The organism is uncultured Sphingopyxis sp., from assembly GCF_900078365.1.
GTDB lineage: Bacteria > Pseudomonadota > Alphaproteobacteria > Sphingomonadales > Sphingomonadaceae > Sphingopyxis.
In genome coordinates this window covers 2614745-2725132 of sequence record NZ_LT598653.1, presented here as the reverse complement: position 1 = coordinate 2725132, position 110388 = coordinate 2614745, and the positions used below count along the sequence as shown (strand labels likewise).

Genomic DNA, 110388 nt, shown 5'->3' with positions numbered 1-110388 from the left:
GGAAGGCTGTTCGGAATATCGGTCATCTTCGTCGCTTTCAAATCTCATTCCCTTCTCCCTTGAGGGGGAGAAGGATACGCAGCCTTATCGCGAAGCGATTAGGCGAAGTTGGATGAGGGTGGACGAAGCGGAGCTTCGCGCGAGCCCCGAGGCTCGCATACCCCTCACCCAGCTTCGACTAGGCAGCAAGCTGCCAAGTCTTCGCAACCCTCTCCCCCAAGGGGAGAGGGATATGGGGAGAGTCGCCGCCGGGCGGCGCTTCGGCTGTCGCGGTATAGCGACGGGTTGCGCCTTGCAACGCCTTTTCAGAAGAGACCGAGCGCCTTCATCACCGCCGACTGGTCGTAATAGGGGCGCTCGCAGGCGATCTTGTCGCTGCCGGGGGCGAATTCGAAGCTCGCCGCCATGCGGATGCGGAACGCCTTGCCGGTCGCCTCGATCGTGCGCAGGCCGAGCTTCAGCGGGCCGAGATGCGTGCCGGTCAGCCAGAATTCGACGAGCACCGTGTTCGTCGCGGCGTCGGCGGCGATCGCGATCACCTCATTCGCCTGATCGGGAAAGGGTTCGCGCGACGAGGCGAAATAGGAGCGCACCGCCGCCTCGCCGTCGAAGATCGTGCCGGGTCCCATCAATTCGTAGCGCGGATGGTCGAAGGTCGCGAGGACGCCGTCCCAGTCGTGCGTGATCTCGAGCGCCATATGGCGGCGCACCACCTCGATCCGTGCTTCGTTCAGGTCGGTCATTGCGCCTCTCCTATGCGAAAGCCTTGCTCTTCCTCAGCAACTGATAGGCTTCGACTACCGCACCCAGCCGCGTTTCGAAACTGCGATCGCCGCCATTCCGGTCGGGATGATATCTGCGCACCAGCTCGCTGTAGCGGCGGCGGAGCGCGGCGCGATCGGCGTCGGCGGAAAGGCCGAGCAACTGCATCGCGTCATGTTCCTCGCGCGACATGCCGGGATTCGCCGCCTCGCGCCGCGCTGCGTCCATGCGTTGGCGGAACCGTGCGCCGAGCGCATCCATCGGGTCGCGGAAATCGGCCCAGCGCGGCGGCAGGTCGGCGCTGCCCGCGGGGCGAAAGGCGCGGCTTTCGGTTTCCCAGCCGGCGGTCGGCGACTGCGCGGCCATGATCTGGTCGGCGCTCATGCCTTCGAAGAAATTATAGCCCGCGTTGAACTCGCGCACATGGTCGAGGCAGAGCCAGCGATAGGGCGGCGGCCCGTCGGGCGAGCGGTGCGACGAGACCGGCGCGCGAAACTCTCCCGCCTCGCGGCAGCCGGGCGCGGCGCAGCGTTCCTCGCGCGGAACGCGGCCATGGAATCGGGTCGGGCGAGCGGAAGACGGCACAAGGGGCTTTCGGAATCGGGGGTCGGACTATCCTTCGGGAGGTCTTATAATTTGGCGACGGAGGGCTTATGGTCAAGCCCATGAGGAACAAAGGTCCCGTACAGCAAGAGATGGAAAGCCTGCTCGCCGCAGCCTTTCCCGATGCGAATTTCATCCTCAGCAACGACAGTGCGAGCCATCACGGCCATATGGGCGACGACGGCAGCGGCGAGTCGCATTTCAGCCTGAACATCGAGTGGGCGGGCTTCGCCGGAATGAACCGCGTCGCGCGCCAGCGCACGGTGAACAAGGCGCTCGGCGACCTGCCGGGACAGCGCGTCCATGCGCTCGCGATCAAGGCCGTGGCGCCGGGAGAATGAACATGATCGTCATCACCCCTTCGACCCACGACATCGGCGCCTTCGACGTGCGCCGGACCTTGCCGAACAAGGCGCGGACGATGGTCGGCCCCTTCATCTTCGTCGACCAGTTCGGCCCCGCACATTTCGACATCGGGCAGGGCATGGACGTGCGCCCGCACCCGCATATCAACCTGTCGACTTTGACCTATCTCTTCGAAGGCGCGATCGACCATCGCGACAGCCTCGGCACCTATGCGACGATCCGCCCCGGCGCGTGCAATTTGATGACCGCGGGGCGCGGCATCGTCCATTCCGAGCGCACGCCGCAAGCCGAGCGCGCCACCGGGTCGGGCATTTCGGGCATGCAGACCTGGCTCGCGCTGCCCGACGGCAAGGAAGAGGTCGACCCGGCGTTCGAGCATGTTGCCGCCGATCAGCTGCCGCTGGTCGAGGACGGCAATGTCTCGGCGCGCGTGATCATGGGCAGCCTGTGGGGCGCGACCGCGCCGACGACGCAGCACGCCGCGACCATCTATGCCGACATATTGATGAACGCCGGGGCGACCTTGCCGATCGACGCCGAGGCCGACGAGCGCGCGGTGCTCGTCGCGCTCGGCGATGCGAGCCTCGATGGCGAGGCGCTCGACCGCCATAGCCTTTATATCCTGAAACCCGGACAGGCAATGACACTGCGCGCCGACAGCGACGCGCGCGTGATGCTGATGGGCGGCGAGGCGTTCACGACGCCGCGCCATGTGTGGTGGAATTTCGTCAGCTCGTCGCGCGACCGCATCAACGAGGCGAAGGCGGAATGGAAGGAACGCAAATTCCCGCTGGTTCCCGGCGATAGCGAAGAGTTCATCCCGATACCCGAGGTGCCGAAGACGGTGAGCTATCCATAGGGGTCCGATTTTGGCCGGAAGCGGACGTTCTTCTCCCCTCCCGCTTGCGGGAGGGGCTGGGGGTGGGCAGCGGCGGTGCAATTGCCCACCCCGCTGCGACTAACGAACAAAGTTCGTAAGTCTCGCTGCCCCTCCCGCAAGCGGGAGGGGAAAACAGTGCAACCCCACAACGTCCGCTCACCAACCCGTAGCGAACATTCCCGCGATCCAGCCCCTTCGCCATACACCCCGTCACCTGTTGCAGCTTGCCATGCTCCCTAATCCCCGCCAGATTGGTTTCGAAAAGAAACCAATGAAGCCCGAGGGAGCATTTGATGATCGGCGATTTCGAACAGCAGCGCGTTAGGCTTTCGACCGGGGTCGAGCTCGATGTGGTCGACATCGGGCCGAAGAACGCCCCGACGCTGATCTTCCTCCACGGCTTTCCCGAATCGCACCGCACCTGGCGTCATCAGCTGCCGCATTTCGCGGGCCGCTTCCGCTGCATCGCGCCCGACCAGCGCGGCTATCGCGGATCGTCGAAGCCGCAGGAGGTCGAAGCCTACACCCCCGACAAGCTGATCGCCGACATTTTCGCGCTCGCCGACGTGCTCGGCGTCGATACATTCACCATCGCCGGGCACGACTGGGGCGGCGCGATCGCCTGGGGCGTCGCGCTGGGCGGCCAGCCGGGCGGACTGCATCCGGCGTGGGCGGGCCGCGTGACGCGCGCGGTGATCGCGAACGCGCCGCATCCGGGGATCTTCCAGCGCCTTCTCGCGACCGATGAGGAGCAGCGCGCGGCGAGCCAATATATCCGCACCTTCCGCGACCCCGCGAGCGACAAGATCCTCGAGGAGCATGGCATCGCCGGCATCCTCGCCCACGCCTTTGCGGATCGCGTGCCGAGCGGCGGCCTCCAGCCCGCCGATGAGATCGGCCGCTTGCTTAAGGATTGGGAGGATCGCGACGCCTGCCGCGCGATGATCAACTGGTATCGCGCCTCGACGATCAAAGTCCCCGCGATGGACGAGCCCTATGCCGAGCCGCCCGCCGCGCCTTTTCCGAAACTCGCGGTCCCGACGCTGGTGATCTGGGCGCTCGACGATGTCGCGCTGCCGTCGTGCAACCTTGACGGGATGGAGGATCTCGTCCCCGGCGCGACGATCGTGAAGGTGCCGGGCTGCGGCCATTTCGTGCCGTGGGAGGCGCCCGACGCGGTCAATCGCGCGATGGACGAATTTCTCGCCGCGACCTGAGATCGGGGGGCTCGTCCTCTTCCCAAAAAAAGCGGCGGGCAGCGATGGCGCCGCCCGCCTTTGGGGGGGTCTGGGACTGCGTGTCTGGGGCACGCGAATATTGTTGCCCGCACCCATTTCCCCTTGGCTGCGACCAAGGCCGGGGACTTTGGGTGGGGCGATTTAACCATATTGCGGGGCAATATGGCAGGCTTTCACATTCTCCCATTCTTGCCATACTCCGGTCATGGAAGTGGGTGGACTCAGGGTCGCCTCGATCACTGACCGGATCGATGGCCCTTCGAACTGGACGATCGAACGCGATGTCCATGCGCTGATCCTTTACGAGGCGGGCAGCTATCACTGGCTCGAAACCTGGCTGGGCGAGATGCGGACGTCGCTTGGCGATCCGTTGCCGGGCGAGATGTGGCTGGTGCCCGCGGGACTGGTCTATCGCGCGGCGGCGAAGGGCGGCGCGGTCCGCTATAGCGAGGTCGAGATTCCCGCGGCCCTGCTGTCGATCGCGCCCCATACGCGGGCGCTCGCGGCGCACCATGACCTCGCGCTCGCGGCGCTCGTCCGGGCGCTGGGGGCGGGCGACGCCTCGGCGGCCGGTCCGCTGGTCGCGATCCTCGCCCGAACGCTCGATCATATGGCCGGGCGCGCCGAATCCCCCGGCATGACCCGGCGCATCAACGATTTGATGATCTTCATCCAGGCGCAGCTCGAAGTGCCGTTGACCGTCGAGGATATGGCGGCCGAAGCCGGCATGTCGGTCAACAGCCTGATCGTCCATTTCGCCCGCGCGACCGGGCGCACGCCCGCGCAATATGTGCTGCGCCAACGGCTGCGCCGCGCCTGCTGGTTCCTGATGAACCGCCCGCTGTCGATCGCCGAAATCGCCTTCGCCACCGGATTTTCGAGCCACGCGCACCTGTGCGCGGTCTTCCGGAACAAGGTCGGCATGTCGCCGGGCGAGTGGCGCCGCCGCCACCGGTCGGCGATCGTGCCGGTGGACGGGGAGGAGTAGAGCGGAACTCTAATTATCTGGTTGCATCAGGCAGCCGCTCGCGCCGGCATGGCGCGCGCTGCGCGAGGCGAGCAGGGGGACGCTGCCGGTGATCGTCCTGGTCGCCGGATCCTCGCTCAGCGACACCATCTCCATCCCGGGCTCGAAATCGCTCTGACAACTTTCGAGGCTGCGGCCCTGGACATAGCGGCACGAACAGCCGACGCGCGCCGCATAGGCCGACCCCAGTTCGGCCTGCGCCTTGAACGACGGGAATTTCCAGACCGCGAAGACGGCAAGCAGCACCGCGGCGACGATCGCCCAAGGCAGGCAGCCGCCCCGGCGGCCCGGTTTCTTCCGCGATGGCGCCGCATCCGCTGGCGGCGCGGCGGGCGAGGGGGCGGCTGGCGGCGCCTCGCCCGTTGAAGGGCCGGTCGGATTGATGTTATTCACCCCGCCCATGATCACGAAAAAAAGGCTGCTGGCAAGTGCCGCCCTCGCGATGCTGGCGGCGTGGACGCTGGCGCAGGCGGCGGGGCAGGGGACGATGGCGCCCGCGTCGTCCGGGCCGAAATTCGGCCTGTCGCTCGACGACGTCGCAAAGACCGGGACGCCGCGCGCGCTGCCCGCCTTGCCCGCCGCGATCCGGGCGCGCGCCGACGCGCTCTTCATCGATGCCGACGATGTCGGGGAGACGCGTGCGCTGCTCGTGCTGCAGGGCGGCGAGTTGATCTACGAACGCTATGGCGCGGGTTTCGGCCCCCGCAGCAAGCTGATCAGCTGGTCGATGGCGAAAAGCATCACCGCGGTGCTCACCGGCTTCCTCGTCGCCGACGGGCAATTGTCGCTGGGCGCCCCCGCGCCGGTCGATGCGTGGCAGCGCAGCGGCGATCCGCGCGGCGCGATCACGCTGCGCGATCTGCTGCATATGTCGGCGGGGCTCGAGCATGTCGAAACCGGCGATCCGGTGTGGCAGGGCGATACCGTCGAAATGCTGTTCGGCGACGGTGCGGGCGACATGGCCGGCTTTGCCGAGGCGAAGCCCGCGGCGGCGCAGCCGGGCGAGGTCTTCAACTACAGCTCGGCGACCAGCGTCATCCTGTCGGACATCATCGCCGACACGCTGACGCCGTCGCCGAATCCCGATGCGCGGCGCGACGCGATGCGCGATTTCATCGGCGGCCGGCTGATCGAGCCGCTCGGCATGACCAGCCTGACTCCCGAGTTCGATGCGAAGGGCACGATGATTGGCGGGTCGATCATGCACGCGACCGCGCGCGACTATGCGAAGTTCGGCGAATTCCTGCGCAATCGCGGCGTCGTGAACGGGCAGCGGCTGCTCCCCGAAACCTGGATGCGCTTCATGCTGACGCCATCGCGGAACGATGCAGGCTATGGCGGCCATATCTGGCTGAATCGCAAGCGTCCCGCGGGAGTCACTCCGGCTTTATGGCCCGACCGCGGCCCGAACGACCTGTTCGCCTGCATCGGCCATCAGGGCCAATATATCATCGTCTCCCCGTCGCAGCGCGTGACGATCGTGCGGCTCGGGGTGACGCGGGACGATCAATTCCCCGCGCTGCGTCGCCACCTCGCGGATCTGACCGAAAGCTTATAGCAGAAAATCGCCCACCAGCGTCGTGACGCAGGTGCCGGTGAGCTCGACCATGTCGCCGTCGAGGCGGCAGCCGACATGGCCGCCGCGCGCGCTCGCCTGATAGGCGGCGAAGGCGTCGCGGCCGAGGCGCGTCGTCCAATAGGGCGTCAGCACGCAGTGCGCCGACCCGGTCACCGGGTCCTCGGGGATGCCGGCCCCGGGCGCGAAGGCGCGGCTGACGACGTCGGCGCCCGACGCGTCGCCCGCGCCCGGCGCGGTCGCGATATAGAGGCTGTCGCCCTCGCTCAGCGCCGCGAGATCGGGCGTCAGCGCGCGGACCTCTTCGGCACTGCGATAGACGACCAGCGCATAGCCGCCCTCGTGCCACAATGTTTCGACGACGTCGCCGCCCATCGCGCGCGCAATGTCGGGCAGGGGCTTCGCTTCCGCCCGATAGGCGGGCAGCTTCATGCGATAGCCGTCTTTCTCGCCGTCGCGCGTCACCTGCAATATGCCCGCCTTGCGCGTGCGAAAGCGCATTTCGCTCCGCCACTGCGCCGCCGACAGAAGGACATGCCCGCTCGCCAGCGTCGCATGGCCGCAGAGCGCGACCTCCAGCGTCGGGGTGAACCAGCGCAGCTCATAATCGGCTTCGTCGCTGTCGTCGGGGACGAGAAAGGCGGTTTCGGCGAGATTATTCTCGGCCGCGATCGCCTGCAGGGTCGCGTCGTCGAGCCATTCGTCGAGCGGCATCACCGCCGCGGGATTGCCGGTGAAGGGGCGGTCGGCAAAGGCGTCGACCTGCGTGATCGGAAGACGGCGCGCCGCGCTCATGGATAAAGCAACCCTTTCGTCCAGCCATCGCCGGCGCGCCCGAACAAGGTGCGTTCGTGCAGCCGGTGCGCCCGGTCCTGCCAGAATTCGATCGCCGAAGGATTAACGCGCCAACCCGACCAGCGCGGCGGTCGCGGCACCTCCTGTCCCTCGAAGCGCGCCTGCATCGCGGCGAAGCGCGCCTCGAACGTCTCGCGGCTATCGAGCGGTCGCGACTGGTCGCTCGCCCAGGCGCCGAGCTGGCTGTCGCGGCTGCGCGTCGCGAAATAGGCGTCGGCGGTGGCATCGTCGACCGGAGCGGCAATGCCCTCGATACGGATCTGCCGGCGCAGCGATTTCCAGTGAAAGAGCAGCGCCACATGGGGGTTCGCTGCCAGCTCGCCGCCCTTGCGGCTGTCGAGGTTGGTATAGAAGACGAAGCCGTCGGGGCCATGGCCCTTGAGCAGCACCATGCGCAGCGACGGGCGTCCGTCGGGCGTCGTCGTCGCGAGCGCCATCGCGTTCGAATCATTGGGTTCGCTGGCGCGCGCCTCGGCGAACCAGCTATCGAACAGGGCAAAGGGATCGTCCGTCATGCGCGCGGTCATAATACGCCGAGGAGCAACGGTCGAGTTTCATCGTCATCCCGGCCTTCGCTGGGATGACGGAGGGAGAGATGGGCCGCGGCATTTGTGGAACTTGACCGTTCCCCGGCCCATTACCACATGGCGCGCGCAATCGGGCTTCACGCCCAGTCACTTATCGGGCTACAGGAGCAAAATGGCCGATCCCTATTCCACCCTGGGCGTTGCGAAGAGCGCGAGCGAAGCGGAGATCAAGTCCGCCTATCGCAAGCTCGCCAAGGAACTGCATCCCGACAAGAACAAGGACAATCCCAAGGCGGCGGAGAAATTCTCCGACGTCACCAAGGCCTATGACCTTCTGTCCGACAAGACCAAGCGCGCGCAATATGATCGCGGCGAGATCGACGGCGACGGCAACCCCGCGATGCCGTTCGGCTATGGCGGCGGCGGCGGGTTTCGCGGCGATCCGCGCGGGCAGGGCGGTTTCGGTGGCGAAGGCGCCGATTTCGGCGATATTTTCGAAGGGCTGTTCGGCGGGCGCGGCGGCGGCGGGCCGTTCGGCGGTTTCGGCGGACGCAGCGCACCGCCGCAAAAGGGCGCCAACGTCGCCTATCGCCTGTCGGTCTCGTTCATCGACGCCGCGACGCAGGCGCCGCAGCGCATCACGCTTGCGGACGGGGGCACGATCGACCTGAAGCTGCCCGCGGGTGTCGAGACGGGAACGCAGATGCGCCTCGCCGGCAAGGGGCAGCCGGGGCCTGGCGGCGCCGGCGACGGCATCGTCACGATCACGGTCAAGGACCACCCCTTCTACCAGCGCGAGGGCGCCAATATCCGGCTCGACCTGCCGGTCACGCTGAACGAGGCGGTCAAGGGCGCGAAGGTCAAGGTGCCGACCGTCGATGGCCCGGTAATGCTGTCGATCCCCGCGGGCTCCTCGTCGGGCAAGGTCATGCGGCTCAAGGGCAAGGGGTTCAGCCAGAAGAGCGGCGGGCGCGGCGACCAGCTCGTGCGGTTGATGGTCGATCTGCCCGCCGACGACGATGCGCTGATCAAGCTGCTCAGCGAATGGACCGATCCGCGCAACGTGCGGGCGGATCTCGGCGTGTGATGCGTGGCTGACGCCGGCGAAAAGAAGATTGTCGCCGCGCTCGAGCGCGAGGTCGCCGACGAGGTCGGCAAGGAATTTCTGGCCGAGGGCCATTCGCCGCATTCGCCCGAGGCACGCGCCGAGCGCGCCAAGCGCATTCATCTGCGCGCGCGCGCCGAGGGACTTATCGAGCGCGGGCGCGAACAACTCGGCCCCGGCACCCGCGCCTACCATGTCGTCCGCCGCGTCATCGTCGGCACCTATACCGACGGCTTCATCCACGCGGGCAATCTCGCCTATCTCGCGCTGATCGCGCTCTTTCCCTTCTTCATCCTGCTCGCCGCGGCGCTGTCGCTCGTCGGCGGCAGCGTCGGCGGCGAGCGGGCGGTCGAGGCGGTCTTTTCGACGATGCCACCGACGGTCGCGAAGGCGCTGTCGGGCCCGATCCGCGAGGTGATGACCGCGCGCACCGGCATCTTCCTGTGGCTCGGCGCGCTCGTCGCGCTGTGGACCGTCGGCAGCCTGATCGAGACGGTGCGCGACATCCTCCGCCGCGCCTATGGCACGCATTTCTCCAAGGGATTCTTCCATTATCGCCTGCTGTCGATCGGCATCATCACCGGCGCGGTCGTGCTGATGCTGCTGTCGTTCAGCATGCAGGTGCTGATCGTCGGCATCGAACAGTTCGTGGCGCGCGTGCTGCCCGAGCAATATCAGGCGTGGGGGATCGTGCTGATTTCGCGCGGGGTGTCGGGCGCGGGGCTGTTCCTCGCCATCTACATGCTCTTCTACAGCCTGACGCCGTCCAAATACCGGCGGCTCAAATGCCCGAAATGGCCCGGCGCGCTGTTCACGACGCTCTGGTGGATCGGCGTCACCCTTGCGCTGCCGCCGCTGCTCGCCAGCCTGCTCAGCTATGACGCCACCTATGGCAGCCTCGCGGGTGTGATGGTCGCGCTTTTCTTTTTCTACCTCGTCGGATTGGGTATGGTGATGGGCGCGGAACTCAACGCCGCGCTCGTCGAGGTTGAGGATTTGGGCCACGACGCTATTGGGCGCGTGGACGACATCATGGTCGAATCGGAAAAGGCCGGAGAAGAAAAATGACGGGTCTGATGAAGGGCAAGCGCGGGCTGATCATGGGCCTCGCGAACGACAAATCGCTCGCCTGGGGCATCGCCAGGGCGCTGCATGCGCACGGCGCCGAACTGGCGATCTCCTATCAGGGCGACGTGATGCTGAAGCGCGTCAAGCCGCTCGCCGACGAGCTCGGCTGCGATTTCCTGATCGATTGCGACGTCGCCGACATGGACAATCTCGACGCGGCGTTCGCGACGCTTGGCGCGCGCTGGCCGACGATCGACTTTGTCGTCCACGCGATCGGCTACACCAACAAGGAAGCCCTTCGCGGCCATTATGCCGACGTCGGCCTCGAAGATTTTCTGATGACGATGAATATCAGCGTCTACAGCTTCACTGCGGTCGCGAAGCGCGCGGCGGCGATGATGACGCCCTTCGATCCCGAAACGGGCACGGGCGGCGGCTCGCTGCTGACCCTCAGCTATTATGGCGCCGAAAAGGTCATCCCGCATTACAATGTCATGGGCGTCGCCAAATCGGCGCTGGAGACGAGCGTCAAATATCTCGCCAATGATTATGGTCCGCAGGGCGTTCGCGTGAACGCGATCTCGGCCGGCCCGATCAAGACGCTCGCCGCCAGGGGCATCAAAGACTTCTCGGCAATTCTGAAATTCGTCGAAAGCCATGCCCCGCTGCGCCGCAACGTCACCATTGATGACGTGGGCGGCTCGGCGCTCTATCTTCTGAGCGACCTTGCGAGCGGCGTCACGGGCGAGACGCACCATGTCGATGCGGGCTATCACACCGTCGGCATGAAACAGGAAGACGCGCCGGACATCGCGCTTGCGTAGCAGGCGAGCGAAGGCCGATAATATCCGTGTGTCCCCGCGAAGGCGGGGACCCATCTCCGGTCGATTCAAACTTGCGCCAATCGGTGATGGGCCCCCGCCTTCGCGGGGGAACATGGTTTTTTCTTCGCGGGCGATTGCATGATCTCGATCCGCTCTTCGACGCAAGCCGATTGCGACGCCATCGACGCCGTCATCCGTGCCGCCTTCGCCGGGACCGAATTCGGCCATCAGGGCGAGGCCGAGCTGGTGGCGATGATCGAGGCGGACGGCGACGCGCTGGTGTCGCTGGTCGCCGAACGGGACGGCCTGATCGCCGGGCATGTGCTGTTCAGCCGGATGGACGTCGAAGCCGACGGAGCGCCGCTTTCCGGCGCGGGCCTCGCGCCAGTCTCGGTCGCGCCCGAACGGCAGGGACAAGGCATAGGTGACGCGCTGATCCGCGCTGGGCTGGAAGAATTGCGCGCGCGGGGTGCGGCGATCAGCTTCGTTCTCGGCCATGCGGATTATTATCCGCGCTTCGGCTATTCGCCCGAACTCGCGGCGCGCTTCGCTTCGCCCTTCGCGGGACCGCATTTCATGGCGATGATGCTTGGCGATACGGCATGGCCCGAGTGCGGCCGGGCTGATTATGCACCCGCCTTCTCCCGCTAAACCCCTCTCCCCTTGGGGGAGAGGGAGGGGCCCATCGCGAAGCGATGGGAGGGTGAGGGTGTGAGCAAAAGCCGTTTCGAACTTCGCGACGGCACCGTCGACCGCGCTCGCCGCCTGCGCCGCGAGGCCACACCGGCCGAGAAGAAATTGTGGTCTGTATTGCGCGCGGGCAACCTCGGCGCCAAATTCCGCCGCCAGCAGCGCCTCGGTCCTTTTATCGCAGACTTCGCCTGTCAATCCGCGCGGCTGGTGATAGAGGTCGATGGCGATAGCCATGCGGCACAAATCGACTATGACGCGCGGCGGACGCAATTTTTGGCGGAAGAGGGATATCGGGTGCTGCGTTTCACGAACCATGACGTGATGGACAATCTGGAGGGCGTTTGCCGGGCGATCGCGCTTGCTCTTGCCCACAATCCCTCACCCTCCCATCGGGCTTCGCCCGACGGGCCCCTCCCTCTCCCCCAAGGGGAGAGGGAACCATGAGTTTCAACAGCTTCGGACGCGTTCTTCGCTTCACGACTTGGGGGGAGAGCCACGGTCCCGCGCTCGGTGCGGTCGTCGACGGCTGTCCGCCCCGGCTGTCGCTCTCCGAAGCCGACATCCAGCCCTTTCTCGACAAGCGCCGCCCCGGCCAGTCGCGCCACACGACGCAGCGGCAGGAACCCGACCAGGTCCGTATCCTCTCGGGCATCTTCGAGGGCAAGACCACCGGCACGCCGATCAGCCTGATGATCGAGAATGTCGACCAAAGGTCGAAGGATTATGGCGAAATCGCGCAGGCCTATCGTCCCGGTCACGCCGATTATGCCTATGACGCCAAATATGGCATCCGCGATTATCGCGGCGGCGGCCGGTCGAGCGCGCGCGAGACCGCCGCCCGCGTCGCGGCGGGCGCGGTGGCGCGGCTCGTGATTCCCGAGGTGCAGATCCACGCCTGGGTCGCCGAGATCGGCGGCGATGCGATCGATCCTGCGAACTTCGATCTCGAAGAAATTGATCGCAATCCCTTTTTCTGTCCCGATCCCGCCGCGGCGCAACGCTGGGAAGGCTTGATGGACGCCGCGCGCAAGGCGGGCAGTTCGCTGGGCGCGGTCATCGAATGCGCGGCGAGCGGGGTGCCCGCCGGCTGGGGGGCGCCCATCTATGCCAAGCTCGACGCCGACCTCGCCGCCGCGATGATGGGGATCAACGCGGTGAAGGGCGTCGAGATCGGCGCGGGCTTCCACGCGGCGCGGCTGCGCGGCGAGGAGAATGCCGACGCGATGCGCCCCGCGAGCGACGGCAGCAACCGGCCCGATTTCCTGTCGAACAACGCCGGCGGCATCGCGGGCGGCATCTCGACCGGCCAGCCCGTCGTCGTGCGCGTCGCCTTCAAGCCGACGAGTTCGATCCTCACCCCCGTGCCGACGGTGAACAAGGCGGGCGAGGCGACCGACATCGTCACCAAGGGCCGCCACGACCCCTGCGTCGGCATTCGCGGCGCGCCGGTGGTCGAGGCGATGATGGCGCTTGTCCTCGCCGATCATAAATTGCTGCACCGGGCGCAGAACGGCTGACATGATCGACGCGGTCAGGGCCTTCATCGAAGCGCACCAGGCCGTCCTGTCGCTGGTCATCCTCGCCGCGATGTTCGTCGGCTTCCTGATGGAGCGGCTGCCCGCGACCGTCATCGCGATCCTCGGCGCCTGCGCCTGTCTCGCGCTTGGTATCCTCGACGCCGATGGCCTCTATTCGGTCTTTTCCAACTCGGCGCCGATCGTCATCGGCGCGATGTTCGTCCTGTCGGGCGCGCTGATCCGTACCGGCGTAATCCAGCGCGTCGCCGACGCGATCATGAAGCGCGCGGAGAAGCACCCGCGGCTCGCCATCGTCGAAGTCCTTTTGGGCGCGCTCTTCGCCTCGGCGTTCCTCAACAACACGCCGGTCGTCGTCGTGCTGCTGCCGATCATGATGAAGCTCGCCGAAGTGACGGGCGTCAGCGCCAAGAAGCTGCTGATGCCGCTGTCGATCGCCGCGGTGCTCGGCGGCACGCTGACCCTGATCGGGACCTCGACCAACCTCGTCGTCGACGGCATCGTGCGTCAGGCCGGGATGGAGCGATTCGGCATTTTCGAGATTACCCCCATCGGCCTCGTCACCGCCGCGTCGGGGATGATCGGTCTCGCGCTGATGTGGTGGTTGCTGCCGTCGGACAAGCCCGTTGAGGGGCCCGCGGGAGCGCATGACGCGCATCCCTATCTGACCGAACTGGTGCTGAGCGACGAGGACGATCTGGTCGGCATGACGGTCGAGGCGTTCCGCGACCTGCCGCGCTCGGGGCGCATCGTGGGGGTGCGCCGCGGCTCGGTCATCGTGCGCGGCGCCGACCTCGATCATTGGACGCTCGCCGCGGGTGACCGGCTGATCCTGCGCGTCGATGGCGCGACGCTGATGACCTGGCGCGAGCAGGGCCGGTTCCGCCTGGGGATCGGCGGCGGCGAGCCGGGTGAGGGCGATATGGTCGTCGAAACGATGATCGCGTCGAACCATCCGGCGATCGGCCAGCGGCTGGCCGACATACCCTTTCTGCAGAAAGTCCGGGCGCGCGTCATCGGCCTCGATCGTCCCGCGCACGAGCCCGGCCCCGACCTCGCGAGCGTCCGCATCCGTCCCGCCGACCGCCTGCTCATCGCGTGCGGGCCGCGCGAGGTCGAGGCGCTGCGCGACAATCCGCATCTGATCGGTGCCGATCTCGCCAAGGTTCGCGCCTTCCGGCGCGGCAAGGCGTGGATCGCGATCCTGTGCATGGTCGCGGTCGTCGCGCTCGCCGCGCTCGACGTGATGTCGATCGGCGTCGCCGCGATCATCGCGATCGGCGTCATCCTCGTGACGCGCTGCATCGACAGCGAAGAGGCATGGGGGACGATCGACGGCGACGTGCTGATCCTGATCTTCGCGATGCTCGCGGTCGGGCTGGCGCTCGAGCAGAGCGGCGCGGTCGCGATGATGGTCGGCGGGGTCAAACCGGTGCTTGCGGGCCAGCCGATGTGGGTGCTCGTCTTCGGCATCTACTTCTTCGCGCTCATTCTCTCCGAACTGCTCAGCAACAATGCCGTCGCGGCGCTGATGACGCCGGTGACGCTCGCGATCGCCGCCGAACTGGGGGTCGATCCGCGCCCGCTGGTGATCGCGCTGATGATCGGCGCGTCGGCCTGTTTCGCGACGCCGATCGGTTACCAGACCAACACGATCGTCTATGCCGCGGGCGATTATCGCTTCGTCGATTTCGTGAAAATCGGGGTGCCGCTCAACATCATCACCGGCGTTTCGACCTGTCTCGCAATCAGCTTCTTCATAACCTGACGGCATAGCGGGCGAACCGCCAGCCCCTTGACGCTGCGGCTTGTGGCGGGTCAAAGGGGGCGAGATTCTGGCCGGTCACGGCGCGCCATAATGAACATTCGGGGGACGGCCGCATGGACCGCAAGCTTACATTATATATTCTCGCGGGCATGGTGCTCGGGATCGCGGTGGGATATGCGGTCCGCGTCGCGGTGCCCGCCGACAGCCAGGCTTTCGAATATTGGCTGCGCAGCTTCGGCACGCTCGCCACCATCTTCCTCAACCTCATCAAGATGCTCGTCGCGCCGCTGATTCTGGGCACGCTCGTCGCGGGCATCGCGCATATGGGCGACAGCTCGGCGCTCGGGCGTATCGGCACGCGCGCGATCGCCTGGTTCATCATCGCCAGCCTGATCTCGATCAGCCTCGGTCTGATCATGGTCAACCTGCTCCAGCCGGGCGTCGGGGTCGACATGACCGTCTCGGCACAGTCGGTGGGAGAGGTGAAAAAGCTCGATATGTTCGAATTCATCGAGCATATTTTTCCGAAGAACGTCATCGCCGCGATGGCGGATAACAACGTCCTCCAGATCCTCGTCTTCTCGCTTTTCGCCGGCGTCGGGCTGACCGCGCTCGGCGAAAAGGGGCGGCCGCTGGTGCGCGGGGCCGAGGCGCTCGCCGAGCTGATGCTGCAGATCACCGGCTATGTCATGCGCCTCGCGCCGCTCGCGGTGTTCGGGGCGCTGGCGAAGGTGGTCGCGCAGCATGGCCTCGGCATTCTCGCGACCTATGCCGAACTGCTCACCGAATTCTACATCGCGCTCGTGCTGCTCTGGGTGCTGCTGCTCGCCGCCGGGGCGATCTTTCTGCGCGGGCGCATCATTCAGCTCATCCGCTATATTCGCGAACCGCTGCTGATCGCCTTTTCGACCGCCTCGTCAGAGGCCGCGATGCCCAAGCTTTTCGAACAGCTCGACCGCTTCGGGGTGCCGCGGCGCATCTCGGGCTTCGTGCTGCCCTTGGGCTACAGCTTCAACCTCGACGGGTCGATGATGTATGCCAGCTTTGCGACGATCTTCATCGCGCAGGCCTATGGCATCGAACTGTCGATCGGCACGCAGATCCTGATCCTGCTGACATTGATGGTGTCGTCGAAGGGGATCGCCGCGGTGCCGCGCGCCAGCCTTGTCGTCATCACCGCGACGCTCGCGATGTTCGACCTGCCGGTCGAGGGCGTCGCGCTGGTCTTCGCGATCGACCATTTCCTCGACATGGGCCGCACCGCGACCAACGTCGTCGGCAATGCGGTGGCGACCAGCGTCATCACCAAGTGGGAAGGCATGCTCGAAGTGCCCGAACCCGCCGACGCCGAACGGCCGCACGCGCCGTCGCATACGCCGCATCATGGAACCCGCGGGCTCGATCTTCGTGATAGTGATGCGGCGGGGGACAACAAGCCGGCGGCCGATACCGCGTAACGCACGGGGCTGCCTGCCGCGCCCGATCGGGGCGAACGAGGAGCCGAACCATGGCCGAAGCAGCGGCGATCGACGAAGCCGAGCGTGACGAGATGCGTGCCCGGCGGCTGCGCTGGCGAATGCTCGCCGGCTTCCTTGCCGGCCTCGCCATCGGTCTCGCCGTCCATTATGGCGCGCCGGACGCGGCGTGGGTCGAAACGGTCACCGCCTATGTGACGGGGCCGCTCGGGCAGATATTCCTGCGCCTGCTCTTCATGCTCGTCATCCCGCTGCTCGTCTCGGCGCTGATCGTCGGCGTCGCCGAAATGGGAGAGATGCGCGCGCTGAAATCGGTCGGTCTGCGTACGCTCGTCTATACGGTCGCGGTGTCGACGATCTCGGTCGTCATCAGCCTGGCCGTCGTCAACCTGCTCCAGCCGGGCGCCGGGGTCGACCCGGCGCTCGCGCGTTCGCTGATGGCGGAGGGCGCCGCGGGCGCGCAGGCGATCGCCGATCGCGCGGGCGAATCGAAATCGGGGATGGACGCGGTCGTGGCGATCGTCCCCGACAATATCTTCGCGGCGATGGGTGCGAACGACGTGCTCGCGGTGATGTTCTTTGCGCTGTTTTTCGGCATCGGATTGATGCTGGTGAGCACCCCGCGCACCGAGACGCTGAAGACCGCGATCGAAGGGGTGTTCGAGGTGGTGATGAAGCTGATCGGCCTCGTCATCCAGCTCGCGCCGATCGCCGTCTTCTGCTTCATGTTCAACCTCGCCGCGCAGTTCGGCTGGGACCTCATCATCCGCCTGTCGGCGTTCGTCGGCGTGGTGCTGTTCGCGCTCGCGCTCCAGATGTTCGTCGTCTTTCCCGTGCTGCTCAAGACGCTCGCCCGAAAATCGCCCGTCGCCTTCTTCCACGAGACACAGGAAGCGTTCGTCATGGCCTTTGCCACCGCTTCGTCGAACGCGACGCTGCCGACCGCGCTGCGCGTCGCGCACGATCGGCTGCACCTGCCCGACCGGGTCGCGCGCTTTGTGCTGACCATCGGGGCGACCGCGAACCAGAACGGCACCGCGATGTTCGAGGGGGTGACCGTGATCTTCCTCGCCCAATTCTTCGGCATCGACCTGACGCTTCAGCAGCAGGTCGTCGTGATGCTGGTCTGCATCCTCGGCGGGATCGGGACGGCGGGCGTGCCCGCGGGATCGCTGCCGGTGATCGCGCTGATCCTCGCCTCGGTCGGCGTGCCGCCCGAGGGGATCGGGCTGATCCTCGGCGTCGATCGCTTCCTCGACATGTGCCGCACGACGCTCAACGTCATCGGCGATCTCGTCGCGGCGACGGTGGTGTCGGCGGGGGTCAAGGGCGGGGAGCCGGCAGGAGCCGGCCCGCCCGCCTGACGATCAATCGGCCTGAGAATCAATCGGCCTGAGAATCAATCGGGACGCGTCTTGTTCGCCCGGTCGCTCCGCGCGCGGCCGGCCGGCGGCGTCGCGCGCTGCACGGGCGCACTGCGCACCGCCGGGGCAGGGCGCGGGCCGCGGACGGGCCGGGCCGAAGGAGCGGGGCGCGGCGGCGAAGCGACGTCGCGGCCGGGGCGGGGACGACCCGCGCCGGGGCCGCGATCGGGGCGTCCCGGATTGCCCGCTACCGGCGGCCTGTCCGGGCGTCCCGGCCGCGTGCCGCGCGGGCCGTCATCATCGCGATCGCCGCGATGCCATCTGCCGGGGCGGTCCGGCCGTCCGTCGTGGTCGCCACGATGCCAGCCGCCGGGACGACCCGGCTTCCAGTCCTTGCGCCCGCCGTGATGTTTCCACCAGGCGCGGCGCCCGCCCCAATAGTTGAGATACTGGCCGCGCAGCGGATAGCGATTGCGATAATTGTCGAACATCCACATCCCATAGCCGGGATAGTAATAATCGTCGTACCAGCCGCCGCCGAACCCGATGTTCACGAACCCGCTGCCATAATCCGACGCGTCGTAACAGTCATAGCCATAGCCGTCGTCATAGGCATAGCCGTCATAGTCGTAATAAGCGTTGCCATAGCGCGCGGCGCAATCGCCGCCCGATGCGTAGCTCGCGCCATAGACGTCGCCATAATAGCAGCCGCCGAGCGTCGTCGCGGCAAGCGCGCCGAGTGCGATGGAAAGGGGACGCTTCAAACTCTTCGCCATGGGCTTTGTCCTTTGGGGTCCAACGGTTGCGACCCGTCGCTCGATCAGCAAATTGCACGAGTCGAGTTGAATTTGCGGTGAATGCCGTCCCGCGTCCGGAAAGGCGTTACTTGCATCGATGTCAGTAGTTGGTTACGCCTGGCGCCTGAACATATTGGACAAGGGATCGACCGATGAACGCGCCGACGAATATCCAGCCTGCCAGAAGCCAGTGGTCCGAAAAGCGTTTCGGTCCCGACACGCGGCATTGGCTGCCGCGCAACGCCGACAGCGCGATCGACCATATCCCGGGCGAGGACGGCATGCCGATCCTCGGCAATACGCTCGAGCAGCTTCGCGACTATCCCGCTTTCACGCGCCGCATGGTCGCCAAATATGGCCGCGTCTATCGCAACAACAGCTTCGGCGGGCGCAGCGTCGCGCTGCACGGGCCCGAAGCGAACGAGCTGATCATGTTCGACCGCGAGAAAATCTTCTCGTCCGAACAGGGCTGGGGGCCGGTGCTCAACCTGCTCTTCCCGCGCGGGCTGATGCTGATGGACTTCGAAAAGCATCGCGCCGACCGCAAGATACTCTCGGTGGCGTTCAAGCCCGAGCCGATGCGCCATTATGCCGACTCGCTGAACGAGGGGATCAAGGCCCGCATCGGCCAGTGGAGCGGCAAGACCTTCAAATTCTATCCGGCGATCAAGGAACTGACGCTCGACCTCGCCGCGACGAGCTTTCTCGGCATTCCCTGGGGGCCGGAGGCGGACAAGGTCAACAAGGCCTTCGTCGACATGGTGCAGGCGTCGATCGGCGTCGTGCGCGTGCCCTTGCCCTTCACCGCGATGGGCCGCGGCGCGAAGGGACGCGCCTTTCTGGTCGATTATTTCGGCAAGATGGTGCCCGAACGGCGCGAGGGCAGCGGCGAGGACATGTTCAGCCAGATCTGCCGCACGCGCGACGACGATGGCGAATATATGTCGGTCGAGGCGATCGTCGACCATATGAACTTCCTGATGATGGCGGCGCACGATACGATCACCAGCTCGATCACCACGCTCGTCTGGGAACTCGCGCGTCATCCCGAATGGCAGGACCGGCTGCGCGAGGAAATGCTGAGCGTCGCGCCGGCGGGGGAGGGCGTCGGGCATAACAGCCTCGGCCAGCTCGAAATGACCGAATGGGCGTTCAAGGAAGCCCTGCGGCTCGTGCCCCCGGTGCCGAGCTTCCCGCGCCGCGCATTGAAGGATTTCGAATATGGCGGCTATCGCATCCCGGCGGGCACGTCGGTCGGCGTCAGCCCCGCCTATACGCATATGATGGAGGAGCATTGGCCCGAGCCCGAAAAGTTCGACCCGATGCGCTTTTCGCCCGAGGTCGCGCGCGAGCGGCACAAATATGCCTGGGTGCCCTTCGGCGGCGGCGCGCATATGTGTCTCGGGCTGCACTTCGCCTACATGCAGGCGAAAATCTTCTTCCACCATGTCGTCACGACGCACCGCATCACCGTGGCGGAGGGCTATGCGCCCGAATGGCAGGTGCTGCCTATCCCGCGGCCCAAGGACGGGCTGACGGTGAGCTTCGTCCCGCTGTAGGCGGACGAGGAGGGGCAGCTTCAGGGTGGGGAGCAGCCGTTGAGCTGTTGAACTGGTTTCCCCTCCCGCAGGCGGGAGGGGCAGCGAAACTTGCGAACTTGTTCGCTAGTTGCAGCGGGGTGGGCAATCGCACCGCCGCTGCCCACCCCCAGCCCCTCCCGCAAGCGGGAGGGGAGAAGAACGGCCGCTACCGGCCGCTAGCCGTCACCTCCTCTACACCCAGGCGTCCAACTCTCACCCTCGAATAAACAGGTTCCGTATCCACGGCGACCGTCCGCGCGTCGCCTCGCGCCAGTCGCCATCGTCGCCGGCATCGGGCGCGGCGCGGCTGGGATCGAGCAGCTTGATCCGTGTCCCGCGAAACGCCGCCGTGCGATAGGTGACGAACGCCAGCCCATGTTCGAGCGCGGTTGCGGCGAGCAGCGCGTCGCGATCGTTGCCGAGCGTGAGTGCCGCCCGCCGGCGCGCAATCGGCAGATCGACCGGCAGCACGCGGCCCTCGAACGCCGGCAGCAACTGGCCGTCGATCCAGTCGCGCCACGCCGCGCCGGCCGCCTTGCTCTGCTTCGTAGCCAGCGCGGCGCCATTCTCCAGCTCGACGAGCGAGAGCGCCGACAGGAACATCGACTGGCGCGACGTGCGCTGCGCCCATCCGGCGAGCGCCGCGCCGTCGCCATCGGCGCGGGCGTGACGCAGGTCGAACAGAATCTCGGCGTCGAGCAGAAACATCAGGGGCGCCCGTCCAGTGCCTTGCGCAGATGCGTGCGATCAAGCGCGATGTCGCCGGGCGGGGCGGCGAGCAGCTGCGTCATGGTCTCGCGCTCGCCGCTCAGTTGCCGCCAGGCGTCGATGCTGATCAGCACATGCGTGGGGCGCCCGCGGTCGGTGACGAACACCGGCTCGACGAGCGCGAATCGCTTCGCGCGGCTGACGTCCTGATTGAGTTCGCGGCTCGTGACGCGCTTCATCACATCTCTCGCTTGTGCAAAAACATGGCATAATGTGATCGTTCACATGTAGGTATGTTACTACACTGTGGCGACCCGGCAACAAAAATGATCGCGGTGCCCGAAATCGAGGGCAGCGGGCGCGCCCAATCACGTTTCTGCGGTTGCGCCGGCGGCGCTTTCATGTCTCCTGATAGCGGGAACGGGCGCATCGCGGCGTTATTCAGATCGCGGGCGTTACGGTGGGAGAGGGAAATTGGTATTAAATATGTTCGATGAGCTGCTCGGTGCAATCGGCGATGTCCTCGGTGCGCACGGGCCCGCGGTTCATTCGGCGGCGAGCTATACGCCGACCGATTTCAGCATTCATTTCTTTCTCCAGATCGCGGTGATTCTGCTCGTCTGCCGCGCCGTCGGCTGGGCCGCAAAAAAATATCTCGGCCAGCCGCAGGTGGTCGGCGAGATGATCGCGGGCGTCCTCATCGGCCCCTCGCTCTTCGGCCTCTTCTTTCCCGAATTTCAGGCGGCGCTCTTCCCTAAGGAAACGCGCAATATCCTCTATGTCTGCGCGCAGGTCGGCGTCGGGCTCTACATGTTCCTCGTCGGCACGACGCTCCGGCTCGACCATTTCCAGTCGAAGGCGAAAAGCGCGATGGGCGTGTCGGCGGCCGGCATTGTCGCGCCCTTCCTGTTCGCCGCGCTGATCACACCTTTTCTGCTCGATGTTCCCGGCCTCTTCACCGAGGGGCTGAGCCAGGGCGGCGCGACGCTGTTCATGGGCGCGTGCATCGCGTTGACCGCTTTCCCGATGCTCGCGCGCATCATCAACGAACGCGGCCTTGCCGACACCGCGCTTGGCACGCTTTCGCTGACCGCCGGCGCGTTCGATGATGCGGTGTCATGGTGCGTGCTCGCGATCGTGCTCGCGACCTTCGGCGGCGGCCCCGGGATCGCGCTGATCGCGATCGTCGGCGGGCTCAGCTTTGCGCTCTTCATGTTCTTCATCGGACGCCGGCTGCTCGTGCCGCTCGGCCGCATCGTCGAGGAACGCGGCGAAATGAGCGACACGATGCTGTCGATCGTGCTGATGCTCTTCGCGCTCTGCGCCTTCGTCATGGACGCCGCGGGCATCCACGCGGTGTTCGGCGGCTTCATCCTCGGCGCCTGCATGCCGCGCGGCAAGCTGACCGAAGAGATCAAGCGCAAGATCAGCCCGATCACGATCCTGCTTGTTCCGGTCTTCTTCACTTACTCGGGGCTCAACACCCGGCTCGACACGGTGAACAGCCTGACCTTGCTCGCGCTCGCCTTCGGCATCCTCCTCGTCTCGATCGCGGCGAAATTCGGCGCCTGCTGGCTCGCGGCGCGGATCGCTGGGGAAGACAACCGGACCGCGATGGGTATCGGCGCATTGATGAACGCGCGCGGGTTGATGGAACTGATCATCATCAACATCGGGCTGCAAAAAGGGATCATCGGCCCGACGCTCTTCTCGATGATGGTGCTGATGGCGATCATCACCACCGTGATGGCAGGGCCGCTGTTCGAGATCGTCTATGGCCGCAAGGCGCGCGAGACGGGCGAACTCGGCCAACTCGGCACCGACGGACCCGAAGCGCCGCAGGGCGCGGGCCAGCTGGCGGTCGAACCCGCCTGATCAGGCTGTTGCCGCGCCCGCGTTGATCTGATCGATCATCGCGCGGTGCGCCGGCAGTTCGTTCGCCGCGCGGTCGCCGAAGCTCCTGATCCGGGCAAAGATGCGTTCGGCCTCGGCCACGTCGGGGAAATCCTCGCGCACCGGCGACAGATCGGTGCGAAACTCCATGCCATAGAGGATATATTGATAGTTGAAGGGCGCGAAGCTTTCGAGGTCGAGGATGAAATCGAAGCGGCTCGGCGGGCGATAGCGCCATTCCTCCAGCAATTGCGCCAGCCGGTCGGGGATCGACGCCGGGTCGCCATTGTCGCGCCAAAAGGCCTCGCGGCGCTGGCTCAGGCAATAATGGAGCTTCAGAAAGTTGATGATATTGTCGTAGCGCGCCGCCATCAGTTCGTTGAACCGCCGCGCCGGCGCGGCGACCGGCCCGTTCAGCGGGAACATCTCCGCGATCATCGCCGCTGCGGTCTCGATCATCACGAGTCCCGTCGATTCGAGCGGTTCGAGGAAGCCCCCCGATAGCCCGACCGCGACGCAATTCCCGACCCATGCGGCGGGGCGATAGCCGGCCTCGAACGGAATCGACCGCACGGCGACGTCATCGCTCCGTCTGCCCGTATAGTTCGCGAGGATTTCCGCAGCGCGATCGTCGCTGAGATGATCGCTCGAATAGACGCAGCCGAGGCCGCGCGCGCCCGCCAGGCCGATGTCCCATATCCACCCCGCCTCGTGCGCCGCGGCGATCGTATAGCTTTCGATCGGCACGTCGGGACGGTCATAGGGCAGCTTGCACGCCAGCGCGCGGTCGGTGAACAGCTGGTGCTTCACGCGCCGGAAAGGCGATTGCAACGCGCCGCCGATCAGTTCGGCGCGGAAACCCGAACAGTCGATGTAAAGGTCGGCGGCGAGCGGACCATGCTCGGCGGTGACGACATGATCGATCGCGCCGCTTTCGGGATCGAGTGCAACCCCCGTGAGCGTCCCGCCGAGATGCGCGACCCCCATCGCGCTCGCCTGTGCCGAGAGGATTCCGGCGAGCCGCGCGGCGTCGAAATGATAGGCATAGTTCAGCGGCCCGCTGAACTCACCCTCGCCGGGGCGTTTGGGCGCGCGCTGCGCTTCGGCGACGCGGTTCTGGATGGTCATCGCCTCGGCGAACGGCCGCCGCGTCTTTTCTTCCTGGAGCAGCCAATAGGCGACGAGGCTGTGTCCGTCGCCATGAAAGGGCGGCTCGAAGGGGTGCAGGAAATGGCTCGACCGGCCGGCTTTGGGCGTGCGCACCCAATCGTCGAACCGGATGCCCTGCTTGAAGGTCGCCGACGTCGCGCGCACGAACGCGCTTTCGTCGATGCCGATGAACCGCAGCGTATCGCGGATCGTCGGAAAGGCGCCTTCGCCGACGCCAATGCTGCCGATCTCGTCCGACGCCAGCAGGGTGATCGACAGGCGCGGGTTGCGCGGCAGGTCGAAAAAGCGCGCGAGATAGGCGGCGGTCAGCCATCCCGCTGTGCCGCCGCCGACGATCAGGATCGAGCGTGTCGCCATGCGGAACCTATCGAGCCGCAAAATGCTTTCGCCAAGCGGTAATTTGCGGCACCGGTGAAGCGAAACCCATGAAGACTCTCCGCCCCTATCTGATCTGGTTCGCCGCCGCGATATTGCTGACGATCGGCGCGATTTTCGGCATGCAGTGGGCGCGCGACCATCCCCAGCATTTCCCCGGCGCGCGCTTCGAGCTCGCGCATCCGCAAGGATGGGCGACGCGCCGCAAGCTGATCGCGTTCGCCGGGGACGATGCCGCCTGCTTCGCCGCCTTCGACCGCGCGGGTGCCGGCTATCTGCGGCGGCCGCCCGTCGGCGACGGGATGTGCCGCGCGAGCCAGCGCATGATCCTGACCGGCAACCGCTTCGTACCGACGATGCGGCCCGCGGGCGCGGCGCCGGGGTGCGCGGTGACCGCGGCGCTGGCGATCTGGGACCGCGACGTGGTCCAGCCGCTGGCGCAGAAATATTTCGGGCAGAAAGTGGTCGAGCTCGAAAATCTCGGCAGCTACAACTGCCGCAAGATCGCGGGACAGCAGGCGCAGAGCGAGCATTCGACCGCCAATGCGATCGACATCTCCGCCTTCGTCCTCGCCGACGGGACGCGGATCGCGCTGATCAATGATTGGGAACCCGGCGACAAGCGCAGCGAATTCCTCCACGACGTCCGCGACGGATCGTGCGACCTGTTCAGCACCGTCCTCTCTCCCGACCATGATGCGGCGCACGCCAATCATTTCCATTTCGACATGGCGGCGCGGACGGGCGGCTGGTCGGTCTGCCGCTAGACGGTGAAGCTCTCGCCGCAGCCGCACGCGCCCTTGGCGTTCGGATTCTCGAACACGAAGCCTGCGGCGAAGTCGTCTTCGACCCAGTCCATGACGCTGCCGATCAGATAGAGCACCGACGCGCCGTCGATGTAGAAGGTGCCGCCCGGCGTCTCGATCTTCTCGTCGAACTTCTGCTCCTCGGTCACATAGTCGACCGAATAGGCGAGCCCCGAACAGCCGCGGCGCGGGGTCGACAGACGCACGCCGATCGCGCCTTCGGGCGCCGATGCCATCAGCTTCGCGATGCGCTCCTCGGCGTTCGGCGTCAGCGTCACGGCGGCGGGGCGAGCGCGGGTGTTGGTCTCGGTCATCACAGCATCCCCAGTTCGAGCCGCGCCTCGTCGCTCATATTCTGCGGCGACCAGGGCGGATCCCAGACGAGGTTGACCTCGGCGTCGCCGACCCCCGGCACGGCGCCGACGCGCAGTTCGACCTCGCCCGGCATCGATTCGGCGACCGGGCAATGCGGGGTCGTCAGCGTCATCGTGACGAGCACATGGCCTTCATCGATCTCGACATTGTAGATGAGGCCGAGATCGTAGATGTTCACTGGAATTTCGGGGTCGTAGATTTCCTTGAGCGCGTCGATCACGGCTTCGTAGAGATCGCCGCCGACCGCGCCGGGATCGGCCGCCGCGGGCTTGGCGGCGAGGAAGCCCTCCAGATAGTCGCGCTTGCGCTCGAGCTTCGCGCCCATCGTTTCTGGCGCGGTCTCGACATCCTCGACGCGCGCCTTCGGCGGCGCCGCGACGCTTTCCACTTCCTCGATCCGAATTCCGTTCTCGCTCATCCGAAAATCCTTTCGACGCGGGCGAGGCCGTCGATCAGCGCCGCCACATCGTCGTCATTGTTGTACACGCCGAAACTCGCGCGCGCGGTCGCGGGAACGCCGAGATGCTCCATCAGCGGCTGCGCGCAATGGTGCCCGGCGCGGATCGCGACCCCGCTTTCGTCCAAGATAGTGCCGATGTCGTGCGGATGAACCCCCGCCATCGAAAAGCTGACAATTCCTGAACTGTTTTCAGGACCATAGAGGGCGATGCTATTCTTGCGTGCGAGGGCGTCGCGCAAGCTGCCGACCAGCGCGCATTCGTGCGCGTGGATCGCCTCGATCCCGATGCTTTCGACATAATCGACCGCCGCCGCGAGCCCGAGCGCCTCGACGATCGCGGGCGTGCCCGCCTCGAAGCGCGTCGGCGCGGGGGCGTAGGTCGTCCGCTCGAAGGTCACGCGGTCGATCATCGACCCGCCGCCCTGCCAGGGCGGGAGCGTATCGAGCTTGTCGCTCCACAAAACGCCGATGCCGGTCGGCCCGTAAAGCTTGTGGCCCGAGAAGGCATAATAGTCGCAGCCGAGCGCGGCGACATCGACGGGCAGCCGCGGCACCGCCTGGCAGCCGTCGATCAGCAGTTCGGCGCCGACGCGGTGCGCGAGTTCGGCGGCGCGCGCGACGTCGAGCGGGCTGCCGAGCACGTTCGAGACGTGGGCGAAGGCAACCATATTATGTTCGGGGGTCAGGATTTTCGCGGCCGCGTCGAGATCGATGCGGCCGTCTTCGGTCAGCGGGCAGACGTCGACCTGCCAGCCTGCGAGCTGCCACGGCACGATATTGCTGTGATGCTCGAGCATCGACAGCAGCACGCGGCCCTTCTTCGGGTGCGAGTAAGCGACGAGATTGATCGCCTCGGTCGCGCCGCGCACGAAGGTCACGTCATTCTCGCGCGCGCCGATGAAGGTCGCGATCCGCCGCCGCGCCGCTTCATAGGCGAGCGTCATGTCGGCCGAGCGCGCGTAGACGCCGCGATGGACGGTCGCATAGTCGCGGCCCATCGCGGCGACCGTCGCGTCGATGACGGCTTGCGGCTTCTGCGCGGTCGCGGCGGTGTCGAGATAATGCCAGCCGGGGGTGAGACCGGGGAAGTCGGCCCTGATGTCCCCCTCCCGCTTGCGGGAGGGGTTAGGGGAGGGCATGTCGAGGCCGGGCGCTGACGAAACAGGCCCTCCCCCGACCCCTCCCGCAAGCGGGAGGGGGGATGAAATGTCGGCGCCGCTCACACCAATTCTCCCAGCTTCGCCAGCGCGAGCGCCTGCAACCGCGCCTCATCCTCGGCCCCGTCGAACACGCCGGCGACGAACGCCTGCAGCAGGATCTTCTTCGCCTCGGCCGGCGGCATCCCGCGCGACTGGAGGTAATAGAGCGCCATGGCGTCGAGCTCGCCGATAGCGCAACCGTGCGCGCATTTGACGTCGTCGGCGAAGATTTCGAGCTCGGGCTTGGCGTTGGCGGTCGCGCTGCGCTCGAGCAGCATCGCCTTCACATCCTGCTCGCTGTCGGTCTGCTGCGCGTCGCGCGCGACGGCGACCTTGCCGAGATAGGTGCCGGTGGCGGTGCCGCCGAGCACCGAACGCACCATCTGCCGCGACGTCGCGCCGGGTTCGGCGTGCGTAACGGTGGTGATAATCTCGAGAGTCTGCTCGCCGCCGCCGATCTGCGCCGCGCCGAGCGTGAAATCGGCGCCCTCGTGCAGCGTGACGGCGAGTTCGATGCGGCCATAGGCGCCGCCGATGTTGAGCACATGCAGCGACGCGGTCGCGCCCTTACCGACGCTCATCTCGATCTGATGGATCGCTGCCCCAGAGGCGGATACGTCCTGCACGATCGCGCGTTTGAAGTCGCCGCCCGCGGGCACGACGATGCTCTCGGGCGCGGGCAGCGGCCACGCTGCGGTCACCGCGTCGATGTCGCTATAGCGCCACGCTTCGTCGCGCCGGGTGGGGAGGGTGACGGTCAAACGACGAACTCCCGCACTTCGTCACCCCGGACTTGATCCGGGGTCCCGCTTCCTTCGGCGCCGAAAAAGCGGGATGCCGGATCAAGTCCGGCATGACGATAGAAAGGAAGGCGCGGGTTGACGCTCACGCCGCGATCTCCGCATAGCCTTCGCGTTCGAGTTCGAGCGCCAGCTCGGGCCCGCCCGACTTGACGATGCGCCCCGCCGCGAGGACGTGGACGAAATCGGGCTGCACATAGTCGAGCAGGCGCTGATAATGGGTGATCAGCAGCACCGCCTTGTCGGGGCGGCGCATGATCGCGTTGATCCCGTCGCCCACGATGCGCAGCGCGTCGATGTCGAGGCCCGAATCCGTCTCGTCGAGGATCGCGAGCTTGGGGTCGAGGATGCCCATCTGCACCATCTCGTTGCGCTTCTTCTCGCCGCCCGAAAAGCCGACGTTCACCGGGCGCTTGAGCATGTCCATGTCGAGCTTCAAGAGCTCGGCCTTCTCGCGCGCGAGCTTCAGGAAATCGCCGCCCGACAGCGGTTCTTCGCCGCGTGCCTTGCGCTGGGCGTTGAGGCTCTCGCGCAGGAACTGGACGTTCGACACGCCGGGGATCTCGACCGGATATTGAAAGCCGAGGAACAGGCCGGCGGCGGCGCGCTCGTGCGGGTCGAGGGCGAGGAGGTCCAAATCCCCCTCCCGCTTGCGGGAGGGGTTAGGGGAGGGCATGTCGAGTTTGGACGCTGCCGAAACAGACCCTCCCCCGACCCCTCCCGCAAGCGGGAGGGGAGAAAATGTCACCGACCCCCCGGTCACCTCATAGCCTGGACGGCCGCCGAGAACATAGGACAGTGTCGATTTGCCCGCGCCGTTCGGCCCCATGATCGCATGAATCTCGCCCGCATTGATGGCGAGCGACAGGCCCTTCAGGATCGGCTTGTCGGCGACGGTGGCGTGGAGGTTTTCAATTTTGAGCATGGTCATCTTTCAAGCCCCTCCCCTTCAGGGGAGGGGTTGGGGTGGGGGCTCTCAGCCTTACGCAACGCTTCAGAAATGACGGTCAACACGCCATCCACGTTGGACATCACATCATGATTTGTAACGCGAAGGGTGCGATAGCCTTGCTCTGCCAGCGTCTTATCGCGGGCGCGATCTACGGCCTCTTCGTGCGTATCGCCATCGACTTCGACGATCAATTTCGCCGGTACACAGACAAAATCGGCAATGAACCATCCAACGACCTGCTGGCGACGGAACTTATGTCCCTCAAGCTGGCCGTTCGACAAATGTCGCCACAGCCGCTTTTCGGGTTCGGTCGGGTTGTTGCGCATTTGACGGGCGCGATTCTGCAATTCGGCGAGGTCCAAGGCCGATAGCCCCCACCCCCGGCCCCTCCCCTGAAGGGGAGGGGTGGATAGGCGTTTGGCCTGATCGGTGGGCGAAAGGCTTGTCACCCGACCGATCCTTCCAGCGAGATCCCCAGCAGCTTCTGTGCCTCGACGGCGAACTCCATCGGCAGTTGCTGCAGCACTTCCTTGGCAAAGCCGTTGACGATCAGCGCCACCGCCTCTTCCTGCCCCAGCCCGCGCTGCATCGCGTAGAAAAGCTGGTCGTCGCTGATCTTGCTCGTCGTCGCTTCATGCTCGACGGTCGCGCTCGGGTTGCGGACTTCGATATACGGGACCGTATGCGCGCCGCACTGATCGCCCAAAAGCAGGCTGTCGCACTGGGTGAAGTTGCGCACGCCCTCGGCATTGGGCGCGACGCGGACGATGCCGCGATAGGTGTTGTTCGACTTGCCCGCGCTGATCCCCTTGCTGACGATGGTCGAGCGGGTGCGCTTGCCATTGTGGATCATCTTGGTGCCGGTGTCGGCCTGCTGGTAATTGTTGGTGACCGCGACCGAATAAAATTCGCCGACGCTGTCGTCGCCGTTGAGGACGCAGCTCGGATATTTCCAGGTGATCGCGCTGCCGGTTTCGACCTGCGTCCACGATACCTTGCTGCGCTTGCCCTGGCAGAGCGCGCGCTTGGTGACGAAATTATAGATGCCGCCCTTGCCCTCGGCGTCGCCGGGATACCAGTTCTGGACAGTCGAATATTTGATCTCGGCATCGTCGAGCGCGACCAGTTCGACCACCGCGGCGTGGAGCTGATTCTCATCGCGCATCGGCGCGGTGCAGCCTTCGAGGTAAGAGACATAGGCGCCCTTGTCGGCGACGATCAGCGTCCGCTCGAACTGCCCCGTATTTTCGGCATTGATGCGGAAATAGGTCGAAAGCTCCATCGGGCAGCGCACGCCCTCGGGCACATAGACGAAGGTGCCGTCGGAGAAGACCGCACAATTGAGCGTCGCGAAATAATTGTCGTGCATCGGCACGACCTTGCCGAGCCACTTCTTCACCAGCTCGGGATATTCGCGGATCGCTTCGGAGATGGAGAGAAAGATCACGCCCGCGCGCTTCAGCTCCTCGCGGAAGGTCGTCGCGACGCTGACGCTGTCGAACACCGCATCGACCGCGACCTTGCGTGCGCCCTCGACGCCGGCGAGCACCTTCTGCTCCTCGATCGGGATGCCGAGCTTCTTGTAGACCTCGAGGATCTCGGGATCGACCTCGTCGAGCGACGACAGCTTCGGCTTCGCCTTGGGCGCCGCATAATAATAGGCGTCCTGATAGTCGATCGGCGGGACGTTGAGCTTCGCCCAGTCGGGCGTCTCCATCGTCTGCCAGTGGCGGAACGCCTTCAGCCGCCAGTCGAGCATCCATTCGGGCTCGTTCTTCTTGGCCGAGATGAAGCGGACCGTGTCCTCGGTCAGCCCCTTGGGCGCGAAGTCGGTCTCGATGGCGGAGGACCAGCCATGCTCGTAATCGGCGACCTTGGCGGCGGCGTCGTGCGCAGCCTGGTCCTTGAGGGGGAGTTCGATAGGGTCGGTCATGCTTCTATCCTCCCCTCCCGCTTGCGGGAGGGGTTGGGGGAGGGAATGTTCGTGGAACCGGGAGCCGCTACAGGCCCTCCCCAAACCCCTCCCGCAAGCGGGAGGGGCTTAACGAGGCTCGCCAGGCTGATCCCCGCCAGCGCCCCGCGCACCGCGCCGTTGACGACGCCCAGATGCGGCTGGACCTGGCAGCTTCCCTCGAAACCGCAGTCGTGGCGCCCCTCGTCGCAGCAGGCGGTGAGCGCGATCGGCCCTTCGACCGCCTCGATGATCTCGGCGACATTGATCGCCGCCGCGGGCCGCGCGAGTCGCACCCCGCCGCCGCTGCCGCGCGAGGCAACGAGCAGCCCGGCGCGTGCGAGCTGGCTCACCAGCTTCTGCGCGGTCGGCCCGGGAATCCCCGTCTGTCCGGCGAGCATCCCCGCGTGAATCGGCACCGACCCGCACTGGCGGGCGGCGGCGCTCATCAGCACCACGGCATAATCGGCAAGGTTGGACAGGCGCATGTTCTTCTTCCGCCCGCAATTGCGAACGATTCTTAACTGGAGTAAATTACTCCACTTATATAGGCGAGGCGGTCGCGGGGTGCAAGCAAGCCGTGGTTGGGCGGGGTAAAGATGAGGGTGGGGCGGGAGAGTTTCGACCGATAATTGCGGCGCGCTTTCCTATTTCGTCATTCCCGCGAAAGCGGGAACCCAGCGTGGGATCAGCCTACGCGCGCTCTGGGTTCCCGCTTTCGCGGGAATGACGAATATTTGATGTGGCAGCTTCCCAGCCCATAATCACTCGATACACGCCAAAAAAAATGGCACCCATCCGGCCGAAGCCAAATGAGTGCCAAGATGAAGGTCTCAAGTCCTCGTCAGAGGATGAGCTCTTCTGGGTCGCAGGGGGGAATTATGCCCCCGCGACGATTCGCGATTGTATGGAAACGCCAAAACGACATGCGGCGTAATTTTTGAAGGTTAACGGCTCAGGTTTCGGAGACGATCGGGCTGACCTTGCCGGCGAGCTGCTTGCGGCCCTTGGTCGTCGCCTCGGTGTAGGTCGTCGGCTTGCCGAGCTGGCCCGGCGTCGCGCCGGCGAAACGCTTGATCTCGCGGATCAGGTGCGACTGGTCGTAGAAGGCGTCGCCGAGCTGGGCCGCATCGAGCCCTTCGCCGCGCGCGAGCGCCGACGCGGCGCGGACCGCGCGGTATTTGCGCGCGAGCATCCGCGGCGACAGGCCGTAATAATGTTTCGTCATCCGTTCGACCGAGCGGATCGACATGCCCGTCGCCTCGACCAGCTCGGGAACCTGGGGCGAGGGTGATGCGGTCAGCCAGCCGTCGACGATGCGAATGAACCACATCGGCGGCTGCTCGTTGCGCGTCAGCACCTCGCGCGCGAAATTATTGCCGATGACCAGCTTTTCCTCGACGCTCGCGGCCTTTTCGAGCGCCGTCGCCACCTCGTCGATCCACGGGCCGAACAGGTCGGCGGCATCCATCGCGCGGTCGGTCAGCTTGTCGGCATCGTCGCCCATCAGCGCGGCCCAGCCCGCGGGCAGCATGCCGAAACCGAACATCTGCGTCGGACGGTTGCTGATCGCGCGCACGCGCCCGCTCGTCGGGCCGACGATATTCGCTCTGCAAACCGGCGCATGATGGGCGTCGGCAAAGATATATTCGCCATCGGCGGCGGTCACGAAGCGGAATTGCGGCCGGTCGGCGCGTTCATATTCGTCGAACCGCGGCATGTTGACGCGCGCGAAGTAAAAGCTCGACACCATCTCCGCCAGATCGGGATCGGGCGGAAAATAATGCAGCTCGAACGGCGCGCTGCCGTCCACGCCCGCAGGCGGGGATGAAGTTTGCGACATGGACCCAGACCCCGACAGCCTTTCCCCGGCTGCCTTCTTATCCGGGAAATCATTTGCCTTTCGTTCCCGCGCGTCAAGCGCCAATCGTCAACTTCCTTAACTCTTCTGCGCGGCGATCCAGTTGTCGACGCGCCGTTCGAGCACGTCGAGCGGCACCGGTCCCGATTCGAGCACGACGTCGTGGAAGGTGCGGAAATCGAATTTGCCGCCGAGCGCCGCCTGCGCGCGGCCGCGGAGTTCCATGATCTTGAGCTTGCCGATCAGATAGGCGGTCGCCTGTCCGGGGTAGACGATATAGCGTTCGATCGCCTTCTCGATGTCGCCGTCGGGGTTGGGGGTATTGTCCTTCAGATACTGGATCGCCTGTTCGCGGCTCCAGCGCTTGTCGTGGATGCCGGTATCGACGACGAGGCGGCACGCGCGCCACAGCTCCATGCCGAGGCGGCCGAAGTCGCTGTAGGGATCGGTGTAGAAGCCCATGTCCTTTGCAAGCTCCTCGGAATAGAGGCCCCAGCCCTCGGTATAGGCGGTGAAGCCGCCGAAGCGGCGGAAGGGCGGCAGGCCCGCGAGTTCGGTCTGCACCGCGCGCTGGAGGTGATGCCCCGGCACGCCTTCGTGATAGGCGAGCGCCTCGAGCTCGGTCTTCGACATGTCGCGCAGGTCGTAGAGGTTGACATAGTAAGTGCCGGGGCGCGAGCCGTCGGGCGAGGGCGATTGATAGAAGGCCTTGCCCGCCGATTTCTCGCGGAACGCCTCGACCGCCTTCACCTGCAGATGCGCCTTGGGCAGCGTGTTGAAGAAGGCGGGGAGGCGCGCCTCCATCGCCTTCACCCGCGCATCGACCTCGGCGAGATAGGCTTCGCGCGTCGTGTGGAAATATTGCGGGCTGGTGCGCAGGTGGACGAAAAATTGCTGCAGCGTGCCCTTGAAGCCGACCTTCGTCATGATCGCCTTCATCTCGCCGTGGATGCGCGCGACTTCGGCGAGGCCGAGGTCGTGGATCTCGGCCGCGGTCATGTCGGTCGTCGTGTAATTGGCGAGCAGCGCCTTGTAATAGGCCTGTCCGTCGGGCAGCCGCCACACGCCGTCGGCGGTCGGCGCGCCGGGCTGCTGGCGCTTCATTTCGGCGAGCAGGCGGGTGTAGGCGGGGCCGGCGCTCGCCGACCACGCCGCCTTCGCGGCCTCGACGAGCCGCGTCTTTTCGGCGGCCGTAATGTCGAGCTTGCCGACCTTGGCGGTGATGTCCTCGATCAGCGCATTGTCGGGCTTCAGCAGATTCTCGATGTCGGAGATGACATAGGCATAGACCCATTTGGGCGGCTGAATGCCCAGCTTCACGCGCTCGGCCGACTGCGCGGTCAGCGCGTCGATCACCGGGCCCATGCCGCGGATGCGTTCGACATAGGCCTCGGCCTCGGCGGTATTCGATACGCGGTGGATGTTGATCAGGAAGGCCGGCATCTGGCTTTGCGCGCCGCGCATCTGGTTGAACAGATAATTGTGATGGCGAAAGGGGAAGAGGCTTTCCTCGCGCGCCGCCTGCGCGTTGAACAACTCGAACGACAGCGCGTCGTCGGGCGACAGATTGGCGGGGTCGTAGCTCGCGCGCATCGCGGCGGCGGTCGCCTGCTGCAGCTTGTGCCGCGCGACCTCGGCCTCGTCGCTCACCTCGTCCCATTCGCCATAGTCGCCGTCGCGGATCCCGCGATACGCCTTGGTCTGCGGGGACAGCGACAGCTGCGCCTCGTCATATTTCTGGAAGAATTCGGCGAGCGGGGCGCCGGCGGGAACGTCAGCGGGCGCCGCCGCGGCGGGCGTCGAGGCGGTCGCCGGTGCGCTTTCGGTCGCGGCGGGGGCGCAGCCCGCGAGGGCGAGCAGCAGCAGGCCGGTGGACATTTTGGCGGCAAGGCGAAGGTGCGACACGATTTTCTCCCGGTTTTTTTCAAGCATTCATACTGGCCCGCGGGGGGCTTGCCATAGCGTCCGGCTCGGCGCAATGGCGGGCCATGCCGCTCTTCGCCTTGCTCACCGATGCCGCCTATGCGCTCGTTCGCCCGATCGTCCACGCCACCGACGGCGAGGCGGCGCACAATCTGACGCTGAACGCGCTCGCGCCGCTGCCGCGCGCGCGCCATGCGCTGACGAGCCCGGTGCTCGTGACCCGCTTTGCGGGGCTCGACTTTCCCAATCCCGTCGGGCTCGCGCCCGGCTTCGACAAGGATGCGCGCGTCGCGCACGCGATGCCGCATTTCGGTTTCGGCTTCGTCGAGGTCGGTACGCTGACCCCGCTGCCGCAGGACGGCAATCCGCGTCCGCGGCTGTTCCGGCTGGTCGAGGACCGCGCGGTGATCAACCGCATGGGTTTCAACAATGGCGGGCAGGCGGCGGCGGCCGAGCGCATTGCCTGCCTGCGCCGCCACGGCCTGCCGGTGCCGCTCGGCATCAATATCGGCGCGAACAAGGACAGCGCCGACCGCATCGCCGATTACGCGAAAGGCGCCGCGGCGATGGCGCCGCTCGCCGACTATCTGACGGTCAATATCTCGTCGCCGAACACGCCGGGGCTGCGCGCGCTGCAGGACAGGGGGGCGCTCGAGGCGCTGCTCGACGGCGTCGCGGCGGCGCAGCCCGCCGGTATCGCGAAGCCCGTGTTTCTGAAGGTCGCCCCCGATCTCGAACCTGCGGACATCGACGACATCGTCGCGGTCGCCTTCGACAAGGGGCTGGCCGCCGTCATCGTTTCGAACACCACGATCGAGCGCCCGCTGCTGGCCTCGCGCCACGCGGGCGAAGCGGGCGGCCTGTCGGGCGCGCCGCTCGCCGAGCTGGCGCTGCAACGCGTCAAGGATTTCCGCACCGCGAGCGGAGGCAAGCTGCCGCTCGTCGCGGCGGGCGGCATCGCATCGGCGGACGACGCGTGGCAGCGTATTCGCGCCGGGGCCGGGCTGGTCCAGATCTATTCGGCGATGGTCTATGAAGGCCCGGGACTCGCGGCGCGGATCGCACGCGGCCTCGAAGAACTAGCCGTGCGCGAAGGCTTCGCACGCGTTTCGGACGCGGTTGGGATAAGCTAAGCCGTTTTCCCCTCCCGCTTGCGGGAGGGGCAGCGAGACTTGCGAGCTTGCTCGCTAGTCGCAGCGGGGTGGGCAAATGCGACGTCGCAGGCCCACCCCTAACCCCTCCCGCAAGCGGGAGGGGAACAAGGCTTGCGCTACCTCCGACCCCGCGCCAATGTCGCGGTCATGTTGAAAAGATTCCTCCCGCTCGCCGCGCTCGTCACCTTTGCCCTCCCGTCGCTCGCCGCCGCGCAGGGCGTCACCTCTTCGGCCGATCCGCGCGCGACCGAGGCGGGGCGCGAGATTCTGCATCAGGGCGGTACCGCCGCCGACGCAGCCGTCGCCATGGTCGCGGTGCTGACGCTGGTCGAGCCGCAATCGAGCGGCATCGGCGGCGGCGGCTTCATGCTGCATCACAATGCCAAGGACGGCAGCATATCGACGATCGACGGCCGCGAAATCGCGCCGGCGGCGGCGAAGCCCGAACGCTTCCTCGGCCCCGACGGCAAGCCGCGTCCCTATATGGACGTCATTCCCGGCGGGCTGTCGGTCGGGGTGCCGGGCAATATGCGCCTGATGGAAATGGCGCATAAGAAATGGGGCAAGCTCGAATGGAAGGCGCTGTTCGCGCCCGCGATCAAGCTTGCCGAGGACGGCTTCATCGTCACCCCCGCGCTGAACAAGTGGCTCGTCGAGTTCGAGCCGATGTGGAAGGATTTTCCCGCCGCACGCGCGATCTATTATGTCGATGGCAAGCCCGCGCCGGTCGGCACGCGGCTGAAAAACCCGGCCTATGCCGCGATCCTGCGCGACATTGCCGCACGCGGGCCCGAGGCCTTTTATTCGGGCGCCAACGCGAGGGCGATCAGCGAAGCCGTCGCGAAGGCGCCGCGCAACGCGGCCGTGCTGACCGCGAAGGATCTTGCCGCCTATCGGGCGAAGGAACGCCCCGCGGTCTGCACCAGCTATCGCGTCTACAAGGTCTGCGGCATGGGTCCGCCTTCATCGGGTGCGACCACCGTTTTCGGCATTCTCGGCATGATCGAGGGCTGGGATATGAAAGCGATGGGCAAGGACAATCCGATGAGCTGGCATTTGCTCGCCGAGGCGATGCAGCTCAGCTACGCCGACCGCGCCGCCTATCTCGGCGATAGTGATTTCGTGGAGGTTCCGGTGAAGGGCCTGCTCGACAAGGCCTATCTGGCAGAGCGCCGCCAGCTGATTTCGCCTTATGGCGCCGCGGGTCACTATGAGCCCGGAACGCCCCCGGGCGCCAAGCCGCGCGCCGCCGCGCCCGCGATCCCCGAACAGGGCACGACGCATTTCGTGACCGCCGACGCCGCGGGCAATGTCGTGTCGATGACCTCGACCGTCGAAAGCATCTTCGGCAGCCAGCTGATCGCGAACGGCTATTTCCTCAACAACGAACTCACCGATTTCGATCATGCGCCGACGAAGGACGGCGTGCCGACCGCGAACCGCGTGCAGGCGGGCAAGCGCCCGCTGTCGTCGATGTCGCCGACGATCGTTTACGGTCCCGACGGCAAGGTCGTGCTCGCGGTCGGCTCGGCGGGCGGCAAGCGGATCATCATGCACGTGACCAAGGTGCTGATCGGTGTGCTCGACTGGGGGCTCGATGCGAAGGCGGCGATGGAACTGCCCAATCTCTTCTTCGGCCGCGATGGCGTGCTGATCGAGGATAATGCGGCGGGGCAGGCGATCGCCGCGAAGATGAAACCCTTCGGCTACAGCTTCACCGCGACCGGGCTCGGCTCCAAACTCAACGCGGTCGAACGCACCGCGGCGGGTTGGCGGGGCGCCGCCGATCCGCGCGGCCCCGGCAGCTCGTCGATCGACGGCGCGCCGGTGCAGAATTGAACCAACGATAACAAAAGAAACAATTAATTCTCCCTGGAGAGAGGCAGAATGAAGCTCGAAAATCCCCATCTCGACCATTTTTCGAGTCTGGTCGCGATGTTCTTCGACCGCGCGGGGCGGGGCGGCGAAGATCCCTTCCTGTGGCGCAAGGCCGACCGCGCGTGGCAGCCGCTGAGCTGGCGGCAGGTCGCCAATCAGGTCGCGGCGCTCGCGCACAATCTGCGCGAACTCGGCCTGAAGGAAGGCGACCGCGTGGTGCTGGTCAGCGAGAATCGCCCCGAATGGTGCATCGCCGACCTCGGTATCATGGCGGCGGGCTGCATCACCGTGCCGACCTACACGACCAACACCGAACGCGATCACCAGCATATCCTCGATAACAGCGGCGCGAAGGCGGTGATCGTGTCGACCGCGAAGCTCGCGCGGACGCTGATGCCCGCGGTCATGCGCTCCGAAGCGCATATCGTCATCACGATGGAAAGCCTGCGCGTCGGTCAGCAGGGCGAGGTCACGGTCCACGACTGGGCGCCGCTCGTCGAGGGCGGCGAGGCGTGGGTCGAGGAGACCAAGGCGCGCGGACTCGGCGTCAAGCGCGAGGATACTGCCTGCATCATCTACACCAGCGGCACCGGCGGCGCGCCGCGCGGGGTGATGCAGCATCATGGCGCGATCCTGCACAATGCCGCGGGCGCCGCCGAAGTGCTGGTGAACGATTTCGGCATCGGCGACGAGGAGGTCTTCCTGTCCTTCCTGCCGCTCAGTCACGCCTATGAACATTCGGGCGGTCAGTTCCTGCCGATCATGGTCGGGGCGCAAATCTATTACAGCGAGGGGCTCGAAAAGCTCGTCTCGAACATCGAGGAGACGCGCCCGACGATCATGGTCGTCGTGCCGCGCCTGTTCGAGGTGATCCGCGCGCGGATGATCAAGGCGGTCGAAAAACAGGGCAGGCTCGCGAACTGGATGCTGAATCAGGCGCTGCGCGTCGGCGAGAAGGATTATGAGCGGCGGATGGGCGTGCTCGACCGGCCGGTCGACCTGATCCTCGACAAATTGTTCCGGCCCAAGATCGGCAAACGGTTCGGCGGCCGGATGAAGGCGCTGGTGTCGGGCGGCGCGCCGCTCAATCCCGAAATCGGCGTCTTCTTCCACTCGATCGGGCTGACCCTGCTGCAAGGCTATGGGCAGACCGAGGCGGGGCCGGTGATCAGCTGCAACCGCCCGAGCGCGGGGATCAAGATGGACACGGTCGGCCCGCCGCTGATGGATACCGAAGTGAAGATCGCCGACGACGGCGAAATCTGCGTGCGCGGCGAACTCGTCATGAAGGGCTATTGGCGCAACCAGGCCGAGACCGAGCGCGTGCTGATCCCCGATGCCGCCGATCCCGAGGCGGGGCCGTGGCTCCACACCGGCGACATCGGCCATATCGACGATCAGGGGCGCATCGTCATCACCGACCGCAAGAAGGATTTGATCGTCAACGACAAGGGCGACAATGTGTCGCCGCAGCGCGTCGAGGGCATGCTGACGCTCCAGCCCGAAATCCTGCAGGCGATGGTCTATGGCGACAAGCGTCCGCACCTCGTCGGCATTTTGGTGCCCGATCCCGAATGGGCGGCCGAATGGGCCGAGGCCGAGGGGCTGCCCAAGGATCTGAAACTGCTGCGCGAGCATGAGAAGTTCCGCACCGCGATCCGCACTGCGGTCGACCGCGTCAACGGCCAGCTCTCGGTGATCGAGAAGGTGCGCAAGTTCGACTTCGCCGACGAGCCGTTCAGCATCGAGAATGAGCAGATGACGCCGTCGATGAAGATCCGGCGGCACATTCTGAAGCAAGTCTACGCGGACAAGATTGCGGCGCTGTATAAGGCATAAAGCCCCTCCCCTTCAGGGGAGGGGTTGGGGTGGGGGCTGTCGAGGTAGCGCAAGGTTGCGGCCCCCCACCCGCTGCGACTAGGGAGCAAGCTCCCAAGTCTCACTGCCCTCCCCTGAAGGGGAGGGCTAATCAGATCAAAGCAGGCGAGGGTGCGACCCGAAGAGCTCGGCGCAAACCGGTCCCCGCCTGCGACCGAGCCCCGTGGGCTCAGCCTTTGTCCCCCTCCGGTTTGCGATAGGGGACGAATTCGCCGAAAACGCATGTCGGCCCGCGAATCCCGCTCGACCGGTCGACCAGATGGAAGAAATCGCCTTCGCAGGTCGACGAGCCGAACTGGCGCACCACCATGATGTCGCTGTCGCGCGCGAGGCCGGGGCAGCTGCTTTTGAGATCGTTGCGGTAAACGAGATTGCCGCCCGAGCGATAGAGCAGGATGCTGTCCGACACGCGGATCGTCTGGTTGGTGCGATAGCTCGGCAGACATTTCATCGGCTCGCCCGGAACCTTGCCCGCAAGCTGCTTGTCGAGCCGCTCGGCCTGTTTCGGCGTGAGCGCCGCGGCGCCCGGCTCGCCCGACCCCGCGGGCGCGCAGCTGGCGACCAGCGGCGCGGCCGCGATCAACAGCGCGGCAGCCATCGGGTTCAGCTTCGCCATGAAATTGCTCCTTGAGATCGGCCAGTATCGCCGTTGCAGATGAATAGGTGCTGAAGCGGCGGCATCAGGCGGCATCCTTGAGCGCGCGGATACGCGCCAGTTCGGCCGCGTCGGGGGCGCGAAAAAAGGGGTTGGTCGCCCGCTCTTCGCCGATGCTGGTCGGGACCGTCGCCTCGCCCGCCGCGCGCGCCGCCTCGACCGCCGCCAGCCGCGCCGCGAGCGCCTCGTTGCCGGGATCGACCGTGACCGCGAAGCGCGCGTTCGACAGCGTATATTCGTGCGCGCAATAAACGCGCGTCGCGTCGTCGAGCGTGCCGAGTTTCCGCATATTGGCGAACATCTGCTCGGCGGTGCCCTCGAACAGCCGGCCGCAGCCCATCGCGAACATCGTGTCGCCGACGAAGATCGCGGCATCCGCGGCGAAATGATAGGCGATATGGCCCGCCGTATGCGCCGGCACGTCCCAGACGTCGGCGACGTGCGCGCCGAGCTTGACCTTGTCGCCGCCCTTCACCTGCACGTCGAGCGTCGGGATGCGCGCATATTCGGCCGCCGGGCCGGTGATGGTGCAACCGGTGGCTTCTTTGATCGCGGCGTTGCCGCCGGTGTGGTCGGGATGCCAGTGGGTGTTCCAGATGTCGGTGATCGTCCAGCCGCGTTCCGCCGCCGCGGCCAGCACGGGCTCGGCGACCGCCGGATCGACGGCCATCGTCGCCTTGCTGGCGGGATCGTGGACCAGCCAGACATAATTGTCGCTGAGGACGGGAATACGGACGATGTCCAGCGCAGCCACCTTGTTTCCTTTCCAGCTCTCGCATCCACAAGACGGAGCGGATGCCAGCGGACCTTGGTGCGCCACTCTGCCACAGCCCCGGCGGAAAGTCTCGTCTCCGCGCGGGGGCGCCGCCTTTTACCAGCTGCCCGTGTTGGGCATCGACGCCCAAGGCTCGGCGGGGTCGAGCGTGCCTTCCTGCAGCAGTTCGACCGAAATGCCGTCGGGCGAGCGGACGAACGCCATATGGCCGTCGCGCGGCGGGCGGTTGATCGTCACCCCGGCGTCCATCAGCCGCTGGCACGTCGCATAGATGTCGTCGACCCGGTAGGCGAGATGGCCGAAATTGCGCCCGCCCGTATATTCTTCGGGGGCGCTGCCGTCGGCGGGCGGCCAGTTATAGGTGAGCTCGACCTCGGCCACATCGCCCTGTCCGGGCGCGGCGAGAAAGATCAGCGTGAAACGCCCCGCCTCATTGTCGAAACGGCGGGTTTCCTCGAGCCCGATCAGCTTGAAGAAATCGACCGTGGCGTCGGGATCCGACACGCGGATCATGGTGTGAAGATATTTTGTCATGGCGTCCTATTTAGGCGCGAAGGGACCGCGCTTCAAACGCTTCGAACAGGAATAGGAATTCGTCCGGCACCGGCGCGGGCGCACCCTGCGCCTCGGCGACATGGACATTGATGAGCTGTCCGCTGGCGCGCAGGTCGTCCTTGCCCGCGCCGTGGAGCTCGAACAGGAAGGTCATCGAGCTTTTCCCGACGCGCGCCGCGCGCACGCAGATGTCGATCTCCTCGTCGAGCAGGATCGGAACCTTGTAGTCGACCTCGGCCCGCGCGACGTGGAATTCGGGGCTGCTATGACCGGGCCAGCGGTCATAGACGCCCGCGGCGCGCCAATATTCGGTGATCCCGATGTCGAAATATTCGAGGTAGCGGCTGTTGAACACGACGCGCTGCGCGTCGATCTCGGCATAGCGGACGCGCTTGGTGACGTGGAATTTGAAGTCGCTGCGAGCCATGGAAATCCCCAGAATATCAGGCGTTGAATAAAATATCCCTGTGTCCCCGCGAAGGCGGGGACCCATCTCCTGCCGGTTCCAAATAGCACCGACCGGAGATGGACCCCCGCCTTCGCGGGGGAACAGCGTTTTTTCAATCAAAGATTAGATTTGGGTCGCGAGCCGCGCGACGGTTTCTAGTTTGTCGCGAGCCGCGCGACGGTGTCGATCAGCAGCGCGATGTCGCCATCGCGCGACAGTCGATGATCGCCGCCCTTGACGAGCGTGACCTGCACATCCTCGCTCACGAGCGCGGCCGCGAGGCGGAGACTGATGCCGGGCGGGACGTCGCCGTCTTCCTGTCCGTGGAGCAGGCGCACGGGGCAGGCGAGGGGGATTTCGCCGTCGAGCAGGCGGTTCGCTTCGCCCGACTGCCAGAAAGCGCGCGTCGTCACATAGGGCTGGTCGCTGTAGGGCGTTTCCTCGACCAGCGCGCCTTCGGCCTGGATGATCGCCTTTTCTTCCGGCGTGAAGCCCCAGCCGGTGAAATCGGGCGCCGCCGCGATCCCGACCAGCCCGGCGACGCGCGCCGGCCCGTCGCGCTGCACCAGCGCCAATGCCGTGAGCAGCATCAGCCAGCCGCCCATCGACGACCCGACGATGACCACCGGCCCTTCGACTTTCGCATCGATCAGGTCGAGTATGTCGCCGCGCCAGTCGAGCAATGTCTGGTCGGCGAACAGCCCGCCCGACAATCCGCATCCGGCATAGTCGAGCAGCAGGCAGGCCTGGCCCTCGCCCGCCGCCCAGTCGAACAGCGCCGTCGCCTTGCCGCCCGCCATGTCGGACATATAGCCCGGCAGGAAGACGATCGCCGGGCCGGCGCCGGGCGTATGGCGATAGGCGAGCCGCGGGCGGCCAGCGCGTTCGAGATAATCGGGGGCGGGGTCCACCGGGATCAGATGACCCAGTCGACCGTGCTGAGCTGGGTCACCGCCTGTCCCTTGGCGCGGCGCTGTTCGACCATGATCCGGTTGAGCCGCTGGATCGTGTCGCTGCCCGTGGTGATGCACCAGCCGGGGACCACGGCATGGACGAGCGCGCACAGCCCGCCATAGATCATCGTCACCCCGAATTTCGACGCGACACCGAAATGTTCGATGTAATTTTCATCGACGCTCTTCGGATGGTCGACGAACAGGCGCTTGAACATGGCGGGCGGTTCCTTTCCGGCTGCCCGCCGCCCTAGCGGGGGACGGGGAGGGCCGCAAGGGCGGCGCGCCGGTTCGCCCGATTATCGCTCGCGCAGAAATATTGCCTCGATCGGCAGGCCGAAGACATCCGAAATGCGAAAGGCGAGCGGCAAGGACGGATCATATTTTCCCGTTTCGATCGCATTGACCGACTGGCGCGATACCTCGAGCCGCTCGGCGAGGTCGCCCTGGCTCCAGTCGCGCTCGGCGCGCAGAACCTTGAGGCGATTCCTCACGCGCAGACGCCGGCCGCGCCGAGAGTGATCCGGTTATAGGCCGCGCCGAGCCCCAGGCCGACGAACCAGAAGAAGGCGGCGCCGAAGCCGCCATTTCCCGGCGCCGCCAACTCGAAATTCTGCAGAAATTCCCAGACGGTCATCACCGTCAGGCAGAAGCCGGTCGCGAACAGGCACTGGCGCACCTGCAGCATGCGGAGAAATTCGTCGGGCTCTTCGACGAGCAGCCGCATGACCGCCCAGAAGACGCCAATGATCGGCAGCGCGGGCGCGATGGCGAGAGCATAGGCGGGGAGTCCCGCGATGTCGCCATGGCGGAAGGTGCGGACCGCGATGAACAGGATGACCAGATACAGGCTCATCAATATCGCCAGGCGGATCGTGTAGCGGCGAATGGCGGGGCTTTTATAGGCGAACATTTGAGCGACCTCCCTTGGATATGACAAGGTCGCTTTACATCAACTGTATAGATTGTCAAGCAACATTGACAAAGTGACAAGGTTGCTGTTCGGGAGGATGCGTCAGCCGATCAGGCGGCTGGGCCAGCCGATGCGCACCAGCGTTTCGTCGGGATCGGAAAGCGCGAATTCATACATGCCCCATGGCTTGTGCGCCGGCGCCTTGACCGGTCCCAATATCGCATCCCCGGCCGCGGCGGCGAGCGCGTCGACATCGGCGCTGTAGAGATAGAGGCCGAACGGATTCTGGTCGCGTTCGGGCCACGTCGGCCGCGCTTCGTTGGTCAGGTGGAGCTGCCAGCCCTTGCCGTCTTCGAGCAGGCGATAGCTGCCATGGTCGCTGACGACCGACAGGCCGAGCCTTTCATAGAAGGCGGTGCTGGCATCGAGATCGCTGCACGGCAGGATCGCGGCGATATGGTGCGATGGAATGTCGGTCATGGGCGCAGTCTATGCTCGCGGGCGCGGTGACGCCAGCGCCAGTTCGCCAGATGCGCCGCGGCAAGAGTCAGCGCCCCGGCCGAGGTCAGGAGACGGTCGGCCGCCTCGGGATCGGTGACGGCGATCCACCCCTCATGCGCCGACAGGCCGAGCGCGAGCAGCCCGAGCCCCGCGGCCGCGCATATCGCGGGCATCGTCCGCCGATGCCGCCGCCATCCGCCCTTCATCGCGATCACCGCCGCGGGAAGGGCCAGCAGCAGGATCGCCGCATGGACGCCCTCGGGCAAGGCGATCCAGCGGCTGAGCGCGGGCGCGAGCAGGAGGATCAGCGGCAGCGCGAGGCAATGGATCAGGCAGGTGAACGAGAGGACAAGCCCCGTCAGGTCGGCAAGGCGCGGGCGCGCGGCGGGGAGGCACATGGAGCTTCTTTCGCAGGAGGAGTTCGCCATGCCAGATAATGATACATTGTATCATTACAAGCCCTGTCGTGAATCCGCCCCTTGCCGCCCCTATCGCATGCTGGCAAAGGAGCCCGGCAATTTTGCGCAGAAAGGCCGATTTTTCGATGTCCCAGATGATCCGTGTCACCCTTCCCGATGGCTCTGCCCGTGAAGTCGTGCGCGGGACGACCCCGGCGCAGATCGCGGCCGACATCGGACCCGGCCTTGCGAAGGCCGCGCTTGCCGCGAAGATCGACGGCGAACTGCGCGACATCATGCGTCCGCTGGAGGAGGATACGAACCTCGCGCTGGTGACGAGCCGCGACGAGGCCGATGCGCTTGAACTCGTGCGCCACGATTATGCGCACGTCCTCGCCGAAGCGGTACAGAATCTGTTTCCGGGCACGCAGATCACCTTCGGTCCCTCGACGAACGACGGCTTCTATTACGACTTCGCGCCGACCGCCGAGCATGGCCCGTTCCGCGACGACGAACTGCCGCTGATCGAGGAGGAGATGCGCAAGATCATCGCCGCCGACCTTCCCCTCACGAGGGAAGTGTGGGAGCGCGACCGGCTGATCGCCAAATGGCAGGCCGATGGCGAGACCTTCAAGGCCGAATGGGCGGCCGAACTGCCCGAGGGCGAGGAACTCACCGTCTATCGCTCGGGTGACGGTTGGATGGACATGTGCCGCGGTCCGCATCTCGCCTCGACCGGCAAGCTCGATCCGGCGGCGTTCAAGCTGACGCGCGTGTCGGGCGCCTATTGGCGCGGCGACCAGAAGAATGCGCAGCTTTCGCGCATCTACGGCACCGGCTGGCTCAACAAGAAGCAGCTCGCCGAGCATCTCGTGCGGCTCGAGGAGGCCGCGAAGCGCGACCATCGCAAGATCGGGCGCGAGATGGACCTGTTCCACCTGCAGGAGGAAGCGCATGGCAGCGTTTTCTGGCACCCCAAGGGTTATCGCATCTATCGCGAGCTCGAGGCCTATATGCGCCGCGCGATCGACGGCGCCGCCTATCAGGAGGTCAAGACGCCGCAGGTGATGGACGCGCGCCAGTGGGAACAGTCGGGTCATTGGGGCAAATATCGCGAGAATATGTTCGTCATCCCCGACGAGGTGCCGAATATCGAGGACGACGGCCCGATCGTCTCGGATGCCGCCGAATGGATGGCGCTGAAGCCGATGAATTGCCCGGCGCATGTCCTGATCTTCCGCCAGGGCATGAAGAGCTATCGCGACCTGCCGCTGCGCATGGCCGAAATGGGCTGCTGCCACCGCAACGAGCCGCATGGCGCGCTCCACGGCATCATGCGCGTGCGCCAGTTCACGCAGGACGACGGCCATATCTTCTGCCGCGAGGACCAGATCGTCGACGAGGTGCGCGATTTCTGCGCGCTGCTCGACCGCGTCTACAGAGAGCTCGGTTTCGAGAATTATGCGGTGAAGCTCGCGTTGCGCCCCGAAAAACGGTTCGGCACCGACGAAATGTGGGACAAGGCCGAGGCCGAGCTGCGCGAAGCCGTCGTCCGCGCCGGCATGGCGACCGAGGAATATGGCTGGGAAGAATTGCCGGGCGAGGGCGCCTTCTATGCGCCCAAGCTCGAATTTCATCTGACCGACGCGATCGGCCGGACGTGGCAGTGCGGGACGATCCAGTCCGACCGCGTGCTGCCCGAGCGCCTCGACGCGAGCTATATCGGCGAGGATGGCGAGCGCCACCGCCCGGTGATGCTTCATCGCGCGATCCTCGGCACCTATGAGCGTTTCATCGGCATATTGATCGAGCATTTCGCCGGCCGCTTCCCGGTCTGGCTCGCGCCGGTGCAGGCGGTGGTCGCGACGATCGTTTCGGACGCCGACGATTATGCCAAGGATGCCGTGGCGCAGCTCACCGCGGCGGGCATCCGCGCCGAAAGCGACCTCAGGAACGAGAAGATCAACTACAAGGTGCGCGAACACAGCCTCGCCAAAGTCCCCTATCTGCTCGTCGTCGGCAAGCGCGAGGCCGAGGAAGGCAGCGTCGCGATCCGCACGCTCGGACAGGACGGCCAGCGCATCATGCCGCTCGCCGACGCGATCGCGATGCTGAAGGGTGAGGCGACGCCGCCGGACCTGCGCGATTGAGCGGGGAGGAGAAGCGTCGCCCGCGCCGCCGGCTGCGCTGGCTCTTGTTGCTGGCGCTCGTCGGCGCGGGGCTTCTCGCCAAAGGCTATTGGAACGCGACGCGCGATCCGGTGATCCGGACCGCGACGCTGGGCGTCGCAGGCCTGCCCATGGAGCAGCCCGCTCTTAAATTGCTGCTGCTGTCGGACATCCACGTCGCGGGACCCGATATGCCGCCCGAACGGCTCGTGCGGATCGTGGCCGACCTTAATCGCCTGAAGCCCGACCTCGTGCTGATCGCGGGCGATCTCGTCAGCGAAAAGCGCGGCGCGACGCATATCTATTCGCCTGCCGAGATCGTGGCGCCGCTCGGCGAGCTGAAGGCGCGGCTCGGCGTCGTCGTCGCGCCGGGCAATCACGATCACTGGTTCCGGCCCGACGCGCTGCGCGGCGAACTCGAAAAGCGCGGCATCCGGGTGCTGCAGAATGAAGCGGTAAAGCTCGGCCCGCTTGTCGTCGGCGGGGTCGACGACGATTATTCGGGGCACGATGATGTGCCGGCGACCTTCGCCGCGATGGACCGGCTGGGGCCGGGCGTCCCGCTGCTGCTCACGCACAGTCCGGACATCGTGCCCGAACTCCCGCGATCCGTCGCCGCGGTCTTCGCGGGGCATACGCATTGCGGTCAGATCCGTTTCCCGTTCATCGGCGCACTGACCTATGTCTCGCGCTATGGCGACCGCTTCGCTTGTGGTGCGATCGACGACGAGGGCCAGCGCGTCTTTGTCGGCGCGGGGCTCGGGACCAGCCTCCTGCCGCTTCGTTACCTCACGCCGCCCGACGCGTGGTTGATCACGCTGAAACCGAAAGGCCCGCGCCCATGACCGATATACAGCACCTCGTCGGCGTCGCCCCGCTGACGCTCGCCGGGGCGGCAGCCATGACCTTCGGCGCCGCCTATGTGCGTGGGCTGACGGGGTTCGGCATGGCGATCATCCTCGTGCCGCTGCTCGGCCTCATCATTCCGCCGGCGCAGGCGGTGGTGCTCGGCATCTTGCTGCAATTGCTGATCGGGCCGGTCGGGCTGGGGCTGATCCACGCCGATGCCGACCGCGCGACGGCGCTGCCGATCGGGCTGATCGCGATGGTGACGACCGAAGGCGGCATGGCGGTGCTCGACGTGACGCGGCCCGACGTCGCGCGGCTGCTGATCACCGTGGTCGCGGTGGGCGCGTTCGTCGCCGTGCTGCTCCCCAAGCAGCCCGAGGGACACAAGCCGGGCCGCGCCGCGGTGATCGGCACCGGGGTCGCTTCGGGCGTTCTCACCGGTTTCGCCGCGATGCCAGGACCGCCGGTGGTGCCCTTCTATCTGCGCCGCCGCCTCGATCCGAAGACCGCGCGCGCATCGATGCTGCTGATCTTCTTTCTCACCGCCATCGCCGGTACCGCGGCGGCGTTGTGGGTCGGAATCGCAACGCAGCGGCTGTTCCTGCTCGCGCTGCTGCTCTTCGCGCCGATGTGGCTCGGAAACCGCTTCGGCGGGCGCCATTTCGGCAGCGTGCCGCCGCACGTCTGGCAGGCGATGGTTGCCGTCGTGCTGGGCCTTGCCGCGATTTCGGCGGTGGTGCGGATTCTCAACTAAAGGTTGCGCAGCGCCTGCGCCGGTTTCGCCGAGAGCAAAGGCCAGCTGCCCGCGATCCCGATCAGGAAGGACAGGCCGGCGCCGCCGAGCAGGGTCAGGGCGACGATCAGCGGATCGGGCGCGAAGGCGAAGTCGAACAATTGCGTCACGACATACCAGGCGCCGGCGAGACCGAGACCGAGCGCGAGCAGCGCGAGGATCGCCGCGAGCACCGCATATTCCACGCCCTGCGCGCCCAATATCTGGCCGCGCGTCGCGCCGAGCAGCTTGAGGATCACGCTGTCGTAGACGCGCCGCTCGCGGCTCGCGGCGATCGCGCCGATCAGCACCGCGATGCCGGCGAGGATCGCTATGCTCGCCGCAGCGGCGATCGCCTGGCTCATCTGGGTGAGGAGAGTGGTGACCTGGCTCACCACGTCGCGCACCGCGATCAGCGAGGCCGAGGGAAAGGCGCGCGGGATGCTGCGCGCCAGGGCGGTCTCGGCCTCGGGGCCGACCGCGACCGTCGCGACCATATTGTGCGGCGCCGCGTCGAAAGTGCCGGGCGAGAAGACGAGGACATAGTTGAGGCCGAAATTGTCCCAGTTGACGGTGCGGAAGGACGCGACCTTCGCCTGCACCTCGACCCCCAGCACATTGACCGAGAGCGTGTCGCCGAGCTTCAGCCCGAGCGAGGTCGCGACTTCCTGCTCGACGCTGACCAGCGGCGGGCCCTTGTAATCGGCCGCCCACCATGCGCCACCGACGAGTTCGCTGCCGTTGGGCAAGGTCGGGCTGTAGGTCAGCCCGCGGTCGCCGCGCAGCACCCATGCGCCTTCGGGAAGCTCGGTGAGTTCATCGACGCGCTGGCCGGCAAATTCGGTGATGCTGCCGCGCAGCGCCGGGATCATGTTGATCCCCGCCTTCGGATCGGCGCCCGTCACCATGGAACGGAAGCGCGCGGCGTCGCTGCGCGGTACGTCGAGCACGAAGAAGCTTGGCGCGCGCTGCGGCACGGTCGATCGGATTTCGGCGGTGATGCTCGTCTGGATCGCCGCGAGCGTCACGAACAGCGTGAGACCGAGCCCGAGCGCGACGACGAGCGCGCCGGTCGCGGCGCCGGGACGGTGCAGGTTGGCGAGTGCGAGGCGGAAGAGCGGACGCTTCGGGCGCGGCAGGCGGCTCGCGGTGCGGCGCACCAGCCAGCCGAGCGCGACGAGGATGAGGAGCAGGCCGATCGCCGCGCCGATGAAGCCGAGCGCGAACAGCGGCTCGCGCGCGGTGCCGACCGCAAGCGCGATGATCGCGGCGAGCGCGGCGGCGACCGCGATCACCGTGCGCCGGTCGATCCGCGCCGCGCCGCTGACCGTTGCGCGATAGAGGCCTGCCGCGGGAACGTGGCGCGTCGCGGCGAGCGGGGGCAGGGCGAACGCGATCGCGATGAGGAGCCCGTAGGCGGCGCTGACGGCGAGCGGCAGCGGATAGATGGCGATGCCCGGTTTGACCGGCAACACATCGCCGGCGACCCAGCCGATCACGGCGGGCGCGAGCGCGCCGACGATCAGACCCGCGATAATCGACACCGCCGCGACCGCGAGGATCTGCAGGCCATAGATGCGTGCGACGGTGCCGCTGTCGGCGCCGAGCACCTTTAGCGTTGCGAGGCCGGGCCGCTTGCTGGCGAGATAGCTTGCCACACCATTGCCGACGCCGATCCCCGCGATGACGAGCGCGGCAAGGCCGACGAGCGACAGGAATTGCCCCATGCGCTCGATAAAGCGCCGCGTGCCGGGCGCGCCGTTGCTGCTGTCGGCGATGTCCCAGCCGGCATCGGGGAATTCGGCGGTCAGCGCCTTGCCGACCGCTTGCGCGTTCGCGCTTTCGGCCAAGCGGACGCGATATTTGCTTTCATAGAGGCTGCCCGGCTGGATCAGCTGCGTCGCGGGCAGGTCGGCGAGGCCGATGATCGCGACGGGACCGAGCGTGAAGCCTTCGCCCAGCCGGTCGGGCTCTTCGGCGATGATGCCGTCGATGAGGAACGTCTTTTCGCCGAACTTCACCTGGCTGCCGACCTTCAGGTCGAGGCGTGAGGCGAGGTCCTTGGCGATCCAGATCGCGCCCGGCGGCGGCGGCCCCCGACGCGCGCCGCTCTCCAGCCGCATCGTGCCATAGAGCGGATAGGCGCCGTCGACCGCCTTCAGCTCGGAGAGCAAAGCCTCGCCGTCGGGATCGTTCGCCATCGCGCGCAGGCGCACGGTGGCCGAGGGCGTGCCGACGCGGCGGAAGCCCGCCATTTCTTCGGGCGTCGCTTCGCGTTGCGGCAGGCTGAATTCGATATCGCCGCCAAGGATCGTCTGTCCGCGCACTTCGAGTTCGGAGGTGATGCCGCGCGTCAGGCTGCCGATCGCCGCGAGCGTCGCGACGCCGAGGAAGAGGCAGACGGCGAGGAGGCGAAGCCCCCGGATACGTGTCGCGAGGTCGCGCCGCGCGATCCGCCAGAGCGAGGCGAGGGGGAGCACTAAATCCTCCCTGCCGCGAAGCGGTGGGGAGGGGGACCGTCGCCGCAGGCGATGGTGGAGGGGCGGGGCGGTTGCATCAGAGCCCCTCCGTCAGCGCTTCGCGCTGCCACCTCCCCATGGCTTCGCCACAGGGAGGATCGATTGCCAGCGGTCATCACGCGGCCCGCTCCTCGATCCGTCCGTCGTGCATCACGACGACGCGGTCGCAATGTTCGGCGAGCTCGGGATCGTGCGTGATGATCAGCAAAGTCGCGCCCAATGCCGCGCGGCGCGCGAAGATCAGCTCGATGATCGACTGGCCGGTCGCGGTGTCGAGATTGCCCGTCGGTTCGTCGGCGAAGATGATCGCGGGCGAGCTCGCCATCGCGCGCGCGATCGCGACGCGCTGCTGCTCGCCGCCCGAAAGCTGCGCGGGATAGTGGGTGAGGCGGTGGCCGAGCCCGACGGCTTCCAGTTCCGTCGCGGCGCGGCCGAACGGATCGGCTATCCCCGCGAGTTCGAGCGGCACCGCGACATTTTCGAGCGCGGTCATCGTCGGGAGCAGATGGAAGGCCTGGAGCACGATACCGATGCGGCCGCGCCGCGCCCGTGCCAGATCGTCCTCGTCCATCGCCGCGAAGTCGAGCCCCGCGACATGGATGCTGCCGCCATTGGCGCGCTCGAGACCCGCTAGGACCGCCATCAGCGAGCTTTTGCCCGATCCCGACGGGCCGAGCAGCGCGACCGACGTGCCCGCCGCGACCTCGAGATCGACGCCGCGCAAAATTTCGACGGGGGCCTTGTCGCTCCCCAAAGTCAGCGTCACATTATGGGCGGCGATCGCCAGATCGGGCGATTGTCGTGGGGCGTCGGGCAAGGAGAGGACCCTTTGGAATGAAAACGGCCGGATGGCGCTCTTTCGCGATATATGGTTGCGCAATCGCGCTTTGCCAACCGCTCGCCGCATGCGGGTCGGCGGAGGCGCCACCGGCATCGACGAACGACAAGAATGCGGCGCCCAAGTCGGCGGCGATCCCGGCCGACGCGCCGCTCGTGATCGCTTTCGGCGACAGCCTCTATGCGGGTTACCAGCTCGGACCGAAAGAGGGCCTCGCGCCGCAATTGCAGACCGCGCTTGCCGATGACGGCGTCGTCGCGCGCGTCCAGAATGCCGGAGTGTCGGGTGACACGACCGCGGCGGGGCGCCAGCGGCTGACCTATGTGCTCGACAATGCCAAGGCGAAGCCCGCGCTCGTCCTGCTCGGGCTCGGCGGCAACGACATGCTGCGCGGGATCGGTCCCGACCAGACGCGCGCCAATCTCGACGCGATGCTCGCCGAGCTTCGCAAGCGCGACATCCCCGTGCTGCTCACCGGCATGATGGCGGCGCCGAACCTTGGCAGCGACTATGCGAACAAGTTTAACCCCATCTATCCCGAACTCGCGTCGAAATATGAGGTGAGCTTCTATCCCTTCATCCTCGACAATGTCGTCACCGACAAGGCATTGATGCTCGGCGACAACCTCCACCCCAATGCGAAGGGCGTGAAGGTGGTGGCCGAAGGGCTGGCGCCGCTGGTCGAACAGGCGCTGCCGGACGCGAAATAGGGTCCGATCGGTCAGCTGAAATACTGCCTTCCTCGTCTCGTCATCCCGGCGAAGGCCGGGATCTCGCCGGTGCGTCAGGCCGATATGGTGAGATCCCGGCCTTCGCCGGGATGACGATTTAATCAAGAATGTTCGTGCGCTAACTCCCCCGCGGCCCGAACAGGATGATCGCCGCGCCGCCGAGGCAGACGGCGGCGCCGATCAAATCCCAGCGGTCGGGCTTCGCGCCCTCGACCGCCCAGAGCCAGATCAGCGCCGAGACGATATAGACCCCGCCATAGGCGGCGTAGGTGCGCCCCGCATGCTCGGCATCGACGAGCGTGAGCAGCCAGGCGAAGAGCGCGAGCGACGCGATCCCGGGCACGACCTACCACATCGGCTTGTCGAGCCGGAGCCACGCCCAGAAGGCGAAGCAGCCCGCGATTTCCGCCAGCGCCGCGCCGATATATGCAAAAGCCGTCATACCCTCACCGTGGCGCGCGCGGGGCCAAAAGGAAAGAAGATGCTGCCAGCGCCGCGCAATTGTCCGCTTTGGGGTGGGAAGTGGACGTTGATCCAAATCAGGCCCTCCCCTTCAGGGGAGGGCAGCGAGACTTGCCAGCTTGCTGGCTTAGTCGCAGCGGGTGGGGGCCATCGGCCTTGCGCAAGGCTGATGGCCCCCACCCCAACCCCTCCCCTGAAGGGGAGGGGCTTGCTTTTCAGCTATGTCTGTTTGCGGCCGGAACCGGCCATTGCGTTCCGGACTCCAGACGTTGACCGAAGAGGGGTGGTGAGCGGGCCTATCGCATCTAATCCAGACCAAGCGAAGCTTCTCCAACTCCGGCGCCACGGATCACCAATTTGTATTCACCGGCCGAACCGGGAGGGAGCGCGGTCACTTCCTTGAAGCCGCGCGGAGTTTGGCCGACCACGACGGTTCCCAAATCTTTGCACCAGACAGATTTGTCGACCCTTACTTCCCATACCGCCTTCCCGGACCACGCTGCCCTCCCGGAAAATTTGCCGACGGGATAAAGGGTCACCGACTCCACGCAAGGCGCCCTCTTATCGGAAAAAACTACTCCCCAGTCTTGGCTCAGATCAGCCCGTGTCTGGCTGCCGTCTTCGTATATGATTATCTCAATCATGGGAGGCGAGCAGGAGGCCAGCAGTGGTGCCGCAATCCCAGCGACAAGAAACAAGATGCTGCGCTTCATTCAAAAGATGTAGCTGATCCGTATACGTCCGCAACCGGTCGAAAGCCGCAGTTCAAAAAAGGGGCGACCCGCAGGCCGCCCCTCTCTTTTCGTTTCGCTGGTCCGAAGAGATCAGAATGCGAAGCCGAGGCCGACGACGAAGGTGTCGAAGTCACCGAAGTTGTCGATGAACTGGTGACGATATTCGCCCTTGGCATAGACATTCTGGGTCAGCTTGTGCTGGTAGCCGGCGCCGACATAGGGATCGTCCACGTCGCCGAAGGTGTAACCGCCGGTGGCATAAAGCTTGCCGCTGGCGCCGATCTTGGCGCCGACGCGGCCGCCGGCCGAGAACTGGACGTTCGCGCCGTCGACGAGCACCTTGTCGCCCGCGATTTCGGCGCCGACGAAGGTCGAGCTGCCGAGGTCGAAGTCATAACCGGCGGCGGCGCCGAGCGTGGCTTCGTCCTGGCCGTTGCCGGTGATCAGGCCGCCGCGAACTTCCACGCGGCCTTCGCCAGCGGGGGCCGCGAGGGCGGGGGTTGCGACGACGGCCGAGAGGAGAGCGGCTGCAACTGCGAATTTTTTCATTTTTCGTTCCTTCATTCAAAACGGACCACGCCCTTTGGGTCGCGGCCCGGCCCTTAAATGGCGTCGACGCCTGTCGCTTCAATGAATGGATCGTTCAGAATGTGACAATTTTCTTACCTGTGTTATTTTTACCACACGGTATAGAATAGCTATGCGAAATCCGATCCGCAGAGCCGCGGATTTCCGACGTTTTTATGAGAGCGAAAGTGCCGCGTGAAGGGCGCTCAGCCGAGCGCGGCCTGTTTTTCCTCGGCGATGCGGTCGAGTTCGGCGCGCGTCGGCTTGGTCGCGGCGCTCTTCAATTGCCCGCACGCCGCCATGATGTCGCGCCCGCGCGGCGTGCGCACTGGCGCCGAGATGCCGGCCTTGAAAATGAGGTTGCTGAACGCACGCACCCGCTCGGGGGTCGAGCATTCATAGGGCGCCCCCGGCCAGGGATTGAAGGGGATCAGATTGACCTTGGCGGGCAGACCATATTGCTTGATCAGCCGGACGAGTTCGCGCGCATCCGCATCGCTGTCATTCTTGTCCTTCAGCATGACATATTCGAAGGTGATGCGCCGGGCGTTGTTCGCGCCGGGATAATCGGCGCATGCCTGCAGCAGTTCCTCGATGCCATATTTGCGGTTCAAGGGCACGATCTCGTCGCGGATTTCCTTGGTCACCGCGTGGAGCGAGACCGCGAGATTGACCCCGATCTCCTCGCCCGCGCGCGCCATCATCGGCACGACGCCGCTCGTCGATAAGGTGATGCGGCGCTTCGACAGCGCGAGCCCGTCGCCGTCCATCACGATCTTGAGCGCGCCCTTGACCTCGTCGAAATTATAGAGCGGTTCGCCCATGCCCATCATCACGATATTGGTGAGCATGCGGCCGTCGGCGGTGTAGTGCCCGGCCTCATCGTCATAATCCTCGTCCTCGGGATCGGCGCCGAAGCCCGCCATCGTCCCCTTCGGCCATTCGCCGAGCGCGTCGCGCGCGAGCAGCACCTGCCCGACGATCTCGCCCGCGCCGAGATTGCGGACGAGGCGCATCGTGCCGGTGTGACAGAAGCGGCAGTTGAGCGTGCAGCCGACCTGGCTCGATACGCAGAGGGTTCCCCGATCGGCGTCGGGGATGAAGACCATCTCATATTCCTGGCCGTCGGCGGCGGCGAGCAGCCATTTGCGCGTGCCGTCGCTCGACACCTGCGCCTCGCGCACCGTCGGGCGGCCGATGATGAAACGGTCGGTCAGCCAGGGACGCATCGTCTTGGCGATGTCGGTCATCGCCTCGAAATCGGTGACGCCGCGGTGATAGATCCAGTGCCAGATCTGCTTGGCGCGCAGTTTCGCCGCCTTGGCGTCGAGCCCGGCCTCGACGAGCACGCCGCCGATCGCGTCGCGCGTCAGCCCGACGAGGTCGATGCGGTTGCCGCCGCGTGAGCGAACGGTGCCCGTCGTCACGGGGTCGATATGGCCGGGAATCTGCATGATGCGCGGCCATATAGTGGGGGAGGGGCGAAAGCGCAATTGCGGGCGATAAAAGCCCCTCCCCTTTAGGGGAGGGGTTGGGGTGGGGGCCATCGGCCTTGCGCAAGGCCGATGGGCCCCACCCGCTGCGACTAGGGAGCAAAGCTCCCAAGTCTCGCTGCCCTCCCCTGAAGGGGAGGGCAATGGAGTCACAACCCCTTCAGCATCTCCAGCACCTGCGGCACATTTCGGTTCGCCTCGGCATTGCGCAGCGGCAGGACGTTCTGGACGAGGATTTCCGCCGGTGTCGGCTGCTGCGCGAACAGCGCCATCACCTCGTCGGCGAAGTCGCCCAGCGGCATATAGCCCTCGCGCGTCGACTGGCCGGGGGTCAGGTCGGTGCGCACCGCGGGTGGGGCCAGCTCGATCACCTCGACCTTGCCCTCGAGTTGGATGCGCAGCGCGACCGAATAGCTGTGCATCGCCGCCTTGGTCGCCGAATAGGTCGGCGCCTTGGGGAAGGGGACGAAGGCGAGTCCCGACGTCACATTGACGATCGCGCTGTCCGCTTGCGCCGCGAGATGGTCGACGAGCGCGTCGGTCAGCCGGATCGGGCCGAGGATGTTGGTGACGACGGTGGTTTCGGCGTGCGACAGGTCGCGCTTCGCACTCGCATCCTCGGCGCTCATGATCCCGGCATTGTTGACGAGGATGTTGAGATCGGGATGCTTCGCGACAATTTCCTTCGCGAAGGCCGCGATGGCGTCGGCGTCGGTGACGTCGAGCGCCATCGCCGTCATGTTCGGCCGTCCGGCGATCGCCGCGTCGAGCTTGGCGGCGTTGCGGCCGGTGACGATGACCTTGTTGCCCGCGTCGTGCCAGCGCTGCGCGAGCGCAACCCCGATGCCCGAGCCGCCGCCGGTGACGAGGATGGTGTTGTCGCTGGTCTTCATGGCGCTTCTCCTTTGGGGATGGTGAGGAGGCCTAAATATTCCTATACTCTCCGGAAGAAAGAAGGCACCCGAAAGTGCCATAGTTACCCAAAAGAGAGAATTGGATTTTCCGCCATGCCCGCGCCCGAAAAAATTTCATACAATCCGCATGCGCCGGTCGATCCGCGCGTCGAGACGCTCGTCAACGAACTCATCGGCCGGGTCGCCGACAAATGGACGCTCCTCGTCCTGGAGGAGCTGGAGGATCATGGCACCTGCCGCTTCACCGAATTGTCGCGGCTCGTTCCCGGGATCAGCCAGAAGATGCTGACGCAGACCTTGCGCGCGATGGAGCGCGATGGCCTCGTCGTGCGGACGGTGCATCCGGTCGTCCCGCCGAAGGTCGAATATTGCCTGACCGATCTCGGCCATAGTCTGGGCGAAGCCTTTTGCGGCGTTTGGGTCTGGGCCGAAACCAATCTCGACCGGATCGAAAAGGCGCGGTCGGCCTTTGACGCGCGGGGATAAGGACGGCCTCGCGCTTACCGTTTGCGCCCGAATTGCCCCGGCGGGCCGCTGGTCAGGCCGGGACGCCAGGTGTCGATGCGCGGCGGGGGGATGATCTGGAAATCGGCCATGCTGTCGGCGGCGACGATCTGCTCCTTGTGCGCGGCGCGCAGGCGCATCGTTTCGATCTCGCGGTCGGTCTGGATGCCGAAGCGCGTGCCCGCGACCCAGCGCACCGTCCCCAGCATCGGTTCGTGGCCGGGCATGAACACCGTCATGCGTTCGCCGATCTGAAGCGCCTGCGGGGCCTGGCCGCCGATGCCGGTCAACGAGACGTTGCGCAGCGTGACGTCGAACCGGCCGAGCCGCTGGCAGGCGAGCGCCGCCTTGACCAGCCGCGACTGCCGCGGCTGGCGCTTTTCCTCCGGAAGCGATGAGGCAGGGAAGGCCTCGGGATTCGACATGCGCGACTCGGTATTTGCCGCCCGATTCCCACCTCGGACGGTTATCCTTTTGGTCCCGAACGCCACTCCTAAACAGGGAAGGTAAATTTCGTATATCCTGTTTGATAATTATGCGGAATTATTTGGCCGCCGGTTCGCCTCAATAAGCGAGCGCGCATCCGTCGGCGCGCATTTCGCTCGCCGCCGCATAGACGCGGGTGTCGCCGTCCATGCGATGTTCGACGCACTGATAGCGCCCGAAACCGCCGTCGGATTCGCCGAGCGTCCAGCCGATCTCGGCGAGCCGCCGCCGGGTCGCCTCGGGCACGCCGCTTTCGAGCCGCAACATGCCGTTCGGGCCGAGATCCGGCGAATCCTCGCCCATCGTTTCGGACGATCCCTCATGGTGCCAGCGCGGCGAGTCGCCGGCGGACTGGATCTCGAGCCCGTAATCGACGCGGTTGATGATGATCTGCGCCTGCCCCTGCGGCTGCATGTCGCCGCCCATCACGCCGAAGCTCATCCACGGCACCTCGCCCCGCGCCGCGAAGCCCGGGATGATCGTCTGGAACGGCCGCTTGCCGGGCGCATAGATGTTCGGATGCCCGTCCTGCAGACTGAACAATTGCCCGCGATCCTGGAACATGAAGCCGAGGCCATCGGCGACCAGCCCCGACCCCATGCCGCGGAAGTTCGACTGGATCATCGACACCATCATCCCGTCCTTGTCGGCGCAGCTGAAATAGGTGGTGTCGCCGTGGCTCGGCGCCTGCCCCGGGTGGACAGGGGTGAGCAGGCGGTCGGGGCGGATCAGCTTGGCGCGCTCGGCCGCATAGTCCTTCGAGATCAGCCATTCGACCGGCACATTCGAAAAATGCGGATCGGCATAATATCGCGCGCGATCCTCATAGGCGAGGCGCTTCGCCTCGGCCTGCAGATGGATCGACAGCGCCGACTGGAAGCCCGCGCCTTTCAGGTCGAAATACTCGAGAATGTTGAGCATCTGCAACGTCGCGATGCCCTGCGTGTTCGCGCCGAGCGCATAGACGTCGGTGCCGCGATAATCCGTCTTGTGCGGCTCGATCCATTCGGACTTGTGCGCGGCGAGATCCTCGTAGCGCAGCCAGCCGCCGATCCGCTTGAAATAGGCGTCGATCGTGCGCGCGATTTCGCCTTCGTAAAAGGCGTCGCGCCCGCCTTCGGCGATCAGGCGGAAGGTGCGCGCGAGATTGGGGTTGCGGAAAACCTGCCCGGCCGCCGGTCCCTTGCCGTCGTTCAGCCCATAGGTGCGGATCGCATTGTCGGTTTCCTCTATCCCGCGGCCAGGCTGGCGGAAACCGGCGAGGCTGCGGCGGATATAATAAGCGATCATGTCGGGCACCGGCGCGCCCGCCTCGGCATGGGCGATGACCGGCTCGAACAGATCTTTCCACGGGAGCTTGCCGTAACGCTGGTGCATCGTCCACCAGCCATCGACGGTGCCCGGCACCGACACGCTGATCGCGCCATAGGCGGGCAAGGTGCCGCCCTTGGCGCGGCTGCGCACCGTCGCGAGGTCGAGCCCGCGCGGGCTCTTGCCCGATCCCGCGAGGCCCGCGAGCTTCTTCGTCTTCGGGTCCCAGATCATCGCATAGACGTCGCCGCCGATGCCGTTCGCGGTCGGTTCGAGCAGGCCGAGGCACGCGTTGATCGCGATCGCGGCGTCGACCGCCGACCCGCCGCGCTTCAAAATGTCGATCCCCGCCTGCGTCGCGAGCGGATGCGCGGTTCCCGCCGCGCCGCTGAGACCATAAGCCGCGGTGCGCGACGCGAAGCTCGCGCCGACGACCCTGTCGCCGCCATGAACGTCGGGCCGCACGAAGCGGTCGGCGCCTTCTTCCCAGACCGGCGGCGTCGAAGCGTCCGCCTTGGGCGCGGCGGGCGCGGCTTTGGGCTTCGTGCTTTCTGCGCGGCCCGCGGTTGGCAACAGCGCGGCGGCGGGGACGGCGGCGAGGAGTGTACGGCGACGCATGGGTTTCGGATCCCCCTGAGGAAAAGTCCGATTTTGCGGGATATACCCGCGATGGCAAGGCCGGAATCACTATCCGATACGGTAAAGCGGGCGTCGGGCGTAACAAAAGGCCCGCCGCGTGCGGAGCACGGGCGGGCCGAAAGGCGATAGGTTCGGAGCTTAGCGCAGGCCCGAAAAGTCGATGTCGCGGATGCGGCCGTAGCGGACGTCGCAGCTGAACTTGCCGCGATCATAATAGCCGCCGCGACCCCAGCGGCCGCCGTAGCCGTCGCGCACGACGACGCGGCCCTTGACGCGATAGCCGTCGCGCTTGCGGTCGATATCGGTCACCTCGGTGACGTCGGTGCGGCCATAGCGGCGGCTGCCGCGTTCGACGGCGTTCACGCACTGGCGGATCGCGCTGCGGCTGTTGCCATAGCGGTTGTAATCATAGCTATAGCCATAACGCGGATCGTCATAGCGATAGCGATCGTCATAACGGTCGTAGCGATCATAGCGGTCGTTGTCGCCGCTCGACAGGATCGCCGCGAGGCCGCCGAGGACGACGGCGCCGGCGATGATTTCGCCCGCGCTGATCCCGTCGCGGTCATAGCGGTCGCGCGCGGCGGCGGGGGCGGCGCTCATCAGCATCGCGCCGGCGGTGGCCGCACCAATTGCGGCCCGGGTCAGGTTGGTCTTGATAGCCATGGTTCGGTCTCCTCAAAAGCGCAGGCGGCAGGAGCAGCCTGTTAACGATGGTTTAGAGGAACGCCCGTGACACGGTGCTGAACCCGGCGCTTATCTGGCGTTCAGCCTTGGTTTTGCTGGCGTTCATCTGGCGAGCCTTTGCGCGGAGGCGACAAAGCGAGGGTGTGAAAAGGAAAGGCCCGCCATCCGGTGGATGACGGGCCTCGAGACCAGATAATAGGTGACCAGACCTATCTCATGACACTTCAGCAGACGCAGCGCGGTACCGGCTTGCGTTTCGGTTTCCACTTCTTCTTGGCGACATGGCGTTTCCGCACCGGCACATTTTCATAATAGGTGCGCGTTGAGGTCTCGACCGTCTCGGTCACGACGGGTGCGCCGTTGATGATCGTCGTCACGACGACGCCGGGCGTATAATAGCCGTAGCCATAACCATAGCCGCCATGGCGATAGGTCGTCGAAGTGCCGCCCGGGTAATAACCGCCTTGATAATATCCGCCCTGATAGCGGGCGCCGCGGCTCGACCACCATTGCTCGCATTTCTTCTTGTCCGCGGCGCTGCCGATCGCCGAGCCGGCCAGCGCGCCGACCCCGGCGCCGATCAGCGTGCCGGCGGTACGGTCGCCGCGGCCGGCAATGCGGTTGCCGGCGACGCCCCCCACGAGCCCGCCGACAACCGCGCCGCCGACTGTGCCCCCTCGGCCACAGCGGCGTTCCATCTCTGCCTCATAATGCGGGTCGTAGCCGCCGCCATAATAGGGATCATAGGCGGGCGGCGGGGGATAGCCCGCGCCACGGCCCTCGACCGTGCCTTCGTAGCGGCCCTCGTAACGGCGGCCGTCGGGCGCTTCATAGGTGCCGTCCCATGTGCCGGTCCAGCGCCCCTCGGCGTCATAGGTGCCATCGACGGTGCGATAGTCGACCTCGCTCGGCACGCGGTCGGGATAGCCGGTGTAGACGCGCGTATCGGGATCGGCGGGGACGCCATAATCGAGCGCCGGCTGCTCGGCGCGCGCATGGCCCGCCAGCAACAACGACCCCGCGGCCAACCCCAACAACACGAACGTGCGCATGACTTGCTCCCTGTTCCCTCGGCCGAACCGATTGGTTAACAATTTGTTAGCAAATTTAGCGCCTGTTCGCGATTCCGTTAACCTTGAAGAATTCGTCCCGTTTTGGGTCAGGGTTGGAGGATCTGCGGGGCGGGTTTCGGCCGATTGCGGCCGTTGATCTCCCCTCCCGCTTGCGGGAGGGGTTGGGGGTGGGCAGCGACGCCGCGATTGCCCACCCCGCTGCAACTAGCGAACAAGTTCGCAAGTTTCGCTGCCCCTCCCGCCTGCGGGAGGGGAAACCAGTTCAACAGCTCAACGTCCGCTCACCACCCCGAAACGGCCGCGCGCGATTGCTGCGCGGTCTTTCCGCCGATGGCGACTTTTCAGGACGCAAGCGCCGCCGCGATACGCGCCACCAGCGCCTCGGCGCCGGCCTGATCGGCGGCGGTGAAGCGCGCGGGGTTCGGGCTGTCGAGATCGAGCACGCCGACCAGCCGGTCGTCGGCGATCACCGGAACGACGAGTTCGCTGCGGCTCTCGGCGTCGCACGCGATATGGCCGGGAAAGGCGAGGACGTCGTCGACGCGCTGCGTGGCGCGCAGCCGCGCGGCGGCACCGCACACCCCCTTGTCGAGCGCGATGCGGATGCACGCGGCCTTGCCCTGGAAGGGGCCGAGCACGAGCTCGCTCCCGTCGAAGCGGTAGAAGCCCGCCCAGTTCAAATCGGGGATCGCCTGCCAGATCAGCGCCGCGACATTCGCCATATTGGCGATGCCGTCGCGCTCGCCCGCGACGAGCGCCGCGGCCGCGTCGCCCGCCTCGGCCCACAATTCGACCGGATCGGTGGCCGAGAAGGAGAGGGCATAGCTCATTGTTCGACCGCGAGCCCGGTCCACTTCGCCGCAAAGGCATATTTGTCGGCGGCTTCGGCGATGATCTTGTCGGTCGGCTTGCCGCTGCCGTGGCCGGCGCGGGTTTCGACGCGGATCAGGTGCGGCTTGTCGCCCGCCTTCGCGTGCTGGAGCGCCGCCGTATATTTGAAGCTGTGTCCCGGCACGACGCGGTCGTCGGTGTCGGCGGTGGTCACCAGCACCGCCGGATAGGAAACGCCGTCGCGGATATTGTGATAGGGCGAGTAAGCGAGCAGATTTTTGAAATCGCCTTCCTTCGACGGATAGCCATAATCGTCGACCCAATAGCGCCCCGCGGTGAAGCGGTCGAAGCGCAGCATGTCCATCACGCCGACCGCGGGCAGCGCCGCGGCGAACAGGTCGGGGCGCTGGTTGGTCACCGCACCGACGAGCAGGCCGCCGTTCGACCCGCCCTCGATCGCGATCTGGTCCTTGCCCGCTATGCCTTCGGCGATCAGATATTCGCCCGCGGCGATGAAATCGTCGAAGACATTCTGCTTCTTGTCGAGCCGGCCGGCGTCGTGCCACGCCTTGCCATATTCGCCGCCGCCGCGCAGGTTGGCGATCGCGAGCACCCCGCCCTTGTCGACCCAGGCGAGCCGCGTCGGGGAGAAGGCGGGGGTCATCGACACGTTGAAGCCGCCATAGCCATAGAGCAGCGTCGGCGATCCCTTGCTGCGGTCGAGACCCTTTTTCATCACCACGAACATCGGCACTTCGGTGCCGTCCTTCGACTTATAGAAACGCTGCTCGACGCTGAAATCGGCGGGCTGGAAGGTCAGCTTGGGCTCGGCGAAAATCTCACTTTTCCCGGTCTGCGTGTCGAAGCGATAGATCGTCGTCGGACGCGCATAGCTCGAAAAGGCATAGAAGGTTTCGGGATCGCTCGACTTGCCGCCGAAGCCCGACGCCGAACCGATGTCGGCGAGATGGATGTTGGCGATCGGCTTGCCGTCGAGCGCGACCATCCGCGCCTCCGACTTCGCATCGCCGAGGTAGGAGAGGATGATGCGATTGCCGACGCGCGACGCGCCGACCAGCGTCGCCTCATTCTCGCCGACGATTTGCGTCAGTTCGCCCGGCTTCTTGATGTCGAACGAGACGATCCGCCCCCGCGGCGCGTCCTTGTTGGTCAGGAAGGTGAAGCGCGTGCCCGCGTTGGTCACATATTCCCAATTGTTCGCATAATCGTCGACCAGCACGATCGGCTTCGCGCCCGGCTTGCCGAGCGGATGGAGCGTCAGACCATAGCGTTCGTCGGTCCCTTCGGACGACACGACGAGCAGATATTTGCCGTCGTCGGTGACGACCGCGCTGTTGTTGAGCTTGGGCTTGTCGGGGGTCGCGTGGATCAGCACGTCTTCGCTCTGCGGCGTGCCGAGCTTGTGGAAATAGACGCTGTGATTCTCGTTGAGCGACTGAAAGGCCTCGCCCGCTTCGGGTTCGGGAAAGCGCGAATAATAAAAGCCGCTGCCGTCCTTGGCCCAATCGAGCGCGGAGAACTTCACCCAGCGCACCTCGTCGGCCAGATCCTGTCCGGTCGCGACATCCTTGACGCGCACGATGCGCCAGTCGGTGCCGCCGTCCTGCACCGAATAGAGGAGATGCTTGCCGTCCTCCGACGGCTCCCATTCGGCGAGCGCGGTCGCGCCGTCCTTGGCCCACAAATTGGGATCGATCAGCACGCGGCCTTCGCCCTTCAGCCCTTCGCGGACATAGAGCACCGACTGCGGCTGCAGCCCGTCGTTGCGGCTGTAGAAATAGCGCGTTCCCGCCTTGGTCGGCAGGCCGAAGCGTTCATAGTTGTAAAGCTCGGTCATCCGCGCCTTGAACGCGTCGCGGCCGGGCAGCGTGTCGAGATAGGCGTCGGTCACCTCGTTCTGCGCCGCGACCCAGTCGGCGACCTTCGGATTGACGCGCACATCGTCCTCGAGCCAGCGATAGGGATCGGCGACGTCGACGCCGAACTGCGGGTCGACCGTGTCGCCGCGCGCGGTGTCGGGATAGACGAGCGCCGGGGCGGGGGCCGCCGCCTCGGCCGCCCCCTCCGCCGCTTGGCTCGCCGCCGGCGTCATCGCGAGGGCAACCAGCGCGAGCGGCGCGGACAGGCTTTTACGGGGCATGGCAAGGCGATCCTCATTGGTTCGGGAAATTATCGTGCGCCTGTATGTAAGGATCGGCAAGGGGCGGGCAAGGGGATTTGATCGCCCGCGGCATGTCTTGTCCGGGCAGCACGCCGGGGCGGCGATCGTGCCCGGACCGCCGCCCCGGCTATCGGGCCCTGCAACACGGACCCGGATATTATTTGCGGATCGAACTCACCTGGATGTTCTGGTCGCGCGACGCGCTGGCGATTGCCAGATCGGCCTGCGCCGAGGCGACGCGGCGGGTGTCGCGGCGGCATTGCCGCACGTCATTCTTTCCTTCGAGGTCATAATCGGGCGCGGTTCCGCAAACCGCGACGACGGCGCGCCAGATCCGGCGGTCGAGCGTCCTGGCGCCGGCCTCGGTCCGGAGGTCGAGGTCGCGATGTGCGACGGCGACGCTGGGGTTCGCGGGGACGGTTTGCGCCAATACGGGCTGGCCGGTCGGTACGGCAGCAAGGGCGGCGAGGATCAGAAGCTTTTGCATCTTATATCTCCATCGTCCGGCTCGGGGAGGAGGGGAGGAAGCCGGTCAGATGAAAATAGGCGATCGTCCGGCGCGGCAGGAGCAACGATGTTGCGCGGGCATTCTGCAAAATTGCAGAATGAGGCCGGGGCGATTATGGCGCACAAGGCGTCATGTACGATTGGAACGATCTCAAGGCCTTTCTGGCGGTGGCGGAAACGGGCAGCACCCTGTCCGCCGCGCAGGCGCTGCGCGTCAGCCAGACGACCGTGGCCCGGCGCATCGCCGCGCTGGAAGCGGCGACTAGGCTCAACCTGTTCGAGCGGCGGCAGGCGGGCTATGCGCTGACTCCGGTCGGTGAAGCGATGCTGGCGAGCGCGATGGCCGTGCGCGACGCCGCCAACCGCTTCGGCGAGGCGGCGGGCGCGCGATCACGCGACGCGGGCGGAACGGTCAGCCTGACGACGATGGAAATCTTTGCGGTGACGATCCTGCCGCCGATCCTTCGCGACCTGCGCGCCGCGCATCCCGCCATCCATATTCATCTCGACACGTCGGACGAACCGCGCGACCTTGCCGCCGGCGCGGCCGACATCGCGATCCGCAGCAGCAAACAGCCGAGTGGCGGCGGTCTCGTCGGGCGGCGCATCGCGGACAATCCGTGGACGGTCTATTGCAGTCGCGACTATGCCGACCGCCACGGCATTCCGCACACGCGCGACGAACTGGCCGGCCATCCCTTCATCGGCGGCGGCGGCGGCGTGTGGGAGCCCTATCAGGCCTGGCTGCGCCAATATGGGCTCGAGGATTCGGTGGTGATGCGATACGACACGGCATCGGGCCTGCTCGCCGGCGTGCGGGCGGGCATGGGCCTCACCGTCCTGCCGGCCTTCCTCGCCGATCGCGAAGCCGACCTGATCCGCTGCCTCCCGCCGAAAAGCGAGGATACCACGGGGCTGTGGCTGCTGACGCACGAACGGCTGCGCCATGTCCCGCGAGTGCGGACGGTGCTCGACTTTCTGGCGGCTGAGTTGGCGAAACTGGGGCGAGGCTAGGCGACAGGCCAATGTCTATTGAATCGTCATCCCGGCGGAGGCCGGGATCTCGCCGGCGCGTCAGGGCGAGACGATGAGATCCCGGCCTCCGCCGGGATGACCGAATAAGGAAGGTCGTGTTTCAGCCTAAGCCGATCGCGCGCCAAGCGCGGTTCGCCAGCCTCAGCGCAGCTTCGCACACCCCAGCGCCGCCGCGTCGATCGCCGTCGCCGCTCCGCGCAATCGATAGGTGTCGGCGATCGCGCGGCCGTCGGGCGTGCCGCTCTCGACGCTCATGCTCGGCGCCGACCGCATCGCGGCGACGATCGCGGCGTCCATGCGCGCGTCGCTCGCCCAGCCGTGCGCGCCGTTGCCGGTCAGGATGAAGCGCCGGCTGCCGATCGTCAGCCGCAACTCGCGGTCGGGCGCGCGCGCTTTCGACAGGCGGACATAGAATTGGCCGCGGATGCGCGACTTCGGCCAATAACCGACGCTGGCATAGGCTTTCACGCGCGGCGTGCCGATCGTCGCGGCGGGCGCGGCGAGGGCGTAGCAACGCGGGGTGGCGGGATCGCGGAACGCCCCCCAGCCGTCGAAAATGCCCAGCGCGACGGGCGATGCGGCGAGCGCCGCGGCGGGCGCCGCGACCGCAATCAGGAAAAGGAAGCCCCGCCGACGCATCGCGTCTCGTTCGCGCGATTGCCGCCGCTTTGCAAGCATGGCTTGCACCCCGCGATGCGTGCGTTAAGGAAGGTGGACATTTTCAGGGGCCAGAATCGGGGCGCGAATCGCCCGCGACGCTCTGTCCCCAGGGACTTCTCCCGCGAAACATACAGGATGGCGGATTAAGAATGAAAGCGACGATCGAACGCGCAGTCTTGTTGAAGAGCCTCGGCCATGTCCAGTCGGTGGTCGAACGGCGCAATACGATCCCGATCCTTTCGAACGTCCTGATCGAAGCCGATGCGTCGGGCCAATTGAAACTGATGGCGACCGACCTCGACCTGCAGGTCGTCGAAACGATCGCGGCGAAGGTGGAAACGCCGGGCACGACCACCGTGTCGGCGCACACCTTGTTCGAGATCGCGCGCAAACTGCCCGAGGGCGCCGAGGTCAGCCTGTCGGCCGCCGAGGGCAAGATGCAGGTCAAGGCCGGCCGTTCGAACTTCAACCTGCCGACGCTGCCGCGCGACGACTTTCCGGTGATCGCCGAGGGCGACCTGCCGACCAATTTCGAGCTGCCCGTCGCCGAGCTGATCCAGATCATCGACAAGACGCGCTTCGCGATCTCGACCGAGGAAACGCGCTATTATCTGAACGGCATCTTCTTCCACGTCGCCGAGGATGCGACGGGTCCGGTGCTGAAGGCGGCGGCGACCGACGGCCACCGCCTCGCGCGCTACACCGTCACGCGCCCCGACGGCGCGGCGTCGATGCCCGACGTCATCGTGCCGCGCAAATGCGTCGGCGAGATCCGCAAGCTGCTCGACGAGGCCGAGGGCAATGTCGAAATCAGCCTGTCGGCCAGCAAGATCCGCTTCCAGCTCGGCCATGCGGTGCTGACCTCGAAGCTGATCGACGGCACCTTCCCCGATTACAGCCGCGTCATCCCGACCGCGAACGACAAACTGCTCAAGGTCGATCCGAAGAGTCTGTTCCAGGGCGTCGACCGCGTGTCGACGATCGCGAGCGAAAAGACGCGCGCGGTCAAGGTCGGGCTCGACAAGGATCGCATCACGCTGAGCGTGACCAGCCCCGAGAATGGCACCGCGGCCGAAGAACTCGCGGCGGGTTATGACAGCGATGCGATGGAGATCGGCTTCAACGCGCGCTACCTCAGCGACATTTTGGGGCAGGTCGATGGCGACAATGTCGAGCTGCATTTGGCGGACGCCAACGCCCCGACCTTGATCCGCGAAAGCGAGAAGAGTCCGGCGCTGTACGTGCTGATGCCGATGCGGGTATAGTCTGGCGTCGCCCCCGCGAAGGCGGGGGCCGCTGGAGAGGTAACGCAAGGCCGATAGCGGCCCCCGCCTGCGCGGGGGCGACGATCTTCTCCTGCTCCGCTTTCCTTTTTTCTTTATCCCGCCTTCGCGACCCGCCAGATCACACCGCCGGTGTCGTCGGCGACGAGCGCGCTGCCATCCTTTGCGACCTTGACGTCGGCGGGTCGGCCACGGGTGGTCTCGCCGTCCTTGCCGAGGAACTGGTCGAGCAGGGTGATCGGCAGGGCGTTGACCGGTTTGCCGTTCGCACCGAACTTGACGAACACCACGTCATAGCCCGTGACGGGCTCGCGGTTCCACGACCCGTGGCGGGCGATCAGCGCGCCGCCCGCCCAGCGTTCGCCGAGGTCGAGGCCGTCGGTGAAGGTGAAACCGAGCGGCGCGGTGTGGGCGCCGAGGCCATATTCGGGGCGCTTGACATATTGGCGGCGATCCTCGGCCTCGGGCTCGACGCGCGGGTCGATGAAGCCGCCCCAATAATACCAGGGCCAGCCATAGAAATCGCCCTCGTCGAGGTCGGTCAGATAGTCGGGGACGAGGTCGCTGCCGAGCATGTCGCGTTCGTTGACGACCGTCCACAGTCGGTCGGAGCCGGGATAGAAGGCGAGGCCGACGGGGTTGCGGATGCCCGCGGCGAAGGTGCGCATATATTTGTTCTCGGGCCGCACCTCGAGCACGCTCGCGCGGCGGAACTCGCGGTTCATCCCCGCCTCGCCGATGTTCGAATCGGCGCCGACCCCGATATAGAGCCAGCCGTTGGGCGCAGCGACGAGGCTCTTGGTCCAGTGGCGGTTGGTGCCCTTCGCGGGCAGATCGACGACCTTCACCGGTTTGCCGCTCATCTTGGTCTCACCCTCGACATAGGGAAAGGCGAGCAGCGCGTCGGTGTTGGCGACATAGAGCGTGCCCTCGACCAGCGCCATGCCATAGGGCGAGTTGAGGCCGGTGATATAGGCGGTCTTCACTTCGGCCTTGCCGTCGCCGTCGGCGTCGCGGAGCAGGGTGATGCGGTTCGCCGACGGCTTGCGGCCCGCGCCGCCCTTGCCCATCAGATTCTTCATCACCGCGCCCTGCACGCCGCCGTCCTTGCGCGGCGGGCTCTGCGATTCGGCGACGAGCACATCGCCGTTGGGCAGCACCAGAATCGTGCGCGGATGATCGAGACCCTCGGCAAAGCGTGCGACCGTCAGTCCTTGCGCGGCGCGCGGCGCCTGGCCCGCGGGCCAGCTCGTCGCCTCGGGCACGTTGATCGTCGGAAATGTCTCGGTGCGCTGCGAGGCCATCACCGGCACCCGGCCGCTGAGTTCGGCGGTCGAGAAGCGCGCCACGTCGGGCCGCGACATGACATAGAGCGTGATGCCGCCGGCGATCAGCAGCACGAGCAGGGCGAGGGCGGCATATTTCAGGATCTTGCGCATGGCCCTTGTCTACACGCGCAAATCGCGGCGGCAAAGGGGTCGCGCGCGCGGACGCAGGGTTAACCGGTGAGGCGCGGCGATTAACCTTACCCGTTCGTTCATCACGGTTGGGAACGGCGCGGTGAGACGCGGGGGCATAGGGAAGGGCTCCGAGTAATGGACCAGGAACCGATGCACCTGCCAGCCCCCTTTCTTGCCGATCGCGCCGCGGTCGAGGACGCCCATGCGCTGATCAGCCTGCATGGCGAGGAAGCCGGCTTCGCGGCCGCCGCGCGCGCCGAGCAATATCGCGTCCTCGGCAACCATCTCCATTTCGCGCGCTGGCGCCAGATCGAACGGCTGATCACCTATTTGTCGGTCGAGGACGTGCTCGACACGGTGCATTGATCGGTTTCGCCGGGCGACTATTTTCCTTCGTCATTCCCGCGAAGGCGGGAATCCAGCTTCTTCCTATCGTTCGCGACCTTCTTCGCGCCTTTGCGTCTTTGCGTGAGTCTTTGAAAATCTCACGCAAAGGCGCAAAGGCGCGAAGAGGGAACAAAGCTGGATTCCCGCCTTCGCGGGAATGACGGGCTTGGACTACAGACGCAAACCGGCCGTCTCGGGCAGCCCCGCCATGATGTTGAGGTTCTGGACGCAGGCGCCGCTCGCGCCCTTGCCCAGATTGTCGAGCCGCGCGACGAGGCGCGCCTGGCTGGCATCCGCATTGGCAAAGACGAACAATTCGATGCGGTCGTCGCCGGGGTCGGACGCGCGAAGCAGCATCTCGCCACTTTCGGGCGCTGCGCCCATGACGACGATCGGGCTGTCGCCATAGAAATCGGCGAGCGTGGCGCGCAACGCATCGGGGGATGCGGCCGCCGGCATCGCGTTCAGCGGCAAGGGCACCTCGACGACCATGCCGCGATGCGCCGGGATCACGGCGGGCGAGAAGAGCGGGCCGATCGAAAGGCCGCACCGCGCCTGCATTTCGGGGAGATGCTTGTGGCCGAGCGCCAGCGCATAGCCGCGCCATGCGATGTCGCGGTCCTGCTCGAACCGTTCGATCAAGGCCTTGCCGCCGCCCGAATAGCCGCTGACCGCGTGGCAGATATAGGGCCAGTCGGCGGGCAGCAGCCCCGCGCGCACCAGCGGCGCGACGAGCGCGATGAAGCCGGTCGAATAGCAGCCGGGGTTCGACACGCGCGCCGCGGCGGCCACGGCGTCATGGCCGCTGACTTCGGGGAAGCCATAGACCCAGCCCGGCGCGACGCGATGCGCGGTCGAGGCGTCGATGACGCGCGTGCGACCGCCCTCGATCATCGCCACCGCTTCGCGCGCCGCATCGTCGGGCAGGCAGAGGATGACGAAATCGGCGTCGTTCAGCGCCTCGCGCCGCGCCGCGACGTCCTTGCGGCGCGCCTCGTCCAGCGCGATCAGCGAAAATTCGCTCCGCCCGGCGAGGCGTTCGGCGATTTCGAGGCCCGTCGTTCCCGCCGCGCCGTCGATGAAAACCGTCTGTGTCATGATGATTATCGCAGTCTTTTATATCCGCTCACCGGCGGATCATGATCCTTTGCGGCCGAACGCGCGATGACGTCGGCCAGCGGCTCGGCCTTCACCGCCATCCATCGTCGGCTCGCGTGGATGATATTCTTGTCGTCGGCCATGATGCCGACATGGCCGGGAAAGAAGACCAGGTCGCCGCGCGCGAGCGCCGCCGGATCGACGTCCTTGTCGGGGCCGAGCGCGGCCAACTGAAGGTCGCTGTCGCGCGGCAGTTGCACCCCCGCCGCGCCCCAGACGAGCTGGACTAGGCCCGAGCAGTCGACGCCCTTCGCGGTGCGTCCGCCCCAAAGATAAGGGGTGCCGATCATCTGTTCGGCGAGTTCGGCGGGATCGCTGTCTTGCGTGCCCACTTCGGCGAGCGCGGCGAGCGGCAGATAGCCGTGCGAAGTCGCGAGCCATTCGCCCTCGACTTCGCCCATCACCAGCGCGCCGCGCGGCAGCACGGCGGGTCCGCCGCTCGCGGCGTCGGGCGCGCTGTGGAGCATCGCTTCGATCATTTCGACGCGGTGCGTCGGCGCGATCGGGGCCGCAAGAGCCTCGGCGGCGAGATAGCCGACATAATGGTCGGCGAGGCAATAACCCCACGCCCAGCCGCCGGTAAGGTCGAGCAGGGCAAAGCCTTCGCCGAACAGCAATTCGCTCGTCTGGTCGGCATCGACCGAGGGGGAGGCGCGCAGCGCCGCGGCGGGCAGGACGCCGCTGCGCATCATCGGCGCGGCATAATGCGGCGCGAAATGCGTACCGGCGACGGCAATATCGGCGAGGTCGGGACGGATCGCGACGACGCGCGGATCGAAGTCCTGCGACCTTCCGGTCAGACCGAACCGGTCACGGCCCGCGCCAGCGGCGCCGGGGCGTCCCATGCGCACGCGATTGGCCGCTGAATTTTCGCCGCTGTCTGCTGTCACTTGCCGTCCTGTTGAAACCCGGGGTCCGCCGGGCGCGGACAATCGCGCGCCATTAGACCAGCAGGACCGGCTTTATCAAGAATGTTCAGCCCTTCGCCCGCCGGTCGTAGCGCGTCTGGAGCATCGCCCACGCCGCGCGCAATCCCAGTGCCGCGCCGCCCTTTGGCCGGCCGGGCTTGGCCGAGGGACGCCAGGCGAAGGTGTCGAGATGCGCCCAGGCGGTGCCTTCGGGCACGAAGCGTTTCAGGAACAGCGCGGCGGTGATCGACCCTGCGAAGGGCGAACTGCCCGCATTGCCGAGGTCGGCGATGTCGGTTTCGAGCAGGTCGGCATAGGGATCCCACAATGGCATGCGCCACAAGGGATCGTCGCGCTCGATCCCGCCCGCGATCATCGCTTCGGCAAGCGCGTCGTCGTTGGCGAAGAGCGGCGGCAGGTCGGGGCCGAGCGCGACGCGCGCGGCGTGACGCTGACCGGCATGCGACAGCAGCTCGGCGTGCGCCTGTTCGAGCGCGACGCGCGCGGCGCCGGTCAGCGTCGCGAAATCGACGATGAGCTCGGGCTGGGCCTCGCCCGCCTTCGCCAGCGCATCGCCGAGTACGAGCCGTCCTTCGGCATCGGTGTTGCCGATCTCGACCGTCAAACCCTTACGGCTTTTCAGCACGTCGCCGGGACGGAAGGCGTCGGACGAGATCGCATTTTCGGCCGCTGCGACGAGGCAGTGGAGCCGCACCGGCAGCCCGCTCGCCATCACCAGTTCGGCGAGCGCGAGCACATGCGCCGCGCCGCCCATATCCTTCTTCATCAGCCGCATCCCCGCTGCGGGCTTGATGTCGAGCCCGCCGCTGTCGAAGCTGATCCCCTTGCCGACGAGCGCGACGCGCGGATGATCCTCCTTGCCCCACTCGATCTCGATCAGCCGCGGCGCGTGATGCTTCGCCGCGGCGCGGCCGACCGCGTGGATCATCGGATAGCCTTGTTCGAGCGCCTCGCCCTTGGTGACGGTCAGTTTGCCGCCATGCGCCTTGGCGATGCGTTCGGCCGCCTTCTCGATCGCGGCGGGCCCCATGTCGGCGGCGGGCGTGTTGACGAGGTCGCGGACGAGCGCGACCGCGCGCATTTCGGCAACGATGGGCGCGATCGTGCCGACGTCGGTGGTCAGCAGGACGCGCGGTCCTTTGGCGGGCGCCTTCGATTTATAGGCGTCGAAGCGATATTGCGCGCTCATCCAGCCGAACAGCGCCTTGCCGGGCTGCTGGCCTTCGAGCCGGTAGCGGCCTTCGGGCAGGATCTGGCCCAGCTTGGCGAGGCACCAGGCCGACAGGCTCGCGACATCGGCGACGGTGGTGACGACCGCCCATTTTTCGGGATCGTCGCCCGGCAGGATCGCATGGACGAACGCATCGGGCTTGAAGCCGACCGCCGCCAGATGGGCGCGTTCGCGCGCGCTGCGGCCCTTCAGCCACTCGTCATAAGTCTTTTTGTCGACGAGATGGATGGGGCGGGCATCCTGTCCCTTGTCGGGCTGGATCATGTCGGAATAGTCGGTCATACGAGCCGTGCTAGGCCGGTCGGGAAACTTTGTCGATTCCCGGCGTTATGTCGGCATGATGACTGAAAAGGCCTGGCGAAACGCCATCCCGATCCTTGCCGGCGCGCTGTTGCTGGCGGGCTGTTCCGAAGACGCGCCGACCAAGGCGGAGAAAGTGGCCGCGGCGTCGGTGCCCGGCGCGCCGCCGCAGGGCGCCGTCGACGAGGCCGCAAAGCAGGCGCCCGCTTCGAACGTCAGCGAAGACAATGAGCTGATCGAATTCGCCTATGCCTATCCGGCGGACGCCGCGCAAATTCCCGAACTGGCGAAATTGCTCGACGAAGATCGGGCGACGAAACGCGAGGCGCTCGTCACCGCGGCCGGACGCGACAAGGCGGCGGCGGAGAAAGAGGGTTTCCCCTATCGCAAACATAGCCATCTCCAGACCTGGAAGCGCGTCACCAGCACCCCGCGTTTCCTGAGCCTGTCGGCGGAGATCGGAACCTATTCGGGCGGCGCGCACGGCATGCAGAGTTTCGATACGCTGATCTGGGATCGCAACCGGCGCGAGCGGATGAAGCCGCTCGACCTGTTCAAGAGCAGCGCGGCGTTCGACGCGGCGGTCCGCGAACCCTTTTGCGCTGCGATCGAGCGCGCGAAGGCGGCGAGAGGGATCGCGATTGACGAAGCGCCCGATGGCGTCTTCGCCAAATGCCCGCCTGCGTCGGCGCAGACCGTGTGGCTCGGCTCGTCGGACGGGCGTTATCTCGACCGCCTGACGATCGCGATCGCGCCCTATGAGATCGGCCCCTATGCCGAGGGAAGCTGGAAGATCAACGTCCCGATGACCGGCGCGCTCGTCAAGGTCGTGAAAGACGAGTTCGCGCGCGACTTTCTCCCCATCAACTGAACAAGGACAAGCGATGGCGAAGCGGCCCAAAGCCGGCAAGGTCGGCGAAAGCGCGAAGGAAAAGAAGGGCAAGCGGAGCGCGGCGGCCAAGCTGCGCCGCGAAGTCGGGAGCGGCAAGACGATAGCCCAGCCGCCGTCGGACCGCGAATCCGACCTCGACCGCGCCCCGAAATGGCAGCCGCGCTACCCGGGGTCGGGGCGGCTCGACGGCAAGGTGGCGATCGTCACCGGCGGCGACAGCGGCATCGGCCGCGCGGTCTGCGCGCTCTTCGCGCGCGAGGGCGCCGACATCGCGGTCGTCTATCTCGAGAACCGAGCCGACGCGGTCGAAACCGCCGCAATCGTTGAGGCCGAAGGGCGGCGGGCGATTGCGATCAAGGCCGATGTCGGCAAGCCGAAGGCGGGCGAAAAGATCGTCGCGCAGACGGTCGAGAAGCTCGGTCGCCTCGACATTCTCATCAACAATGCCGGCGAGCAGCATCCGGCGGCGGATATCCGCGACATCGGCGAGGACCAACTGCAGCGGACCTTCGCGACCAATATCTTCGGCATGTTCTATCTGGTTCAGGCTGCGCTGCCGCACCTCAAAAAAGGAGCCGCGATCGTCAATTGCACCAGCGTGACCATGTATCAGGGGTCGAAGGGCCTGCTCGATTACAGCGCCACCAAGGGCGCGATCACCGCCTTCACCCGTTCCTTGAGCGAAAATCTGGTCGAGAAGGGCATTCGCGTGAACGGCGTCGCGCCCGGCCCGATCTGGACCCCGCTCAACCCGCGCGGCGGTGCGCCCGCCGAAAAGGTCGCCACGTTCGGTGAAAGCACGCCGATGAAACGGCCCGGCGAACCCAATGAGGTCGCGCCCTGCTTTCTGTTCCTCGCGTGCGACGACAGCAGCTATATGTCGGGTCAGGTGCTGCATCCCAACGGCGGCACAATCGTTAATGGCTAGCGGGGCGGGCAAGGAGAGAGACCATGCCAGCCAAATCGAAAGCCCAGCAGAAAGCCGCCGGCGCCGCGCTCAGCGCCAAGCGCGGCGACACGCCCAAGTCGAAACTGAAAGGCGCGTCGAAACAGATGGTCGACAGCATGACCGAAAAACAGCTCGAGGATTTCGCCAAGGGCTCGACCAAGGGCAAGCCCGAGCACGCGGATTGACAAAGCGGGGCCGCCGATTTCCACGTCGCTCCCGCGAAGGCGGGGGCCGCTATCGGCCTTGCGCTATCTCTCCAGCGGCCCCCGCCTTCGCGGGGGCGACGTGCTTTATTCCGCCGCTTCGAGTTCCGCGGGCGCTGCCGCTACGGTCGCGTCCGCGTTGCTGAACGTCAGCACGCCGTCGGCAATCGCCCCGGTGCGCATGTCGACGCGGTCCTGCACATAATTCTGGCTGAGCCGCCATGGCAGCGACGCCGTGCTCTTGGGCATGATGTGCAGCGACCGCTGGATATAGCCTGACGAGAAGTCGAAGACATTTTCCTCTTCGAGGCTCGCCGGATCGGCGAGCGCCGGGGTCGCGACCGTCGTTCCCGTATCGCGCATATGATTGAGCACGCGGCAGACATATTCGGACACGATATCGGCGCGCAGCGTCCAGCTCGCGTTGAGATATCCGAACACCGCCGAGAAATTCGGGACGTTCGAGAACATGCACGCCTTGTAATAATAATGATCGTGCCAGTTGACGGGCTCGCCGTCGACACGCACCGGAATCTTGCCTGCGACCGCGAGCTTCAGCCCCGTCGCGGTGATGATGATGTCGGCGTCGAGATGTTTGCCCGACTTGAGCTGGATGCCCGTGCTGTCGAACTTCTCGATATGATCGGTGACGACCGATGCCTCGCCTGCCTTCATCGCTTCGAAGAAATCGGCGTCGGGAACGAGGCACAGCCGCTGCTCCCACGGATTGTAGGGCGGGGTGAAGGCTTCGGCGTCATAATGGTCGCCAAGGCTTTCCTTCAGCTTCTTGGTCAGGAACTCCTTGACCTTCTCGGGCTTCTCGCGCGCGCGGCGGAAGGCGATGTCCTGCAACCGGACATTCTTGAAGCGCGTGATTTTGTAGGCGAGCTCTTCGGGCAGGAATTTGCGCAGGAAATTGGCGAAGCCGTCCTTGGCCGGGCGGATGAAATACCAGGTCGGGGTGCGCTGGAGCATCGTGACGTGCGCCGCTCCCTTCATCGACGGCACGATGGTGACCGCGGTCGCGCCCGATCCGATCACGACGACCTTCTTGCCCTGGTAATCGAGGTCCTTGGGCCAGAATTGCGGGTGGATGATCTGCCCCTGGAAATCCTCGCGCCCCGCGAACCCGGCATCGAAGGGCTCGTCATAATCATAATAGCCCGAGCCGAGGTAGAGCCAGCGCGCGGTGGTCGTCGAAGTCGCACCCTTGCTGTCCTCCATCGTCACCGTCCAGCGCGCCGCAGCACTGTCCCAGTCGGCGCCGACGACCTTGCGGTCGAAGCGGATACGCTCGCGGATATGGCGCTCGTCGACGATGCGGTTCAGATATTCGAGGATCGCCGGGCCGTCGGCGATCGATTTCTCGTGCTTCCAGGGTTCGAAGATGAAGCCGAGCGTGTGCATGTCGCTGTCCGAACGGATGCCGGGGTAGCGGAACAGGTCCCAGGTGCCGCCAAGCTGCTCGCGGCGCTCGACCAGCGCGAAGCTGCGGTCGGGGCAATTCATCTGGAGATGCACGGCCATGCCGATGCCCGAAATGCCGGCGCCGACGATCAGCACGTCCTGATCGACCGGTGCAGCCTTCGCGTCCACGGGGCGTTCCATCGTCGCCGTGCCTGCCATCGTCTCGTCTCCCATCTGTCTTTGGGTGGCAGCTTACGCACCGCGTTGCATTTTGCAATCGAATTGACAGCCGTGAAAGTAGAGGGATCTAGAGGCCTCTCCCTTGTCGCTGTCACATTATTGTCATAGGGGCGAAATCCAATTGTCATCATTCTGCCATTGCACCGTATCAACTATAGGAAAGGATTGATCTAAGTGCGCCAGATCGCGGTCCTTCCCTATCGATTCGGCGGCCCGGCGCAGGACGGCCCGACCGAAATCCTGCTGATCACCTCGCGCGAAACGAAACGCTGGGTGGTGCCGAAGGGCAATCCGCTGAACGGAATGGCGCGCCACGCGGCCGCCGCGATCGAGGCCGAGGAGGAGGCGGGCGTCATCGGCGCGGTGTGCCCGACGCCGATCGGCAGCTATGAATATAGGAAGCGCCGGGCGAACGGCGCGTCGATCATGTACAATGTCGAGGTTTTTCCGCTTGCGGTGACCAACGAGCTCGACGAGTGGAAGGAAATGGACGAGCGGGAACGCAAATGGTTCCCGTTCCGCGAAGCCGCGAAGGCGGTCGACGAAGCCGATTTGCAGGCATTGATCCGCTCGTTCGGCGACGGGGGGTTCCGCGCCGTCGCGCAGCCGCGCGACGTGGTCCAGAATATAAGCGAAAAGACAGGGGTAAGCCGGATGTTCGCATGGTTTCAGCGTTTGCTGCCGCGACAGGGAAATTTCTTCGAGCTGTTCGAAAGCCACGCCGCGACGCTCGTCGCCGGGGCCAACGCGCTGTCACGGATGCTGCAGGGCGGGGAGGGCATGGAAGATCATGTCCAGGAAATCATCGAGCGCGAGCATGATGCCGATGCGATTACGCGCGAAGTGCTGCAGACCGTCCGCCGCACCTTCCTGACCCCGTTCGACCGCAGTGCGATCACCGACCTCATCGCCTCGATGGACGATGCGATCGACGAGATGCAGAAGACCGCGGGCGCGGTCGACCTCTACGACGTCACCGAGTTCGAGCCCGAGATGCGCGACATCGCCGGCATCATCGTCGATGCCGCGCGGCTGACGGCGGAAGCACTGCCGCTGCTCCGCAACATCGGCGCCAACGGCCCGCGCCTCCACGAACTCACCGAGCGGCTGGTGCGGATGGAGGGCCATGCCGACGAGATTCACGCGGCGGGGCTCAAGCGCCTGTTCCGTGAGCATGGCGAGGCGAACCCGACCCGCTTCCTGATCGCGCGCGAGCTCTTCCGCCATCTCGAACGCGTCACCGACAGCTTCGAGGATGTCGCGAACGAAATCGACGGCCTGGTCATCGACCACGCATAAGCGGGGGCGTCCTTCATGCACGAACTCGCTTTCCCGCTCCTCGCCGGCCTCATCCTCCTCGCGCTGGCGTTCGACTTTCTGAACGGGCTGCACGATGCCGCGAACAGCATCGCGACGGTGGTCGCGACGCGTCTGCTGCGCCCGGTGCAGGCGGTGCTGTTCGCCGCCTTCTTCAACTTCGCCGCCTATTTCCTCAGCCTGGCCTTCCCGGCGCTGCACAAGGTGGCGGAGACGATCGGCGCGGGCCTGATCGACAAGGATCTGGTGACCCCGGCGGTCGTGTTCGGCGCGCTCGTCGGCGCGATGTTCTGGAACATCGTCACTTGGCTCAAGGGCATACCCTCCTCGTCCAGCCATGCGCTGGTCGGCGGGATCGTCGGCGCGGGGGTCGCGCATGCCGGGTTCGAAGGTATCCAGTGGGCCGGTCTCAACAAGACGGTGATCGCGATCTTCCTGTCGCCGATGCTCGGCATGCTGCTCGCGATGCTGGTCATGCTCGTCAGCAGTTGGGCACTTCGCCGCGCCACCGCCAAATTCGCCGAAACGACCTTCCGCTACCTCCATCTCCTTTCCTCGGCCGCCTATTCGCTCAGCCACGGGCTCAACGACGCGCAGAAGACGATGGGGATCATCGCGGTCCTCCTCTATTCGACCGGCTATCTGTCGGGCGAATTCCATGTGCCGCACTGGGTCGCCTTCGCCTGCTACATCGCGATCGCCTTGGGCACGCTGTCGGGCGGATGGAAGATCATCGAGACGATGGGCGGCCGCATCACCAAGCTGTCGCACCATCAGGGCTTCGCCGCCTCGACCGGCGGGTCGATCATGGTCTTCACCGCGAGCCTGCTCGGCATTCCGGTATCGACCACGCACACGATCACCGGCAGCATCATCGGCGCCGGCGTCGCGCGCCGTGCGAGCGCGGTGCGCTGGGGCGTCGCGGGCAACGTCGTCGCGGCCTGGTTCATCACCATCCCGGCGAGCGCGGTCGTCGCGGCCGCCTTCTACGCGATCACGCGTCTGTTCTGATCATTTCGCCGGACGATAATCGACGCTCGCCGCGCCGATCATCCGCACCGGCAGATAGAGCCCATCGCCATAGGCCTTGATCGCGCCGGTTTCGAAGCCGTCGATGCGCGTGCGGATGACGAAGGCGCCCTCGCGGCGCTGGTCCACCGCGCGTCTGATCTTGCCTTGCAACTCGTTCAGGTCGCGGGTGAAATTCTGCGTCAGCGCATCGGCGATCAGCGGCGCGAACCCCTCGCTGCGACCGAGCAGGATGAGCAGGTCGCCGCCGACGCCGTCGGTGTCGCCATTAACCTCGAGGCCGGTGAAGCGGACTTTCGCCGATCCGGGCTCGTTCACCGGCACCGCGGTCATCCAGATGCGGCCGCGGGTCGGCGCGCCGCCGCGCGCGCGCAGCCGCGCCTCGACATCGACGCCGACCGCGACCCGCCCGCCGGGGACGCCATAGAGGGTCGACTTGCCGAAACGCACATCCATCGCGCCGAGCTTCGGCAGTACGAAGGGCCGCGTCGCCCGCTTGGCGAGCGCGCGGTCGATGACCGGTTGCAACTGCGCATAGTCGGCGATCACGGGAACGCGCACGTCGAGATGCGGCCGCGGCGTCTCGCGGACGAGACGGGGGAGCGGCGTGGGTGCGGGATCGGGCGGGCGTTCCGAAACGAAGCTTTCGGTGACGGCCTCGAGCCCCAGGTCGATACGAATCCGCTGCCCGTCGAGCCGGTAGCCGCCGTAGAGAAGGCGTTGCGGTGTGACGCGCATCCACACCGGCGGATTTTCGCGGTTGAGTTCGAGCGAGGTGAAGGCCTGACGCCAGACGTCGGCCGCCTGCCCGCGGATGTCGATCTTCGCGATCTCGCGCGCCACCTCGCGCTCGACGCTCGCCACCACGGGTTTCAGCTTCTCGTCGGCCTCGTCGGTGAAGGTGATCCGCTTGCCCAGAAAGTCGATCCCCGGCGCCCGCGTCCAGCCATAGGTGACGCGCGCCTTGCCCCGCGTGCGCCAGTCGGGCGTCAGCTCGATGCGGATGCGCGCATGCGCCATCGCCGCGCCGGTCGCGGTCTCGCCCTTCAGCACCCCGCCGACGTCGCGTGCGCTGATCCGGGCATGGAGCGGCACGTCGACGACGAACTCATCGCCCTCGCCGCGCAGCCGCAGGGCCCCGCGCGTCACTCGTCCGGTGATCGTGCAGGCGATCGGCGGGGTGACCTTGACCTTTCGGCCGAAGACCTCGACCCGCTGCGGCCTGACGCAGGCGCGCTCGCGCCGGTCGATCGTCCACAAGGTTCGCGGCACCGCGCGTTCGAGCGCCTGCTTGAGCGAAGCCGTGCCGGCCTCGATCGGCACCGCGATCAGCGAAACCTGCGTCGGGGAGGGGGCTTTTTCGGTCGCGCGCGGCGGCGCTTCGACTTCGACCCGGCGATCGCAGGCGGCGAGCAATCCCAGCGAAAGCAGTGCGGCAAGCCTCGAGATACGCATGAACGGCCTCTGTTCGATGTCTCTGGATAACATCGAAAGGCCAAAGCCGTTCCGCTATCGTGTCAACTCGCGACGACCCCGAACAGGTCGTGCTCGTCGGCGTCCTCGATTTCGACATCGACGATGTCGCCCGCCTGCAGCGTCCCCGCGACGTCGCGCAGATAGACATGGCCGTCGATCTCGGGCGCGTCGGCCTGGCTGCGGCCCGTGGCGCCGATGCTGCCTTCCTCATCGGCCTCGCCGACTTCGTCGATGATGACGGGGAGGGTGCGGCCGATCTTGGCGGCGAGCTTCGCGGCGCTGATCGCGGCGGTCTTCGCCATGATGCGCTGATAGCGTTCTTCCTTGACCTCTTCGGGCACCGGATCGTCGAGCGCATTCGCCTGCGCCCCCGCGACGGGTTCGAAGCGGAAGGCGCCGACGCGGTCGAGCTGCGCTTCGTCGAGCCAGTCGAGAAGATACTGGAAATCCTCTTCGGTCTCGCCGGGGAAGCCGACGACGAAGCTCGAGCGGATCGCGATGTCGGGAGCGATGGCGCGCCACGCCTTCAGCCGTTCGAGCACCTTCGCTTCGTTCGCCGGGCGCTTCATGCGCTTGAGGACGCTCGGGCTCGCGTGCTGGAACGGGATGTCGAGGTAAGGCGTCAGCAGCCCTTCGGCCATCAGCGGGATCACCGCGTCGACGTGCGGATAGGGATAGACATAGTGGAGGCGCACCCACGGCGCGCGGCCTTCGCTCGTCCGAAGCTGGCCGAGTTCGCGCGCGAGATCGGTCATATGCGCGCGCACTTCGCGGCCGTGCCATTGGCGCGGGTCGTGGCGGATGTCGACGCCATAGGCCGAGGTGTCCTGGCTGATCACCAGCAGTTCCTTCGTCCCCGCGGCGACGAGTTTCTCGGCCTCGCGCAGCACCGCATCGACGCGGCGCGACACCAGCTTGCCGCGCAGGTCGGGGATGATGCAGAAGGAGCAGCTGTGGTTGCAGCCTTCGCTGATCTTCAGATAGCTGTAGTGGCGCGGGGTGAGCTTCAGCCCGCCCTCGGGGACGAGGTCGATGAAGGGGCCTTGGGTGGGCGGCGCGGCGTCGTGGACGGCATCGACGACCTGCTCATATTGATGCGCGCCGGTGACCGCGAGCACCTTGGGAAAGCGCGCGCGGATGACCTCGGCCTCATTGCCCATGCAACCGGTGACGATGACGCGGCCGTTCTCGGCCATCGCTTCGCCGATCGCCTCGAGGCTTTCTTCCTTCGCCGAATCGAGGAAGCCGCAGGTGTTGACGAGCACGACGTCGGCGCCCGCATAATCGGGCGACAGGCCGTAACCGTCGGCGCGCAGCTTCGTGAGAATCCGTTCGCTGTCGACGAGCGCCTTGGGGCAGCCGAGCGAAACCATGCCGACCTTCGGCTGGGTGGGGAGCGTTTTGACTGTCATGATCGGCGGCGCCCATAGTCGATTTCGCGCCCCTTGTCACGCGCGGCGCGTCGGGGCATGGAGCGCGCGGTTCGGACGAAAGGGCAGAGCGTATGGCGATCGGGGCGTTTGCGGCGATTTCGGCGGCGATGGCGGTCGCGGCGGGCGCGTTCGGCGCGCATGGCGCATCGGGGCCGCAGGAGGCCGAATGGCTGCGCACCGGCGGCGTCTACCAGCTGGTCCACGCGGTCGCGGCGCTCGCGATCATGGGCTTCGCGCGCGGGCCCGCGATCATGCTGCTCGGCGGCGCGGCGATCTTTGCGCTGACCCTCTATGCGATGGCATTGGGCGCGCCGCGCTGGCTGGGTGCGGTGACGCCGATCGGCGGCGGGCTGCTGATCATCGGCTGGCTCTGGGCGGGCTGGCTCTACTGGCGGGGCTGATCGCCCGGCACGCTCGCTTCGGATGGCTCGCAGCTGATGACCTCGACGACCTGATCGCCGGCTTCGAGCCGCTGCACCTCGGGCTCCCAGAAGCCATAGGGTTTGCCGCCGCGATAGACGCGCAGGCCCCGGCCGCCGCTCGATAGGTGATCGAGGCTGCGTCCTACCTCCTCGGCGGCGACCGGCCGCTCGCGCAGCTGGACGCGGCCGCCGATGCTGGCGAGGTCGGCCATATAGTCGGCGACATGCGCGCCCTGCGCCGACCCCGCGAGCAGCAGCCCGGTGAAGCTGACCGGGTTGATGACATTGTTCGCGCCCGCCTGCCGCGCGAGCAGCTCATTGTCCTGCGCGCGGATGACGACGCTGATCGGCACATGCGGCGCGAGATGGCGCACGGTGAGCACGATCAGGATCGACGTGTCGTCGCGGCCGGCAGAGACGAGCACGGATTGCGCCTCGGCGATGCGCACGTCGATCAGCGTCTCGTCGTTCGAGGCATCGCCCTCCAGCACGTTGCAGCCCGCGGTTTGCGCGGCATTGATGCGGCTTCGCGACTGATCGATCACGACGATGCACGCGGGATCGGTGCCGCGCTGGATCAGTTCATGCACCGCTTCGGCACCGCTGATACCATAGCCGAGCACGACGATATGGTCGGTGAGCTTTTCCTGAATGCGGGCCATACGCCATTTTTCCCATATTTTCTTGATCGCGAACTGATAGGCGGTGCCGACGAAGATGAAGAGCACCGCGATGCGGATCGGCGTCACGATCACCGCCTCGATCAGCCGCGAGCGGTCGGACACCGGCGCGATGTCGCCGAAGCCGGTGGTGGTGACAGAGATCATCGTGAAATAGACGACGTCGAGGAAACTAATCTGGCCGTCGTGGCTGTCCTTCAGCCCCGCGCGGTCGATCCAGTGGACGAGCACGACGATCGCGATCAGGAAGAAGGCGATGCCGAGCCGCGTAGCGAGGTCGGCCCAGATCGGCCATTTGCTCGCGCGCTTCAGCAGGTGAAGGCCGCTCTGAATCTGCAGCTTCGGGTTCGGCCGCTTGCTCATCGCGGCCCTTGTGCCAAAGCACGGGGGCGGTGGCTAGCGGTTGATTTCAATCGGCCAAGTCCGTCGCCCCCGCGAAGGCGGGGGCCGCTGTCGGGCTTACGCGGCGACGAAGCAAAATGTTGCCAGCGGCCCCCGCCTTCGCGGGGGCGACGGTTCCTAGCCATAAGCGCCGCGCAGCGCGGCGAGCGAGGCGTCGTGGGTCAGGTCGAGCTGGAGCGGAGTGACCGAGATATATCGGTCGTCGATCGCTTCCAGGTCGCTGTCGTGGCCGAGGCTGTGCTCGATGCCGTGGAGGCCGAACCAGTAGTAGCGGTAGCCGCGCGGGTCGGTGCCCTCGACGATCGAGCCGCGGCCGTAATCGTGAAAGCCCTGCCGCGTCACGCGGATGCCCCTGACCTCGGCGGCGGGGATCGCGGGGAAGTTGACGTTGATCAGCGTGCGCGGCGCCATGTCGAAATCGAGCAGCGGGCGCAACACCTTCGCGCCCCATTGTTCGGCGGCCTCGAACGGCACGCTGTCGCCCATGCCTTCCTTCGCATAGACCTGGCTGAGCGCGATCGCCGGAATGCCCGCGAGCGCGCCCTCGATCGCCGCCGAGACGGTGCCCGAATAAGTGATGTCATCGCCGAGGTTGGCGCCGCGGTTGACGCCCGAGAGGATCAGGTCGGGCTTTTCGGGCATCAGCTTGCCGATCGCCATCATCACCGAATCGGTCGGGGTGCCGCTGCACGACCAGCGCCGCTCGCCATGCTCGCGGATGCGCACCGGGCGCGAGAGGGTGAGCGAGTGGCCGGCGCCCGACTGTTCCTCGGACGGGGCGCAGACCCAGATGTCGTCCGAAAGCTGGCGCGCGATCGCCTCCAGCACCGCCATGCCGGGGGCGTGATAGCCGTCGTCGTTGGTGAGGAGGATGCGCAAGATTCGGTCTTTCCTTCTTCGTCACCCCGGACTTGATCCGGGGTCCCGCTCAGCAACGTCGAAAGCGGGGCCCCGGATCAAGTCCGGGGTGACGATGGTTAGTTGATCGGGGTCAGCCGCGTAATCCCGCCCATATAGGGCAGCAGCGCCTTCGGAATATCGACGCTGCCGTCGGCCTGCTGGTAGTTTTCGAGGATCGCGACGAGCGTGCGCCCGACCGCAAGGCCCGAGCCGTTGAGCGTGTGGACGAACTCGTTGCCCTTCGCATCCCCGCGGCGGAAACGCGTGTTCATACGCCGTGCCTGAAAGTCGCCGCAGTTCGAGCAGCTCGAAATCTCGCGATAGGCGTTCTGGCCGGGCAGCCAGACTTCGAGGTCATAGGTCTTGCGCGCCGCGAAGCCCATGTCGCCGCTGCACAGCAGCATTTTCCGGTACGGCAGTTCGAGCGCCTCGAGGATCGATTCGGCGGCGCGCGTCTTGCGTTCGAGCTCGGCGTCGCTGTCCTCGGGGCGGACGATCGAGACGAGCTCGACCTTCCAGAACTGATGCTGGCGGATATAGCCGCGCGTGTCGCGGCCCGCCGAACCCGCCTCGGAGCGGAAGCAGGGGGTGAGCGCGGTCATGCGGACCGGCAGCTCGGCTTCGGAGAGGATTTCCTCGCGCACCGCGTTGGTCAGGCTCATTTCGGAGGTCGAAATGAGCCAGCGGCCGTCGGTGGTCTGGAACAGGTCCTCGCGGAATTTCGGCAGCTGCGCCGTGCCGAACGCCGCCTCGTCGCGGACCATCAGCGGGGTCGCGCATTCGGTATAGCCCGCCTCGATCGTCTGCCGGTCGATCATGAACTGGCCGAGCGCGCGTTCGAGCCGCGCCATCTGGCCTTTGAGGAAAGCGAAGCGCGCGCCCGACATTTTGGCCGCGGTTTCGAAGTCGAGCCCGAGCGCGGGGGCGAAGTCGGCATGTTCCTTTGGGCTGAAATCGAAGCTGCGCGGCGTGCCCCACCGCGAAATCTCGGCATTGGCTTCCTCATCCTCGCCGTCGGGAACGTCGGCGGCGGGAATGTTCGGGAGCGCGGCGAGTCTGTCCTGCAGCGCGGCGAGCTGCTCGCGCTCGGCCTCTTCCTTCGCGGGGAGGGAGGCCTTGAGTTCGGCGACTTCGGCCTTCAGCGCCTCGGCCTTGTCCTTGTCGCCCCCGGCCATCGCCTGGCCGATCAGCTTCGACGCCTCGTTGCGGCGCGCGAGCGCGGCCTGGATCTCGGTCTGCAGCGCGCGGAGCGATGCGTCGGCGGCGAGGATTTCGGCGGACAGAGGTTCGAGGCCGCGGCGCGCGAGGCCGGCGTCGAACGCTGCGGGATCGTCCCGGATCAGGCGGATGTCGTGCATGGCGGCGCTATGGCGTTGCGGCGCGGGCGGTGCAAGTCTCGATCGTCGCCCCCGCGAAGGCGGGGGCGACGGTTTCAATTAGCGTTCGATCAGCGCCGCGAGCTGGCCGATCGCCGTGCCCCAGCCTTCGTAAAAGCCCATTTCTTCATGCTTCGCGCTGTCCTCAGGGGTCTTGTGCAGCACGCGCGCCGAGTAGAGCGTGCCGCCGTCCTTCGCCTCGAAGGTCAGGATCGCGGTCAATGCGAGCCAGGGTTCGGCAGGCTGCCAGCCTTCGGTGAGGACGGTGGTGAAGACCAGGCGTTCGTTCGGAATCGCTTCGAGGAAGCAGCCGTCGACATGCGGCCGGAAATCGCCGTCGCCCTCGCGCATCCGCGTCACGAAGCCGCCGCCGGGGGTGAGGTCGAGCTTGTCGACCCGGCATATGATCGGCGCGGGGATCCACCATTGCGCAAGCTTTGCGGGGTCGCTCCACGCGTCCCACACGGCCGATGGCGGCGCGGCGATGTGGCGCGAGATCGTGAGTTCGCTTTTGCTCATGTTGGCTCCTCCGGAGGGTGTTGCGATTCGACGAAAGCGGCGAGGCGGTCGGTGCGGCCCTGCCAGATGGCGCGTTGCTCCGCGAGCCAGCCCTCGGCCGCCGCGAGCCGCGCGGCATCGATGCGGCAGTTGCGGACACGGCCGTGCTTTTCGGTGTGGATCAGTCCCGATGCCTCCAGCACCGAAAGATGTTTCAGAAAGGCGGGCAGACCCATTTGGAACGGTTCGGACAGGCGCTTGACGGGCGCCGCGCCGTCCAGAAGCCGGCTGATCACGGCGCGCCGCGTCGGATCGGCGAGCGCGTGAAAAACCGAATCGAGCGACTGTGTTTGGTTTGCCATATGGTGAACCATGTCAAATAGTTTTCCATTTCGCAAACTGATTCGACCGGACCCAAAAAAGGGCCGCCCCGAAGGGGGCAGCCCTTAGTTCGGTGGTCCGGGTTAGCCCCCCTGACCGCCAGTGGATTTCTCAGGCCGCGTCGGCGTCGTCGCCGTTGCGATTCGCCGCGCGGCGGCGCGCGACCAGCGCGGCTGCCGCTGCCCCGAACAATAGCATCATCGGCGGCGCGGGAACAGGGGTCGGATCGCCCGACGAACTGCTGGTGCTGCCGCCCGAGCTCGACGAGGAGGAACTCGACGACGAACTGCTGCTGCTCGATGAGGACGACGACGACGAACTGCTGCTGCCGGTCGAGCCGAAGCTGCTGCTGCCGCCGGTCGCGCCCGACGAGGTGGCGCCGCTCGACGTGCTGCTGCTCGACGAGGAGGAGGAACTGGACGAGGAAGAGGAGGACGAACTGCTGCCCGATCCGCCCGAGCTGCTCGAGCTGCCCCCGTGCGACGAGCTCCCGCCGTGCGAGGAACTGCCCCAGCCCGAGCTGCCGTGGCCGTGCGAGCTGCCGCCCGACGACGAGGAGCTCGACGAGGAGGATGAGGACGACGAAGAGGAACTCGACGACGAGCTGCTGCTCGACGACGAGGTGCTGACGCTGCCGGTCGAGGTCGACACATTGCCCGAAGAGGTCGAGGTGCTGACGCTGCCCGTCGAGGTCGAGACATTGCCCGACGACGTGCTGACGCTGCCGGTCGAAGTCGAAACCCCGCCCGTTGAAGTGGAAACGCTGCCCGTGGACGTCGAGACGCCCCCGGTCGAGGTCGACACCCCCGACGAGGTGCTGGTCGAGGTCGACACGCCGCCGGTCGTCGTCGAGGTGACGACGATGCTGCCGCTGCTGCCGCCGCCCGAGCTGCCGCCGAAGAAACCCCCGAAGAAGCCCCCCCCGAAACCGCCGCCAAAGCCGCCGCCGATGACCGTCACGCCGCCGCCGCCGCTGCCGCCGCCACCTTCCCAGCCCGATTGCGGAAAGGGCGCGTAGGGGATCGGGGGCAGGGGGATCGTCTGCGTCACCACCTGCGTCTGCGGAGTGACGGTGCGGATCACCTTCTTCGTCGTGACGACGCGGCGGACGCGCTTCACCTTCTTGCGCGCCGCGTGGCGTTTGCGCACGACCTTTTTCTTGGCGACGCAAGGCGAGCAGGACTGGACTTGCGCCCGCGCCTTCGGGACGTCGGTGATCTGCATCGCGCCGCTACCGATGATCGCCCCGCCGCAGGTGCAGGCGCAAAGCTTGGCAAGGGCCATTCGGACAGACATAGGCTTCTCTTTCTTTCCCGTTGCGGGTGCGAGCGCCAGCGACCGACACCCCCCATTCACCTTCGCTATAGCCCAAAAGGCCAAAGCTTTGTGAACGCGGCAATTCTGTTAACCGCGTTTGCCTGTCCGAGAGCGGGAAAAGGAGCGCGGAATCAACAAAAAACGCATTATCTGTCCCAAAACAGCACGGATTATACAGCAATTCTATGCAATTGGTTAAGCTTCGGACCTATTCGGCGTCTCTCTCCGGGCGCCGGAGCGAACCGGACCGGCCGCCGGAATCGCCCCCGGCGCGCGGCCGGTTCATCCCCGCTTCACGCCGCGTCGCTATCGGCGGCTTCGGCGCTTGTATCGTGGCCGGTGGCTGGGTATAGGCGCGCCACTCCCCGAGCCGCTTACGCGGCCCGCCGGTGACAGGAAAGGACGCGAGAGCCCCTCATGCCGACCAAGATTGCCGATGTTGGCGCAGATGCGCTTCGTGAAGCCCGGTCCAATCTCGATTCGGATTATGTCCCCAGCGACGACGAAGAGTTTATGAACGAGCGGCAGCAGGATTATTTTCGCGGCCTGCTGCTCGCCTGGAAAAAATCGATCCTGTCCGAATCGGAATCGACGCTCGCGCATCTTCAGGATGGTCCGCTGCGCGAACCCGACCTCGCCGACCGCGCGTCGAGCGAGACCGACTGGGCGATCGAACTGCGCACCCGCGACCGTCAGCGCAAGCTGATCGCCAAGATCGATTCGGCGATCCGCCGCATCGACGAGGGCGAATATGGCTATTGCGCGGTGACCGGCGAGCCGATCTCGCTCGCGCGGCTGCAGGCGCGACCGATCGCGACGATGACGCTGGAGGCGCAGGAGCGCCACGAGCGTAACGAGCGGATTTCACGCGAGGATTGATCGCGGGCTCCGCGCCCCATTTACGATTCGGCAACCGCCGGGCTTTAGATTCCGCGCCTCGATACGAAAGAAACGGGGCGCAAATGGATTCGCAAAGACCGGCATCGGTGGACGAGGAGGTCGCGGCGCTGTCGCGCGGCGCCGATCGCGACAGCCTGTTCATGCAGGCGCAACTGGCGCTGCCCGGCGGCGGCGAACCCGTCACGGTGCGCGTGCGCAACCTGTCGCCCGGCGGGATGTTGGCCGAGGGCAAGGTCGTCGTCGCGCAAGGGGCGGTGGTCGAGGTCGACTTGCGTAACATCGGGCCGGTCACGGGGCGCGTGATCTGGGTCGGCGACGGCAAGTTCGGCATCGCCTTCGACCGCGCGATCGATCCGCAGTCCGTTCGTCGTCAGGTGGTTTCGCAGTCCGATCTGCCGCCGCATCTGCGGCGCACGGGCCTCGAGCGGGGGCCTCTCTACCGCCGGCGCTGATGGTCCCGGAACGGGTGACATCAGCGGGGCGATAGCGCTGGCGATCAGCCGATCGCGAGCATCTCTTCCTTGAGTTTCAGTTTCTGCTTCTTGAGCTGCGCGACGACTCCGGTATCGGGGGCGGGACGGCGCTCTTCATTCGCAATTTTCGCATCGAGGTCCGCGTGGCGGGACTTCAGGGTGGAAAGGTGCGACGTGCTCATTGGCATTCTCCTTTTCGACTCGATGGGCAGGGCGAAGTAAATCACGAAACGGTCCCGATGTCGTGACGATTCGGCGGGGCGGTCCCCGTTGCGGACCAGCGGTGAACGTGGCAGGGAGGCCGCGTGAGCCCCGAGGAAATTACCCAGCGCCTGGAACTGCTTCGCATCGAGCATCGCGACCTCGACGCCGCGATCATCGCGCTCGGCGAAGGGGCGGCCGCCGACCAGCTGCAGATCGCGCGGCTGAAAAAGCGCAAGCTCAAGCTGCGCGACGAGATCGCCTGGTGCGAGGATCAGCTGCTGCCCGACATCATCGCTTGAGGCGGCCGCCTGAATCAAAACGGCACAGCCGCGGCAAATGATGGTTACCGCGATTGCGGACCCGGCGCGATGCGTGGCATCGCTGCGGCCATGATCGGCGGGGACACGAACAGGATGGCGATCGACGCGCCGGTGCAGCGCGCGCAGGTCGAAAATCTCTATGTCGAGGCGATGCTGCTCGCCGACGAGGCGCATGCGGCCTTCGCCGCGCAGCGCGACCTCGGCAGCGTGGGCGGCGATGCGGCGGCGCAGATCGGCCTCGCCTGCGAATCGCTGAAGACGACGACGCGGCTGATGCACGTCATTGCCTGGCTGCTCCACCGCCGCGCGATGTTCGCGGGCGACCCCGGCGCCGGGCCGGAGGACAGCGCGGCGCGCATCGGCGCGCCGGTCGCCGCCGACTGGGATGTCTGCGCCGGGTTCGACGTGCCGGTCCGCCGGATCGTCGCCGCGAGCGAGCGCCTGTTCGAGCGCGTTGCGGTGCTGGAGGCCGGCTGGAAAGCGCCGGCGGTGACGCCGGTGCAGGCGCTGCTCGCGCGGCTGGAAGCGCGGCTTTGATCGCATAGGGCGGCCGGTTGCGGCGGGGAACTGCCATTCTTCTCCCCTCCCGCAGGCGGGAGGGGTCGGGGGTGGGCAGCGACGTTGCGATTGCCCACCCCGCTGCAACTAGCGAACAAGTTCGCAAGTTTCGCTGCCCCTCCCGCCTGCGGGAGGGGAAAACAGCTCAACTCCTAAACGTCGTCGATCCACCCCAAAGCTGCCGCTGGAGTCGTTACCCCAGCCACTCGACCCATGCGCCATGCGCGTGGGCGTGCGCCAATTTTTGCCCGCCTTCGCCGCCCGGCCAATATCGCACCGCCAGTTCATGATGATGCACCGTCCGGTTCGCCTCGAGCGCGATCCACGCCAGCGGTCGCTCGGCCGTCGCCCGCGCGCCCGCTTCTTCCATCGCGGCGGTGACGCGCGCCTGCTGATCGGCGGGGATATATTGCCAGGCGATCGAATGCATCAGCAGGCGCGTCGTCCCCGCGGCCTGCGGCTTCGCGAGCTCGGCTTCGACGAAATCGGCGGCGTTGGCGCGGACGAGGTCCGGCTTCGCCTCGTGCGCCGCGGCGGTCGCGGCCTCGATGCGCGCGAAGCGGATGCCATGCTCGGGCCAGATATAGGCCTTGAGCCGTAGCGCCTGCGCGGGATCGGTGAGGTCGACGGGCGCGACGTCGCAGCCTTTCAGGCGCGTGATGTCGATTTCGTGCATCGGCGGATGGCGGCCGCGCCATTCGGGGGTGAAAGCGATCGCGCCCGGCCGCGGCCCGACATGCACGCCGCCGAGATCGTAATGATAGCGGTCGATCATCAGATTGATCCCGGCGCTCGATCCGATTTCGAGACAGTCGAAGCGCGGCGGCAGTCCCTGATCGGCGAGCCAGAGCATCGCGGCGATGAAGTTCGACGAGCGGCCGGCTTCGTTGGTTTGCGGCGGACCGTCGAGCCACGGCAGGAGCGCGGCGTCGTGCCGGCGGACGACGCCGGCGACGACGGTTTCGTCGTTGATGTCTTCCGCATCGGCATAGATGGGGGCGAGTTCGTGCGCCGCTTCGGACAGGTGGAGCGCGTGGATGCCGCCAGCGGCGCGCAGCGGCAGCGCGTCGGCGAGCGGTGCGCCTTTCCACCCGGCGATGCGGCGCGCAAATTCGCTTGCGGGCTTGTCGAGCAGCGCGCCGAGCGCGGCGACGACGCGCGCGGTCACGCGCGCGTCGTTGGCGCGGCAATAGGCGACCTGATTGGCAAAGGCGGTGCGGACAGCCCTGGGGCCGGTTTCGGCCATGTCAATGAACTCGTAACGCTCGCTCATTGCCCTTTTTCCTCTCGCCGCTTATGGGCGCGCAAGCCTATGCCCGAACCGATCATCTTTGCCATCCCGAAGGGGCGCATCCTCGATGAGGCGCTGCCCCTGCTCGCGCGCGTCGGAATAGAACCTTCGGACGAGTTTTTCGACAAGAAAAGCAGAGCGTTAGTTTTTGGGACAAACCAGCCGCATATCTCTCTGATTCGCGTGCGCGCCTTCGATGTCGCGACCTTCGTCGCGCATGGCGCGGCGCAGCTCGGCATCGTCGGGTCGGACGTCGTCGACGAGTTCGACTATTCGGAGCTTTATGCCCCCGTCGACCTCGGCATCGGCCACTGCCGCCTGTCGCTCGCGGGGCCGGAGGGCAGCGCGCCGCCGGGGCTTGGTGAAAGTCATATCCGTGTCGCGACCAAATATCCCGCGACGACGCGCCGCTGGTTCGAGGCGCAGGGCATCCAGGCCGAGTGCATCAAGCTCAATGGCGCGATGGAGATCGCGCCGAAGCTCGGGCTCGCCTCGCACATCGTCGATCTCGTCTCGACCGGGCGCACGCTGGTCGAGAATGCGCTCGCCGAACAGAAGATCATCAGCGAGGTCTCGGCGCGGCTGATCGTCAACCGCGCGGCGTTCAAGCTGCGCTCGGCCGAAGTGCCGGCGCTGGTCGAACGCTTCCGTCAGGCGGCGGGCGATGCGGCGGCTTGACGCAGCCGCGCCCGGCTTCGCGGCCGCGTTCGACGCGCTGGTGAACGACCGGCGCGAGAGCGCGTCCGACGTGTCGGCCGACGTCGCGGCGATCATCGCGCGCGTGAAGGCGGAGGGCGACACGGCGCTCGCCGACTATACCGCGAAGTTCGACCGCTTCGATCTGGACGCGAGCGGGTGGAGCATCTCGAAGGCCGAATGCGCCGAAGCCTATGACGCGCTCGCCCCCGGCCTCCGCGACGCGCTGAACCTCGCGGCGGAACGCATCCGCGCCTATCATGCCGCGCAGCTTCCGCAGGATCGCGACTATCGCGATAGTGCGGGCGTGCGGCTCGGCGCGCGCTGGAGCGCGGTCGATGCCGCGGGGGTCTATGTTCCGGGCGGGCGCGCCGCCTATCCCTCGTCGGTGCTGATGAACATCCTGCCCGCGAAGGTTGCGGGGGTCGAGCGGATCGTCATGGTCACGCCGACGCCCGACGGCGCGGTCAATCCGGTCGTGATGGCCGCGGCGCATATCGGGGGCGTCGACGAAATCTGGCGCGTCGGCGGGGCGCAGGCGATCGCGGCGCTCGCCTATGGCACGGACCGCATCGCGCCGGTCGACGTCGTCACCGGCCCCGGCAATGCCTGGGTCGCCGAAGCGAAACGCCAGCTTTACGGCGTTGTCGGCATCGACATGGTCGCGGGACCGAGCGAGATCGTCGTCGTCGCCGACAATCGGAACGAGCCGCATGTGATCGCCGCCGATCTTTTGAGCCAGGCCGAGCACGACCCGACGAGCCAGTCGATTCTCTTCACCGACGATGGCGATTTCGCCGATGCGGTTGCCGCGGCGGTGGCGCATGTCATCCCGACGCTCGGCACCGCGGCGACGATGCAGGCGAGCTGGACCGACAATGGCGCGGTGGTCGTCGTGCCAAGGCTCGCCGACGCGATCCCGCTCTGCGACCGCCTCGCGCCCGAACATCTCGAACTCGCGGTCGATCCCGCCGAAGCCGACGCGCTCTTCGCCAAGGTGCGCCACGCCGGATCGGTCTTCCTCGGCCGCCAGACGCCGGAGGCGATCGGCGATTATGTCGCGGGTCCGAACCATGTTCTTCCTACCGGACGCCGCGCGCGCTTTTCGAGCGGGCTGTCGGTCACCGATTTCATGAAGCGCACGAGCTTCCTCGCGCTCGACGAGGCATCGCTGGCCGCGATCGGCCCGGCGGCGGTCGCGCTCGCCGGCGCCGAGGGGCTGCCCGCCCATGCGCTCAGCGTCCGGAACAGATTGAAATAGACCGCCAGTTAGCCCCTCATATTCGTCATCCCGGCGAAGGCCGGGATCTCTACCTTGCGTCAACAACCACCGGCGAGATCCCGGCCTTCGCCGGGATGACGACTTAGTTTAAGATACGATTTGAGTTAGAAGAAAAAGCCATGAACAAACGCGCCCAATCCCGTTCCGCCGCCCGCCTCGCCGCCGTGCAGGCGCTCTATCAGCACGAGATGGAAGCCACGCCCGTCGCGCAGCTCATCCACGAGTTCCACCAGCACCGCATCGGCGCGATCATCGAGGACGCCGAATATGCCGATGCCGACATTCCCTTCTTCGACGACATCGTGAAAGGCGTGCTCGCGCGCGCGGACGAGATCGATGCGGCGATCACCCTGCGGCTCGCGAGCGGCTGGACGATGGACCGGCTCGACCGCACGATGAAGGCGATCCTGCGCGCCGGCACCTATGAACTGATCGCGCGCGGCGACGTGCCGGTCGGCGCGGTGGTCAGCGAATATGTCGATGTCGCCAAGGCCTTCTTCGACCAGCGCGAGGCGGGGTTCGCGAACGGCCTGCTCGACGCGATCGGCAAGGATGCGCGGGCTTCCAATTGACGCTGCCATAATGCCGTTGGTCCTGAGCTTGTCGAAGGACTGTCCTTCTTCTGTTACGTAGCAAAGGAAGAACGGCCCTTCGACAAGCTCAGGGCGAACGGAGGAGTGAGTGCGTTGAGCGAAGCCGATTTCATCGCCCGCCTGCGAAGCATCGCGACCGACCCCGCCGCGCGCGGCCTGGCCGACGATGCGGCGGTGCTGGGCGACCTCGTCCTCACCCACGACATGATCGTCGAGGGCATTCATTTCCTTCCCGACGAGCGGCCGCAGGACGTCGCATGGAAGCTCGTCGCGGTGAACCTTTCCGATCTCGCGGCCAAGGGTGCGGTACCGCAAGGCGTGCTTGTCGGATATAGCCTGACCGGCGACGCGGCCTGGGACGCGGCCTTCGTTCGCGGTCTCGGCGACGTGCTGCGCCGGTACGAGGTACCGCTGCTCGGCGGCGATACGGTGGGCGTTCCGGCGGGCGCGCCGCGCAGCTTCGGGCTGACCGCCATCGGCAAGGCGCCCGCGACCGGCGCCCCGGCGCGAAGCGGCGTGCGGCCGGGCGACCAGATCTGGGTGACGGGGACGATCGGCAATGCCGGGCTCGGCCTCGCGATGCGGCTGGGGCAGGAGGATGCGAACGAAACCTGCCTGGCCGCCTATAATCGGCCGCAGCCGCAGCTGGCGTTCGGGCAGGCGGTCGCAAATCATGTCCATGCGATGATGGACGTGTCCGACGGCCTGCTGATCGACGCGCAGCGGATGGCGGAAGCGAGCGGGTGCCAGATCGGTATCATGCTCGAATCGGTCCCTTTGTCGGCGGCGCTGCTCGCGGTGCGGCCCGACGTGCTCGACACGCGGCTTGCCGCCGCCACCGCGGGGGACGACTATCAGCTCCTGTTCGCCGCCGATCCCGGCGTGGCGGGGATGATCCGCGAGATCGCAGCCGGGCTGAACGTCGCGGTCACGGCGATCGGCCATGCAGGGGTGGGCGAGGGGATCATGCTCACCCACCGGGCGCAGCGCATCGCGCCGCCCGACCGGCTCGGGTTCATGCACTGACGGCGTGATAGCCCCTGACTAAAAAAGCCGTGTGTCCCCGCGAAGGCGGGGACCCATCTCCGGCGGGTTCCGGACTGCACCGGCAGGGCTCCCGCCTTCGCGGGAGCACACGGCTTCTTTCGCGTGCTTCGATCGGAGACGATCATGCGTTAATCCCGAAAGCCCGGAAAAGCGCCGAACAACCGGGCTTGCCCTTGGCTTCCTTTCTTCCCATAACTCGCCCGTCCAAATTTGGGGCGGTCGCATCAGGGGAGAGAGCGAACCGGCATCAATAAGTCGGACGTGCTCGACTGCTATCTTCTGCGTCGCCCTTCTCATGGGAAGGAAGCAACACGCATGAATCCGGTTTTGATCGCGATAGCGTGCGGCCTTTTGGCTGTGCTCTATGGATTCATTACCTCGCGGCAGGTGCTCAGCGCCTCCGCCGGTAATGAGAAGATGCAGGAAATCGCCGGCGCCATCCAGGAAGGCGCCAAGGCCTATCTGGGCCGCCAATATCGCACCATCGCCATCGTCGGCGTCGTCGTCGCCATTCTCGTCGGGGTGTTCCTCGGCCCGATCTCGGCGACGGGCTTCGTCATCGGCGCGGTGCTCTCGGGCGTCGCCGGCTTCGTCGGCATGAACATCTCGGTCAAGGCCAACGTCCGCACCGCGGCGGCGGCGCAGACCGGGCTGCAGGCGGGCCTGACCATGGCGTTCCGCGCCGGCGCGATCACCGGCATGTTGGTGGCGGGCCTCGCGCTGCTCGCGATCGCGGTCTTCTTCTGGTATCTGGTCGGTCCCGGCGGCTTTACCGTCGGCGGCGAGGATCGTACCGTCGTCGATGCGCTTGTCGCACTGGCGTTCGGCGCCTCGCTGATCTCGATCTTCGCGCGCCTCGGCGGCGGCATCTTCACCAAGGCCGCCGACGTCGGCGCCGACCTCGTCGGCAAGGTCGAGGCAGGCATTCCCGAGGACGATCCGCGCAACCCGGCGGTGATCGCGGACAATGTCGGCGACAATGTCGGCGACTGCGCCGGCATGGCGGCCGACCTCTTCGAAACCTATGTCGTCACCGTCGGCGCGACGATGGTGCTGATCGCTCTGCTGCTGAGGGGCGCGGGCGATGCGCTCGTTCCGCTGATGAGCTTGCCGCTGCTGATCGGCGGCGTGTGCATCATCACCTCGATCATCGGCACCTATTTTGTCCGCCTCGGTTCGTCGAACAATGTCATGGGCGCGATGTACAAGGGCTTCCTCGTCACCGCGATCCTGTCGATCCCGGCGATCTGGTTCTCGACCCAATATGCGCTCGGCGACATGAACGCGACGATTGCGGGCACCGACTTCAACGGCAGCGACCTTTTCTATTGTTCGCTGCTCGGCCTGGCGATCACGGGGCTAATCATCTGGATCACCGAATATTACACCGGCACCAATTATCGCCCGGTGCGCAGCATCGCCAAGGCGTCGGAAACGGGCCATGGCACCAATGTGATCCAGGGCCTCGCGATCAGCCTCGAATCGACCGCGCTGCCGACGCTCGTCATCTGCGTCGGCATCGTCGTCGCCTATCAGACCGCGGGCATCATCGGCATCGCCTTCGGCGCCACCGCGATGCTCGCGCTCGCGGGCATGGTCGTCGCGCTCGACGCCTATGGTCCCGTCACCGACAACGCCGGCGGCATCGCCGAAATGGCGGGCCTCGATGACAGCGTGCGCGAGAAGACCGACCTGCTCGACGCCGTGGGCAACACGACCAAGGCGGTGACCAAGGGCTATGCGATCGGCTCGGCGGGTCTGGCGGCACTGGTGCTGTTCGGCACCTACACCGCCGACATCACCGAATATTCGGCCGCGCTCGGCATCGATGCGCCGCTGACCTTCTCGCTCTCGTCGCCCTATGTCATTGTCGGGCTGCTGCTCGGCGCGCTGCTGCCGTACCTCTTCGGTGCGCTCGGCATGACCGCGGTCGGCAAGGCGGCGGGCGACGTGGTGAAGGACGTCCGCGACCAGTTCGCGAACAACAAGGGCATCATGGACGGCACCAGCCGCCCCGATTACGCCCGGACCGTCGACCTCGTCACCAAGGCGGCGATCAAGGAAATGGTGATCCCGTCGCTGCTTCCTGTGCTCGCCCCGATCGTCGTCTATTTCGTGATCCGCGCGGTCGCGGGCCCGGCCGCGGCATTGGAGGCGCTCGGCGCGCTGCTGCTCGGCGTGATCGTCGGCGGGCTGTTCGTCGCCATCTCGATGACCTCGGGTGGCGGCGCCTGGGACAATGCGAAGAAATATATCGAGGACGGCAACCACGGCGGCAAGGGCAGCGAGGCCCATAAGGCGGCCGTCACGGGCGACACCGTCGGCGATCCCTACAAGGACACCGCGGGTCCTGCGGTGAACCCGATGATCAAGATCACCAACATCGTGGCGATCCTGCTCCTCGCGGCGCTGGCGCACGGCGCGGCGTAAGCCGGACCGCCCTCGCGGGCAATGAAGAGCCCCGCCGGAGCGATCCGGCGGGGCTTTTTGGTTTCGATTCCATCATCATGATTGCCAACCGCGAGCCGCTTTCATAGGCTCGGGCGGAGGATAGGCGTCGCAATCGGTTTGAAAGCCAGTGGGTTGCGCCTGTCGAGCAAACGGGGGAATTATGTTCAAGAAGATATTTGTCGCTGCGCTGCTCGTCTCGGCGGCGCTACCGGGGGGAGTCGCCGCGCAGGTGACGCCAGGCAAGCCGGTAGCGGAAAAGGTCGGTCTCGACACACTCGCGTCTCTGCCGCTGATGAGCGACTTGCAGATGTCGCCCGGCGGCACGAAGATCGCGATGACGCTCGGTGCCGGCAACGAGTTCGGCTACGCCGTCCTCGACCTCTCGAAACCCGGCTCGAAACCTCAGATATTCGCGCGCGCCTCGACCTTCAAGGAAGCTGGGCAGCGCGACGTGACCAGCTATCGCTGGGTCGACGATCGTTACCTGATCGTCGAACTGGCCTCACGCGAATTCGTCGCCGCCTTCGGCCAGCGCGTCGATATTCAGCGTCTCGCCGCCTATGACACCGACACCGGCAAGACCCATCCGCTCGCCTGGGATCAGGCCACCGCCGATGCCTCGAACATCCTGCATATCGACAAGGAAAAGAAGCGTATTCTGCTCGGTCGTCAGATCGACGACGGCAATACCGAGCGGAGGTTCAGCTATCAGGTCGATTGGGTCGATGTCGCGACGGGCAAGGTGCTTGAAAATGTGCAGCGAACCAATCCGATCGTGGACGGCTGGGCCGCCGACGGCAAGGGCGTGGTAAGGATGGGGTTCGGCTCCGATCGCGACAGCGGCGAACAACGCTATCTCTATCGCAGCAACGCGGGCGAAAATTTCCGGACGGTGCAGAAGGTTGTCGACAAGAATTTCACCGGTGCCGGCATCCAGCCGCTCGTCTTTTTGAACGAGCCCGACATGGCGATCGTATCGAGCAACCACGAGGGCTATCGGGCGATCTACAAAGCCAATCTGGCGACGATGGAGATCGGGGAGAAGCTGTTCTCGATTCCCGGCTATGACGTCGGCACCGCCATCCCCAACGAGGATCGCGACGGGATCGTCGGCTATGCTTATGCCACCGATCGCATTCGGCGCAAATTCACTGACGAGCGCCTTGCCACCGTCCAGAAATTCCTGGCCGAGGATTTCGGCGAGGGCAATGCCGTCATCGTCAGCAGCGACGACGGCGACAAGCGGCTGATCGTGTCGATGGCCAGCCCCGAACAGGTCGGAAGCTATTATCTGTACGACGTCGAAAGCGGGAAATTTTCGCTGATCGGGCACGCGAGCGACGCATTGGGCGACGGCAAGCTGAATCCCGTGAAGGCAATTCGCTACAAGGCCAGCGACGGGCTGGAGATTGAAGCGATCCTGACGACCCCTCGCCTGCGCGCGGGGCAGAAGAATCTGCCCGTCGTGGTCCTGACCCACGGCGGCCCCTATGGCGTTCGCGACTATGCCTCCTATGATCAGTGGGCGCAGGCGATCGCCGAACAGGGCTATGTCGTCGTTCAGCCCAATTATCGCGGGTCGGGCGGTTATGGGATCGAGTTTCAAAAGGCCGGACGCAAGGATGGGTTCGGCACCCGTATGCAGGACGATCTCAACGATGTCGTCGATCACCTCGCCGGGCAGGGGATCGTCGATCCAAAGCGCGCCTGCATGATGGGCTGGTCCTATGGCGGCTATGCTTCGGCGCGCGCGGCGCAACGCGACCCAACTCGCTGGCGCTGCACGATCGCGGGGGCGGGAGTCTATGATCTGCCGATGATGCGCGATTTCGACCAAGGGCTGCTGGGTTCGTTCGGCGCCAACTATCTTGCCGAGGGCGCGTCGTCGCTGTCCGACGTGTCGCCGGCGCGCAACACCGACGGCAAATGGGCGCCGATCCTGATCGTCCACGGCGTGCGCGATCCGCGCGTGCCGATCGCGCAGGCGCGCACGCTGGTGTCGCGCCTGAAGGGGAGCGGCAAGCAGCAGGGCACGGATTTCGAATATATCGAACAGCCGAAGAACGGCCACTATGGCATCTATTTCACCAAGGAAGAACGGATCGAATGGTTGGGCGGCGCGGCCAACTGGCTCGCGCGCTTCAACCCCGCCTATGTCCCGTCGGATGCCGATTATGCGAAAAAGCCGGCCGCCGACCCGTTGATCGCCAATTTCAAGTTCGCGCACTGAACTTGGCCCGCCGGCCGCGGGGCGCTATTTCCCGCGGCCGGCCCCCATCTGCGCCGCATAGCCCGCCTGGACCATCGCGCTCATCCGGTCGAACAGCGCGTCGGGGTCGCTGCGGCGTAGCTGCGCGATCGCCGCTTCGGCGCCTTCGGCCACCACCAGTTCGCGCACGCCCGCATCGACCGCGGCGAGCATCTGCGCGGCGGCGTCATCGGGCGACAGCCCATTGTCGATCGCCGCGTCGCTTGTCCCCCGCACGCTGCCGTCGGCATTGAGCGCATTGCGGCTGACGTTGGTGCGCACCGAGCCCGGCGCGACGACGAGGACCTTGAGCCCGAGATGCTCATTCTCGGCGCGCACCGCGTCGTGGTAGCCGATGATGCCATGCTTCGCCGCCGAATAGGCGCTGCGCAGCGGCACGCCCGCGATTCCCGCGACGCTCGATATGGCGATAATCTGTCCGCCGCCCGCGCCGACCATGCGCGGGAGCAATTGCTGGGTCAGCGCGATCGGGGCGAGCAGGTCGACCGCGATGATCCGCTCATAAACCGGAAAGCCGGTCTCGATCGCCAGGCTGCGCTGCGAGATGCCGGCATTGTTGACGAGGCCGTCGATGCGGCCCTGCCACGCCCAGGCCTGCTCGGCGATGGCGGGAAGGGCGGCATAGTCGGTGGCCTCGAACGGCAGGACCAGCGTTTCGGTGCCGCAATCGGCCGCGACGGCTTCCAGCGCCTCGACATTCCGGCCCGACAGGACCAGCTTTACGCCGCGCGCCGCCAGCGCCCGCGCCAGTGCCGCGCCGATGCCCGAGGAGGCGCCCGTGACCCACCAGGTTTGATCTTTCATACCGGCTCCCTATCTATGATTTCGTTGCAACCTGAAACGGGCATGAGGAGCCGTCAAGGTGCCGATCCCAAGCATTTCCGTGCGGGGGTGGCAATTTTGTTGCGAATCTGTTATAATTAATATCAACACGCCGACATTGTGCCTCTTCCCGCCGCCGGGCTGGGGCACGCTTGGCGTTTCCGATGGAGCCCATCCCTTGTCACTCTGACTGGCTAGCGCCGCCCTGACAGCCCGATCCCCCTCAATGCAGAGGGCCGGATACAGAGTTGTTCACGCGCTTCCCCGTCCCGGACAAGGCCACTGAAAGGAACTTGAATGTCCGCAAGCACTCCCGTTTTCGAAGTCGGTGACTATGTCGTTTATCCGAAGCATGGCGTGGGGCGCGTCATCGAGCTGCAGAAATCCGAAATCGCCGGCATGCAGCTGGAACTCTATGTTCTTCGTTTCGAAAAGGAAAAGATGACCCTTCGCGTTCCGACGAACAAGGCCGAAGGCGTCGGCATGCGCAAGCTGTCGTCGGACAAGACGCTGAAGGAAGCGCTGCAGGTCCTGACCACCAAGCCGAAGGTGAAGCGCACCATGTGGTCGCGCCGCGCGCAGGAATATGAAGCGAAGATCAATTCGGGCGACCTCGTGTCGATCGCCGAAGTGACGCGCGACCTGTTCCGCGCCGACGACCAGCCCGAACAGAGCTATTCGGAGCGCCAGATCTTCGAAGCGGCGTCGAGCCGTCTCGCGCGCGAACTCGCCGCGATGGAAGAAAGCGACGAAAAGACCGCGCAGGCGAAGATTCTCCAGATCCTCAACGAGCATGCGCCGCTCTACTACGCCGAAAAAGTGTAATCGCGTCCACAGCGATGAAGGAAAGGGCGGTCCGAAAGGGCCGCCCTTTTTCCATGTCGTCATTGCGAGGAGCCGAAGGCGACGCGGCAATCCAGGGCCGGCGTAAACCGCTCTGGATTGCTTCGCTTCGCTTGCAATGACGAACTAGGGGTAGGTCGCACCCACGAAATACAGCCCGTCGGGCGGAGCATTTAGCCCCAGCGCATTCCGGTCGGCCGCGTCGAGCGCGGCCTTCAAATCGCGCGCCGACCATTTGCCGTGGCCCACCAATGTCAGGCTGCCGACCATCGAGCGCACCTGATGATGGAGAAAGCTGCGCGCCGCGGCCTCGATGATCACTTCCTCGCCGTGGCGGCTGACGCTGAGCTTGTCGAGCGTCTTCACCGGGCTTTGCGACTGGCAATGCGCCGAGCGGAAGGTCGTGAAATCGTGGAGGCCGATCAGCTGCTGCGCCGCGGCGTGCATCGCATCGGTGTCGAGCGGCCGCGCGACCTGCCACGACAGCCCCTTGTCCCAGGTGAGCGGCGCGCGGCGGTTGACGATGCGATATTCATAGGCGCGGCCGATGCACGCAAAGCGCGCGTGCCAATCGCCGGGGACGATCTCGCATCCGATGATCGCGATCGGCGCCGGGCGAAGCTGCGCGTTGAGCGCCTCGGTCAGCTTGAACGGCGTCAGCGGCTTGTCGATGTCGACATGCGCGCGCATCGCGATCGCATGGACGCCGGCGTCGGTGCGCCCGGCGCTGAACACCTGCACCTCCTCGGCGGTGAAGCGATGGATCGCTTCCTCGATCGCCTGCTGGACGCTCGGGCCGTGCGCCTGCCGTTGCCAGCCCATATAGGGGCGGCCGTCATATTCGATGGTGAGGGCGAAGCGGGTCATGCGAGCCGCGTACCTTTCGGGATGGCGCGTCCGCGCAGCAGTTCGGCGGAGTCCATCGCGGGCTTGCCCGCGCGCTGGACGCGCGTCGCGCGGACCGCGCCGGGGTTGCAGGCGATGGTGAGCGCATCGTCGAGCGTGACGCCGGGCGCGGCGCCCGCGACGGTATCGGCGGGATGGACGACTTCGGCCGCCAGTATCTTGTAGCGTTCGCCTTCGAGTTCGAAGAAGGCGCCGGGCACCGGATTGAACGCGCGCACCTGTCGCTCGACCTGCACCGCGCTGGTCAGAAAATCGAGCCGGGCCTCGCTCTTGTCGATCTTCGTCGCGTAAGTGACGCCCTCATCGGGTTGCGGCTCGGGCGGAAAGGCGTGGAGTTCGCTCAGCACGCGCCGCATCATCAGCGCGCCCATCTCGGCGAGCTCGTGGGTCAGAACGCCCGCGCTCTTGCGTCCCACCGGGGTCGTTTCGATCAGCCGCATCGCGCCGGTGTCGAGCCCCGCGTCCATCTGCATGATCGTCACCCCCGTTTCGGCATCGCCCGCGAGGATCGCGCGCTGCACCGGCGCCGCGCCACGCCAGCGCGGCAGGATCGAGCCATGGACGTTGAGGCAGCCCTCGCGCGGGGCGCCCAGGACCGCCTGCGGCAGGATCAGGCCGTAGGCCGCGACCACCGCGGCATCGAGGTCGAGCGCCGCGAATTCGGCCTGCGCCTCCTCGCTCTTCAGGCTCTTTGGCGTGCGGACGGGCAGGTCATGCTCCTCGGCCCAGAGCTGGACGGGGCTTTTCTGCAATTTCTTGCCGCGCTGCGCGGGGCGGGGGGGCTGGCTATAGACCGCCGCGATGTCGTGCCCCGCCGCGCGGAGCGCGGCGAGCGTCGGTACCGCAAAGGGCGGCGTTCCCATGAAGGCGATGCGCATGGGCTGCGCCTTTGGCGGAGGTTGCGGGGTTGTGCAAGATCGGCGCCACCCATTTCGTACCCCGGACTTGATCCGGGGTCCCGCTCAGCGACGGTGAGAAGCGGGACCCCGGATCAAGTCCGGGGTGACGAGGGTGGGATATTGTGCGCCGATCGCTCACCCTCTACCACCACCCCATGGCGTCCACCGAAATCGAAGCCCTCGTCCAGCAACTCGCCCGCCTGCCCGGCCTCGGTCCGCGTTCGGCGCGGCGCGCGGTGCTGCATCTGATGAAGAAGCGCGAAAGTGCGTTCGCGCCGCTGCTCGCGGCGCTCCAGACGGTGTCCGAACGGCTCGTCACCTGCACCATCTGCGGCAATGTCGACACGCAGGACCCCTGCGCGATCTGCGCCGACCCGCGCCGCGACGCGCGGTCCTTGTGCGTCGTCGAGGAAGTCTCCGACCTCTGGGCGCTCGACAAGTCGCGGCTCTTCCCCGGCAAATATCATGTCCTCGGCGGGCGGCTGTCGGCGCTGGAGGGCGTGCGGCCGCAGGACCTCAGCATCGACGCGCTGGTCGCGCGCGTCGCTGCGGGCGGCATCGACGAGGTGGTGCTGGCGATGAACGCGACGCTGGAGGGGCAGACGACCGCGCATTATCTGGCCGAGCGGCTGGAGGGCTATCCGGTGCGGCTTACCCAACTCGCGCATGGCCTTCCGGTGGGCGGCGAGCTTGATTATCTCGACGAGGGGACGCTGGCGCAGGCGCTGCGGGCGCGGCGGCCGGTGGGTTGACGACGGGCGTTCGAGTTCATACCTGCACCCCATGGCCCTGCTACCCATCATAGAGACCCCCGATCCGCGGCTGCGCGTCATTTCCAAGCCCGTCGAGACCTTCGACGCGGAGCTCAAGACGCTGGTCGCCGACATGTTCGAGACGATGTACGACGCCCCCGGCATCGGGCTGGCCGCGATCCAGGTCGGGGTGGCGAAGCGCATCCTCGTCATCGACCTGCAGGAACCCGATCCCGAGGATCCCGAGGGCAAGAAGGTGATCCGGACCCCGCGCGTCTTCATCAACCCCGTCTTTTCGGACGAGAGCGAGGAGCATAGCGTCTATCAGGAAGGCTGCCTGTCGGTCCCCGAACAATATGCCGATGTGACGCGCCCCGCCGAGGTCACGGTCGACTGGCAGGACGAGGACGGCAAGCATCATCAGGAACGCATGACCGGGCTGATGGCGACGTGCATCCAGCACGAGCACGACCATCTCGAAGGCATCTTGTTCATCGACCATCTGTCGCGGCTGAAGCGCGAGATGGTGCTGAAGAAGCTCGCGAAGCTGCGGAAAGCGGCGTAGCGTCGCGAAAAAGACCGTGTGCCCCCGCGAAGGCGGGGGTCCATCATCCGCCGTTTCGGATTTCTACCATCGGGAGATGGATCCCCGCCTTCGCGGGGATGCACCCTTTTATTGCGGCGTACGGATCAATCCGCCTTCTTCGCCACCCCGACCATCGCGGGGCGCAGCAGCCGGTCCTTCATCATATAGCCCGCCTGCATTTCCTGCACGATCGTGCCGGCTTCCTTGTCGCTCGGGATTTCGAGCATCGCCTGATGCTGGTTGGGGTCGAGCGGCAGGCCGATCGCCGCGATGCGCGTGATGCCGTGGCGCTCGAAGACCGCCATCAGCTCGCGTTCGGTCGCCTCCAGCCCCGTCACCAGCGGCTTGATGCCTTCGTCGGCACGCTGCTCGTCGCTGAGCGCGGCGAGCGCGCGGCCGAGATTGTCGGCGACCGACAAAATGTCGCGCGCGAATTTGGTCGACGCATAGGCGTGCGCGTCGGCGATTTCCTTGTCCTTGCGGCGCGTGACGTTCTGCGTCTCGGCGCGCGCGTAGAGCAGGTCCTGTTGCAGCGCGGCGACCTGTTCGGCGAGCTGCGCGACTTCGTCGTTCGCGCCTTCGGGGGCCGTGGTTTCGGCAGTTTCGGTTTCGGTGTTCGCGCCGTCGTCGACCGGCGTGTCGTTTTCTTGTGTCGTCATAAACCTATCGTATCAGTCTGGAGAGCGATTGTGCGGTGAAATCCACCATGGGAACGATGCGGGCATAGTTCAAGCGCGTCGGGCCGATCACGCCGACCACGCCGACGACGCGCCCGTCCGATCCGCGGTAGGGCGCCGCTATCACGGACGAGCCCGAAAGCGAGAATAATTTATTTTCCGACCCGATGAAAATCCGGGTCGCGGCGCCTTCGCGCGCGCTGTCGAGCAGCTGCGCGATGTCCTGCTTGGTTTCGAGCTCGTCGAGCAATTGGCGCACACGGTCGAGGTCGCCGACCGCGCTGTCGTCGAGCAAATTGGCCTGCCCGCGCACGATCAGCACCGGGCGGTCGGCGCCGTCGGACGACCAGACGGCGAGGCCGCGCGAGACCAGATCCTGCGCCGCGCGGTCGATCGCGATCCGTTCGGCCTCGATCTCGCGGCGCACGCGCGCCATCGCGTCGGTCAGCGTCAACCCGGCGAGCGTCGCGCTGATATAATTGCCCGCCTCGACCAACGCCGAGGGGTTGAGCCCGGCGGGAATGTCGATCACGCGATTCTCGACAGCTCCGTCCCCCGCGACGAGCACGACGAGCGACTGGTTCGCCGACAGCGGCACGAAGGCAAGCTGCTTCAAGACCCGCTCATGCTTGGGAACGAGGATGAGGCCCGCGCACGCCGACAGCCCCGACAGCGCCGAGGTCGCTTGCGCGAGCGCGCTTTCGATCGGGCCGGCATCCGAGAGGGAAGCCTCGATCTGCGCGCGGTCTTCGGCACTGGGCTCGGCGACCTGCATCATCCCGTCGACGAAGAGGCGCAGCCCCTGCTCGGTCGGCAGCCGCCCCGCGCTGGTGTGCGGGCTCGTGAGCAGGCCATATTCCTCCAGATCCTGCATCACGTTGCGGATCGATGCGGGGGAGAGGTTGAGCGTCGCGAGCTTCGACAGGGTGCGTGATCCGACCGGCTGCCCGGTCTCCAGATAGGCATCGACCACCAGCCGGAACACGTCGCGCGCGCGCGTGGTGAGTTCGGTGATCGGGGGCGTGGTCATGCGAAGGATTTAGGGATGACGAGGACCGGGGGCAAGCTATGCTCTGGTCAAGCCCGGCCTCCGCAGCTAAGCGCGCGTGCATATAGCCACAGGAGATTCCCCCATGCGCCCTTCCGGCCGCGCGCCCGATCAGATGCGCCCCATCGCCATCGAAACCGAATATACCATCCACGCCGAGGGCAGCGTGCTCGTCAGCTTCGGCAATACGAAGGTGCTCGTGACCGCCAGCATCGACGAGAAGGTGCCATCGTGGATGCGCGGCAAGGGCGCGGGCTGGGTGACGGCCGAATATGGCATGCTGCCCCGCGCGACGCACACCCGCGGCAGCCGCGAAGCGGCGAAGGGCAAGCAGTCGGGGCGAACGCAGGAAATCCAGCGGCTTATCGGCCGCTCCTTGCGTGCCGTCGTCGATATGAAGAAGCTCGGCGAGCGCCAGATCATCATCGATTGCGACGTGATCCAGGCCGACGGCGGCACGCGCACCGCCTCGATCTCGGGCGCATGGGTCGCAATGCGGCTCGCGGTCGACAAGCTGCTCGCGGCGAAGACGCTGGCCGAAGATCCGATCGAGGACAAGGTCGGCGCGATCTCCTGCGGCATCTACAACGGCACGCCGGTGCTCGACCTCGACTATGACGAGGATTCGACTGCCGAGGCCGACGGCAATTTCGTGCTGACCGGCATGGGCAAGATCGTCGAGGTGCAGGCGAGCGCCGAGGGCGCGACCTATGACGAGGAAGGCCTGCTCCGCCTGCTCCGCCTCGCGCGCATCGGCTGCGGCGAGATTTTCGCGGCGCAGGACGCTGCGACGGGCAGGGCGACGGGGCGCGGATGACGCGCAAACTCGCCCCCGGCAAGCTCATCATCGCGAGCCATAATGCGGGCAAGGTGCGCGAGATTCGCGCGCTGCTCGAACCTTATGGGATCGATCCGGTGTCGGCGGGCGACCTCGGCCTGCCCGAGCCCGAGGAGACGGGAAAGACGTTCCGCGAGAATGCGCTGCTCAAGGCGCATGCGAGCGCGGCGGCGGCGGGGCTGCCCGCGCTCGCCGACGACAGCGGGCTCGAGGTGGCGGCGCTCTGCGGCCGGCCGGGGGTCTACACCGCCGACTGGGCCGAACGCCAATGGTTCGAAGGCAATCCGGGGCGCGACTGGTATATGGCGATGGGCAAGGTCGAGGGCCTGCTCGCCGAACAGGGAGCGGACGTCGATCGCAGCGCCTGTTTCGTCTGTACCCTCGCGCTCGCATGGCCCGACGGCCATGCCGAGGTTTTCGAAGGCAGGGCGGAGGGCAGCCTGACTTGGCCGCCGCGCGGGAAATTGGGGTTCGGTTACGATCCAGTCTTCGTTCCAACCGGCAAGTTACTGACTTATGCGGAAATAGACCCGGCGGAAAAGCACGCGATCAGCCATCGCGCGGATGCCTTCGCAAAGCTGGTGGCGGGGGTTTTCGGATAGCTGAATTATGCCCGGGTAATATTGACTCTTATTTTATCCGGGTATAAAGGGGCGGCATGACTCATGATCCTGACACCGTCACCGCCTTCCTCGGCGACACGCAGCTTGCCGCGGGCAGCCGCGAAAGCGTCACCCGCACGCTCGAGGACCGCTATCCCGCCGATCTCGGCGCGATCCTCGTTTTCGATGACCGCAGCGGCCGTTTGACCGACCTCGACTATTGGGATGCCGCGAAAGCGGCGCCCGCGCCGTCGGCCGGACGCCCGCGGCTGGGCGTCAAGGCGCGCGAGGTCACGCTGTTGCCGCGGCATTGGGACTGGCTCGCCGCGCAGCCGGGCGGCGCGTCGGCGGCGCTGCGGCGATTGGTCGAGGCCGCGAGCAGGGGCGAACCCGACGCGAAGCAGCGCCGCGACGCGGCCTATCATTTCATGAGCCACGTCTGCGGTGACCGCCCGGGTTATGAGGCGGCGCTGCGCGCGCTCTACCGCGACGACGATGCGGGCTTTGCCGCGTCGATCGCCGAATGGCCCGCGGATATTCGCGCCCATATCGCGCGATTGCTCCAAGGCGGCTGACATCCGCGCGGCAGCCCCTATATCGCTGCCCATGGCCGAACCGCTCGCCCTCTATGTCCATTGGCCGTTTTGCGTGTCGAAATGCCCCTATTGCGACTTCAACAGCCATGTGCGCGAAAGCGTCGATCAGGCGGCGTGGCGTGCGGCCTTGCTCGCCGATTTGCGGCACGAGGCGGTGCTTTTGCCCGGGCGCACGGTCGGGTCGATCTTCTTCGGCGGCGGCACGCCCAGCCTGATGCCGCCCGCGACCGTCGCGGCGGTGATCGCCGAGGCGGAGGCGCTGTGGGGTCTCGCCGACGATGTCGAGATCACGCTCGAGGCGAATCCCAATTCGGTCGAAGTCGCCAATTTCGCGGACCTCGCCGCAGCCGGGGTCAACCGCGTTTCGATAGGCGTTCAGAGCTTCGATGCCAAAGTGCTTGAATTTCTGGGGCGCGCGCACAGCGAGGACGAGGCGCGGCGCGCGATCGCGGCGGCACAGGCGAGTTTCGATCGCGTCAGCTTCGACCTGATCTATGCGCGGCCGGGCCAGTCACTCGCCGCCTGGGAAAGCGAGCTGGCGGATGCGCTCGCGTTCGGCACCGATCATCTCTCGCTCTATCAGCTCACGATCGAGCCCGGCACGCGTTTCGCCACGCTGGCGGCGAAAGGCGACCTGACCATCCCCGACGGTGATGCCGCCGCCGACCTGTTCGACGCGACGCAGGCGATGACGCGCGCCGTCGGGCTGCCGCGCTACGAAGTGTCGAACCATGCGCGCGTCGGGCAGGAGAGCCGGCACAATCTCGCTTACTGGCGCTACGCCGATTATGCCGGCGTCGGCCCCGGGGCGCATGGCCGGCGCAGGGGCCAGGCGACCGAGCGGCACAAGAAGCCCGAGAATTTCATCGCGGCGGTGGCGCGCAACGGCCATGGGCTGAAAGTCGAAGCCGACCTGCCGCCGCACGAACGCGCCACCGAGGCGATGCTGATGGGGCTGCGGCTGACCGAAGGGATCGATCTGGCGCGGATCGAGGCGCGGAGCGGCTTGCGCCGCGCGGCGTTCGTCGATGCGGACGCGGTGGCGCGGCTGGCGGGGCAGGGGCTGATGCGCGACGCGGGCGACCGGCTGTCGGTGACCGATGAGGGTATATTGCTGCTCGACTCGATCCTTTCCGAGGTGGTGCGGACCGGCTGACTTCTCCCAAACGTCCGTTTGTGCTGAGCTTGTCGAAGCACCGTTTTTCCTTCACCTTTGCCAAAGCAAGAACGGCCCCCTTCGGCGAAGCTCAGGACAGGCTTCGACAAGCTCAGGGCAAACGGTGGAAGAGAGTTTGGCTGAAAATCTGATCCGCGATTGGGATGCGCATCTGACGCACGAAAAGCGTCGGTCGGAGCATACGCGCCGCGCCTATATCGCGACGGCCGAGCGGTTTTGCGCCTTTCTGTCGGATTACCGTGGCGGCGCGGTCGAAGCACCCATGCTGAAGGCGCTCACCCCGAACGACCTGCGCGCCTATC

Annotated in this window: 117 protein-coding genes and 1 pseudogene (2 of these 118 only partly in view); 54 read left to right on the top strand and 64 right to left on the bottom strand. The window is 66.3% G+C overall.

Translation table 11 applies throughout. The annotated features are described in order from the left end of the window. From cobS to QZL87_RS12655, 3 genes are all read right to left on the bottom strand, one after another. Nucleotides 1-26: the 5' portion of a cobaltochelatase subunit CobS gene (gene cobS, locus QZL87_RS12665; protein WP_295319913.1), read on the bottom strand. Its footprint begins 964 nt before the window's first position; only the first 26 of its 990 coding nucleotides appear in the window; it begins with the start codon at nt 24-26; its stop codon lies beyond the left edge, outside the window. Nucleotides 27-305: 279 nt separating this feature from the next. Beyond that, complete coding sequence (locus tag QZL87_RS12660) at nt 306-743, bottom strand: nuclear transport factor 2 family protein (RefSeq protein WP_295319910.1); 438 nt, start codon at nt 741-743, stop codon at nt 306-308. Between the two features lie 10 nt (nt 744-753). After that, a complete protein-coding gene (locus QZL87_RS12655; RefSeq protein ID WP_295319908.1) occupies nt 754-1347 on the bottom strand; it encodes a J domain-containing protein in 594 nt (197 codons plus the stop codon). Nucleotides 1348-1457: 110 nt separating this feature from the next. On the opposite strand from QZL87_RS12655, the gene QZL87_RS12650 reads away from it, so the two are divergent. The 4 genes from QZL87_RS12650 (at nt 1458) to QZL87_RS12635 (ending at nt 4837) form a co-directional block, all read left to right on the top strand. Further along, complete coding sequence (locus QZL87_RS12650; RefSeq protein ID WP_295319906.1) at nt 1458-1706, top strand: BolA family protein; 249 nt, start codon at nt 1458-1460, stop codon at nt 1704-1706. Beyond that, nucleotides 1703-2590 (top strand): pirin family protein, encoded by an 888-nt coding sequence (locus tag QZL87_RS12645; protein WP_295319904.1) that lies wholly within the window; start codon nt 1703-1705, stop codon nt 2588-2590. Before QZL87_RS12650 ends, QZL87_RS12645 begins: the two co-directional genes overlap by 4 nt. A gap of 314 nt (nt 2591-2904) precedes the next feature. Then, entirely contained in the window at nt 2905-3828 is a 924-nt protein-coding gene (locus QZL87_RS12640; protein ID WP_295319902.1) for an alpha/beta hydrolase, read from the top strand. Between the two features lie 226 nt (nt 3829-4054). Then, nucleotides 4055-4837 carry an AraC family transcriptional regulator gene (locus QZL87_RS12635; RefSeq protein WP_295319900.1) on the top strand — a complete coding sequence of 261 codons (783 nt, stop codon included), beginning with the start codon at nt 4055-4057 and terminating at the stop codon, nt 4835-4837. 9 nt (nt 4838-4846) lie between these two features. Here the strand turns inward: QZL87_RS12635 and QZL87_RS12630 are convergent, their stop codons facing one another. After that, nucleotides 4847-5278: a hypothetical protein gene (locus tag QZL87_RS12630; protein WP_295319898.1), complete on the bottom strand. Its 432-nt coding sequence runs from the start codon at nt 5276-5278 to the stop codon at nt 4847-4849. On the opposite strand from QZL87_RS12630, the gene QZL87_RS12625 reads away from it, so the two are divergent. Further along, entirely contained in the window at nt 5277-6434 is a 1158-nt protein-coding gene (locus QZL87_RS12625; RefSeq protein WP_295319896.1) for a serine hydrolase, read from the top strand. The genes QZL87_RS12630 and QZL87_RS12625 overlap by 2 nt on opposite strands. Here QZL87_RS12625 and QZL87_RS12620 read toward each other — a convergent pair. Both QZL87_RS12620 and pdxH read right to left on the bottom strand, forming a co-directional pair. Then, the gene (locus QZL87_RS12620; RefSeq protein ID WP_295319894.1) at nt 6429-7247 is read right to left on the bottom strand and encodes a PhzF family phenazine biosynthesis protein; all 819 of its coding nucleotides are present in this window, start codon (nt 7245-7247) and stop codon (nt 6429-6431) included. The genes QZL87_RS12625 and QZL87_RS12620 overlap by 6 nt on opposite strands. Continuing rightward, nucleotides 7244-7822, bottom strand: a complete 579-nt coding sequence (gene pdxH / locus QZL87_RS12615; protein WP_295319893.1) for a pyridoxamine 5'-phosphate oxidase — start codon at nt 7820-7822, stop codon at nt 7244-7246. Before pdxH ends, QZL87_RS12620 begins: the two co-directional genes overlap by 4 nt. A gap of 184 nt (nt 7823-8006) precedes the next feature. On the opposite strand from pdxH, the gene QZL87_RS12610 reads away from it, so the two are divergent. The 9 genes from QZL87_RS12610 to QZL87_RS12570 all read left to right on the top strand — a co-directional run bounded on the left by QZL87_RS12610 (nt 8007) and on the right by QZL87_RS12570 (nt 17666). Then, a complete protein-coding gene (locus tag QZL87_RS12610) occupies nt 8007-8921 on the top strand; it encodes a DnaJ C-terminal domain-containing protein (RefSeq protein WP_295319891.1) in 915 nt (304 codons plus the stop codon). A 3-nt stretch (nt 8922-8924) separates the two neighbouring features. After that, nucleotides 8925-10007 (top strand): YihY/virulence factor BrkB family protein, encoded by a 1083-nt coding sequence (locus tag QZL87_RS12605; RefSeq protein WP_295319889.1) that lies wholly within the window; start codon nt 8925-8927, stop codon nt 10005-10007. Then, nucleotides 10004-10831 carry an SDR family oxidoreductase gene (locus QZL87_RS12600; protein ID WP_295319887.1) on the top strand — a complete coding sequence of 276 codons (828 nt, stop codon included), beginning with the start codon at nt 10004-10006 and terminating at the stop codon, nt 10829-10831. Before QZL87_RS12605 ends, QZL87_RS12600 begins: the two co-directional genes overlap by 4 nt. Before the next feature lie 138 nt (nt 10832-10969). Further along, nucleotides 10970-11482 (top strand): N-acetyltransferase, encoded by a 513-nt coding sequence (locus QZL87_RS12595; RefSeq protein ID WP_295319885.1) that lies wholly within the window; start codon nt 10970-10972, stop codon nt 11480-11482. Nucleotides 11483-11542: 60 nt separating this feature from the next. Then, nucleotides 11543-11968 (top strand): endonuclease domain-containing protein, encoded by a 426-nt coding sequence (locus QZL87_RS12590; protein ID WP_295319883.1) that lies wholly within the window; start codon nt 11543-11545, stop codon nt 11966-11968. Then, nucleotides 11965-13041 carry a chorismate synthase gene (gene aroC, locus QZL87_RS12585; RefSeq protein ID WP_295319882.1) on the top strand — a complete coding sequence of 359 codons (1077 nt, stop codon included), beginning with the start codon at nt 11965-11967 and terminating at the stop codon, nt 13039-13041. Before QZL87_RS12590 ends, aroC begins: the two co-directional genes overlap by 4 nt. A gap of 1 nt (nt 13042) precedes the next feature. Continuing rightward, nucleotides 13043-14827 carry an SLC13 family permease gene (locus QZL87_RS12580; protein WP_295319879.1) on the top strand — a complete coding sequence of 595 codons (1785 nt, stop codon included), beginning with the start codon at nt 13043-13045 and terminating at the stop codon, nt 14825-14827. Between the two features lie 113 nt (nt 14828-14940). Beyond that, nucleotides 14941-16284 (top strand): dicarboxylate/amino acid:cation symporter, encoded by a 1344-nt coding sequence (locus QZL87_RS12575; RefSeq protein WP_295319877.1) that lies wholly within the window; start codon nt 14941-14943, stop codon nt 16282-16284. 50 nt (nt 16285-16334) lie between these two features. Then, on the top strand, nt 16335-17666 hold the full coding sequence (locus tag QZL87_RS12570) for a dicarboxylate/amino acid:cation symporter (RefSeq protein ID WP_295319876.1): 1332 nt from the start codon (nt 16335-16337) through the stop codon (nt 17664-17666). Nucleotides 17667-17701: 35 nt separating this feature from the next. On the opposite strand, the gene QZL87_RS12565 is transcribed toward QZL87_RS12570, so the two are convergent. Continuing rightward, the gene (locus QZL87_RS12565; RefSeq protein WP_295319874.1) at nt 17702-18442 is read right to left on the bottom strand and encodes a hypothetical protein; all 741 of its coding nucleotides are present in this window, start codon (nt 18440-18442) and stop codon (nt 17702-17704) included. Nucleotides 18443-18615: 173 nt separating this feature from the next. Between QZL87_RS12565 and QZL87_RS12560 the strand changes: the two genes are divergently transcribed. After that, nucleotides 18616-20022, top strand: coding sequence for a cytochrome P450 (locus tag QZL87_RS12560; protein ID WP_295319872.1), 1407 nt, complete (start codon nt 18616-18618; stop codon nt 20020-20022). 234 nt (nt 20023-20256) lie between these two features. On the opposite strand, the gene QZL87_RS12555 is transcribed toward QZL87_RS12560, so the two are convergent. Both QZL87_RS12555 and QZL87_RS12550 read right to left on the bottom strand, forming a co-directional pair. Beyond that, nucleotides 20257-20751: a PIN domain-containing protein gene (locus QZL87_RS12555; protein ID WP_295319869.1), complete on the bottom strand. Its 495-nt coding sequence runs from the start codon at nt 20749-20751 to the stop codon at nt 20257-20259. Then, nucleotides 20751-20990 carry a type II toxin-antitoxin system prevent-host-death family antitoxin gene (locus tag QZL87_RS12550; protein WP_295319866.1) on the bottom strand — a complete coding sequence of 80 codons (240 nt, stop codon included), beginning with the start codon at nt 20988-20990 and terminating at the stop codon, nt 20751-20753. Before QZL87_RS12550 ends, QZL87_RS12555 begins: the two co-directional genes overlap by 1 nt. 247 nt (nt 20991-21237) lie before the next feature. On the opposite strand from QZL87_RS12550, the gene QZL87_RS12545 reads away from it, so the two are divergent. Further along, nucleotides 21238-22626 (top strand): cation:proton antiporter, encoded by a 1389-nt coding sequence (locus QZL87_RS12545; protein ID WP_295319864.1) that lies wholly within the window; start codon nt 21238-21240, stop codon nt 22624-22626. Here the strand turns inward: QZL87_RS12545 and QZL87_RS12540 are convergent, their stop codons facing one another. After that, nucleotides 22627-24171 carry a tryptophan halogenase family protein gene (locus tag QZL87_RS12540; protein ID WP_295319861.1) on the bottom strand — a complete coding sequence of 515 codons (1545 nt, stop codon included), beginning with the start codon at nt 24169-24171 and terminating at the stop codon, nt 22627-22629. A gap of 68 nt (nt 24172-24239) precedes the next feature. Here QZL87_RS12540 and QZL87_RS12535 point away from each other — a divergent pair, with 68 nt between their 5' ends. Beyond that, nucleotides 24240-24956 (top strand): extensin family protein, encoded by a 717-nt coding sequence (locus QZL87_RS12535; protein WP_295319858.1) that lies wholly within the window; start codon nt 24240-24242, stop codon nt 24954-24956. On the opposite strand, the gene QZL87_RS12530 is transcribed toward QZL87_RS12535, so the two are convergent. The 10 genes from QZL87_RS12530 to QZL87_RS12485 form a co-directional block, all read right to left on the bottom strand. Beyond that, nucleotides 24953-25309, bottom strand: a complete 357-nt coding sequence (locus QZL87_RS12530; protein WP_295319856.1) for an iron-sulfur cluster assembly accessory protein — start codon at nt 25307-25309, stop codon at nt 24953-24955. The genes QZL87_RS12535 and QZL87_RS12530 overlap by 4 nt on opposite strands. After that, a complete protein-coding gene (locus QZL87_RS12525; protein ID WP_295319854.1) occupies nt 25309-25788 on the bottom strand; it encodes an SUF system Fe-S cluster assembly protein in 480 nt (159 codons plus the stop codon). The genes QZL87_RS12530 and QZL87_RS12525 overlap by 1 nt, the downstream gene beginning before the upstream one ends. Beyond that, nucleotides 25785-26969 (bottom strand): cysteine desulfurase, encoded by a 1185-nt coding sequence (locus QZL87_RS12520; RefSeq protein WP_295319852.1) that lies wholly within the window; start codon nt 26967-26969, stop codon nt 25785-25787. The genes QZL87_RS12525 and QZL87_RS12520 overlap by 4 nt, the downstream gene beginning before the upstream one ends. Before the next feature lie 80 nt (nt 26970-27049). Next, entirely contained in the window at nt 27050-27790 is a 741-nt protein-coding gene (locus tag QZL87_RS12515) for a SufD family Fe-S cluster assembly protein (RefSeq protein ID WP_295319850.1), read from the bottom strand. Nucleotides 27791-27914: 124 nt separating this feature from the next. After that, nucleotides 27915-28754 carry a Fe-S cluster assembly ATPase SufC gene (gene sufC, locus QZL87_RS12510; RefSeq protein ID WP_295319847.1) on the bottom strand — a complete coding sequence of 280 codons (840 nt, stop codon included), beginning with the start codon at nt 28752-28754 and terminating at the stop codon, nt 27915-27917. Nucleotides 28755-28756: 2 nt separating this feature from the next. Then, nucleotides 28757-29128 (bottom strand): DUF559 domain-containing protein, encoded by a 372-nt coding sequence (locus QZL87_RS12505; RefSeq protein ID WP_362989349.1) that lies wholly within the window; start codon nt 29126-29128, stop codon nt 28757-28759. A gap of 98 nt (nt 29129-29226) precedes the next feature. After that, nucleotides 29227-30714 (bottom strand): Fe-S cluster assembly protein SufB, encoded by a 1488-nt coding sequence (sufB, locus tag QZL87_RS12500; RefSeq protein ID WP_295319843.1) that lies wholly within the window; start codon nt 30712-30714, stop codon nt 29227-29229. Next, nucleotides 30711-31220: an Rrf2 family transcriptional regulator gene (locus tag QZL87_RS12495; RefSeq protein WP_295319841.1), complete on the bottom strand. Its 510-nt coding sequence runs from the start codon at nt 31218-31220 to the stop codon at nt 30711-30713. The genes sufB and QZL87_RS12495 overlap by 4 nt, the downstream gene beginning before the upstream one ends. Before the next feature lie 467 nt (nt 31221-31687). Further along, a complete protein-coding gene (locus QZL87_RS12490; protein WP_295319839.1) occupies nt 31688-32545 on the bottom strand; it encodes a helix-turn-helix domain-containing protein in 858 nt (285 codons plus the stop codon). Nucleotides 32546-32671: 126 nt separating this feature from the next. After that, nucleotides 32672-34471 carry a DUF885 domain-containing protein gene (locus QZL87_RS12485; RefSeq protein WP_295319837.1) on the bottom strand — a complete coding sequence of 600 codons (1800 nt, stop codon included), beginning with the start codon at nt 34469-34471 and terminating at the stop codon, nt 32672-32674. A gap of 110 nt (nt 34472-34581) precedes the next feature. Between QZL87_RS12485 and QZL87_RS12480 the strand changes: the two genes are divergently transcribed. The 3 genes from QZL87_RS12480 (at nt 34582) to QZL87_RS12470 (ending at nt 39387) form a co-directional block, all read left to right on the top strand. Next, nucleotides 34582-35649, top strand: coding sequence for a quinone-dependent dihydroorotate dehydrogenase (locus tag QZL87_RS12480; RefSeq protein WP_295319835.1), 1068 nt, complete (start codon nt 34582-34584; stop codon nt 35647-35649). 168 nt (nt 35650-35817) lie between these two features. After that, on the top strand, nt 35818-37509 hold the full coding sequence (gene ggt, locus QZL87_RS12475; RefSeq protein WP_295319833.1) for a gamma-glutamyltransferase: 1692 nt from the start codon (nt 35818-35820) through the stop codon (nt 37507-37509). A gap of 48 nt (nt 37510-37557) precedes the next feature. Further along, nucleotides 37558-39387 (top strand): AMP-dependent synthetase/ligase, encoded by a 1830-nt coding sequence (locus QZL87_RS12470; protein WP_295319831.1) that lies wholly within the window; start codon nt 37558-37560, stop codon nt 39385-39387. A gap of 208 nt (nt 39388-39595) precedes the next feature. Here the strand turns inward: QZL87_RS12470 and QZL87_RS12465 are convergent, their stop codons facing one another. From QZL87_RS12465 to QZL87_RS12420, 10 genes are all read right to left on the bottom strand, one after another. Then, nucleotides 39596-40042 carry a hypothetical protein gene (locus QZL87_RS12465; protein WP_295319829.1) on the bottom strand — a complete coding sequence of 149 codons (447 nt, stop codon included), beginning with the start codon at nt 40040-40042 and terminating at the stop codon, nt 39596-39598. Between the two features lie 64 nt (nt 40043-40106). Continuing rightward, nucleotides 40107-40835, bottom strand: coding sequence for a hydroxyacylglutathione hydrolase (gene gloB / locus QZL87_RS12460; protein WP_295319826.1), 729 nt, complete (start codon nt 40833-40835; stop codon nt 40107-40109). Between the two features lie 117 nt (nt 40836-40952). Next, the gene (locus QZL87_RS12455; RefSeq protein ID WP_295319824.1) at nt 40953-41390 is read right to left on the bottom strand and encodes a VOC family protein; all 438 of its coding nucleotides are present in this window, start codon (nt 41388-41390) and stop codon (nt 40953-40955) included. Between the two features lie 10 nt (nt 41391-41400). Next, nucleotides 41401-41838: a thioesterase family protein gene (locus tag QZL87_RS12450; protein ID WP_295319820.1), complete on the bottom strand. Its 438-nt coding sequence runs from the start codon at nt 41836-41838 to the stop codon at nt 41401-41403. A 176-nt stretch (nt 41839-42014) separates the two neighbouring features. Next, the gene (locus tag QZL87_RS12445) at nt 42015-42779 is read right to left on the bottom strand and encodes an alpha/beta hydrolase (protein ID WP_295326874.1); all 765 of its coding nucleotides are present in this window, start codon (nt 42777-42779) and stop codon (nt 42015-42017) included. After that, complete coding sequence (locus tag QZL87_RS12440) at nt 42776-43030, bottom strand: DUF6356 family protein (protein WP_295319818.1); 255 nt, start codon at nt 43028-43030, stop codon at nt 42776-42778. The genes QZL87_RS12445 and QZL87_RS12440 overlap by 4 nt, the downstream gene beginning before the upstream one ends. Before the next feature lie 81 nt (nt 43031-43111). After that, complete coding sequence (locus tag QZL87_RS12435; protein ID WP_295319816.1) at nt 43112-43306, bottom strand: helix-turn-helix transcriptional regulator; 195 nt, start codon at nt 43304-43306, stop codon at nt 43112-43114. After that, nucleotides 43303-43725 (bottom strand): hypothetical protein, encoded by a 423-nt coding sequence (locus tag QZL87_RS12430; protein ID WP_295319814.1) that lies wholly within the window; start codon nt 43723-43725, stop codon nt 43303-43305. The genes QZL87_RS12435 and QZL87_RS12430 overlap by 4 nt, the downstream gene beginning before the upstream one ends. A gap of 102 nt (nt 43726-43827) precedes the next feature. Further along, the gene (locus QZL87_RS12425; RefSeq protein WP_295319812.1) at nt 43828-44205 is read right to left on the bottom strand and encodes a VOC family protein; all 378 of its coding nucleotides are present in this window, start codon (nt 44203-44205) and stop codon (nt 43828-43830) included. Beyond that, nucleotides 44202-44624, bottom strand: coding sequence for a MerC family mercury resistance protein (locus QZL87_RS12420; protein WP_295319810.1), 423 nt, complete (start codon nt 44622-44624; stop codon nt 44202-44204). The genes QZL87_RS12425 and QZL87_RS12420 overlap by 4 nt, the downstream gene beginning before the upstream one ends. 146 nt (nt 44625-44770) lie before the next feature. Between QZL87_RS12420 and thrS the strand changes: the two genes are divergently transcribed. Genes thrS through QZL87_RS12405 form a run of 3 tightly spaced genes read left to right on the top strand, consistent with a single transcriptional unit; the run spans nt 44771 to nt 48395 of the window. Then, a complete protein-coding gene (thrS, locus tag QZL87_RS12415) occupies nt 44771-46774 on the top strand; it encodes a threonine--tRNA ligase (protein WP_295319808.1) in 2004 nt (667 codons plus the stop codon). Continuing rightward, nucleotides 46771-47637 (top strand): metallophosphoesterase, encoded by an 867-nt coding sequence (locus tag QZL87_RS12410; RefSeq protein ID WP_295319805.1) that lies wholly within the window; start codon nt 46771-46773, stop codon nt 47635-47637. The genes thrS and QZL87_RS12410 overlap by 4 nt, the downstream gene beginning before the upstream one ends. Continuing rightward, the gene (locus QZL87_RS12405; RefSeq protein ID WP_295319803.1) at nt 47634-48395 is read left to right on the top strand and encodes a sulfite exporter TauE/SafE family protein; all 762 of its coding nucleotides are present in this window, start codon (nt 47634-47636) and stop codon (nt 48393-48395) included. Before QZL87_RS12410 ends, QZL87_RS12405 begins: the two co-directional genes overlap by 4 nt. Here the strand turns inward: QZL87_RS12405 and QZL87_RS12400 are convergent. Further along, nucleotides 48392-50893, bottom strand: coding sequence for an FtsX-like permease family protein (locus QZL87_RS12400; protein ID WP_295319801.1), 2502 nt, complete (start codon nt 50891-50893; stop codon nt 48392-48394). The two genes, QZL87_RS12405 and QZL87_RS12400, sit on opposite strands and share 4 nt — an antisense overlap. A 154-nt stretch (nt 50894-51047) precedes the next feature. Then, on the bottom strand, nt 51048-51749 hold the full coding sequence (locus QZL87_RS12395; RefSeq protein ID WP_295319798.1) for an ATP-binding cassette domain-containing protein: 702 nt from the start codon (nt 51747-51749) through the stop codon (nt 51048-51050). Nucleotides 51750-51766: 17 nt separating this feature from the next. On the opposite strand from QZL87_RS12395, the gene QZL87_RS12390 reads away from it, so the two are divergent. Further along, nucleotides 51767-52480, top strand: a complete 714-nt coding sequence (locus QZL87_RS12390) for an arylesterase (protein ID WP_295319796.1) — start codon at nt 51767-51769, stop codon at nt 52478-52480. Between the two features lie 139 nt (nt 52481-52619). On the opposite strand, the pseudogene QZL87_RS12385 reads toward QZL87_RS12390, so the two are convergent. From QZL87_RS12385 to QZL87_RS12365, 5 genes and pseudogenes are all read right to left on the bottom strand, one after another. Further along, nucleotides 52620-52943 (bottom strand): annotated as a pseudogene (locus tag QZL87_RS12385) (YnfA family protein). A 325-nt stretch (nt 52944-53268) separates the two neighbouring features. Beyond that, nucleotides 53269-53676, bottom strand: coding sequence for a hypothetical protein (locus tag QZL87_RS12380; protein ID WP_295319794.1), 408 nt, complete (start codon nt 53674-53676; stop codon nt 53269-53271). 111 nt (nt 53677-53787) lie between these two features. After that, nucleotides 53788-54246: an outer membrane beta-barrel protein gene (locus QZL87_RS12375; RefSeq protein ID WP_136175020.1), complete on the bottom strand. Its 459-nt coding sequence runs from the start codon at nt 54244-54246 to the stop codon at nt 53788-53790. Between the two features lie 224 nt (nt 54247-54470). Continuing rightward, nucleotides 54471-55718, bottom strand: coding sequence for a 23S rRNA (adenine(2503)-C(2))-methyltransferase RlmN (rlmN, locus tag QZL87_RS12370; protein WP_295319792.1), 1248 nt, complete (start codon nt 55716-55718; stop codon nt 54471-54473). A 188-nt stretch (nt 55719-55906) separates the two neighbouring features. Further along, nucleotides 55907-56650 carry an SDR family oxidoreductase gene (locus QZL87_RS12365; RefSeq protein WP_295319788.1) on the bottom strand — a complete coding sequence of 248 codons (744 nt, stop codon included), beginning with the start codon at nt 56648-56650 and terminating at the stop codon, nt 55907-55909. Between the two features lie 114 nt (nt 56651-56764). Here QZL87_RS12365 and QZL87_RS12360 point away from each other — a divergent pair, with 114 nt between their 5' ends. Beyond that, nucleotides 56765-57157, top strand: coding sequence for a helix-turn-helix domain-containing protein (locus QZL87_RS12360; RefSeq protein ID WP_295319785.1), 393 nt, complete (start codon nt 56765-56767; stop codon nt 57155-57157). 14 nt (nt 57158-57171) lie between these two features. Here QZL87_RS12360 and QZL87_RS12355 read toward each other — a convergent pair whose 3' ends face one another. From QZL87_RS12355 to QZL87_RS12325, 7 genes are all read right to left on the bottom strand, one after another. Next, complete coding sequence (locus QZL87_RS12355) at nt 57172-57600, bottom strand: PilZ domain-containing protein (RefSeq protein WP_295319783.1); 429 nt, start codon at nt 57598-57600, stop codon at nt 57172-57174. 139 nt (nt 57601-57739) lie between these two features. Then, entirely contained in the window at nt 57740-59590 is a 1851-nt protein-coding gene (locus QZL87_RS12350; protein ID WP_295319782.1) for a gamma-glutamyltransferase family protein, read from the bottom strand. Between the two features lie 159 nt (nt 59591-59749). Continuing rightward, nucleotides 59750-60277 carry a hypothetical protein gene (locus tag QZL87_RS12345; RefSeq protein ID WP_295319780.1) on the bottom strand — a complete coding sequence of 176 codons (528 nt, stop codon included), beginning with the start codon at nt 60275-60277 and terminating at the stop codon, nt 59750-59752. 245 nt (nt 60278-60522) lie between these two features. Next, complete coding sequence (locus tag QZL87_RS12340; RefSeq protein ID WP_295319777.1) at nt 60523-61350, bottom strand: glycine zipper 2TM domain-containing protein; 828 nt, start codon at nt 61348-61350, stop codon at nt 60523-60525. 362 nt (nt 61351-61712) lie between these two features. Next, nucleotides 61713-62201 carry a GAF domain-containing protein gene (locus QZL87_RS12335; RefSeq protein ID WP_295319776.1) on the bottom strand — a complete coding sequence of 163 codons (489 nt, stop codon included), beginning with the start codon at nt 62199-62201 and terminating at the stop codon, nt 61713-61715. Then, a complete protein-coding gene (locus QZL87_RS12330) occupies nt 62198-64363 on the bottom strand; it encodes a prolyl oligopeptidase family serine peptidase (RefSeq protein ID WP_295319774.1) in 2166 nt (721 codons plus the stop codon). The genes QZL87_RS12335 and QZL87_RS12330 overlap by 4 nt, the downstream gene beginning before the upstream one ends. A gap of 178 nt (nt 64364-64541) precedes the next feature. Then, nucleotides 64542-64871 (bottom strand): UrcA family protein, encoded by a 330-nt coding sequence (locus tag QZL87_RS12325; RefSeq protein WP_295319772.1) that lies wholly within the window; start codon nt 64869-64871, stop codon nt 64542-64544. Between the two features lie 152 nt (nt 64872-65023). Between QZL87_RS12325 and QZL87_RS12320 the strand changes: the two genes are divergently transcribed. Next, nucleotides 65024-65905 (top strand): LysR family transcriptional regulator, encoded by an 882-nt coding sequence (locus QZL87_RS12320; protein WP_295319771.1) that lies wholly within the window; start codon nt 65024-65026, stop codon nt 65903-65905. Between the two features lie 162 nt (nt 65906-66067). On the opposite strand, the gene QZL87_RS12315 is transcribed toward QZL87_RS12320, so the two are convergent. Continuing rightward, nucleotides 66068-66565: a hypothetical protein gene (locus tag QZL87_RS12315; protein ID WP_295319769.1), complete on the bottom strand. Its 498-nt coding sequence runs from the start codon at nt 66563-66565 to the stop codon at nt 66068-66070. 170 nt (nt 66566-66735) lie between these two features. Here QZL87_RS12315 and dnaN point away from each other — a divergent pair, with 170 nt between their 5' ends. After that, nucleotides 66736-67851: a DNA polymerase III subunit beta gene (gene dnaN / locus QZL87_RS12310; RefSeq protein ID WP_295319767.1), complete on the top strand. Its 1116-nt coding sequence runs from the start codon at nt 66736-66738 to the stop codon at nt 67849-67851. Between the two features lie 113 nt (nt 67852-67964). Here the strand turns inward: dnaN and QZL87_RS12305 are convergent, their stop codons facing one another. Beyond that, nucleotides 67965-69308: a sorbosone dehydrogenase family protein gene (locus QZL87_RS12305; RefSeq protein WP_295319765.1), complete on the bottom strand. Its 1344-nt coding sequence runs from the start codon at nt 69306-69308 to the stop codon at nt 67965-67967. Between the two features lie 171 nt (nt 69309-69479). Between QZL87_RS12305 and QZL87_RS12300 the strand changes: the two genes are divergently transcribed. Then, the gene (locus QZL87_RS12300) at nt 69480-69695 is read left to right on the top strand and encodes a hypothetical protein (protein WP_295326872.1); all 216 of its coding nucleotides are present in this window, start codon (nt 69480-69482) and stop codon (nt 69693-69695) included. 192 nt (nt 69696-69887) lie between these two features. Here the strand turns inward: QZL87_RS12300 and argC are convergent, their stop codons facing one another. The 3 genes from argC to QZL87_RS12285 all read right to left on the bottom strand — a co-directional run bounded on the left by argC (nt 69888) and on the right by QZL87_RS12285 (nt 73316). Beyond that, nucleotides 69888-70814 (bottom strand): N-acetyl-gamma-glutamyl-phosphate reductase, encoded by a 927-nt coding sequence (gene argC / locus QZL87_RS12295; RefSeq protein WP_295319764.1) that lies wholly within the window; start codon nt 70812-70814, stop codon nt 69888-69890. Nucleotides 70815-70819: 5 nt separating this feature from the next. Beyond that, complete coding sequence (locus QZL87_RS12290; protein WP_295319762.1) at nt 70820-71764, bottom strand: C40 family peptidase; 945 nt, start codon at nt 71762-71764, stop codon at nt 70820-70822. A gap of 85 nt (nt 71765-71849) precedes the next feature. Then, nucleotides 71850-73316, bottom strand: coding sequence for a leucyl aminopeptidase family protein (locus tag QZL87_RS12285; protein WP_295319759.1), 1467 nt, complete (start codon nt 73314-73316; stop codon nt 71850-71852). A 55-nt stretch (nt 73317-73371) separates the two neighbouring features. Here QZL87_RS12285 and QZL87_RS12280 point away from each other — a divergent pair, with 55 nt between their 5' ends. From QZL87_RS12280 to QZL87_RS12270, 3 genes are read left to right on the top strand one after another with little or no spacing between them, the layout of a single operon-like run. Beyond that, on the top strand, nt 73372-74205 hold the full coding sequence (locus QZL87_RS12280; RefSeq protein ID WP_295319757.1) for a DUF3298 and DUF4163 domain-containing protein: 834 nt from the start codon (nt 73372-73374) through the stop codon (nt 74203-74205). Between the two features lie 13 nt (nt 74206-74218). Continuing rightward, entirely contained in the window at nt 74219-75154 is a 936-nt protein-coding gene (locus QZL87_RS12275) for an SDR family oxidoreductase (RefSeq protein ID WP_295319755.1), read from the top strand. Between the two features lie 23 nt (nt 75155-75177). Then, complete coding sequence (locus QZL87_RS12270; RefSeq protein ID WP_166938385.1) at nt 75178-75360, top strand: DUF3008 family protein; 183 nt, start codon at nt 75178-75180, stop codon at nt 75358-75360. Nucleotides 75361-75465: 105 nt separating this feature from the next. Here the strand turns inward: QZL87_RS12270 and QZL87_RS12265 are convergent, their stop codons facing one another. Continuing rightward, nucleotides 75466-76986: an NAD(P)/FAD-dependent oxidoreductase gene (locus QZL87_RS12265; protein ID WP_295326870.1), complete on the bottom strand. Its 1521-nt coding sequence runs from the start codon at nt 76984-76986 to the stop codon at nt 75466-75468. A 213-nt stretch (nt 76987-77199) separates the two neighbouring features. On the opposite strand from QZL87_RS12265, the gene QZL87_RS12260 reads away from it, so the two are divergent. Both QZL87_RS12260 and QZL87_RS12255 read left to right on the top strand, forming a co-directional pair. After that, nucleotides 77200-78324 carry a DUF47 family protein gene (locus tag QZL87_RS12260; protein ID WP_295319753.1) on the top strand — a complete coding sequence of 375 codons (1125 nt, stop codon included), beginning with the start codon at nt 77200-77202 and terminating at the stop codon, nt 78322-78324. A gap of 15 nt (nt 78325-78339) precedes the next feature. After that, nucleotides 78340-79353, top strand: a complete 1014-nt coding sequence (locus QZL87_RS12255; RefSeq protein WP_295319751.1) for an inorganic phosphate transporter — start codon at nt 78340-78342, stop codon at nt 79351-79353. Here the strand turns inward: QZL87_RS12255 and QZL87_RS12250 are convergent, their stop codons facing one another. After that, the gene (locus QZL87_RS12250) at nt 79354-80826 is read right to left on the bottom strand and encodes a DUF4403 family protein (protein WP_295319749.1); all 1473 of its coding nucleotides are present in this window, start codon (nt 80824-80826) and stop codon (nt 79354-79356) included. It lies immediately after the preceding gene. A 62-nt stretch (nt 80827-80888) separates the two neighbouring features. Then, complete coding sequence (gene rimO / locus QZL87_RS12245) at nt 80889-82259, bottom strand: 30S ribosomal protein S12 methylthiotransferase RimO (protein ID WP_295319747.1); 1371 nt, start codon at nt 82257-82259, stop codon at nt 80889-80891. Between the two features lie 92 nt (nt 82260-82351). On the opposite strand from rimO, the gene QZL87_RS12240 reads away from it, so the two are divergent. Beyond that, nucleotides 82352-82681 (top strand): DUF423 domain-containing protein, encoded by a 330-nt coding sequence (locus tag QZL87_RS12240; protein ID WP_295319745.1) that lies wholly within the window; start codon nt 82352-82354, stop codon nt 82679-82681. On the opposite strand, the gene QZL87_RS12235 is transcribed toward QZL87_RS12240, so the two are convergent. From QZL87_RS12235 to QZL87_RS12215, 5 genes are all read right to left on the bottom strand, one after another. After that, a complete protein-coding gene (locus QZL87_RS12235; RefSeq protein WP_295319743.1) occupies nt 82666-83745 on the bottom strand; it encodes a potassium channel family protein in 1080 nt (359 codons plus the stop codon). The two genes, QZL87_RS12240 and QZL87_RS12235, sit on opposite strands and share 16 nt — an antisense overlap. A gap of 156 nt (nt 83746-83901) precedes the next feature. After that, nucleotides 83902-84663 carry a 5'/3'-nucleotidase SurE gene (surE, locus tag QZL87_RS12230; protein ID WP_295319740.1) on the bottom strand — a complete coding sequence of 254 codons (762 nt, stop codon included), beginning with the start codon at nt 84661-84663 and terminating at the stop codon, nt 83902-83904. A 98-nt stretch (nt 84664-84761) separates the two neighbouring features. Further along, complete coding sequence (gene serS, locus QZL87_RS12225; RefSeq protein ID WP_295319738.1) at nt 84762-86042, bottom strand: serine--tRNA ligase; 1281 nt, start codon at nt 86040-86042, stop codon at nt 84762-84764. Between the two features lie 78 nt (nt 86043-86120). Then, complete coding sequence (locus tag QZL87_RS12220; protein ID WP_295319736.1) at nt 86121-86579, bottom strand: SRPBCC family protein; 459 nt, start codon at nt 86577-86579, stop codon at nt 86121-86123. Next, entirely contained in the window at nt 86576-86920 is a 345-nt protein-coding gene (locus tag QZL87_RS12215; protein ID WP_295319735.1) for a metalloregulator ArsR/SmtB family transcription factor, read from the bottom strand. Before QZL87_RS12215 ends, QZL87_RS12220 begins: the two co-directional genes overlap by 4 nt. A 155-nt stretch (nt 86921-87075) precedes the next feature. Between QZL87_RS12215 and QZL87_RS12210 the strand changes: the two genes are divergently transcribed. The 4 genes from QZL87_RS12210 (at nt 87076) to QZL87_RS12195 (ending at nt 89608) form a co-directional block, all read left to right on the top strand. Then, nucleotides 87076-87957 (top strand): hypothetical protein, encoded by an 882-nt coding sequence (locus QZL87_RS12210; RefSeq protein WP_295319733.1) that lies wholly within the window; start codon nt 87076-87078, stop codon nt 87955-87957. Nucleotides 87958-88011: 54 nt separating this feature from the next. After that, nucleotides 88012-88329, top strand: a complete 318-nt coding sequence (locus QZL87_RS12205; RefSeq protein WP_295319731.1) for a hypothetical protein — start codon at nt 88012-88014, stop codon at nt 88327-88329. Nucleotides 88330-88673: 344 nt separating this feature from the next. Next, nucleotides 88674-89135: an RNA polymerase-binding protein DksA gene (gene dksA / locus QZL87_RS12200; RefSeq protein ID WP_295319729.1), complete on the top strand. Its 462-nt coding sequence runs from the start codon at nt 88674-88676 to the stop codon at nt 89133-89135. An 83-nt stretch (nt 89136-89218) separates the two neighbouring features. Further along, nucleotides 89219-89608: a PilZ domain-containing protein gene (locus tag QZL87_RS12195; RefSeq protein WP_295319727.1), complete on the top strand. Its 390-nt coding sequence runs from the start codon at nt 89219-89221 to the stop codon at nt 89606-89608. A gap of 44 nt (nt 89609-89652) precedes the next feature. Here QZL87_RS12195 and QZL87_RS12190 read toward each other — a convergent pair whose 3' ends face one another. After that, complete coding sequence (locus QZL87_RS12190) at nt 89653-89811, bottom strand: DUF465 domain-containing protein (protein WP_081933159.1); 159 nt, start codon at nt 89809-89811, stop codon at nt 89653-89655. 123 nt (nt 89812-89934) lie between these two features. Here QZL87_RS12190 and QZL87_RS12185 point away from each other — a divergent pair, with 123 nt between their 5' ends. After that, on the top strand, nt 89935-90132 hold the full coding sequence (locus QZL87_RS12185) for a DUF465 domain-containing protein (protein WP_295319726.1): 198 nt from the start codon (nt 89935-89937) through the stop codon (nt 90130-90132). Between the two features lie 90 nt (nt 90133-90222). Further along, complete coding sequence (locus QZL87_RS12180; RefSeq protein WP_295319724.1) at nt 90223-90690, top strand: DUF1465 family protein; 468 nt, start codon at nt 90223-90225, stop codon at nt 90688-90690. 214 nt (nt 90691-90904) lie between these two features. On the opposite strand, the gene QZL87_RS12175 is transcribed toward QZL87_RS12180, so the two are convergent. After that, complete coding sequence (locus QZL87_RS12175; RefSeq protein WP_295319722.1) at nt 90905-91984, bottom strand: DUF2332 domain-containing protein; 1080 nt, start codon at nt 91982-91984, stop codon at nt 90905-90907. Between the two features lie 39 nt (nt 91985-92023). Here QZL87_RS12175 and hisG point away from each other — a divergent pair, with 39 nt between their 5' ends. From hisG to QZL87_RS12145, 6 genes are all read left to right on the top strand, one after another. Further along, nucleotides 92024-92680, top strand: a complete 657-nt coding sequence (hisG, locus tag QZL87_RS12170; protein ID WP_295319720.1) for an ATP phosphoribosyltransferase — start codon at nt 92024-92026, stop codon at nt 92678-92680. After that, nucleotides 92667-93959 carry a histidinol dehydrogenase gene (hisD, locus tag QZL87_RS12165; RefSeq protein WP_295319718.1) on the top strand — a complete coding sequence of 431 codons (1293 nt, stop codon included), beginning with the start codon at nt 92667-92669 and terminating at the stop codon, nt 93957-93959. The genes hisG and hisD overlap by 14 nt, the downstream gene beginning before the upstream one ends. A 140-nt stretch (nt 93960-94099) precedes the next feature. Then, the gene (gene nusB / locus QZL87_RS12160; protein WP_295319717.1) at nt 94100-94552 is read left to right on the top strand and encodes a transcription antitermination factor NusB; all 453 of its coding nucleotides are present in this window, start codon (nt 94100-94102) and stop codon (nt 94550-94552) included. A 114-nt stretch (nt 94553-94666) separates the two neighbouring features. After that, entirely contained in the window at nt 94667-95599 is a 933-nt protein-coding gene (thiL, locus tag QZL87_RS12155) for a thiamine-phosphate kinase (protein ID WP_295319715.1), read from the top strand. A 336-nt stretch (nt 95600-95935) separates the two neighbouring features. After that, nucleotides 95936-98050: a sodium-translocating pyrophosphatase gene (locus QZL87_RS12150; protein WP_295319713.1), complete on the top strand. Its 2115-nt coding sequence runs from the start codon at nt 95936-95938 to the stop codon at nt 98048-98050. A gap of 181 nt (nt 98051-98231) precedes the next feature. Next, nucleotides 98232-100301 carry an alpha/beta fold hydrolase gene (locus tag QZL87_RS12145; protein ID WP_295319712.1) on the top strand — a complete coding sequence of 690 codons (2070 nt, stop codon included), beginning with the start codon at nt 98232-98234 and terminating at the stop codon, nt 100299-100301. Nucleotides 100302-100325: 24 nt separating this feature from the next. Here the strand turns inward: QZL87_RS12145 and QZL87_RS12140 are convergent, their stop codons facing one another. Continuing rightward, a complete protein-coding gene (locus tag QZL87_RS12140) occupies nt 100326-101144 on the bottom strand; it encodes an SDR family NAD(P)-dependent oxidoreductase (protein WP_295319711.1) in 819 nt (272 codons plus the stop codon). 315 nt (nt 101145-101459) lie between these two features. Between QZL87_RS12140 and QZL87_RS12135 the strand changes: the two genes are divergently transcribed. After that, on the top strand, nt 101460-101987 hold the full coding sequence (locus QZL87_RS12135; protein ID WP_037556573.1) for a CarD family transcriptional regulator: 528 nt from the start codon (nt 101460-101462) through the stop codon (nt 101985-101987). Between the two features lie 144 nt (nt 101988-102131). On the opposite strand, the gene truA is transcribed toward QZL87_RS12135, so the two are convergent. Further along, nucleotides 102132-102872, bottom strand: coding sequence for a tRNA pseudouridine(38-40) synthase TruA (gene truA, locus QZL87_RS12130; RefSeq protein WP_295319708.1), 741 nt, complete (start codon nt 102870-102872; stop codon nt 102132-102134). Next, complete coding sequence (gene fmt / locus QZL87_RS12125; protein WP_295319705.1) at nt 102869-103789, bottom strand: methionyl-tRNA formyltransferase; 921 nt, start codon at nt 103787-103789, stop codon at nt 102869-102871. The genes truA and fmt overlap by 4 nt, the downstream gene beginning before the upstream one ends. Before the next feature lie 176 nt (nt 103790-103965). Between fmt and recR the strand changes: the two genes are divergently transcribed. Both recR and def read left to right on the top strand, forming a co-directional pair. After that, complete coding sequence (gene recR / locus QZL87_RS12120) at nt 103966-104562, top strand: recombination mediator RecR (protein WP_295319704.1); 597 nt, start codon at nt 103966-103968, stop codon at nt 104560-104562. 31 nt (nt 104563-104593) lie between these two features. Next, nucleotides 104594-105127 carry a peptide deformylase gene (gene def, locus QZL87_RS12115; protein WP_295319702.1) on the top strand — a complete coding sequence of 178 codons (534 nt, stop codon included), beginning with the start codon at nt 104594-104596 and terminating at the stop codon, nt 105125-105127. Nucleotides 105128-105252: 125 nt separating this feature from the next. On the opposite strand, the gene grpE is transcribed toward def, so the two are convergent. Together grpE and hrcA are read right to left on the bottom strand one after the other, a co-directional pair. Continuing rightward, the gene (gene grpE / locus QZL87_RS12110) at nt 105253-105807 is read right to left on the bottom strand and encodes a nucleotide exchange factor GrpE (RefSeq protein ID WP_295319700.1); all 555 of its coding nucleotides are present in this window, start codon (nt 105805-105807) and stop codon (nt 105253-105255) included. A gap of 4 nt (nt 105808-105811) precedes the next feature. After that, a complete protein-coding gene (gene hrcA, locus QZL87_RS12105) occupies nt 105812-106855 on the bottom strand; it encodes a heat-inducible transcriptional repressor HrcA (RefSeq protein ID WP_295319698.1) in 1044 nt (347 codons plus the stop codon). 103 nt (nt 106856-106958) lie between these two features. Here hrcA and rph point away from each other — a divergent pair, with 103 nt between their 5' ends. From rph to QZL87_RS12080, 5 genes are all read left to right on the top strand, one after another. After that, complete coding sequence (rph, locus tag QZL87_RS12100; RefSeq protein WP_295319695.1) at nt 106959-107690, top strand: ribonuclease PH; 732 nt, start codon at nt 106959-106961, stop codon at nt 107688-107690. Beyond that, a complete protein-coding gene (gene rdgB, locus QZL87_RS12095; RefSeq protein ID WP_295319692.1) occupies nt 107687-108313 on the top strand; it encodes an RdgB/HAM1 family non-canonical purine NTP pyrophosphatase in 627 nt (208 codons plus the stop codon). The genes rph and rdgB overlap by 4 nt, the downstream gene beginning before the upstream one ends. A 56-nt stretch (nt 108314-108369) precedes the next feature. Then, a complete protein-coding gene (locus QZL87_RS12090) occupies nt 108370-108888 on the top strand; it encodes a DUF2239 family protein (RefSeq protein ID WP_295319690.1) in 519 nt (172 codons plus the stop codon). Between the two features lie 31 nt (nt 108889-108919). After that, complete coding sequence (gene hemW, locus QZL87_RS12085; protein ID WP_295319688.1) at nt 108920-110065, top strand: radical SAM family heme chaperone HemW; 1146 nt, start codon at nt 108920-108922, stop codon at nt 110063-110065. Between the two features lie 136 nt (nt 110066-110201). After that, nucleotides 110202-110388: the beginning of a tyrosine recombinase XerC gene (locus QZL87_RS12080; protein WP_295326868.1), read on the top strand. Its footprint extends 704 nt past the window's final position; only the first 187 of its 891 coding nucleotides appear in the window; it begins with the start codon at nt 110202-110204; the stop codon falls past the right edge of the window.

Excerpts from the sequence above, each read along its gene's own strand:
- dksA (WP_295319729.1), top strand. The coding sequence starts at position 88,674 with ATGCCGACCAAGATTGCCGATGTTGGCGCAGATGCGCTTCGTGAAGCC.
- QZL87_RS12470 (WP_295319831.1), top strand. The coding sequence starts at position 37,558 with ATGAAGCTCGAAAATCCCCATCTCGACCATTTTTCGAGTCTGGTCGCG.
- hisD (WP_295319718.1), top strand. The coding sequence starts at position 92,667 with ATGCGGCGGCTTGACGCAGCCGCGCCCGGCTTCGCGGCCGCGTTCGAC.
- QZL87_RS12425 (WP_295319812.1), bottom strand. The coding sequence starts at position 44,205 with ATGACCGACATTCCATCGCACCATATCGCCGCGATCCTGCCGTGCAGC.
- QZL87_RS12520 (WP_295319852.1), bottom strand. The coding sequence starts at position 26,969 with ATGCCCTCCCCTAACCCCTCCCGCAAGCGGGAGGGGGACATCAGGGCC.
- rph (WP_295319695.1), top strand. The coding sequence starts at position 106,959 with ATGCGCCCTTCCGGCCGCGCGCCCGATCAGATGCGCCCCATCGCCATC.
- serS (WP_295319738.1), bottom strand. The coding sequence starts at position 86,042 with ATGCACGACATCCGCCTGATCCGGGACGATCCCGCAGCGTTCGACGCC.
- QZL87_RS12220 (WP_295319736.1), bottom strand. The coding sequence starts at position 86,579 with ATGAGCAAAAGCGAACTCACGATCTCGCGCCACATCGCCGCGCCGCCA.
- nusB (WP_295319717.1), top strand. The coding sequence starts at position 94,100 with ATGAACAAACGCGCCCAATCCCGTTCCGCCGCCCGCCTCGCCGCCGTG.
- QZL87_RS12270 (WP_166938385.1), top strand. The coding sequence starts at position 75,178 with ATGCCAGCCAAATCGAAAGCCCAGCAGAAAGCCGCCGGCGCCGCGCTC.
- argC (WP_295319764.1), bottom strand. The coding sequence starts at position 70,814 with ATGACACAGACGGTTTTCATCGACGGCGCGGCGGGAACGACGGGCCTC.
- QZL87_RS12345 (WP_295319780.1), bottom strand. The coding sequence starts at position 60,277 with ATGGCTATCAAGACCAACCTGACCCGGGCCGCAATTGGTGCGGCCACC.
- QZL87_RS12090 (WP_295319690.1), top strand. The coding sequence starts at position 108,370 with ATGACTCATGATCCTGACACCGTCACCGCCTTCCTCGGCGACACGCAG.
- QZL87_RS12285 (WP_295319759.1), bottom strand. The coding sequence starts at position 73,316 with ATGACCGACTATTCCGACATGATCCAGCCCGACAAGGGACAGGATGCC.
- QZL87_RS12565 (WP_295319874.1), bottom strand. The coding sequence starts at position 18,442 with ATGGCGAAGAGTTTGAAGCGTCCCCTTTCCATCGCACTCGGCGCGCTT.
- QZL87_RS12330 (WP_295319774.1), bottom strand. The coding sequence starts at position 64,363 with ATGCCCCGTAAAAGCCTGTCCGCGCCGCTCGCGCTGGTTGCCCTCGCG.
- hisG (WP_295319720.1), top strand. The coding sequence starts at position 92,024 with ATGCCCGAACCGATCATCTTTGCCATCCCGAAGGGGCGCATCCTCGAT.
- sufB (WP_295319843.1), bottom strand. The coding sequence starts at position 30,714 with ATGACCGACCCTATCGAACTCCCCCTCAAGGACCAGGCTGCGCACGAC.
- QZL87_RS12355 (WP_295319783.1), bottom strand. The coding sequence starts at position 57,600 with ATGTCGAATCCCGAGGCCTTCCCTGCCTCATCGCTTCCGGAGGAAAAG.
- pdxH (WP_295319893.1), bottom strand. The coding sequence starts at position 7,822 with ATGACGGACGATCCCTTTGCCCTGTTCGATAGCTGGTTCGCCGAGGCG.
- QZL87_RS12215 (WP_295319735.1), bottom strand. The coding sequence starts at position 86,920 with ATGGCAAACCAAACACAGTCGCTCGATTCGGTTTTTCACGCGCTCGCC.
- QZL87_RS12340 (WP_295319777.1), bottom strand. The coding sequence starts at position 61,350 with ATGCGCACGTTCGTGTTGTTGGGGTTGGCCGCGGGGTCGTTGTTGCTG.
- QZL87_RS12430 (WP_295319814.1), bottom strand. The coding sequence starts at position 43,725 with ATGTTCGCCTATAAAAGCCCCGCCATTCGCCGCTACACGATCCGCCTG.
- dnaN (WP_295319767.1), top strand. The coding sequence starts at position 66,736 with ATGAAAGCGACGATCGAACGCGCAGTCTTGTTGAAGAGCCTCGGCCAT.
- QZL87_RS12620 (WP_295319894.1), bottom strand. The coding sequence starts at position 7,247 with ATGAGCGCGGCGCGCCGTCTTCCGATCACGCAGGTCGACGCCTTTGCC.
- QZL87_RS12465 (WP_295319829.1), bottom strand. The coding sequence starts at position 40,042 with ATGGCGAAGCTGAACCCGATGGCTGCCGCGCTGTTGATCGCGGCCGCG.
- QZL87_RS12320 (WP_295319771.1), top strand. The coding sequence starts at position 65,024 with ATGTACGATTGGAACGATCTCAAGGCCTTTCTGGCGGTGGCGGAAACG.
- QZL87_RS12360 (WP_295319785.1), top strand. The coding sequence starts at position 56,765 with ATGCCCGCGCCCGAAAAAATTTCATACAATCCGCATGCGCCGGTCGAT.
- QZL87_RS12595 (WP_295319885.1), top strand. The coding sequence starts at position 10,970 with ATGATCTCGATCCGCTCTTCGACGCAAGCCGATTGCGACGCCATCGAC.
- ggt (WP_295319833.1), top strand. The coding sequence starts at position 35,818 with ATGTTGAAAAGATTCCTCCCGCTCGCCGCGCTCGTCACCTTTGCCCTC.
- QZL87_RS12570 (WP_295319876.1), top strand. The coding sequence starts at position 16,335 with ATGGCCGAAGCAGCGGCGATCGACGAAGCCGAGCGTGACGAGATGCGT.
- QZL87_RS12455 (WP_295319824.1), bottom strand. The coding sequence starts at position 41,390 with ATGACAAAATATCTTCACACCATGATCCGCGTGTCGGATCCCGACGCC.
- QZL87_RS12480 (WP_295319835.1), top strand. The coding sequence starts at position 34,582 with ATGCCGCTCTTCGCCTTGCTCACCGATGCCGCCTATGCGCTCGTTCGC.
- QZL87_RS12280 (WP_295319757.1), top strand. The coding sequence starts at position 73,372 with ATGATGACTGAAAAGGCCTGGCGAAACGCCATCCCGATCCTTGCCGGC.
- QZL87_RS12530 (WP_295319856.1), bottom strand. The coding sequence starts at position 25,309 with ATGACCGAGACCAACACCCGCGCTCGCCCCGCCGCCGTGACGCTGACG.
- QZL87_RS12140 (WP_295319711.1), bottom strand. The coding sequence starts at position 101,144 with ATGAAAGATCAAACCTGGTGGGTCACGGGCGCCTCCTCGGGCATCGGC.
- QZL87_RS12135 (WP_037556573.1), top strand. The coding sequence starts at position 101,460 with ATGTCCGCAAGCACTCCCGTTTTCGAAGTCGGTGACTATGTCGTTTAT.
- QZL87_RS12575 (WP_295319877.1), top strand. The coding sequence starts at position 14,941 with ATGGACCGCAAGCTTACATTATATATTCTCGCGGGCATGGTGCTCGGG.
- QZL87_RS12485 (WP_295319837.1), bottom strand. The coding sequence starts at position 34,471 with ATGTCCACCGGCCTGCTGCTGCTCGCCCTCGCGGGCTGCGCCCCCGCC.
- QZL87_RS12240 (WP_295319745.1), top strand. The coding sequence starts at position 82,352 with ATGGCGATCGGGGCGTTTGCGGCGATTTCGGCGGCGATGGCGGTCGCG.
- rdgB (WP_295319692.1), top strand. The coding sequence starts at position 107,687 with ATGACGCGCAAACTCGCCCCCGGCAAGCTCATCATCGCGAGCCATAAT.
- fmt (WP_295319705.1), bottom strand. The coding sequence starts at position 103,789 with ATGCGCATCGCCTTCATGGGAACGCCGCCCTTTGCGGTACCGACGCTC.
- QZL87_RS12630 (WP_295319898.1), bottom strand. The coding sequence starts at position 5,278 with ATGGGCGGGGTGAATAACATCAATCCGACCGGCCCTTCAACGGGCGAG.
- aroC (WP_295319882.1), top strand. The coding sequence starts at position 11,965 with ATGAGTTTCAACAGCTTCGGACGCGTTCTTCGCTTCACGACTTGGGGG.
- QZL87_RS12580 (WP_295319879.1), top strand. The coding sequence starts at position 13,043 with ATGATCGACGCGGTCAGGGCCTTCATCGAAGCGCACCAGGCCGTCCTG.
- QZL87_RS12195 (WP_295319727.1), top strand. The coding sequence starts at position 89,219 with ATGGATTCGCAAAGACCGGCATCGGTGGACGAGGAGGTCGCGGCGCTG.
- QZL87_RS12180 (WP_295319724.1), top strand. The coding sequence starts at position 90,223 with ATGATCGGCGGGGACACGAACAGGATGGCGATCGACGCGCCGGTGCAG.
- QZL87_RS12495 (WP_295319841.1), bottom strand. The coding sequence starts at position 31,220 with ATGCGCCTGTCCAACCTTGCCGATTATGCCGTGGTGCTGATGAGCGCC.
- QZL87_RS12660 (WP_295319910.1), bottom strand. The coding sequence starts at position 743 with ATGACCGACCTGAACGAAGCACGGATCGAGGTGGTGCGCCGCCATATG.
- QZL87_RS12650 (WP_295319906.1), top strand. The coding sequence starts at position 1,458 with ATGGAAAGCCTGCTCGCCGCAGCCTTTCCCGATGCGAATTTCATCCTC.
- QZL87_RS12190 (WP_081933159.1), bottom strand. The coding sequence starts at position 89,811 with ATGAGCACGTCGCACCTTTCCACCCTGAAGTCCCGCCACGCGGACCTC.
- QZL87_RS12610 (WP_295319891.1), top strand. The coding sequence starts at position 8,007 with ATGGCCGATCCCTATTCCACCCTGGGCGTTGCGAAGAGCGCGAGCGAA.
- QZL87_RS12325 (WP_295319772.1), bottom strand. The coding sequence starts at position 64,871 with ATGCAAAAGCTTCTGATCCTCGCCGCCCTTGCTGCCGTACCGACCGGC.
- QZL87_RS12275 (WP_295319755.1), top strand. The coding sequence starts at position 74,219 with ATGGCGAAGCGGCCCAAAGCCGGCAAGGTCGGCGAAAGCGCGAAGGAA.
- QZL87_RS12145 (WP_295319712.1), top strand. The coding sequence starts at position 98,232 with ATGTTCAAGAAGATATTTGTCGCTGCGCTGCTCGTCTCGGCGGCGCTA.
- QZL87_RS12555 (WP_295319869.1), bottom strand. The coding sequence starts at position 20,751 with ATGTTTCTGCTCGACGCCGAGATTCTGTTCGACCTGCGTCACGCCCGC.
- QZL87_RS12350 (WP_295319782.1), bottom strand. The coding sequence starts at position 59,590 with ATGCGTCGCCGTACACTCCTCGCCGCCGTCCCCGCCGCCGCGCTGTTG.
- QZL87_RS12175 (WP_295319722.1), bottom strand. The coding sequence starts at position 91,984 with ATGAGCGAGCGTTACGAGTTCATTGACATGGCCGAAACCGGCCCCAGG.
- QZL87_RS12450 (WP_295319820.1), bottom strand. The coding sequence starts at position 41,838 with ATGGCTCGCAGCGACTTCAAATTCCACGTCACCAAGCGCGTCCGCTAT.
- hemW (WP_295319688.1), top strand. The coding sequence starts at position 108,920 with ATGGCCGAACCGCTCGCCCTCTATGTCCATTGGCCGTTTTGCGTGTCG.
- QZL87_RS12540 (WP_295319861.1), bottom strand. The coding sequence starts at position 24,171 with ATGGCGACACGCTCGATCCTGATCGTCGGCGGCGGCACAGCGGGATGG.
- def (WP_295319702.1), top strand. The coding sequence starts at position 104,594 with ATGGCCCTGCTACCCATCATAGAGACCCCCGATCCGCGGCTGCGCGTC.
- recR (WP_295319704.1), top strand. The coding sequence starts at position 103,966 with ATGGCGTCCACCGAAATCGAAGCCCTCGTCCAGCAACTCGCCCGCCTG.
- grpE (WP_295319700.1), bottom strand. The coding sequence starts at position 105,807 with ATGACGACACAAGAAAACGACACGCCGGTCGACGACGGCGCGAACACC.
- QZL87_RS12535 (WP_295319858.1), top strand. The coding sequence starts at position 24,240 with ATGAAGACTCTCCGCCCCTATCTGATCTGGTTCGCCGCCGCGATATTG.
- QZL87_RS12375 (WP_136175020.1), bottom strand. The coding sequence starts at position 54,246 with ATGAAAAAATTCGCAGTTGCAGCCGCTCTCCTCTCGGCCGTCGTCGCA.
- QZL87_RS12635 (WP_295319900.1), top strand. The coding sequence starts at position 4,055 with ATGGAAGTGGGTGGACTCAGGGTCGCCTCGATCACTGACCGGATCGAT.
- QZL87_RS12150 (WP_295319713.1), top strand. The coding sequence starts at position 95,936 with ATGAATCCGGTTTTGATCGCGATAGCGTGCGGCCTTTTGGCTGTGCTC.
- QZL87_RS12600 (WP_295319887.1), top strand. The coding sequence starts at position 10,004 with ATGACGGGTCTGATGAAGGGCAAGCGCGGGCTGATCATGGGCCTCGCG.
- QZL87_RS12440 (WP_295319818.1), bottom strand. The coding sequence starts at position 43,030 with ATGTTCAAGCGCCTGTTCGTCGACCATCCGAAGAGCGTCGATGAAAAT.
- QZL87_RS12550 (WP_295319866.1), bottom strand. The coding sequence starts at position 20,990 with ATGAAGCGCGTCACGAGCCGCGAACTCAATCAGGACGTCAGCCGCGCG.
- thrS (WP_295319808.1), top strand. The coding sequence starts at position 44,771 with ATGTCCCAGATGATCCGTGTCACCCTTCCCGATGGCTCTGCCCGTGAA.
- QZL87_RS12420 (WP_295319810.1), bottom strand. The coding sequence starts at position 44,624 with ATGTGCCTCCCCGCCGCGCGCCCGCGCCTTGCCGACCTGACGGGGCTT.
- QZL87_RS12305 (WP_295319765.1), bottom strand. The coding sequence starts at position 69,308 with ATGCGCAAGATCCTGAAATATGCCGCCCTCGCCCTGCTCGTGCTGCTG.
- QZL87_RS12645 (WP_295319904.1), top strand. The coding sequence starts at position 1,703 with ATGAACATGATCGTCATCACCCCTTCGACCCACGACATCGGCGCCTTC.
- QZL87_RS12235 (WP_295319743.1), bottom strand. The coding sequence starts at position 83,745 with ATGAGCAAGCGGCCGAACCCGAAGCTGCAGATTCAGAGCGGCCTTCAC.
- QZL87_RS12390 (WP_295319796.1), top strand. The coding sequence starts at position 51,767 with ATGAAAACGGCCGGATGGCGCTCTTTCGCGATATATGGTTGCGCAATC.
- QZL87_RS12335 (WP_295319776.1), bottom strand. The coding sequence starts at position 62,201 with ATGAGCTATGCCCTCTCCTTCTCGGCCACCGATCCGGTCGAATTGTGG.
- sufC (WP_295319847.1), bottom strand. The coding sequence starts at position 28,754 with ATGCTCAAAATTGAAAACCTCCACGCCACCGTCGCCGACAAGCCGATC.
- QZL87_RS12405 (WP_295319803.1), top strand. The coding sequence starts at position 47,634 with ATGACCGATATACAGCACCTCGTCGGCGTCGCCCCGCTGACGCTCGCC.
- QZL87_RS12365 (WP_295319788.1), bottom strand. The coding sequence starts at position 56,650 with ATGAAGACCAGCGACAACACCATCCTCGTCACCGGCGGCGGCTCGGGC.
- QZL87_RS12380 (WP_295319794.1), bottom strand. The coding sequence starts at position 53,676 with ATGAAGCGCAGCATCTTGTTTCTTGTCGCTGGGATTGCGGCACCACTG.
- QZL87_RS12525 (WP_295319854.1), bottom strand. The coding sequence starts at position 25,788 with ATGAGCGAGAACGGAATTCGGATCGAGGAAGTGGAAAGCGTCGCGGCG.
- QZL87_RS12300 (WP_295326872.1), top strand. The coding sequence starts at position 69,480 with ATGCACCTGCCAGCCCCCTTTCTTGCCGATCGCGCCGCGGTCGAGGAC.
- QZL87_RS12265 (WP_295326870.1), bottom strand. The coding sequence starts at position 76,986 with ATGGAACGCCCCGTGGACGCGAAGGCTGCACCGGTCGATCAGGACGTG.
- rlmN (WP_295319792.1), bottom strand. The coding sequence starts at position 55,718 with ATGCAGATTCCCGGCCATATCGACCCCGTGACGACGGGCACCGTTCGC.
- rimO (WP_295319747.1), bottom strand. The coding sequence starts at position 82,259 with ATGACAGTCAAAACGCTCCCCACCCAGCCGAAGGTCGGCATGGTTTCG.
- truA (WP_295319708.1), bottom strand. The coding sequence starts at position 102,872 with ATGACCCGCTTCGCCCTCACCATCGAATATGACGGCCGCCCCTATATG.
- QZL87_RS12560 (WP_295319872.1), top strand. The coding sequence starts at position 18,616 with ATGAACGCGCCGACGAATATCCAGCCTGCCAGAAGCCAGTGGTCCGAA.
- QZL87_RS12250 (WP_295319749.1), bottom strand. The coding sequence starts at position 80,826 with ATGCGTATCTCGAGGCTTGCCGCACTGCTTTCGCTGGGATTGCTCGCC.
- QZL87_RS12545 (WP_295319864.1), top strand. The coding sequence starts at position 21,238 with ATGTTCGATGAGCTGCTCGGTGCAATCGGCGATGTCCTCGGTGCGCAC.
- QZL87_RS12625 (WP_295319896.1), top strand. The coding sequence starts at position 5,277 with ATGATCACGAAAAAAAGGCTGCTGGCAAGTGCCGCCCTCGCGATGCTG.
- QZL87_RS12315 (WP_295319769.1), bottom strand. The coding sequence starts at position 66,565 with ATGCGTCGGCGGGGCTTCCTTTTCCTGATTGCGGTCGCGGCGCCCGCC.
- hrcA (WP_295319698.1), bottom strand. The coding sequence starts at position 106,855 with ATGACCACGCCCCCGATCACCGAACTCACCACGCGCGCGCGCGACGTG.
- QZL87_RS12255 (WP_295319751.1), top strand. The coding sequence starts at position 78,340 with ATGCACGAACTCGCTTTCCCGCTCCTCGCCGGCCTCATCCTCCTCGCG.
- QZL87_RS12640 (WP_295319902.1), top strand. The coding sequence starts at position 2,905 with ATGATCGGCGATTTCGAACAGCAGCGCGTTAGGCTTTCGACCGGGGTC.